Here is a 115,343-nt window from a genome sequence, read left to right as displayed (position 1 = left end):
TTGTCTTCATCTACTGAATAAAACACCCACATTTGGTTTCTTGCCCTACTTGCAGCAACATTAAATCTCCTTAAATCCGATTCACGTGTCAAGGATGAAATTTTACTTCCATTTGAGACCACAAGTGACAAAAACATTATATCCCTTTCATCACCCTGGAATGAAAAAGCATCGCCACATAAAATTTTTCTTTTAAGCATCTCTCGCTCACCAAGTCTATGTCTAAGCATACTTTCAATAAGCTCTGACTGCTGATCTCCAAGGAGAGATATAACTCCCATACTCATACCGTTATATCTAGAATCAGAACAGCAACCTATTATAGCATCTACAAGCGCTTTTGCCTCATTTTCATTAGTTTGTCTCATATTATCCTTAAAACCATCTTTAACCTTTACTGCTTTTACAGGCTCACTAAAAGCTTCATTTGGCTTAGGATATCTTAGTGGTACAATTTCGTTTGAATAACTCATACTATTACTAAACCCAATTATTTCTGGAACACATCTAAAATGCTCCTTTAAAAGCAGCCTGTCTGGAAATACTCTGAGAGCGGTATTGTAAAGGCTTGTCTGTAAGTCAAACCACTGTGAATGAGGTATCTCCTTAAGATATCTATTTATAAGCTCATCCACACTTTCCTCTTCAATTCCAACAGCTTGAGGACTTATCTGCTTATCATCTCCAACTATTACAGCTCTCTTTCCCCTAAACAATGCACTTATGCCAAAAATATCACTTTGATTACTTTCATCAAATATTACTACATCAAAAAGATTAGAACTCAATTTTATATTTTCTATAACCTTATTAATTGGCATTATCCATACAGGTATACAATCCTTGCATTTTTCCATTTCAACCTGTGCCATTTTTCTGTACTTAAGTACAAATTTTCCTGTTCCTCTTCCTATTTTCTTTACAGCTTGAAGCCATGCATAAAGACACCTCTTTTGCACATTAGTAGTATTTAAAACTTCATTTAACCATGCTCTTTTGGATACAATTTTTCCAATGAGAACCCTTTCCTTAGTCTTCTCATTTTCTATTATTTCCTCAAGATTTTCCGTTTTTAATTTATGAGATTTGTCTAAAATATCATTCATCTGCTTCCATTTCCAAGCTGCATTTAAGTTTTTATATTTACTTCTATCATCAGAATTTAAAAGCTTACTTGTAAATATAGGCGCAGCCTTTTCAAGTCTATTTTTAAAAGTATTTATCTCTTTAACCGTATCAACCATACTTTTAAGTTTTTGTACCTCAGAATATGCCTTTTTTATCTTCTTTATGTCCTTACTTTCAATAGCATCTGCAATACATTCTATCCCATAGGTACTTCTAGATAACTTAACTAATCCACTTAAAAAAGTTTTTGCCTTTTCATATTCTGCAATATTTTTAATACTCAAAACACCCTTTTTTATTTTTGTATAAGTTTCTTTTTTGTACCAGTCCATTTTATTTAAAAAAGTTATATTTTCCATATTAAGTACTACTTTATTTTTAAAATTAGCATTCCAATTTACTATATCGCCAATATCTTTTATTTGCTTTTCCAATTTTATAAAAGTATCCGCATCAAATTTTTTAATTTCTTCTCCCTTAAACTTCTTCACACTATTATTCCATAATTCCATAAGCTTATTTTGTATATCAAGCTTGTCCAGATAAAGCTTTAATATTTCAATTTTATCTCCATATTGGAGGCTATCACCATCTACAGTACATTTTTCAAATATATAATGAAGATTTCTGTGCCTCATTTTAAATATTCTGCTTATCCTTCCCTTACGTTTAACCTCTGAATAAATATACTTGAAATCATTGAACAATTTTTTATAATCCATTTCATCAGAAATAGCTATCTTATGTGATACAATTCTAGTTTGTATATCTGAAAGATGGCGTATGTACTCACTGCTTCTGACAAATAAATTTTTTATTTCTGGTCTTTCTACATCACTAAAGTAGTAGCACCTCATAACATTCTTAAGCCAGCTTTTCTCTATCTCCTCCATCTTTCTTTCAGCTTTTCCTATAATTTGTATAAGTTTATCATAATCTATATTAGTTTCATTTTTATAATTTATTGCCCATCCTTTTAAATTATCCTTATCTTTACTATGAATTTTTGTAGTATATATCTCAAAGTTTCTGCATATATTATCATAATCAGGTATCTCATCCAGTACCTTCATTGAACAATTTACCTTTTTTAAATCTTCCTTACTTATATTATTTAGCAGATATATGAAATGTCCAAATTGACCATTATTAAATGGGCACACCGAATCTACGGGAATTTCATCATCTAACCAATTTAAACTATTCTCATTCCTGTTAACCCATTTTGCTATTTCCATAAGTGTCATGGATTTTCCGCCTATATTTAGTTTCTTATTTTCAATACACTCTAATTCTTTTATTTTAGTATAAGTTTTTTCTTGATATTTCCTACAAAACGCAAGCTCATTCTCTAATGGTTTTATTTCTTTATTTATATCATCTGGATTTAAAGATAAATTTTCAGTTATTCTTCTTACAGAATCATCTAAATCCCTAAGAGATTTCGTATCATCACCTAAAAGACTTATGCATAAGGGCCTCACTTCCTCAGGTATTTTATCTGATAACACTTTTAGGGCTCGTCCAGTTTGGCTTGTTACAAGCACTCTTTTACCATTAGCCAGAAGATGACATACAAGATTAACTATAGTATGACTTTTTCCCGTACCAGGAGGCCCCTGGACAACGACACCAAAATTTTCGGAAAGCTTTTTTACAACTTCCTTCTGCTCCTCATTATATGGAAGTGGAAATAACAAGTTATCATTTATTTTTTTCCATCCTTCTACCGCATCTTTATCCTCTTCTATAGCCTGTGTTTCAACAAGCGCCTTTATTGGAGAAGGTATAGGATAATCTCTATCTATACTATCTATTATATTTTGGAGTTCTTTATTCCATAGTCTATTATCCGTTTTCCTCACAATTATTACAGCTTCATTATAAAACACAGGATATTTGGAGGCCTTTATCCCGTTTATGGATACTACATTTTTTTGTATTTCTCCTTTTGGATTTATTTCAGAACTCAGATAATGTACAATTTTGTACAGAATATCCTTAACGTTTTTTATATCACGAACATCTATGCATCCATTTTCAAATTCTTCTTTAACTCTCATTATTTCATCCATGTTAGGAATTTTAATTCCCGAAAACATATCAAGTTCAAGCGTTGTTTTATTATCATAAGGTTTTAATATAAATCTCCCATTCTCTGCATCAAAACTCAACTCCATTTTTGTAGTGAATATGGGATGAAATATTTTTTTATTCTCTTTATACCACGATAATAGGTAGTTGCCACATACGATTTCAATGTTTTCATTGTTCTTTTGTATCCTCAAATAAAGCTGAAAGAAGGAATCATATAAATCTTTATTTTCCTTTTTAACCTCAAGCCATATCTCCTCTGAATTATCAAGATTAACAACAATATTTTTATTACTTTTAAGTTGATGTTTCCAATATAATTTATCATATTTATTGGCATCTCTTATAACATCTTCATTCATATTTTTTATACTTAATAAGTAAGAAAATAACTCCTTTACTTTAGTCTTAGTATCCATTCAAACTCCCCCATATTAATAAAGTTTCATTTTCTTTGTAACCTATAATATATGGTTATATTTTCCATTTAATAAGTATTATACCATATATTTACAATTATTCAAAGAGATTTTTTATGCTGGGTTGAATGATGCCTTGAAGATTGGATTCGATATGTATACTAATGCTTGCTTAGCTTGGTTTCTCAGAGAAATCTGTTCAACTAAAAATTAAGCATGCACCATAATGCCTTGAAGATTGGATTCGATATGTATACTAATACTTGCTTAGCTTGGTTTCTCAGAGAAATCTGTTCAACTAAAAATTAAGCATGCACCATAATGCCTTGAAGATTGGCATTTTGGTACATGCTTAATTTAAGTTTCACTAGATTTCTCTTTACACACACGAGTCTCTTTCGATTATATTGTGTTCTAATACGTAATGCGTACGTTCTAATTCTACTTTATTTATTATCTTTATAAGCATTCTCATTCCAACAGAGCCCATATCATAAGTAGGTTGTTCTACTGTTGTAAGCTTAGGATAAAAAATTGAAGCTGTATAAATGTTATCAAATCCCATAACATCTACATCCTTTGGAACTTCTATATTGTTCTCTCTGAGCCCGTTTATAACACCCATTGCAATTTCATCAGAAGCACAAAAAACAGCGTCTATTTTTTCTTTGGCGATTATGGCATTTATCCCATCGTAACCATCTACTGCTTTTAAGCCACCAAACTGTACTAAATCCTTATCATATGGTATGTTATTGTCCTTAAGAGCCTTCTCATAACCATGTATTCTTACAGCACTGGCATTTTTTATTTTAGGATTTACACCAACGAAGGCAATCTTCTTATCGCCTTTTTTTATTAAATAATTTACTGCATCATAAGCTGCTTTTACATTATCAATGGTTACACTTGGAAAAGCGTTTTCATCTTCACTTTCCCTTGTTTCAACGAGGACAGTAGGAATCTTAAGTTCATTTAAAAGATTAAGTATTTCTGGTGCTAATGAATTACTCATGTAAATAACTCCATCAACCATTTTCTCCTTTAAAACCCTTATGTAATCTTTTTCCTTTGATACATCAAGATCTGTATTGCATAAAATAACATTATAGTTATATATATTAGCAACATCTTCCGCACCCCTTACTATTTCAGGGTAAAACTGACTTGATATATCTGGTATAACGATTCCAATTGTTCTTGTTCTTTGCGTTTTAAGGCTTCTTGCAACTATATTAGGCCTGTAATCTAATTTTTTAATTGCTTCCATTACTTTTTTCTTTGTCTCTTCATTTACAACGTCTACATTATTTAAAACTCTAGAAACCGTTGCAATGGATACTCTTGCTTCTCTAGCAACATCTTTAATAGAGGCAGCCATAAAAATCACTCCTATAATCCTATTATTTAAACTATTTTAATATATATTTTACTCATACTAATAATTATACTATTTTTATGTTATATTTCCTACTAAAACAAAAACTTTCTATAAATTAAATAAAAATATCAATATTTTAGTTACTCAGATTTTATTAAACTGTAGCTTTAATGGCAAAACAAGGCCTCTTCCATCTCGTTAGATGACGAAAAACCCCAAGTCTTAAGTCAGCAAATGGATTAAAGCCTTTAAAGCCTTAATCCATGCTTAATATTTCTTAAAACTACCTTTAATTTACTTACTTTTTTCAACAAATATATTTAATTCTTCTCCATTTATGTTGTAAGTAGAAGCTTTTTCATTTTCTTCATATATTATATCTGTTGATAAAGTTTCCTTCTTTATAGTATTCTCAAATTTTTTAACTACATTCATAAGTTTTTCATTCTTTGAAACATAAAGTTTTATTTTATCTGCAACTTCAAAGTTACTTTCTTTTCTTATATTCTGAACTTTACTTAATATTTCTCTTAAGTATCCTTCTTCTTTAAGCTCAGGTGTTATAGTTGTTTCAAGAACTATTCCTATTTCTCCATGTCCTGCAAAAGCAAAGCCTTCTAATCCCTGCATTGTAACGAGAAGATTTGAGCTATTTAATTCTATTTCAGTTCCATCTACTGTTATCTTTACAGAATTTCCTCCCTTTACAGTCTGAGCAAGTTCCATCTGATCCATGGATGAAATTTCTTTTCTTATCTTAGGAATAAGTTTTCCATAGGTTTTTCCAAGCACTGGTAAGTTAGGTTTTATTTCAAAATCAACATACTTAGAAAGATCTGCTCCAAACTCAACCTTTTTAACATTCAATTCATCCTTTATTATGTCTCCATAATAGTTAGGAAGAGCTTCCGTACTTACAAGCATTTCGCAAAGCGGTTGTCTGTTCTTTATATTAGCACCATTTCTAGCACTTCTTCCAAGCTTAACTATATCTATAGCAAGCTCCATTTCATTTTCAAGACTTTTATCTATGACACTTTCATCATATTTAGGCCATTTGCAAAGATGTACACTCTCTTCAGCATCCTTATTTATGCTTAAAACAAGGCTCTGATAAATTTCCTCTGTCATAAATGGAATGAAAGGTGCAGCTACCTTAGACAAAGTAACAAGAACATTATATAAAGTAACATATGCTCCTATTTTATCGTCAGTCATGTCTTGAACCCAATATCTTGATCTATTTCTTCTTACATACCAATTTGAAAGATCATCGACAAAATCCTGTATTTCAAGAGCAGCCCCTGTTATTCCATAATTATCAAGGTGATTTTCAACATCTTTTATAAGTGTATTCAATTTAGAAACAATCCACTTATCCATGACATTCTTAGAAACAAAGTCCTTATAATCATTTGGATTAAATTTATCAATTTCTGCATATAGTACGTAAAAAGAATAAACATTCCACAAAGTACTTAGGAACTTTCTTTGAGTTTCAGCTACATCTTCCTGAGAAAATCTAGTTGGAAGCCATGGTGCACTAGCTGTGTAGAAATGCCATCTGCAAGCATCTGCTCCCTGATTATCTAAAACATCAAAAGGATCTACTACATTTCCCTTATGCTTTGACATTTTAAGTCCACGTTTATCAAGAACGTGACCCAATACTATACAGTTCTCAAATGAACTCTTTCCAAATATAGCTGTGGAAAGTGCAAGCAATGTATAGAACCAACCTCTAGTCTGGTCTACAGCTTCTGATATAAACTGCGCAGGATATATCTTATTAAATAACTCTTTGTTTTCAAACGGATAATGAAGTTGTGCAAAAGGCATTGAACCTGAATCAAACCAGCAGTCTATAACTTCTTTCTGCCTTGTCATTTCCTTTCCGCACTTTGGACATTTAAGCTTAACTTCATCTATATATGGTTTATGAAGTTCTATACCATCAGGAACATTAATTCCTTTTTCTTTAAGTTCTTCTACACTTCCAATACATTCTTTGTGACCACATTCGCATTCCCATATTGGAAGAGGAGTACCCCAATATCTATCTCTACTTATACCCCAATCTATAACATTTTCAACAAACTTACCGAATCTTCCTGTCCTTATATTATCAGGATACCAATGAATCTTATTGTTATTCTCAACAAGCTGATCTCTTAAAGCAGTCATTTTTACAAACCAGCTGTCACGTGGATAATATAATAATGGAGTATCACATCTCCAGCAATGAGGGTATGAGTGAGTAAACTGTTCAGATTTATATAAAGTTTTATTTTCTTCCATGTATTTAAGTATTTTATTACTTGCTTTCTTTACGAAGATTCCCTTCCATGGAGTAACAGCATCTACAAATTTACCCTGAGTATCAACTAAATTTATAAGTGGTAAATCGTATTTCTTTCCTAAGAGGTTATCATCTTCACCATAAGCCGGTGCTATATGTACTATTCCGGTACCATCTGTTAAAGTTACAAAATCACCGTGTACTATATAGAATGCCTTTTTATCTGTAACTTCAAATTTAAATAGCTGTTCATATTCCATTCCTAAAAGTTTTTCGCCTTTAAATTCATCAACAACTTCATATTCGCCATCAAGTACATTTAAAAGTGCTTTTGCAAGAATTAAATGCTCACCATTATTTATAACTTCTACATAATCATAAGCTTTATTTACTGCAAGAGCTACGTTACTTGGAAGTGTCCATGGTGTAGTTGTCCATGCCAGTATATATCTATTTTCTTCACCTTTTACCTTGAATTTAACGAAGGCACTTGATTCCGTTACATCTTTATATCCCTGAGCAACTTCGTGAGATGAAAGTGCAGTTCCACATCTAGGGCAATAAGGAACTACTTTGTGACCTTTATATAAAAGTCCTTTATCCCATAATTGTTTTAAAGCCCACCATACAGACTCAATATAATCATTATGGTAAGTTACATAAGGATGATCCATATCAACCCAATAGCCTAACTTTTCTGACATATCTTTCCATAAACTTACATAGGAAAAAACACTATCTTTACATTCTTTAACAAACTTTTCAATTCCATATTCCTCTATTTGAGGCTTTCCTGAAATTCCAAGTTTCTTTTCTATTTCAAGCTCAACAGGAAGTCCATGAGTATCCCATCCAGCTTTTCTTAAAACCTTATATCCTTTCATTACCTTATATCTAGGAATAAGATCTTTCATAACTCTAGTAAGTATATGACCTACATGCGGTCTTCCGTTTGCCGTTGGAGGTCCATCATAAAATGTGAAATATTCTCCATCTTGATTGGAATCAAAACTTTTTTCAACTATTTGTTTTTGTTTCCATAATTTCAGTACATCTCTTTCCATGTCAACAAATGATTTGCTAGCATCAACTTTCTTATACATTATGAAACTCCTTTCTATAACATGAATTTTTATTCAACATATCATAAGAAATGCAAAGGTCATAAATTCCTACAATTCAGCACATTTCTCATAAAATTGCTTAAAATAAAAAACTCCATCCTATAAAGTAGGACGAAGTTAAATTCGCTTATATACCACCTATGGCTTCATTTCAAGCACTTATTAATGCCCTATTCTTTAACGCAGAATTACGGGAAAACTTACTATAATTTCAGTCTCCAGCTCCAGGGCGATCTTCCTTAAATTAAGTTGCAGAGTTTTCACCTTATCCCTGCTCTCTTGATAACTTTTATCTAAGTACTTTTCCCTTTCTACACCATTTTACTAGTTTATTATAGCTTATTTTGTATTATATTGCAAGAGGCTATTGATGTCAAGTGGGGAGTTTTTCGCCATCTAACGAGTTGAAAAGGGTTGGTGGTAGGCTGAAGCCGAGGTGAGGGGTGCTGACTTTGCTTCGCCCGTTAATTTGAGATGTCAGCCTGAGGCCTGAATTGAGGCACTTAACTTTGCTTTGCCCTTCAAATAATTAAACAATAAAAACTTATGTTTTATTTATTCCAATATTGGATAGAATTATTAATAAAATACATTATTTATGTACAACTTCAATTCGTAATTTAAAAAAATGCAAAATAAGTTTGTGGTTTTTAGTTGCCAAAAGTTAATGATAGCTTTTCTCTGCTTCTCTACAGAAAGCTTTAAATTTTAATTTTTAGATTTTCGGGAGCGTCAGCGGAAGAAAATCATCTATAACCTTTGCCCCAGGCGAACCCCGTACCTATTAACGAGCAAAGCAATGTTAATACACCTCACCTCGGCTATGCCGACTATAACCTTTTTCGCCTCATTAGATGACGAAAAACCCCCAACTTATTTCGCAATATTTTTAAACTTTTAAAATTCAATTAGATAATTTAGAGGAGTGATAACTTTGAAGAAATTTGTTTTATGTTCTATTATTATAGCAACAATTTTATTTAGTGGGTGTAAAAGCAATACTTACATAAGTAAAGCTTCTAAACATACTGCTGTAAAGCCAACGGGAAATGAAGTGCTTTACAATAAATATAAAAAGGATTGTGTGGGAAATGGAAACTCAATTGGGAATACAGCCAACTATGGAACTGCATGTGAAGATAAAAATTATATATACTATTCTGTAACTTACGGTAATAATACAGGTATATATCGAATAAATTATGATGGTTCTAACAAAACCAAATTAACTTCTGATAAAGCATATTACCTTAATTCAGATGATAGTTTTATATATTACAGAAACGTATCTGATGATGGAAAGTTATACAAAATAAAGAAGAGTAATTTTAAGGAATCAAAGCTCAGCGATGATAAAGTATTTTACTTAAATCTTTCAGGGGATTATCTTTATTATCAAAATGAACTGGATAAGAATAAGCTTTATAAAATAAAAAAAGATGGCCTGGGAAAGCAAAAATTAAACGGCTCATATTCTTCCTATATTGCAGTTGTAGGAGATACCGTATACTATCAAAATGAAACTATGGGAAATTATCTATACAAAATAAACATTAATGGTAAAAATGAAACAAAATTAAACAGTGATACATCAATTTATATAAATAATTATGGAGATTATTTATACTATACCAATGATTCAAATAATGGCACTTTATATAAAATCAAAAAAGATGGAACTATGAGACAGCAAATAGACAGCAGTCCATCACACTATTTAAATTTAAGTGCAAATTATATATATTCAAGTAATAATAAGAAAAATTCTTTCTTTAAAATAAGTACCAGTAATTTTAGTAAAGTCACTATGAATCCTGATGAACTTTCAAATATATCAAATATAAATGTTGTAAATGATTTTGTATTCTTTGATGGTACTAAAAATGGAGAGACGTTTAATTATGTTATGAAAAGTAATGGAAGTAATGTTATGAAGCTAGAATAGACATTTCTATAAATAAAAGAGGCGTCATCTAATTAAACAAAAATGATTGGTTAGGTAAAACTGAAGTGAATGATATTAACTTTACTTCACTCGTTAATAAACTAAAGTTAAACTTTACGTTGACGTTAAAAATGTTATTTATCACCACTTAAATATACAAATTAATGGATCAATGTGAATATTTAAAATAAAAAAGTCAAACTTTTTATACAATTTTTTTAACCCCCCTCACATAGTTGAAAGGTTTTATATATCCAATGCTTTCATATATTCTAACTCTAGAATATCAACCTTCTATATACTTGAATGTTGGGATTCATACATCATTAAAATCAAAGTAGTGTGCTAATTAACTTCCTCCTCTTTTAAAGAAGCATAAAAACTCAATACAAGCATTGCCAGAAAAACCTCCTTTTCTACTAAAAGAATTGATTTCAAGTTTAGTGTTATCTATATATTCTTCAACTGCATAACTTATATATTGACATCCTAAGTCACTATGTAGTATTAATGGTTTTGTTGATTTTTGAAGTTTTATAGCATTTTTTATAATTTTGTCAGTATAATATAAAATAGAATTAAACATATATATTGTTAGTTATTATTTTATTATGTGTGGCACAAATTAATTGATACAAAATTCAAAATAATATATAATATATATTATTAATAATAATAAATATATTTTCAACTATTGGAGGATAGATTTTAATGGACTTATATAAAATATTTTCATTACTATTAGGTATGCCCAAAACTTTGTACATAAATTTTAAGTACTTTAAAATTAAAGATGCCATAAAATTACCAATTATAGTATCTCATAAAACTTATCTGAAAAATGTAAAAGGTTCAATTAAAATTAATTCAAAAATAAAGCCTTTTATGGTAAAAATAGGATTTGGTGATGTTGCTATATTTGATAGGCATAAGTCAAGAACAATTTTCAGTAACACTGGTAATATAATTTTTAACGGTACTGCATACATTGGACATGGATCAAAATTAAGTGTAGCTGGTTGTTTAATACTAGGAGATAATTTTTGCATTTCTGCCCAAACTTCTATTATATGTAATAAAAAAGTTTCATTTGGTGACAATTGCCTTTTATCATGGGAAAATCTTATTATGGATACAGATTTTCATAAGATTAAAAATTGCAAAAATGATATTATAAATAATGACAAAAATATTGAAATATCAAATAACGTATGGATAGGATGCAGATGTACAGTATTAAAAGGGACTTTTATAAATGAAAATACAGTTGTTGCGGCTAATAGCTGCATAGCAAATAAATTCCATAGCAAAAATGTAATAATTGGTAGCAATCCTGCAAAAATCATCAAAGAAAACATAACTTGGGAAATATAATTAAAATTAAGCTATAAAAGACTAATTTTAGTATTTTCAACTGTATAATAGCACCAATAAAAGTGTAAGAATAACGTTGATTGTAACTGTTTGATTACATTTTTAGATTTGTTGTATATAATTCGACTAGTTAAAATTAATGTTCTTATAATAGTAATTGCTTCAATCTATGTATTTATCATTATTAATTATTATTGGTCAAACTTTTCCTTATTTAAAAATAAAGTAAAGAAGAATAAACTACTTTGTAGTTTATTCTTCTTTATGTTTCTTTACTTTTTGTCCATCATCACCATAATAATAGTAATAACTACCATAATAGCCCTTTTTGCTTGCTACATCTACCCTGTTAAGCACAGTTCCTATTATGTTTGCATTTACATGCTCTAAAAGTTCTTTTGCCCTTTGTGCCGCTTCTATTTCTGCAACTCCTGAACTTACAACCATTATAACTCCATCAACCATTGTTGATAAAATTTGCGGATCTGTAACTGCTATTACGGGTGGCGCATCAAGTACTATGTATTTAAAAACTTCTCTAGACTCTTTTAAAAACGCCTTCATTCTCTTCGACGCTAACATTTCTGTAGGATTTGGCGGTATTTTCCCTGCTGTAAGTATACATAAAGTTTTATTATACCAGTGTCCTGCACTTTCAAATTTAGTCTGTCCTGCTAATACATTTGATAATCCAGTATAATTCGATATTTTAAATTTTTTATGCACACTCGGCTTTCTAAGATCACAGTCTATTAGTAAAACTGAATTTCCTGATTCAGCCAACGCTAATGCTAAATTACAGGAAGTAGTAGACTTCCCTTCTCCTGGACCTGAACTAGTTATCAAAATCATCTGCATTTCTTTATCGAAACTAGAAAATTGTATGTTACTTCTAAGTGTCCTATAAGCCTCTGATATAGGTGACTTAGGATTGTCCTTAACTACTAGCATTAATTCTCCCCCTCGTTATTCTTCTTCATATTCTGGTATTACCCCAAGCACCGGTAAATCCAAATATCTCTTTATATCATCTTGAGTTTTCATAGTTTTATCCATATATTCTTTAATAAATGCTATACCAATTGATACAACTAATCCTAGCACAAAAGCTATTACAATATTTAAAATTTTCTTAGGCTTTATAGGTGCAGTAGGTACTGATGACCTGTCAATTATTCTCGCATCCCCTGCTGTATAAACTGATTTTGAAACCTCAACAAAACTGTCTGAAAAATCATTTGTAAGTTCAGCCGCCTTTTCTGGTGACTTTGCATTAGCTGTTATATCTATTATTTGAGTACCTGTTTGAGGTGTAACACTAACTACTTTAGAAATCTCATCAGAACTAGTTCCATCTGCAAGTTTACTTACTGTTTTTGATGCTACAGCCTTAGATTGCGCAATTTGAGCATATGTTTTAGTAAGATTTTGAGACATCATAACATCATTGTATTGCTCATTTGTACTTGATTTAGAATCATTTTTACCTATTATTACAGTAGCATGCCCTTGATAAGTAGGTCTTATTATAAAAAAACTCAAAAGAGCCGAAAATAGCACAAAAAATATAGTTATTACCGCTATCATTCCCTTTTCTTTATTCAAAATTTCAAACAATCCGGCAATATCTATATCATTTTCTTGTTCCATCAATTTCCCTCCTAAATATCTCTAATTTTTATTATTAAACTTATTACAGCCTATTATATTATAAACTAAAAACATGTATTTATAAATAGGTTAAAACTTTTTTATTTAAAAAAAGAGAAAAATCCTTTTTTTCTTTTCAATTTCTGAGCAGTATTTTTAATATTTGCATTTTCTATAAGATAGTCAGCATTTTTTACAAAATTTTCAGCCATATCCTTATCAATTTTAGATATTTCTTTAAGCGCATCCTTATACCCAGGGCATCTTCTACCTGTTGTATGAGCATCAGAAGCAATAAAACTTACAATGTTATCTTCTATAAGCTTTACTGCGGTTTTTTGAACAGTCTTACCAAAAACACCTGTTACACTACCTGCATTCACCTGAAAGTATATACCTTCATCAATAAGATCATTTATCTTATATATATCTTCCTGTATATATCCATACCTTTCAGGATGAGCTATAATAGGCTTAATTCCAGATACTTGAAGTTCGTAAAGTATATCGGAAGCATTATCTGGTAACGTGCCCATATCAAACTCCACAAGCATATAGTTAGTGTTTTGTATACATCCAATTACACCATTTTTATGTGCTTCAAGAGTATGATTATCTATAAACACTTCCTGCCCTGGTATCACTTCTATATTTACAGATTTTTCTTTAAAAGTTCTATTTAATTCCTGTACCTTTTTAGCTATGTCATTAATGCTATTTTCAAATCTTCCTCTAAAATAATGCGAAGTGGCAATCATTTTAGTAAGACCTGATTCTTCTGCTATTTTCATCATTTTTAATGTAGTTCCAAGAGAATTTGAACCATCATCAATCCCTGGAATTATATGCGAATGAATATCTACCATAAAATTGCCCTCCTCCTTGTAAAATCATAATTATTTAGCTGGTATATTCACAAGTGATGCTTTAGGTGTAGGTTTTACATCCTCAAATATATATTTTCTCATTTGATCAGAAGTTGCACTTAAATCTGCTTTAAGATACCAAACCCCATCTACCGTAAGGCCACTACAGTAACCATCTATAGGAAATCTCTCCTGATCTACAGACTTTATATTCATAGAAAGAAAATTTGCACCATCTTTGGCAATATCAATACTTCCTAAATTTGTTTCAGTATACGGAAGAAGCTCATTCAATATACTAAGCATATCCCCTTTACCTTGATTTTTCACCTTATTGAAAACTGCTGTAAGTACAGTTCTCTGTCTCTCTGTTCTCTCAAAATCTCCACCTGCTGTATACCTTATTCTAGAATAAGCAACAGCTTGTCTGCCATCCAATAATTGATTTCCAGCTGAAGTAACATGATTTGGTGTGATTTTTTCAAGCTTAGATACTTCATCAATATACGCATTAAGATACTGTATTTCATCAGGCTGAACATTTATTTCAACACCATTAATTTTATCTATAATCTTCTCCATGGCATAAAAATCAACAGTAACATAATCTTTAACATTTAAATTAAAATTTTCATTTATAGTCTTTATAGCAAGCTGCGGACCACCATAAGCGTAAGCATGTGTTATTTTTGTCATACCATGACCATCTACATTTACATATGTATCCCTCATTATTGATGATAATTTAAGTTTCTTATGATATGGATCCATAGTTAAAATCATAATTGTGTCTGAACGTGAAATGTCTGTCTTTTTACGTCTGTCCAAACCAAATAAAGCTATGTTTACAGTATCTTTATACTTATCCAAATCATTCTGAGTTTTCTGTGATATTCCCAAATCAGATGGTTTTTTTGATATAGTTGTTTTTTTCATTTTACTGATTTTTGAATAAAAATATCCACCAGCAACTACACCTACAGCTACAATTAGAATAAGAAATGTGATAAAAAACTTTTTCCAAAATCCAAATTTCTTTTTTGTTGTCATTTTTGCCTCCTATTTGCTAATTATTGTAAACTTACTAGTTTAATATATATTCTATATAATTTATCCTTTCAGAATATAATTTCTGCATTACCATATCATCAACCTTAAAATTATTAACTAATTTACTGTATTTACTATATAAATTATTAAAATTAAAATCATCTATATACATAATTGAATCTTCAACATTAAGTTCTAAATTTTTAATTGCTCCGGCAAATTTAGAATAATAGTATCCATCTGTATCTGTTATTACCCCTATACATGGCTTTTTATTTCCTAGAGCAAGAACCAAAGGATGATATCTAAAAGAAAGAGAAAATTTACAATTTTTATATACTTCATCAATAAAATATATGTTATCTATATTATTTATTGAATCTACCATACTTTTATTTTCTATACTATTTATAATATAATTAATACTATTGTATCCTTCAATATCTTCTTTATGGAAATTAACTAATACAATATGTTTATTTTCTTGCTTAATAATATAATTACAAAACTTAGCAATATTATCTAATATAACTTTCTTTCCTTTCTTAGCTCTATCAATCCAAGCCATTACCTCTATAACAATATATTCATAATCTTTCTTATAACTTTCTATTTTCTTTTTACTCTTTTCAATAAACAATAAATCATCTGGACCCTGTAATATTTTATTACTATAATTCATATTTATTAGGTTATTGTATGAAAATAAATCACTATCTCTAACCATAATACTTTTAACAAATTTAACGCTATTAGCCACATAACTCTCAAATTGATCAATTGGACCAATAGTATTACCTAAAAAGAATATATCTTTATTTAAAAAATGTGCACAATTGATTTCACACATAAATTTAATATTATCTAATTTCCAACTATTTTGGATGTATCCGCCGCCCATAAATATAATCTTATCGCATTCTTGAAGTTCCTTTAAAAAGCTATCATTAATTGATGATAAATTCCCTTGAAAAGTACTATTCCACATATTGTCCCAATATTTTGCCTTATAAAAATTTTTCTTACCAGTTATAATACCTAATTTATTTATTACTTTTTCAATAAAGCTAAAATGTTTAGTTAAATCATCAACCACATCATATTTTATATCTATATCTTTTAAATTATTTTTTATATTGTTTTCTGTATTTTCTATGTTATAAGAAAATATTTTATATTCGTAATCACAATAAATATTATAAAAGTATCTAAGATTATTGATAAGCATAGCATAATCACCAAAATCATTACAACCAGTTGCACCAAAAATGCCAATAATTTTATTCTTTATCATACAGTACTCCTTATCAAATGAACTAATTAAATTTCATCAAAAATAAAATTTAAATTTTTAATACATGCTACTTTACTATATTCTTTGAAATACTTATTTAATATCCATGTACTTCTTATACCACTTTGTACTAATATACCTTTTATATTTAATTCTTCTGCTGCTTTAATATCATCTTCCGTATCACCAATTATAATATCGTTGGAATTAACCTTATATTTACTTTGTATAATTGATGATTTATTTCTATCACCATGCTCCAAAATTAATATATCATAAAAAATGTCTTTTATTTTTAAACTTTTAATTTCGTATAAAAAATTCTCTGTATTACTTCTTCTAGTAACAAGAATCAATTCAAATCGCTTGCTTAACTTTTCAAGGGAACTTCTGCTAAATTCAAATATTTTATTGTATCTCAGATAATCTAAACTTTCAATTTTACTTTTCTTTAATTTATTCCATTTTTTCTTATCTAATCTACTATCGTACATTTTATTAAGCCAATCTATTTCATTGATTCCCATTCGCTTTAAACTCCAAAATTCGTCAATTGTAAGGACATTTTTATATTTTTCATCTATATTGTCAATAAAAAACTTATACAATCTAATTTTATTACTTACTATAGTCCCATCAAAATCAATAAAACATTTTCTCTTATCCAATATACATAACCTCTTGATAGTATCTCGTAATAATACTACCCCACTTTACTTTTTTTAAATTTTCGTTAAGTAATTCTTCTGAAGATACTATGCTCTTTAAATTTATAAAGTTTTCTATATAATTATAACTTGCTAGTATACTTGATACACTAGCTCCCCCAAACCTAGGGTTTAACTCTATAAAGTAATATATATCATTCTTTTTAATGAATTGTATATTACACAAACCAGGAATTAAAAAATTCTTCAATATCCTTTTGCATATATTTATAAGTTTTTCATCATATACAATTTTTATTTTTGTAGCAACACCTGCTTTAACTTCAAGCCTTTGCCTTGGAATTATAATAATAGGCTTACCACTTAAATCAGATAATATATCCACAGTGTATTCTTCTCCATCAATATACTCCTGCAAAAATTCATCATCGTCTAGAATACATTTTTGATTATTTTGTAGTATTCTTATTCCCTTGCTACCAACACAAATTCTTTTTCTCGCTATCTTTTTATTTTTATAATCATCACTAACAATTTTAGGTATATCAATACCAATACCATTTAATGCTTTACACGACAAGTATTTATCTGAAAATAAATCAACGCTATCAATATTAGGTAAAATTACCTGTATTCCCTTAAATCTTTCTATATTTAATGCAATTTTTTTTATCTCAAAATCATGTACTGGTATCAAAATATCAATTTTTTCATTACTTAATATACTAACTAAATTATCTATATAATTTTGATTATTATAACTTAATGACTTATGATACTTATCACATAAAACACTTCCAGCTGTATATCCATAATCATTGATATCTAAGCCCAAAATATTTATTTTTTCATTAATTTTTCTCAGACATTTAATTATTCCAATCGCTGTTGCTGTTCCAACTGAAGTTATTGAAATATTCATTTTTTACCTTCATCCTTTTTTTATTATCCTTTATTGCAATTATCACTACAATGAATTATTATAAAAGCTTGTTTTTTAATAATTTAATATCATCTTTATATGTATAAATATATATACACACAAGCACTATACACAATAATAAACTTAATAATAATTTACCCCTAAAAGCATTTCTCCATACTACCAAGAATAGTAGCATTAATAAACTATTAATTTTAAATCTAAGAGATATATCTACTAACCTCATTTTTGTTAAAACTATAGAACAAATTAAAACAGAAATCACATACCCTGAAAGTGTGCCTATAGCAGCGCCTTCTATTCCTATTATTGGTATTAAAAAATAATTAACACCTATATTTACACAAGCTCCTATACTTAGAATAATGGCAGATGGTCCTGTTTTTTTCTTGACTAAAAATTGATTACCTATAGTTTGATAAAGCATTAATAATAATGGTGCTAAAAACATATATGGAACTATAATTGCTCCTTTTACATAATCACCTGTAAAAAATATCTTAAATATAGGTCCTGAAATAACAGTTATTGCCAAAGTGGCTGCATAAGAAATCATACCTAAATATTCAAATATTCTTGATGTCATTTCAACTTGATCATCACTTTTCATAGTAGCAAATGCAAAATACTGCCATCCATTTGCAAATGCAGTATATATAAATTGACTTACAGATGAAACTCTAGCTCCAACACCATATATTCCAACATATGAATTTCCCATCGTATTAGCTATCATCATCCTATCACATGAATTAAATATCCAATATACAAGAAAATTAGGGGTAAGTGGAAGACCTATTTTTAATAATTGCTTTAACAATTTTAAATTTATCTTTCTTATGCTAAACCACTTAAAATTCAACAAATAAAATATTATAAGCATTGATAAAGATGCTAAAAGTGCAGCAATTGGCAATGCCATTATGTACATACCCTTTAAAAGCAATGGAACAGATATAGAATATGATATTATTGGCGTTAATGTATTAGTAATCAAAAAAATCTTTCTTTTATTCTGCATTCTTGTTGGCGCAGATATAATAGAATTTGTACTTCCTATCAAGATAGATAGTGCACTTATCATTAATAAATTAGTATATTTATATGAACTAAAAAATATTTTTGAAAAATAAGATTTAAAAAGTATCATTACAACAAAAACAACAATTGAAGTTACTACTACAAAATAAAAAGCTGTTGAGCATACTTCCTTTTTAAATTCAATATCATCTTTATCAAAAAACATTCTAAACATAGCATCATACATACCAACTATTGCAATTGCAGAGCCAAATGAAATTATAATATTTGATATATCATTTAATCCATAATAAAATGTATTAGGCATAAGCCTTGTAATTATTGGCAACATTATTAGAGGTACTATTTTACTTATAACACTTCCTAAACCATACACCAAAAAATTTTCTATAAATAATTTTCCCCTATTCATAAGTTATTCCTTTACTTCCACTTGTTTATTTTATCTATAACATAATTTATTTCTTCATCACCCATACCATACCACATTGGTAAGCTTATAACCTCGCTTGATATCTTTTCAGCTATGGGTAAATCACCTTTTTTATATGGTAAGTCCTTATATGCATCCTGCTCATGCATAGGAACTGGATAATGTATAACTGTACCTATCCCATTTTCCTTTAAATATTTTTGAAAATCATCTCTATTTTCAGTTCTTAACGCAAAAATGTGCCAAACATGATTAGTATTTTGGGCTACAACTGGTTTAATTACTTTAGAATTATTTATTCCATCCATATATTTTTGAGCTGTTATCTGTCTATTTGAATTCCATTTTTCTAAATTTCTTAATTTTATTCTTAAAAAGGAAGCCTGAACTTCATCTAATCGTGAATTTACTCCTTTATATATATGGTGATATTTTCTGTCTGAACCATAGTTAGCAATAGCTCTGATTTTTTCAGCTAATTTTTCATCACTAGTGACTACTGCACCTGCATCACCTAATGCTCCTAAATTTTTACCTGGATAGAAACTAAAACCAGCCGCATCTCCAAGATTTCCAGTTCTTTTTCCTTTGTATAAAGTTCCATGTGACTGTGCAGAGTCTTCTATAACCTTTAAATTATATTTTTTAGCTATAGCCTTAATTTCATCCATTTCAGCTGCTTGCCCATACAAATGAACCGCAATAATAGCTTTTGTTTTATTTGTTATAGATTTTTCTATAAGTTTTGGATTAATATTATATGTATCTATATTAGGCTCTACAAAAACTGGAGTGGCACCAGTATACGAAACAGCCAAAGCAGTAGCAATATATGTATTTGATGGAACTATAACTTCATCTCCTTGACCTATATTATATCCTCTTAATATTAAGTATAAGGCATCTAAACCTGTGGCACATCCAACGCAACATTTAGCTCCACAAAATTTAGCAAATTCACCTTCAAATTCTTTAACTTCGTTACCTTGTATAAACCAATTTTTCTCATATACTTCTTTAAATTTATTTAAAATTTCTTCTTCAATTTCTTTATGCATTGGTTCAAAACTTACAAATGGAATTCTCACACTAAACACACTCCTTAAAAAATTTTTTTAGCCTCTTCTAAATAAAAATCATAATTTCGTATATAATCTTTTTCATCATAATATTCAGAAGCAAGTACAAGTAACACACTGCCTTCAGAAAAATCAAACATTTCTCTCCAAATAAGAGGACCTATGTAGAGACCCGTAGCTGGATCATTTAACTCAACAACTTCTTCACCATTAGGATTTTTTAGTCTTATCTTAACAGAACCATTTAAACATATTAGAACTTGATGCAATTTTCTATGGGAATGAAATCCTCTAGTTATATCAGCTTCTACACGAGTTATATAATAAACTCTTTTTATTTCAAATGGTATATCAATTTTAGATTCTATCGGTGTTAAATGACCATACTTGTCTGTTATATCTTTTAACTTTATAAGCGCGGTATTAAACATATTTTTCCTCCTATTGTATACTATTTTTTTCTAGTTGCAAACTACTTAACCAAGTATCGTAATCTGAGTCATTCCATGGCATACCTCTTTTAAATGTATAGCGCCATGGATAAACCAATTTTCCTGTAACTTTATTCCTAACATCCTTAATTGAACCTATCCTTTTAGCTGGATTACCTACAACAACTGTCTCCTTCAAAACATCTTTCGTTACAACAGATCCAGCACCAATAAGTGAATCTGTATATACATGAATTCCAGGCAAAATTATACTGCCAGCAGATACAATTGAAAATGATTCAACTGTCACACCCAGCATTTCATCGGATGGTGGTGTTGCATCATTAGTAAACAAACAATTAGCAAAAATCCAAACAAAATCTTTAATTATACTTTCTTCACATATGAATACATTACTGTGTATTCGTACATAATCTCCTATTTTACAATGATGTTGAATATCACACAAAGTGCCTATACTTGTATTATTACCTATATTAGTATTTTCTCTTATAGTAACTTTATGACCACTTTGAAAATTATCACCTATAACTGTATCTCCATATATAACATTTTCTGTTCTTATAAGAGAATTTTCACCTATAACTAGAGGATGTTTTTTATTCTTTCTATCCTTATAAAAATCATACAAATATTCTCCTAATATACTTCTTGCACCGATAAAACTCCCCCTTTTTATATGAACATTATCTCTTATAATACATCCATAATCTATGTACACATCATCTTCTATAACAACATTTTGACCAATTTCAACTCCATTTTTTATAGTTACATTTTCACCTAGTTTACACGATAAAGGCAACATAATAAGCTTTCCTCCTTATATCAACATTCATAAATATCTCTATCTATTAGTTTTAACTTTTTTAATATTTTATAAAAAACTATATCTGGATAAAGGATTCCTAAAAAGAAAATATTACATTCTTTCGTTAATTTCATGTATTCAAATTTTTTCAACCTATATATTGTTGTTCCAATTATTTTCTTATATGGCAATATCTCTTTACTTATTACAAGATTAAAATCATTTTGTAGTATCGAATTAGTTTTGTGCACAGTACTAATTCCACCAACCCTATATTTTATAATTGGCAAATCAATAAAGCCTATTTTTTCTCCCTTTCTTAATATCTGCATATACTTGGGATAGTCTTCTAAAAGTATATATGCTTCATCAAAAAGACCGTATTTATCAAAAAATTTTCTACTATATGCTGTTGATGAACCTGATATAAAATTTTGCTTACATAAAATCCTATACAATTTATCATTATCACCACGCAACATTTCAATTTGTTTTTTAGTAGGTAAAATTTTCACCTTTGCATTAATAGCTTTATTATACATTATCCTATATCCACTTAATATTAAAATATCATTATTTGTAAAAAATTCAACAATAGATTTTATAACATTTTCATTATAAAAACAATCATCTATTGCTAAAGGTATAATATACTTTCCATTACTGTTCTTTATAGCATTATTAAAATTTTTTACAGTACCTAAATTTTTTGTATTATGAATTATTTTGTAATTCACTATATTAACACTTTTTTTGTTATCAATATAATCTTTTATGTATTTATAGTTAAATTGTTTTGAACAATCATCACTTATTATTAGTTCCATACTATCGTAATTCTGCATAAATATAGAACTCAAGCATTCGTCCAAATATTTCAAATTATTATACGTTAGTACAATAATTGAAACAATTTCTTTATTCATAAAATTAACTCTCCTTATCATCTAATAAATATATCATTAAATATATTTATGGCTATTTCTTATACAAACCACATAAACAATATTAGAAGCACACAAAACAATAACAAAAATAATCATAAAGACATCTAAAGATCCCAAACACAATGAAAATAGATCTACATGAGCATATAATATATAATAAGCACATGTTGCATATAAAATTCCACCTATAACATTACTTGAAAATTTATAATATAATTTATTTCTTACATAAGACGTTAAAATTCCTATTGTAAATGAAAAAATAATAGAACCAACAAATCCAAAATAAATGTATCCCAAAAAATTATGTCTAGGATTTGGCCCTGATACATAAGTTACATTATAAAAAGCTTGAAATACTTGTAATCCTAAGTTATTTTTAATAAGATCACTGCCATAGCCTTGTATAAAATGCTTAAATAATATTAAATTCCCCAAAAAATTTGTAATAAAATTTCCAGTACTAATTTTGTATAATAAATTAGTATCAACATATGAGTAAATAAAAATATCACCTGATATTGCAATTCTATGAAATATATATTCAACGGTATCTCCTAATTTATTTCCTGTATATCTAAATCCAGTTATTAATATTGCAAATAAACATGCTATAATTAGTATTTTAGAACTAAAATTCAATATTTTTTTATAAATTAATTTATAATTATCTCTGAATTTGTAAGAAAATACAAGATAATACTGACACAAAAATATTATTATTACAAAATTACTCTTCCATCCTGAAAGTATCAAAGTTACAGATATAAAAATAAATACAAATGAATTATATAATTTATACGGGAGATTCAATTTTTTCATATCCATTAAATTATCAATAAAAATACATATTATAATTGGCAAGCAACCAGTTAATATTCTATTAAAAATACCCGCCTCATTTTGCAAATCCAGTAATGATTTTTTAATTTGATTATAAAAAATTGGAACTCCAAATTTTATATATATGTATAATTGTATTACTATATATATAAGAGAAACCATTACAAACATAATTTTCTTAATATTGAAGTAATACTGACTTTTAGAATTATCTATTTCTTTTTTTACTTTTTTTATATTAATTCTCGGAATACACATAATGCCAACTAAAAATGCTATTTCTGTCAATATATATTGTGTAATAAAATATTTGTTTATATATTTTAACATATATAAAAAAATATTTGTTGCTGTAGTACCAATTGAAAATAGAGTAAACAAAAGCATTGGATCAAATATACTATCTATTTGTTTCCTAAGCAATAACAAATACGTAAATGCTACAATAACAAAAATTAAAATGTACATTCCAAAATTTTGACTCATTATAGTATAAAAAAAATCTAAGGTCATATAATACCCTCACTTCTTTAAAAATATTTCACTTTATATTTTATTATTTAAATTCATATTATTCCTTATTCCGTGTACTATTGCATAAGCCTTTTCTTTATTTCCCGTAAAATAATATTGAATATACCTAATAATTCTTGTAAAGTAGAAAAAAGCTTTTGATAAAATAAATTTAAAGTATCCTACCCTTTTCCTATTTTTATTCATAAAAAGTACTCGATTTCTAGTACACCATCTTATGGAAAATGCAGATTCTTCGCCCCCGCCTGACAAACCCACTTTATGGTAAATAACTGCTTTGGGTTCATACCAAATCATGTATCCACATTCTTTAACCCTAACACAAAAATCTACATCTTCAAAATACATGAAGTATTCTTCTGATAATGGACCTACTTTTTCAATTACTTTTCTTTTAACTAAAATGCAGCATCCTGTCATAAAATCTATTTCCTTTTCGTCATCACATTGTCCATTATCAATTTCACGCATTCCAAAGTGAGTTCCGATAAATTTAAACCAATCTATTTTGCCGCCGCCAAACCATATCTTTGTAACTTCCGGATAGTACATTATTTTACAACCTACCATACCTATAGATGTATTTCTCGAAAACGGTACAAGCATATTGCTTAAAAAATCTCTTTCTACTAAAGTATCATTATTTAATAAAAGTACATAATCTGCACCCTTCTCAAGTGCATATCTCATACCTATATTATTTCCTCCTGCAAACCCCAAATTTTTCATAGACCTCAATAAAATACAATCCTTCAATTTATCATTTATTCTTGCAACTGATTCATCTGTTGAAGCATTATCTACTATAATAACTTTATAATTTTTGTAACTTATTTTCCTTAAACTTTTTACACATTCTATGGTATCTTTATAAGCATTATAGTTTACTATAATTATAAATACTAAAGACATCTTACCAACCTTCCCACTATCATATATAACATTAATTATTCTAAAATTCCATACAAATGTACATATGTACAAGCTCATACAAATACTAATTAAATTTTTTATATTTATAAATCAGTAGAATTTTTTACATTAATCAAAAACTTATTATAATCTTCGCCTATTGCATCCCACGAATAGTTTTGTTTCATTAACATTAAAGAATTTTTTACTAATATGCTATAATCGGCAGGATTACTTAGTATTTTTGAGCATTGATTTATAAAACCTTCTTCATCATTAGCCAATATAACGTGTATTTTATCTTTAAATTTCGTTCCCTCTATTCCTTTAGATGTTGTAACAACAATCTTACCATTACCAAGAGCCTCAAATAATTTTATTTTGACTCCTCCTCCACTTTTTAATGGTATAACAACCAAATCAGCCTTGTGAATATAGGGTTCTACACTTTCCACTTCACCTGTTACAATAATATCATCATTAGCTAATTTTTTAACTTCATCAGTTGGTTTTTTCCCAACAATATAAAACTTTAAGTTCTTAACTTTTTCCTTGATATGAGGAAATATATTTGTACAAAACCACTCAACTGCTTGTACATTGGGTTGATAATTCATTTTACCTGTAAACAATATAATTTTACATCCATCATTAATTGTAATTTTTTTTTCATTATTAAAATCAACATCATATCCCTGTGGTGTAATATTATACCTTTTAATATTATACATATTTTGAAACACTTCAGCATCCTTTTCTGATATGAACGTAAACCCATTTATTAAATTAGATTTATATATTTTATCCTCAAATCTTTTCATTTTAATATATTCTATATAGAATATTGCCTTATGTATATAATTTTTTGAATTTTTGTATATACTTTGAAACACTTTAAATTCAATATTATGTTGTGTAATAATTTTAGGTATATTATTATTTACAGGACAATTTAAAATCATCTCTGGAATATCAATAATTATCAAATCTACTTTCTTTTCACTTGCAATAATTTTCTCAATATCATAATACATATTTTTATTATATCTAGATACGACAGAATACGGTTTAAATAAATTTAAAATTGCATTCTTATATTTATTTTCTCTTCTATATATATTTACTTCTGAACAAACTTCTTTTATTTTTTCAAGCTCTACTTTTTCACTATTCTCTGCTAAAGTATACAAAAATATATTATTTGAATGTTTTTGTATTTGCTTCAATCTTTCCCATGTATATATTCTGCCACCTGAATTCGCAGGATATGGCAGTTCCATTGATATAAATATTATATTCATTTCATCACCTATTTGACCAATCCATATACTTTTAACACAATTGCACAATAATTTTACGCTTATTAACGAACTTCTATACCATTTTCCAATGATTATCATTTTTAAATTCGTTAAATTTATACTTAATAAAATCATTTATTCTTTTCTTGAATACTTCTTCCCTAAATTCCTCTGCATGAACTCTTATAATTTTCTTATCAAATTTAATTTTTTCAAATTTTTCAACGGATACTTTTAATGCATTTACATTTTGCTCTTCAAAGAACACCCCTGTAACTCCATCAACTACTGTCTCAAGTGCTCCGCCTTTTCCATATGCTATAACTGGTCTTCCACTTGCCTGCGCTTCAAGCGGCGTTATACCAAAGTCCTCTTCTCCTGGAAATATAAAAGCCCTACACTTAGAATAATAATCTTTAATAACTTCATCTGGCTGTCTTCCCAAAAACTTTATATTATCTTTGGCCATAGTTTTTAATCTTTCTAGATCTTTGCCACCACCAATTACAACTAGTGGAAGTCCTAATTCATTAAAAGCTTGCACCGCCAAATCTATTTTTTTATATGGAACCAACCTAGAAACTATTAAAAAATAGTCCTCATCAATATCACTTATATTGAACAAATTACATCTTACAGGAGGATGAATAACTACACTTTCCCGTCTATAATGTTTCCATATTCTTTTAGCTACATTTTCAGAGTTAGCTATAAAGTAATCTACTCTATCGGCTGAAACTTTATCCCACATTCTTATATAATTCATTACATACTTTAATAGTCTACCTTTTAATTTATTTAATCCCCATTCATTAGCATATTCATAATAATATTCCCATGCATACCTCATAGGAGTATGACAGTAACAAACATGCATCGTATTAGGATTTGTAATAACTCCTTTTGCACATGAAGAACTGCTGCTTAAAACAATATCATATTCGTTTAAATCAAAGTTCTCAAATGCCATAGGCATAAAAGGAAGTAACTTCTGGTGTCCCCTCTTAATATTTTTAGGGCTTTGAAGAAAAGACGTCCTTACATCAATATTTTGTAGTTCACCGTCCAACTTTTCTGGATTATATAATGTAGTATAAATAGGAGCATCCCTATATAACTCCTTAAAATTTATGACTACTCTTTCCGCTCCACCCATATTTGTAAGCCAATCATGTACTAAAGCAATTTTCATCAGATATACTCCTAATCTAAAATAATCATTTTATTACTTTTTTCTTAATTTCTTTAATTCTTTCAATATCATCTTTCCTACCAACAAAAATAATATCATCACTTTCAACAACAAATACATCTGAAAGTCCAACAACAACTATTGGTTTTTCTTTTCCAACTAATATATTATTTTTGCTGTCTATACTTTTTATTTCTCCAACACATACATTGTTATCTTCATCCTTGTCCCTGTATCTTTCAACAGCATGCCAGGTTCCTATGTCATCCCATCCAAAATCACATGGAATTACATATATATTATCTGCCTTTTCCATTATTCCATAATCAACAGATATATCATCTACATTAACATATTCTCTTTTTAGAGTATTATTAAACTCGCTGTCACTTGATATTGCTATTTCCCTTAAAATATTATATGTTTTATTTAAATATTTCTCAGTAAGTTTAAGTATTGTAGAACATTTCCATATAAACATACCACCATTCCAGAGAAAATTTCCTACTTTAAGGTAACTTTCCGCTTTTTCTCTGTTAGGTTTTTCTACAAACTTATCGACTTTTCTTATTTCAAAACCATTTACTTTTTCTTTTATTTCTCCTGATTTTATGTACCCATACCCTGTTTCAGGTCTGTTAGGCTGCATTCCAAACGTAACTATAGAATCATCATTCTCTTCAACAAAATTATTTGCTGACTTTATCGTATCTAAAAGTTTATTGTCATTTACTATTAAGTGATCAGATGGTAATACAACTATAGATGCATCCTTGTAATATTTGTTTATCATAAAAGCTGAAAGTCCTATACATGGTGCTGTGTTTTTTCCCACTGGCTCAACTATTATATTTCTTTCAGGGAGCTCTGGAAGTTGCTTCTTTAAAATATCTACATATCTCTCAGCAGTTACAACAAAAATTTTTTCTATACTTATTAACTTTTCAAGTCTTTCAACAGTCATTTGAATCATTGTTTTATCACCCAAAAGCTGCAAAAACTGCTTTGGTTTCTCATCTGTCGACAGAGGCCAAAATCTTTCTCCTTTACCTCCAGCCATTATAAGTGCACAAAGCATATGATTCCTCCTTATCTTGCTCCATCTTTTTTAATAACTACTACAAATGTTTTTAATATTATTTTTATATCAGACCATATTCCCCTATTATCTATATATTTCATGTCTAGCGCAACCCTTTCTTCATAAGAAGTATCACTTCTTCCACTAGTTTGCCACAATCCTGTAAGTCCTGGTTTTACGCTTAAGAATTTTTTGCCGTATTTGCCATACTTAGGTAGTTCCTTTTGAACAATAGGTCTAGAGCCAACTATTGTCATGTTGCCTATAAAAATATTTAAAAGCTGTGGTAACTCGTCTAAACTTGTCCTTCTAAGAAAATCTCCAACTTTAGTTATTCTTGGGTCATGCTCAAGTTTAAAATTTTCTTTATATTCTCTCTTTTGCTCTGGTGTTAATTTTTTAAGAACCCCTTCTGCATTTTCTATCATAGTTCTAAACTTATAAACTTTTATATGTTTACCTTTATATCCTAATCTTTCATGTCCAAAAATAATAGATCCTTTAGAATCTATTCTGATAGCAACCGCAATTAAAAGCATAAATGGACTCAATAATATAATACCACAAAAAGAGCCAATCAAATCTATGATTCTCTTTAATATGTAATAACCAATACTCTTCTCACCAATTTTATCCTGCACAAATACAACGTTATCGTCATTTAATTCCAAATTCTGCAATATATGCCCCCCCTTGCATTTTATAATACTTGTCCTTTTCTCCTATTAATTATACACTAATTCTTTTTTAAATTCATTATTATTTATCATAATTTCTGTATTTTAGTCATATTTAATTTATTCCATTATTACATTATACGGCAACCAAACCAATTATACAAAAAAAAAGAATATGTAAATCTTATTATATATTACAGCCTAATATTAATGTAAATATACATTTATGATATAATTATATAAAACTACTGCAAAACTTAATTTTTACATTTTCCAAAGTACTTATTTACATATACAAATAAAATTTTCAACTTAAAAGGCAGGTGTCATCCATGAAAAAACTATTATTAATTCTAGCATGTATTTTATGCTTTTCATTTATATTTTATAATTCTTCTCAAAACACAAATACATCTAACGCGCGAAGCTACCACTACACAAATGATTTAAGAAATTTATACAGAAAATTAAAAGGCGAAAGTAAAAAAAACTACAACACCCTTCCAGCAAATCAAAGGGATGAAAAAATAAACATCTTCATAAGAAAAAATGCCCATGCTTTTGAATACCTTTTACTTGCAATTATAGTTACAATTGTTCTTTTTAGCTTTGGTCTTAAAGGCAAAAATGCAGTGGTTTATATATGGTTTATATGCTTGTTTTATGCTGTACTTGATGAATTTCATCAGTTATATGTTCCTGGAAGGACATCCCAGGTATCTGATGTTATGATAGATTTTCTTGGTGCAAATATTGGTATGTGGATAAGCTATTTTGTATATTATGTAATACTACGCAGAAAGCATAATAAAAACTAAGAGTTTTAGTGGCATGTCTTTCGCCGCTAAAACTCTTTACTTCTAGTACTGTTTGGCCTTTTCTTCTCCTCTTAAAACTCTAAGTCCACCTTCGGCTAAAGCAAGAAGCTCATCTTCTCCTCCGTACTGTACTACAGGAGCTATGAATTTTACTCTGTCAGTTATTGCTTTGCATACATGATCATTGTAAGCAATTCCACCTGTTAAAATTATAGCATCTACATTACCACTTAAAACAGCAGCACATTTTCCTATTTCTTTTGATACCTGATAAGTAAAGGCTTCATATACAAGCTTGCAGTTCTTATCTCCTTCAAGAGCCTTGTCTACTACAGCTTTAAAGTCAAGTGTATTTAAATAGCTGACTACTCCGCCTTTACCGTTTATCTTTTTCATTACTTCATCTTCAGTATATTTTCCGCTGAAGCACATTCTTACGAGGTCTCCTATTGGAACACCGCCGCTTCTCTCTGGTGAGAATGGTCCCTCTCCATCAAGACCGTTGTTTACATCAACAACTACTCCCTTTTGGTGTACTCCTACGGTTGTACCTCCACCCATGTGAGCTACTATAAGATTTAAATCCTCATATTTCTTTCCTTTTTCCTTAGCATATCTTCTAGCAACTGCCTTCTGATTTAATGCGTGAAATATACTTTTTCTTGGTATATCAGCCATTCCTGATACTCTTGCAACATCTGATAATTCATCAACAACTATTGGATCTACTATGTAAGCTGGAATATTAACGCCTTTAGCTATTTCTTTTGCTATTATTCCTGCAAGATTTGCAGCATGTTGTCCCTGTACTCCTATTTTAAGGTCGTGAAGCATTGCATCATTAACCTCATAAGTACCACTTACTAGAGGTTTTAGCATTCCACCTCTTCCAACTATTGCATTTAAACTTGCAACTTCTATTTTAGCTTCCTTTAAAGCGTCTAATATTACATCTTTTCTGAATTCAAATTGATCAAATATTGTTTTATATTTTGCTATCTCTTCTGCTGAATGTCTTAAAGTCTTCTCAAATACTTCTTTTTCATCGTCATAAACACCTATTTTAGTTGAAGTAGAGCCTGGATTAATTATTAATAATCTATACATGTTACTTACCCCCACTATATTATTTATTACCTGCAACTAATGCTGCAAGTGCTATAGAATTCATCTTTGTTTCATGACTGTCAGCTCTTGAAGTTAAAACAACAGGAGCAGAAGTTCCAACAAGTATTCCACCATTTTTAGAGTCAGTTGTATATGTTAAAGTTTTGTACATTACATTTCCTGTTTCTATGTTTGGCATTAAGAAGATATCTGCTTTTCCAGCAACTTCTCCAGTTACGCCCTTATGTTTTGCAGCATCTTGTGATAAAGCTATATCTAATGCTAAAGGTCCATCAACTACGCATCCTTTAATTTGTCCTCTATCACTCATTTTTGAAAGCATTGCTGCATCAAGTGTTGCAGGCATCTTAGGATTTACAACCTCAACAGCACATATTGGTGCTACCTTTGGTTTTTCTATTCCAATTGCATGTGCTACTTTAACTGCATTATTTACTATATCAATCTTTTCTTTTAATTCAGGGTATGTGTTAAAAGCAACATCTGTTAAAAATAAAAGTCTATCAAATTTTTCAGTTTCAAATACTGCAACATGGGACATAGTTTTTCCTGTTCTTAGTCCAACTTCTTTGTTTAATACAGATCTTAGGAAAGTTGCTGTATTTACAAGTCCTTTCATTACCATGTCTGCTTTTCCTGTTGATACAAGCTCTACTGCCTTTAAAGCTGCTTTTTTAACATCAGGCTCGTTTACTATCTCAAATTGATTTACATCTAGTCCTATTTTAAGTCCTATTGATACGATTTCATCATGATCTCCAACAAGAATAGCATCTGCAATGCCATTTTTCTTTGCATCTCTTATTGCTTCAAGTACAGGTGCATCCTGTGCTACAGCAACAGCAACCTTTTTCATTTCTTTACTTTTTACTTTCATGATTATTTCATCAAAACTCTTAATCACAGTTCGTACACTCCCTTTTAATTTTTAATATACCCATGTTAAATGATTAACGTGCTCATTTATATTTTAACAAACTTTTCACATTAAGTTAAGCTTTTCTGAAAATTTTTATATATTTATTTTATATTTCTTCATTATACTTTCTGCTGATTTAATTCCATCAACTGCAGCAGATATTATACCGCCTGCAAAGCCAGCCCCTTCACCAGAAGGATACAAGCCTTGTAATGAAATACTTTCAAGGTTCTCACCTCTAACTATTTTTACTGGTGCAGAAGTTCTTGTTTCAATTCCTGTCATAACAGCATCATTATACATAAATCCTGTTATTTTTTTGTCAAAATCAATCATTCCCTCTTTTAAAGAGCTAATAACATACGAAGGAAGACACTTAGATAATGCTGCAAACTTATATCCTGGAGTATATGACGGCTTAACGCCTCCTATTTTAGTAGATACGGTATCCTTCATAAAATCACCTACAAGCTGAATCGGTGCATTATAATTTCCTCCTCCATTTAAATAGGCAAGATGCTCATAATATCTTTGAAATTCCATACCTATAAGAGGATTTTTATCACTTATATCTTTGTTATAAAGTCCTATTGCATTTTTAAAATCATCTTCCTTAACCGTTACAACAATAGCTGCATTTGAATTTTCCATATCTCTTCTGTAATTGCTCATACCATTGCATACAAGTCTTTCTTGTTCTGATGATGAAGCAACAACTGCTCCTCCAGGGCACATACAAAAACTATATACTCCTCTTTTATCTTTTGTAGTATGTGACAACCTATAATCCGCTGCTTTAAGTCTTGGATGATCTTTATATTTTCCATATTGACTTTCATTTATAAACTCCCTAGGATGCTCTATTCTAACACCTATAGCAAAAGGCTTTGGTTCTAAAAACACTCCTTTTTTATAGAGCATTTCATACGTATCTCTAGAGCTGTGACCTACTGCCAGTATTACACATTCGGCAGGTATTTCTTCGCCATTTACCACAACTGCACAAATAGCATTATTTTTTACAATTATATCCTCTAGTCTACTGTTAAAAATTATTTCTCCGCCTAAATTTATTATCTTTTTTCGTATATTCTTAACAACTTTTTTTAATATATCCGTACCTATATGTGGTTTTCCCGAATAAGTTATCTCCTCCGGTGCCCCACAGCTTACAAATTCATCAAGAACTAAACCGCACCTAGAATCCTTTATCCTCGTGGTAAGCTTACCATCAGAAAAGGTTCCAGCTCCACCTTCTCCAAATTGAACATTTGACTCTGTATTTAATTCACCAGTTTTCCAAAAGTTATCCACAGTCTTTGTTCTGTCATCCACATTTTCTCCTCTTTCGATAACAATTGGTGCATAACCATTCTGTGCAAGTGTTAAAGCAGCAAACATTCCACATGGTCCCATTCCAATAACTACAGGTCTAGATTTAAGTTTTTCGTGGCCAAATTGAAATTTTTCTTTCGGCTTATCTTTTTCAATAAATGCATCTCTTCCGTGAATCTTTGATATTATTCTATCCTCATTTTTACACTTTACCTCAACGGAATAGTTGAATTTTATAGTGTTTTTCCTTCTTGCATCTATAGATTCCCTTAGAATTTTAAATTTTTCAAAATCCTTCTCTGAAATTTTAAGCTTCTTTGCTGCCCTTTTCCTTATATTTTCTTCATCTTCATCTATATCTAAAATTATATTATTAATTCGTATCATATAATAATTTTCTCCTTATTTTGTTATAGTAACATTAATCTTATCTGTCGTCTGTGAAACCTTTGTAACGCCTGAAGGCAGTGTTAAATTTATTGGAAGGCTGTACGTTCCTTCACTTAAATTACTTAAATCCACAGAAGCTTTTATATCTCCATCCTTTATGCCGTTAATAACCGACTGATATCCAGATACAACTACCCCTACAGTATTGCTTGCCATTTGTGATTTTAAATTTGCTCCTAAATTTACCGTGCTTATATTAACACTAAAGCTCTTTTGTATAATATTATCTGTTACTATATTTACACTCACAGTATTATCGGAATTAGCAAGTTTGATACCATCTGGAACTACAAGTTTTACATTTAAAGTTTGTGCAGCAGAAATTTTTGACAAATCTATAGCTTCTGTATTGATTGAAGATATATTACTAAGGCCATCGTTTGTTCCTACCAATTCTATATTTGATATACTTGGAGTTATGGATTTTATCTTTACCCCATTGGCTGGCTGCCCTGTAGTTACTACATTTATGGCTGCACTTTTAACTTTCCTTCTTTTAGTCAAAGTTATATCTATATTCTTAGGTTCTATTTCAACGCCATTTACAATATTTCCTTTAGCATCAATAGCTGTAAGCTTAGCTTTACTTGTAAAAGTATCTTCATCTTCACTTTTAATAACCGCTGTTGCCTCTACGTGATCTACTGTAGAGACTGCCTCAGATGCTCCAGAAATATTAGCTTTAGATGGATTTGAAAATGCTTCATAAAGTTCTGTTAAATAAGTAGTTTTTCCTTGCTTTTTTACAGCTACAGCAACACTTTTCTTCTCTATTTTGTCTACTCTTACACTCACCCACATGTTATCTCCTTGAACAACATTTACATTATCAGGAGATTTTATTATTTGGACAGGTATGTTATTTTCACCTTGCTTTACCGCATAAGAGCTGATATCAGCTACTATCTTAAATTCACCCGCTTTGACTTTATATATATCCGCTGCATTACCCTTTATTGTAAGTGTAATTTCAAATTTTTGATTAGGTGCAAGGGTAAGATTACTTGACTTAAGGGAATCAGTATTATTTATTGTAACTGGAATATTTTTAATTTTATAAGTTTTAATAGGATTTTCATAGTTAGTAATGTACATCCACAAACCAAATGCAGCCAAAAAACACATAATCCTAACTACTATTTCTTTTTTTGTTTTTGTGTCCACCCTTTCACCTTCTCCCAAAATGTAATTTTCTTTCTGTACCTATTCATAATTATATTCATCAATATTTCTTTCAATTTTTCAGGGGTATAATTTCTTGTGAGTTTTCCATTTATAGCAAGTGATATATTTCCGGTTTCTTCTGATACTATTAGAACTAAGGCATCAGAATTCTCTGATATTCCTATTCCCGCTCTATGCCTCGTTCCAAGCTTTTTATTTAAGTCATTATTCGAAGTAAGTGGCAAGAAACACCCTGAAGCTACAATTCTGTCATTTCTTATTATTGTCGCTCCATCATGGAGAGGTGTATTTACTACAAATATATTTTCTAATAATGCCGATGATACTATAGCATCAATTCTGGTACCTGAGCTTATTATATCCTCAAGACCAGTGGCCTGCTCAATTATAATAAGTGCCCCTGTTTTGCTCTCTGATAAATTTTTCACACTGGTAATAATCTCTTTTAACAGCTTATCTATTGCATCTCTATCCTGCAAAATATGTCCTTCAGCAAATGCACTTCTTCCAAGATGTTCAAGAGCTCTTCTTATTTCCGGTTGAAATATTATTATTATAGAGAGAACACCTATAGTTATAGTTCTCTGTAAAATCCAATTAAGCATTGTAAGATTAAAAATTTCACTTAGAGGTATCAATAAAATTATTAAAAGTATTCCCTTTAACAGCTGCACAGCTCTGGTTTCTCTCATGATACTATAAATTTTATAAAATATGTATGTAACAACAAGTATATCAACTACAGACCACACAGTTAATCCCTTAAGAGAATTTTCTATAATGTCTATTACTTCCAAATTTTTCACCTCCACCATATTAGTTAACTATAATTATAATTATACACTATACAATGAAAATTTATATGGATTAAATTTATAATTTTTTATTAAAAGAATATATAATTGTTTTTTTACATAACTATATACATAAGAGGTGATATAACAGTGAAAAACTTTATCAATAAAAAAATAGCATTTATAAGTTTTACTACAATTTTAGCATGCACTCTTGTGTTTTTTATAGCCTATAACATAATTCTAATAAATTCTTATGAGAACTACAAAAACTACATAAATAAAATTGCAACTTCAATTAATAGTGCAAATAATATATCAGTAAAATTTGATGCAAAAGATACTAAAAAACAAGCATCTAACAGTATACATTATCTTCTTAATATCAAAAAAGATATAAATCACACCCATGTAATAAACAAATACAAATATATAATGTCATCTTTAAATGCTGGTATAACTGAAAATATTCTCGCCTACAAGCAGCTTATTTTATGTATAGATAATCCAGATGATCCTAACTTATCTTCTTCTATAAATTCACTTGATAACTATCAAAAACTCTGCGTAAAAAAATATTCAGAAACGAATTCATTTAAAAAAGATCTAATTACGACCAACAATTTTTCAGCTCTTTTATACAATTCAAAACATTATTTTGCTGAAAAACAAGCACTAAAAAAATACAATGCCGTTTCGTCTTCTGAATTGAGTGAATTTAATTCCAACATTTCTACTATGGCTAATGAATTTAATTCTATACGAACAAATTTTAAATTCTATGCAGAAGAAGCAAGAAATAAAAAGATCTCGTACAATTACGCACTTAAACAAATAGAAGATAACCAAAGTAATTTAAGTAATTTTGAACAAAATTTAGCGAACCTTTCTATTCCACAAAATAAGGTTGATGTTTTCTGTGCATTAAAAAAGTCAGTAAATGATTATAAACTATACATAAAAGACTTTATATCTGCTCTAACCTATGAAGAAAATTCATCTGACACTTACCTTTCTGCCTCAGATATATCTAAACTATACAATGATTCAGATTACAAATTTAAAAAAACAAATGAGGACTTTGATAAATTTAACAAGCTGTACAAATAGATTTTTTATGATTTATATGAATTTTTTTCATAATCTTGCGCATAATATCATTAGCCTGAATTAAAAAACACGGGGAAACCATTTTTTGGGGTGAATCACATGTTTATGTGTAGGTTTGTGCCTTTACCGAATCCGTCAGCTAACCTCGTAAAATAAAAGGAGGAATATTGATGAAAAAATTCATTTGGGCTATTATGCTTTTTGTTTCAATTGGATTTTGTTTTCCTAATTCTTGTAGTGCAAGTACTTTTTCTATACCAAAGGAGGGAATTCTTTATAAACCTTTATCAGCAGTCAATGATGAAAAGGTCGAGAAAAATTTATATGATGAAAAGGTCGATTCTGTTCAGGTTTTTAATCCTAATGGCAATTCCATTTATATCACCAATAATGATATTAATTTAATGGCACAGGTGGTATACGCTGAAAGTTGCTCAGAACCATACGAAGGTAAAGTGGCTGTAGCATCTGTTATTCTAAACAGACTTCAAAACCCAGAGTTTCCTAAATCCATAGGCGATGTAGTTAAACAAAAATATGCTTTTTCATGCATCAGAGATGGGAAAATAACAGTATCACCAAATAAAGAATGCTACAATGCAGTTATGGATGCTTTACATGGAAATGATCCAACTCCCAAAGCTGTATATTTTTATAACCCGAGAATATCAACATCCTCATGGATGAATAACATACAAAAAGAAAATGTAAAAATTATAGGCAATCACGTATTTTTTAGAACATATAAATAGAATAACAATATTGCAGAACATTAAATAAAATTTATACATCTAAAAGTCTAAATAGTAAAATTCTAAGATGTATTAAATTTTATTTAAATCGTTCTGCAATATTGTTATTTTATTTTTGAGGGTAAAGCAATGAAAAAATTCCTCCGTGCCTACGGAATTTTAGGTGTAAATCTAAATATTATAATAGCTACTTTTCTGAAAATATGTCCATAGCCTTCTTTAATATTTCTTTTTCTTCTTCTAACTGTGATACCTTTTTCAATAATTTGTTATACTCTTCTAATGTAATAGTTGTATTATCGTCTATAACTATGGTTTTCCCCTTTTTAACCCAACCGCTTATTGTTGATTTTGCCACAGAATATTGGCGACTTAATTCTGTAATTGTCTTTCCAGAATTATAGAGTTCTACTATTCTATTTTTAAATTCATCTGTATAGTGCTTTTTCCCTGTTAACATATAAACACACCCTTCTCTTATCTATATTTTAATGTGTTCTGTTTTTCATATCTACAATATTATAAATTAACTTTTCGCACCACCATCACACCTACTGACGAGTAGCACAATGTTATCATTTAACACCATATTATTTTAAAGCACCTATAAACCGTAAATAAAAATAACATTCTCAGCTAAAGTATCACATCATTTAAAAAGTGCCTATCGATGATAAAGAAAGATAATGTGATCTGACCAAACCTCGTATATGATAGCAGTGGAAGAAAATCTTCCTTGCTTTACTCCTAAATTAAAATAGCAGTGCTTTGGAACAATTTAAAAAAACTCTAATAAATCTTGGTGAAAAAATCGTAAAATACTTAGATATTTCAATTTGTCTGAGCTTTTTTTCAGCGAGTTATTGAAATTTCTTAGTATTTACGATTTTTCCACCTTAGATTTATAGAGTTTTTTTAATGTTCCAATGCACTGCTATTTTAATTTCTCCACGGCATTCAGTGCCGCTACCTGTCCTTCTCCAACTGCTTTCATATACTGATAAGGCTTTCCTGTGCAGTCTCCTGCCGCATAGCAGCCATCTATATTAGTTTCCATCTTTCTATTTACTTTTATATGACCATCTTCAACTTCTAGCCCTGGAACCAGTTGTTCTGGAGGAGCGCTGTCCTTTAATACAAATATTCCATCCGTCTCAATTTCATTTGACTTAAGCTTTAGCTTTTCTACTTTTTTATCTCCGACAATTTCTACAGGAGCATCTTTTACAAGTTCTACGCCAGGATTCAATTTATACTCATCTCTGTACATAGGAACATAATAAACCTTAGATGCAATTTCATCTAAATAATTAGCTTCACTTTCCGCTTCTTTATTATAGCCAACTACTGTCGCAACTTTATCTTTATACAAAGGAGCATCACAAGTGGCACAATAGCCCACACCTCTACCTAAAAACTTATCTTCACCATTTAATGGTTTAGTGTGTTCCATACCCATAGCAAGTATAACTTTTGATGCTTCATAAGTTTCGCCACTGGTCATTATAGAAAAATATTCTCCCATGGCATATATATTGTTTACCTTTAAATCTTGTATTTGTATACCTAACTTATCTATATGTTCTTTAAATTTACTTTTTAATTCATCGCCCTTTATTCCATAAAAACCGAGGTAATTATTTATAACAGGTGCTAGGCCTAATTTCTTACTCAAATTCTTGTTTCCAAAAACAATAATTTTCTTATTCCTAACCTTAGCATTTACTGCTGCCGATAACCCTGCTGGTCCACTACCTATTATGGCTATATCGTATCTCTCCATTTTAAAGTCCTATACCTATATGTGTTTTTCTATAGACGATACAATTGACTGTTTAGGTCTGAAGCCAACTAAAGTATCGACAGGATTTCCATTTTTAAAGATCATAACTGTAGGTATACTTGCTATACTAAATTTGCCTGCTACTGCTGGATTATCATCAACATTTACCTTTACAAATTTTGCTTTGCTATCAAGTTCATTAGATACTTCATCCATTACAGGTCCAAGCATCTTACATGGTCCGCACCATGGAGCCCAAAAGTCAACTACTACAGGCTTTTCTGAATTTTTTATCTCTTCATCAAAAATAGAATCATTAATTTCTTTTACCATAATTATTCCTCCTTATATACCCCTATAGGGTATAACGTAATTATATTTTACCACTCAATAATATAATGTCAATAATTTTTACCCATATATATTATAAACATAATATCCTTATAATATAACTTTACCTATTAATTATATCAGATATGTTGGAATTGTTATAAATTGATTCAGGATAACTATTTGAGAGCTTATTAGCATATCTTTTAGCAGCTTCTATATTTACATCCTTATTCAAAATAGCTAGATTATATAAAACAGTTTCCTCATAACTTCCTTTGGAAAACTTCTGATCATACATACTATAATAATTTATAGCATTCTGAGCATCATTAGTATTCTTATATGCTTCTGCTAAAAAATAAATTATATCAGAATAAAGATAACTTTTTTCTCCATACTTATATGCTTTTAAAAGACTTTGCTTTCCACCTTCATAATCTTTATTTTGAATAAGATTTGTACCATTCTTATAAAAATATTGAACTCCATCACTTGTAAGTACATCTAGAGCCTTTGATATTAAAACCTTGTCATTTACTCCAAGACTACTTTTATCTTTCCACTTTTCCTCATATTCATAAATTTTATTAAAATCCTTATTATCAACTGCTTTCTGAAGTTCTGAGCCATTAAAAATCTCCTGCTTTACAACCTTTTTCTTTTTAATAGGAGTTTTTACTTTACTCTTTGGTGTCTCCTTTTTAATTATTTTTTTAGACGGTGTTTTTTTAATTGAAACTTTTCTATTTTTAATATAATTCTTTGCCTCAAATGCTCCAAATATCATAACAATCACTATAATAATAGCAGTAAGAGTTTTAAAAATTTTACCTGTATCAATTCTATTTTTCATAATTCCAAGATGTACAAGTTCCTTTTTGTTTTTTAATGCCATTTCATTATTTATATCAATTTTAAGTACATCTTCAATTTTTGAGATGGCTTTTTGATACTTTCCTTGCTTCATATAGCACAACGCCATATTATTATTAACATTTATACAATTATAAGAACTCTTGGAACATTCATCTAAAAACTCGAGTGCCTCTTCTATTTCAACCCTTTTTATACACTTAAGCGCTTTAATATAATAATTCAATCTTTTTTTATCATCCGAAATATCCTCTAAATATTTTTTTGCTGCTCCATCATTATTATTATACGCATTAAGTTTCCAAATAGCATTTGCTTCATCTAAATTACCCTTAAAGTAAAGGAGCATTCCCTTAAGATCAAGTGCAGCATTATTTCTTATATCAATTGATATACTTTTCTCACATAAACTTATAGCCTTATCTATATATCCTTTTTGAAAACATAAAAGTGCCTTTTTATAATTTTTTTTAGATTTATTCACCAATATCACCTTTTTTATTTTATGTACTCTTTCTAATATATCATATTATTGTTTATCGTAGTAGCAGGAAATATATTTACTCTATTCTTAATATAAAAGTTTGGGGTTTTAATAGAAAAATATCCCATTGAAAGACAATAAAAAAACTATTTATAGATAAAAAAACAGGATGAATAATATTTCTACTATCCATCCTTATAAATTAATGCAAAAAACTTTATATATTAAAATGATTTTTTAGGCTTTCATAATCAATTCTTTTGCAGTTAAGATTGAAGACGCACTCATTGAGAATTCGTCAAGACCATACTCTACTAATGTTGGTATTGCCTTTTCATCTCCAGCCATCTCACCGCACATTCCACACCATTTTCCTTCTTTGTGTGCAGATTGAATTGTCAATTTTATTAACTTAAGTACAGCAGGATGCATTGGGTTATAAAGGTATGATACCTTCTCATTCATTCTATCTGCTGCTAAAGTATATTGTATAAGGTCATTAGTTCCTATACTAAAGAAATCAACGTATTTTGCAAGTTCTTCTGAGTTTACAGCAGCTGCTGGGATTTCAACCATTATTCCTGTTTCAAGTTTATCATTAAATTTCTTTCCTTCGGCTTTTAATTCACCCATACATTCTTTAAGAACTTCTTTAGCTTCTAAGAATTCTTCAAGTGATGATATCATAGGGAACATTATTTTTAAATTTCCATATACAGAAGCTCTTAAAAGTGCTCTTAATTGAACTTTAAATATATCTTTTCTTCCAAGGCAAAGTCTTATTGCTCTAAAACCAAGGAATGGATTCATTTCTTCTGGAAGAGGTAAGTATGAAAGTTTTTTATCTCCACCTATATCTAGTGTTCTTATTACAACTGTTTTACCATTCATTTTTTCTACTACAGTTTTATATGCTTCAAACTGCTCATCTTCTGTAGGCATTGCATCTCTATCCATGTATAAAAATTCTGTTCTGAAAAGACCTACTCCATCTCCGCCATTTTTAAGTACAGCTTCAACATCTTTAGCCTTTCCTATGTTTCCACAAACCTCTACTCTTTTTCCTGCTCTAGTTCTTGTTTCTACATTTATGAGCTCTCTTAATTTTTCCTGCTGCTTCTCATATTCAACCTTTTTAGCTTCGTATTCTTTTATTGTCTTTTCATCAGGATTTATTATAGCAACGCCTTCTGCTCCGTCTACTATTATAGTATCTCCATTTTTAACGTTTTCTACTATGTCATGAAGTCCAACAACTGCTGGTATTTCAAGTGTTCTTGCCATTATAGCGCTGTGAGATGTTCTTCCACCTATGTTAGTTAAAAATGCAATTACTCTATTTTTATCAAGTTGAGCTGTATCTGAAGGTGTTAAATCATGTGCAACTACAACTGTATTTTTATCTATATCAGCAAGACCTGTCATATCATTTCCTAAAAGGTTTTGTATAATTCTATTTCCAACATCTTTTACATCAGCTATTCTTTCTTTCATGTACTCGTCTTCAATACCTGCAAAAACTTTTACATAATTATCTATTACATTTTCAAGTGCTTTTTCAGCATTTATCTTTTCATCTGATATTATATTTTCTGCTGAACCAACAAATTCAGGATCATCAAGAAACATCATGTGGCTTTCAAATACTGCTGCTTTATCAGCGCCTAAATCCTTTTCAGCTTTGGCTTTAATTTTTGTAAGCTGAGCTCTTGATTTTTCTATCGCTGCATTAAGTCTATTTTTTTCACCATCTATATCACTTATCTTTTTTTCAACTATTTCCACTTTATTATTTGCTTTAATAAAAACGTGTCCTATTGCATATCCTTTTGAGGCAGATATTCCTTTTTTTATCATCGTAATCCTCCTAACAATATATTATTACACTAATTTATATAGCAATTATCATGCCAACTGTTATAAGATTCCACTTGACAATTTTTTTACGTTAAAAAAACTTAACACTAAATACTAAGGCAATGCCTATATTAAACATATTCAAGTGCATGTATTTTTATGTACATGTAAATTTTTTATATAAAATCTTAACTTAAATTGCATAAATTATCCATATGTGCTTGATACTTTTTATCAATTATTTTTACAATCATTAGTGTTATAATTATTTTCACCACTTTTTATATAGATATTCCCCTAATTTAGGTGTAAAATATAGTTGATAAAAATTATCATGCTTTTTAGGTTGTCTTGATACTTTTTATCAATAGTTATTATAGGAGAAATGTATTATGTTTAAAAATTGCATCACAGTAAATATAAAAAATGGAGTCCATACCAGGATAGCTGCAATGATTGTACATAAATCATCTAAATTAAAAGAACAGTACGGGATAAATCTTTATGTAAGAAAGATGAGTTCTAAAGATCCTATCGCCATAAGTATGCTGGCTTTACTTTCACTTAAAATAAAAGAAAATGAACTAATTGAAATATCATGTTTTGAAGACAGCAGCAGCGGAGAAAGAGCCGTTATAGAACTAAGTAACTATATAACTAAAAATTTAGATGACAATATAAAATCTTTTTCAAATATAGACGCAATAATTGAAGAAAATACTATAGTAAATGAAAATGTACTTGAAAATATACCTATGGGCATAATTGTCGTAGACATAAATTGTAATATAACTTCTATAAACGATTATGGATTAAACATTCTGGATAAAAAAATAAGTACCGTAATCGGAGTTCCAATATTGGATATAGTTCCAACTTCAGACATGCCTGAAGTTATGAAGACCAAAGAAAAAAAGCTTGGGAAAACACAGCACATAAATAAGCATATAGTTATATCAAATTGTTGTCCAATACTTTCAAAAAATAAAGTAATTGGAGCCCTCTGTGTATTTCAAGATATTTCAGAGCTAATAGGCCTTAAGGAACTTAATGAGCGTTTCAAAAAAATACTAGAAACTTCACATGATCTCATATGCTTCGTGGCCGAGAACAGAAAAATTTCCTATATAAATCCAAGCTATGAAAGCTATTTTAACATTAAATCAAGTGATGTACTTGGAAAAGATCTTATAGATGTTTCACCAGATGGATACAGAATGAAGGTCTTTAAATCAAAGGTACCTATAGAAAATATACTATATCATAAAAACAATATAGATATAATATGTACTGTAGTACCAATCTTTATAGGAAAAACTTTTAAAGGTGTAATTTCAATTTCAAAGGAAACAAATGAAATTATAAATATAGCACAAAGACTTGAAAAATCAGAAGAAGAACTTAATTACTATAAGACGGAACTAAAAAGACATAGTAAACTCAATAGTTCCTTTGACAGTATAATAGGAAGTAGTAGTTCTCTTAAAGATGTTTTAATTACTGCTGATAAAGCTTCAAATTCCACTTCTACCGTTTTAGTACGAGGTGAAAGTGGTACTGGTAAAGAACTTATTGCAAAGGCAATACATAATAATAGTCCAAGAAAGGATAAGCCATTCGTAAGGGTAAATTGTGCAGCAATACCTGAAAATTTAATTGAAAGTGAACTTTTTGGATATGAAAAAGGTGCTTTTACAGGCGCTATTAAAACTAAACCAGGAAAATTTGCAATAGCAGATACAGGAACAATATTTCTTGATGAAATTGGAGATATTCCAAAATCAATGCAGCCTAAGCTTTTAAGAGTTCTTCAAGAAAAAGAATTTGAAAGTGTGGGAGGCCTTGTAACACAGAAAGTTGATGTTAGAATTATTGCTGCAACAAATAGAAATCTTGAGGAAATGCTTAAAACAGGTGAATTTAGAGAAGACTTGTATTATAGGCTTAACGTAATTTCTATACTGCTTCCTCCTCTCAGAAAAAGAAAGGAAGACATAAATTTACTTGTTGAACACTTTATAAAAACAATAAGTGCACGACTTCATAAACCAATAATAAAAATTGAAGAAAACTGTCTAGCGTGCTTTATTAATTATAATTGGCCAGGCAATATAAGAGAACTTGAAAATATTATTGAAAGAGCTATAAATATGTGTGACAGCGGCATAATAACTTTAAAAGATTTACCTTTTTATATAACAAATATCGATTCCAAAAATGATGTCATAAAAATTGACGATGAAAGTCCAATTTTGAAATTAGAGGATTATGAGAAAAGAATTCTAACTATAGCGATGAAAAAATATAAAAGCTATAACAAAGTTGGAAAAGTCTTAGGCATAACTCATAGAACTGTATCCTTGAAATGTAAAAAATATAATATAGAAGCTTAAAAGTGAGGTATAGAGTTTCTACAGATACTTAATTAGAAACTCTATACCTCACTTTTTTATTTATTCACTTTAATTAACGATCTAATAAATCTTCACAATAAACAATATTATTATCCTTGTTTATAATTTTCACATTCATATAAGAACTTAGTAAACCATCTTTTTTTATAGCATCTATCTCTTTTATTACTCCTTCAGCATCACTGTCAATAACAACAAATATTACTGGTCCTTCTTCCATGACCTTTATAATTTTAAGAGCTATATTTTTTATAAATCTTTGTGAAATTACGTGATACATTCTGTCTATTATCTTATCTATCAAATAACGATTTCCATTGATGCCTGTATAATTAACTGAGGCAACAAGTAAAACCATCTTATATTTATCTATCAGGAATTTTTCCAAAGCAGCTTTAGATTTATTTTGCTGTAACAAATTTTTATCATCCATGTAATTATGAGAATATACTTTCTCTTCTATGCTCCTTTCAAAGTTTCCTTTAATTATTATACCACAATAATTAAATAAAGTTCCCGATATTTTATTTATTTGTAAATTTGTCTAAATAATTTTTTCTACCCATCTCATAAAGATTATTTCCATTAGAGTCAACTACAACTATGGCTGGGAACTTCTCAACCTTAAGTTTTCTTATAGCTTCGGAACCTAAATCTTCATATGCTATTACTTTACATTCAACTATAGATTTTGAAATAAGTGCAGCTGCACCCCCTACGGCTGCAAAATATACTGCCTTATTTTCAACAATTGATTTTATTACCTCTTCTGATCTTGCTCCTTTGCCTATCATGCACTTTAGCCCCATATCAAGAAGTTTAGGAGTAAAAGAATCCATTCTACCACTGGTTGTTGGTCCTGCTGACCCTATTACCTTTCCGGGTTTTGCTGGTGTAGGTCCTGCATAATATATTATTTGATCTTTTACCTCAATAGGTAGTTTCTTTCCTTGATCTACAAGATCTATTAGTCTTTTATGTGCAGCATCCCTTGCAGTATATATATATCCACTTATAAATACTCTATCCCCTGCTCTTAACTTTAACAATTCTTCTTCACATACAGGAGATGTTATTATTTTTTCCATTTTATCACTCCTATATTTCTTCACTTTTATGACGTGTAACATGACAACTTATATTTACAGCAACAGGAAGACCTGCTATATGCGTTGGATAAGTTTCTATATTTATACCTAATGCTGTAGTCTTACCACCAAAACCTTGAGGTCCTATTCCAAGCATATTTATCTTATCTAAAAGTTCTTCTTCAAGTTCCTTATAAAATTTGTCATTATTATGTACATTAATAGATCTAGTAAGTGCCTTCTTTGCTAAAAAAGCAGCTTTTTCAAAAGTGCCTCCAATTCCAACTCCAACTACCATTGGTGGACATGGATTTGGACCAGCTTCTTCAACTGTATCTAATATGAATTTTTTTACACCTTCAAGTCCCTCTGCTGGCTTAAGCATCTTAATTTTGCTCATGTTTTCAGAACCAAATCCCTTAGGAGCTACAGTTATTTTTATTTTATCACCTTTTATTATATTATAATGTATTATTGCTGGAGTATTATCTTTTGTATTTCCTCTTCTTATAGGATCTTTAACTACTGATTTTCTTAAGTAGCCTTGAATATATCCTTGTCTTACTCCTTCATTTACAGCGTCTTCAATTAAATCTCCAGTAACATGAACATCTTGTCCAATTTCTATAAAAACACATGCCATTCCAGTATCCTGACATATTGGAACCTTTTCCTCACATGCTATATCGACATTTTCTTTAATATTACTGAGTATATCCCTGGCTATATCCCATTCTTCTTCATCATAAGCCTTATATAGTTTCTTTTTTACATCTTCAGGCAAATAGTAGTTTGTTTCAATACATAATCTTTTTACAGTTTCTGTTATAAGTTTTGACTCTATTTCTCGCAATTACAGCACCTCCTTAATTTAATTATACCCATATATAAAACAAAATAAAGACAAAATTAAGCCTTTATTTTGATACTATTCGTAAATTTTGTAAAACCTACTTAAAAAACTCATCTAAAGATTTTTTAATAGACTTAGATAATTTAATCTGATAGCCGTCATCTTTAAGCTTAGCTGCCTCTTCAGGATTGGATAGAAATCCACATTCTACAATAACTGACGGTACATCGCCACTGTCTCTAAGCACTCTATAATCATTAATAGATACCTTTTCTTTTCGCTTGTTTTTTTTATCAAGATCTTCGCGTAAATTATTCTGTAATATAGCTGCTAAAGTTTTACTTTCATCATTATTTGCATACCATACCTGTGCTCCATGATATTGAGACTGAGGAAACATATTTAAATGTATACTCAGAAAAACATCACATTTCGAAGATTTTTTCATTTTACATCTGTTATTTAAATCTTCGTCTTTTTTCTTTCTTACGGTTTTACTTTTTTCAGTATAAAGTCCTTTATCTTCACTTCTTGTCAAAACAACTGTATACTTTTTTTCTAACTCATGTTTTAATCTTAAACTTATTTTAAGATTTATGTCCTTTTCTAGAGTACCATCTCTTAATGATGCTCCTCCATCAATGCCCCCATGTCCAGGATCTATAAGTATTACTTTCTTTCCCTTTTCTGCTTTTACATTTTGAGGATATACTGAAAATACACAAATCACAGCTATAAATACACTGAAAATTTTTACAAGCAGACGCTTTCCATTTCCTTTTAACATCTTGCTATCTACACTCCCTAACACCTTATAATTTATATTATATTTTGAGCAGAAATCTCAAAAATATTCATATTAAAATTAAAATGTTAAGGAGAACTACATTATGTACATATCTTAATATATATTTAACAATAAACATATAGATATTAATTTTTATGTGTTAAAATAAATTTACCTTATAAGAAGTGTGAGTATTGCTGCAATAGCTGCACATACAGGCATAGTTAAAAGCCATGCCATTAATATATCCTTTGCAAGGATCCATCTTACAGATGAGATTCTTTTGGAAGCAGCAACTCCCATTATTGATGTTGAAATTATCTGAGTTGTACTAACTGGTGCATGGAACATAGTAGCTGAAAATATTACTGCTGCAGCACCTGTTTCTGCTGCAAATCCATTAACTGGAGCAAGCTTGGCCATATTCATACCCATAGTCTTAATTATTTTATAACCACCAAATGATGTTCCAAGAGCCATAGCAAGAGCACACATTGCTTTTACCCAGGTAGGAACACTAAAAGTTGTAAGCATCCCTGAACTTAAAAGAGCCATTGTTATTACTCCCATGGATTTTTGTGCATCATTTCCACCATGATTTAACGCCATTAGCATTGCTGAACCAATCTGTGCCTTTGAAAAAAACTTTGTGACAAAAGCTGGTTTTGAACGACGAAATATCCATTCAATTGCTATCATAAATAAATATCCAGCAATAAAACCTATTATTGGTGATAGTATTAACCATAAAACTATCTTGTCCAAAAAACTAATCCAGTTTACAACGCCAAAGCTAGCTTTATAAACAACCGCTGAACCTATGAGTCCACCTATAAGGGCATGAGAAGAACTACTTGGAATACCTATGTACCAAGTTATGAGGTTCCATATAATAGCTGCAATAAGTGCAAATAAAATAACGCTAGGGGATATTTTAAAGGGGTCTACTATACCATCTCCCACAGTCTTCGCAACTTTATCACTTATAAATGCTCCTAAAAAATTCATGCAAGCTGACATAATAACTGCTGATTTCATACTTAGAACTCTTGTAGAAACTGACGTTGCTATGGCATTAGCGCTATCGTGGAATCCATTAATAAAATCAAATACTACAGCTAACACTACAATAACTATTGTCATTATTAAAGCTGAACTAAGCATTCTTCATAGCAACTCCTTCTATAAGATTAGCTAATAATTCGCATGAATCTATAGTTCTTTCCATGTATTGATATATTTCTCTCCATTTTATTACATGGAGAAAATCTTTAGGATCTGTATATTCTGTAAATAAAATCCTTACAGCTCTCCTAAAATTCAAATCGCCATCCTCTTCTATTTTGTTTATATTCACTACACTTTCCTGAAGCTTCTTACTTTTATTCATATCCTTAAATTCTGTCATTAAAGTTATAATTTCTTTGCAGGCTTTAACTACTAAGTCTGCAAGAAGTTTAGCTTCTTCAGTAGTATTGTGAACATCAAACATTACAAATCTACTACTTGCAGATTCCATATAATCAATAATGTTATCCATAAGAGTAGCAACGCTGTAAATATCTTCTCGGTCAAAAGGCGTTATAAATGTTTTATTTAGTTCATTTATAATATTATGCTGCTGATGATCACCCTTGTGCTCCATGTCTTTTATAACCTTGAGCTTGTTTTCACTATCTTCAGGATTATTCACATAGTCCCTAAATAATAAAGAAGTTTCATAAATGGTTTTCGAGTTTTCAATAAAAAGGTTGAAAAACTTATCATCTTTTGGGGATAAACTAAACATAATACTCCTCCTACATTATTTGTATTTTTTATAATAATTTAAACATTATAATCTTTAACTAATTTACTTTACCCTGTATAATAAACCACAACACACCCCATGAAATATTATAGCATAATGAATTGCAATATAGAAGACAAAAATAAAGCCAGGTAACAGTATTTTGAAACATTAAATAAAATCCATAAGTCTAAGCCACAAATTATAAAAGTACTAAAAAATTTTAATAACTCACTATCGTTCAAACAAATTAAAATTTCTAAGTACTTTTATAATTTGGAGCAAGACTTATTGAATTTTATTTAAATCGTTTCCAAAACACTGTTATTTGGCTTTTGGAGTAAAACAATGATAGCCTTTCTCCTTTTCATTACGGAAAGCTTTTAAATTTTGTATGCGCTGAAATTAACATGATTGCGATTGTTAAATTGTGACTATAGACCATCACTATATTATATTTCCACAGTTATATAAAAACCTCCCAGGATAATATCCTGAGAGGTTTTGAATTGCTTTGAAGAGCAGTAATCTCTATCTCTTTGAGAATTGTGGTGCTCTTCTTGCTTTTTTAAGACCGTATTTCTTTCTTTCCTTCATTCTTGGATCTCTTGTTAAGAAACCTGCCTTTTTAAGCTCACTTTTTAATGTTTCATCAGCTTTTAATAAAGCTCTTGATATACCGTGTCTTATAGCTCCTGCTTGACCTGTAAATCCACCACCGTGTACATTAACTAAAACATCAAATTTTCCTTTAGTTCCTGTAAGATTTAAAGGTTGATTAACTATAAATCTTAAAGTTTCAAGTCCGAAATATTCCTCTGAACTTCTTTTATTTATTGTAACTTTACCATCTCCTGGTACAAGTCTAACTCTCGCTACTGCTTCTTTTCTTCTTCCTGTTCCTATATACTGTACTTTTGCCATTTTAAATCCTCCTTCCGGCGTTCGATTAATATCTTAATTCTAAAGTTTCAGGTTTTTGAGCTTCATGATCATGCTCTTCACCTTTATATACTTTTAATTTCTTAAGCATCTGTCTTCCAAGCACTCCGTGAGGAAGCATTCTTCTAACTGCTTCATAAAATACAAAATCAGATTTTTTAGCAATTGCATCTTTATATGTCATTTCTTTTAATCCACCTGGATACAATGTATGATGTCTAAACATCTTCTGATCTGCTTTCTTTCCTGTTAAAACTATTTTATCTGTATTTAAAACTATTACGTAATCTCCAGTATCAACATTTGGAGTGTATATTGGTTTGTTTTTTCCTCTTAATATTGATGCTATTTGACTTGCAGCTCTTCCTAATGGCTTCTCTGCAACATCAACAACATACCATTTTCTTTCAACTTCATTTGCTTTCGCTAAGTACGATTTCATGGTTTTTCCTCCTTGAACAAATCTGTTTCTTTTATACGAGTTTCTTCTATGTCTAAGATCCGGGGCTAGTGGATCTTTTAATCATATTAACAAACATTTAAATTATACTATAATTTCACTACATATGTCAACAATAACAATAGATAAATCTTGAATTTTAATATATAACTTTCTCCAAACACAAACCTCTTGCTGGAACAACTCTCCCAGCCTTAGTTCTGTCCTTAGATTCTAGGATATCTTTTATGTTTGAAGGCTCTATTTTGCCTTCTCCCACCTTTAAAAGAGTTCCTACTATTATTCTTACCATATTATATAAAAAACCATTACCGGCAACGTAAAAAATTATTTTATTATTGTCCTCTACTATTTTAATTTCATTAATAGTTCTAATATTGGTTTTTGCATTGCTACCCTTGCTTTTAAATGATGAAAAATCGTGTGTTCCTAAAATGTACTGTGCCCCTTCTCTCATTAACTCACAATTTATTTTGTAACCATATTGATATACATAATTTCTATTAATAACTGCACGGTGCATCGTATTTAAAATTGTATAGCTGTAAATTTTGCCCTTACTATTAAAACGTGAATGAAATTCCAAAGGTACCTCTTCAGAATTTAAAGCTACTATATCTTCAGGTAATTTTTGATTAAGTACAAGAAAAAATCTATTAGAAGGTATAACAGTATTCGTAAAAAAATTGCATACATATTCTCTTGCATGCACCCCTGAATCAGTTCTGCTGCATCCAATTAAATCAATTTTTTCTCCTGTTATTTTTTCTATCTTTTCTTCAAGTATCTGCTGAATTGCTATAGCATTTTTTTGTTTCTGCCATCCACTATAATTAGTACCATCATATTCTAATATTAACTTAACATTTTTCATATATAACACCTTGATAATCAGTAAATTTCCTATACATAATTGCTAAAGACTGAAACCGCAACAAGAATTACATTACAAATAACAGCCACTGAGTCTTTCGAGGTGAATTTTAGCTGCTTCATTCTTGTCCTTCCTTCTCCACCCCTATAGCATCTAGATTCCATTGCCATTGCAAGCTCATCTGCTCTCCTAAACGAACTTATAAATAAAGGTACAAGTATTGGTATAAGATTCTTAGCCTTCTTTATTATATTTCCAGAATCAAGCTCAGCACCCCTTGCCATTTGTGCTTTCATTATCTTATCCGTCTCATCAATTAATGTTGGTATAAATCTAAGTGCTATGGTCATCATCATTGCAAATTCATGAGCTGGAAGTCCTATTTTAGAAAATGGTTTTAATAATTTCTCAATCCCATCTGTAAGCTCAATTGGTGAGGTAGTATATGTTACCATTGAAGTACCTATTATGAGAAATATTAATCTTATTGACATAAATGCTGCTAAAATTAAGCCTTCTTTATATATATGTATAAATTTCCAGTGAAATAATGGCGCAGCATTCCCAGTAGTCATAAAAATATTCAATGCTCCAGTAAATATTATAAGTATTACTATTGGCTTTAAACTTCTATAAATGTATTTCATTTGAATTTTAGATACAAATATTATAAGAAAAGTAAATACAGTTATAAAAATATATCCTTTGAATTGATTTATTATAAACAAATCAATTATATAAACCAAAGACATTAAAATTTTAGTTCTAGGATCCAGTTTATGAATAAATGATTTTCCAGGTATATACTGTCCTATTGTTATATCCTTAATCATTTTTTAGCACTCTCCAATACTCTGAGAATTTCTTTTTTTGCCTCTTCAACTGTAAATACATTTGTGGATATGTCAAAACCTTTTTCTCTCAATTTTCTCACAAGATAGGTAACTTTAGGAACAGCTAGCCCAACCTTTTCAAGAGTATCTACTTCATTGAAGACTTTTTCTAATGAACCACTTAATATACATTTAGAATCATACAGAACAAAGATTTTGTCTGCTACCTTAGCAACATCCTCCATACTGTGTGAAACAAGAATTATTGTCATATTATATTCCTGTTGAAGTTTCTTTATTTGAAATAAAATATCATCTCTACCTTTAGGATCAAGTCCTGCTGTAGGTTCATCTAATATTAAAACCTTAGGTTCCATAGCAATTACACCAGCAATGGCAACTCTTCTTTTTTGACCACCACTTAATTCAAAAGGTGACTTATCTTTGAAAATATCATAATCAAGTCCAACCATCTTCATTGCCTTTTTTACCCTTATCATAACTTCTTCACTGTTTAAGCCCATATTTGTTGGACCAAAAGCTATATCTTTTTCTATGGTTTCTTCAAAAAGCTGATATTCTGGATACTGAAATACAAGTCCAACCTTTTTCCTTATATCATTCAATTTAACACTTTTATCTGTTATATCAACATTATCTATAAATATCTTTCCTGAAGTTGGCTTTAAGAGTCCATTAATCTGCTGTATAAGCGTTGATTTTCCTGAACCTGTATGTCCTATAAATACAGCAAATTCACCATCATCTATTGTAAGATTTATATTATCAAGTGCCTTTTTTTCAAAGGGTGTTCCAGGCATATAAATATATGTTAAATTTTCTATCTTAATCGGCATAATTCATTCACCATCTCATCTATTGTAAGTATATCATCTTTAACATTGATACCACTTTTTTTGAGTTCATATGCAAGTTCTGTCATCTGCGGAACATCAAGTCCTATTTCCTTCATTGTCTTAACATCCTTAAACACTTCTCTTGGAATACCTGTTTTAATTATTTTTCCCTTATCCATAACCACTATTCTATCCGCATTTATTGCTTCTTCCATATAGTGTGTTATAAGTATTATCGTTATATGGGAATTCTTATTCAAATCAATTATAGTATTAATTACTTCAGCTCTTCCTTTTGGATCAAGCATAGCTGTAGATTCATCGAAAACAATACATTCAGGATGCATAGCCAAAACTCCAGCAATTGCAACTCGCTGTTTTTGTCCCCCAGACAATAAATGCGGTTCATGTCTCCTATATTCATACATTCCAACATTTTTAAGTGAATCATCAACTCTTTTTCTTATTTCTGATGGTTCAATTCCTAAGTTTTCTGGTCCAAAAGCTACATCTTCTTCAACAATTGTTGCAACTATTTGATTATCTGGATTCTGAAAAACCATTCCAGTTTTAGTTCTTATATCCCATACATTTTTTTCATCTGAAGTATCAATTCCCTCAACTAATACCTTACCTGAACTTGGTACTAAAAGTGCATTTAGATGTTTTGCAAGAGTTGACTTACCTGATCCGTTCCTACCAAGAACAACTAGAAACTCTCCCTTATTAACATCAATTGTAACATCATTTACTGCAATGGTATTCTTGGTTTCATCTTCACCTTCATACTGATATACTACATTTTTACACTCAACCATTTTATTGTACATACGAACACCTCTATTATACAATGCAGTTTTTATATTATTATGGCTATATTTTAATAAGTGCTCACTTTGTCACACTTATTTAAAATATAGCTTTCTTTTAAAACACATCCATTATTAAAATAGGGACTAAGATAACTTAATCCCTTAAAAAATTAGTAATTATACTAATTCTAATATAACAACTTCTGCTCCGTCGCCTCTTCTAGGTCCCATTTTATACATTCTAGTATATCCGCCGTTTCTCTCGTTGTATTTTGGAGCGACTTCATCAAACAATTTCTTAACTACTGTTTCTTCTGTTACAAAGCTAAGAACCTGTCTTCTAGAATGTAAATCACCTCTTTTTGCAAGAGTAATCATTTTTTCTGCTAAACTTCTAGTTTCTTTTGCTCTTGTTACAGTAGTCTCTATTTTACCATGCTTTAGAAAACTAGTAACTAAATTTCTAAGCATTGCTTTTCTTTGATCAGTAGGACGACCTAATTTACGATAACCTGATGCCATGCCTATACCTCCTTACTTTAACTATTCATCATTTAACTTTAATGATAATCCTAAAGCCTTAAGCTTCTGTTCAACTTCCTCTAAAGATTTTCTTCCAAGGTTTCTGACTTTCATCATATCTTCCATGGATCTTTGAGTTAATTCCTGAACTGTATTTATTCCTGCTCTCTTCAAGCAGTTATAACTTCTAACAGAAAGATCAAGTTCTTCAATAGTCATTTCAAGTACTTTTTCTTTCTTGTCTTCTTCTTTTTCTACCATTATCTCTACATCATCTGCATGATCTGTAAGAGTCATAAATAATTTAAAATGTTCTATAAGTATTTTTGCTGCTAGACTAATTGCTTCTTCTGGTCTTATAGTACCATTTCCCCATACTTCTATGGTAAGCTTATCATAGTCAGTTATTTGAGCAACTCTTGTGTTTTCAATAGTGAAATTCACCCTTTTGATTGGAGAATATATTGAATCAACTGCTATTGTGCCTATCGGCATGTCATCCCTTTTATTTCTATTCTGAGTGACATAGCCTCTGCCTCTACTAACTTCAATTTCCATATATAACTTTCCATCTGCATCGAGAGTTGCTATATGTAAATCTTTGTTGATGACTTCTACAGACCCATCAGTTCTTATATCAGCACCTGTAACCTCTCCAGGTCCCTGTGCATCTATATAAATTATCCTAGGATCGTCACCTTCCATTTTGAGACATAAAGCTTTGATGTTAAGTATTAACTCCGTAACATCTTCTTTTACTCCTTTAACAGTCGAAAATTCATGAAGTACTCCTTCAATCTTTACTGAGTTGGCAGCAACTCCAGGTAATGATGAAAGAAGTATTCTTCTTAATGAATTACCAAGGGTGGTTCCATATCCTCTTTCAAGTGGTTCCACAACAAATCTTCCATAAGAACCATCTTCTGTAGACTCAACACATTCTATTTTAGGTTTTTCTATTTCTAACATATATGACCCTCCTTAAAAATAAAATGGCAACCTATATTGAGGGTATTGAATACTGTCAAATTATTTACTATATAACTCAACGATCAATGTCTCTTTAATTGGAGTGTCTATATCCTCTCTATTTGGTTCTGCAACTATTTTTGCTTCAAAATTATCATAGTTTGCTTCAATCCATGATGGTAAAGTCTTTGGATTTTCTGCAAAAGTCTTAAATTTCTCAGTTCCTCTGCTTTTTTCACAAACAGAAAATACATCATTAGCTTTTAATGTATAAGAAGGTATATCAACTTTCTTTCCATTAACAAGAAAATGTCCATGAGTAACTAATTGTCTTGCTTCTTTTCTTGAACTACCATAGCCTAGCTTATAAGCTACATTATCAAGTCTTAGTTCTAAAAGTTTAAGTAGGTTCTCACCTGATATTCCCTTAATTCTTTCAGCTCTCTTATAATATATTCTGAATTGTTTTTCAAGAACTCCATATATTCTCTTTGCTTTTTGTTTTTCTCTTAATTGTAATCCGTAGTTTGAAATCTTCTTTCTGCTCTGTCCATGTGCTCCTGGTGCATATCCTCTTCTTGTGAATGCACATTTATCTGTATAGCATCTATCACCCTTAAGGAATAATTTCAAGCCTTCTCTTCTGCATAATCTGCATACAGCTCCAGTATATCTAGCCATTAAATATTTACACCTCCTATAAATTATATTATATCAGACTCTTCTTCTCTTTGGTGGTCTGCAGCCATTATGTGGTATTGGAGTAACATCTTTTATTAATGTAACTTCTAAGCCTGCAGCCTGTAAGGATCTTATTGCGGCTTCTCTGCCTGATCCTGGTCCCTTTACAAATACATCAACACTTTTAAGTCCATGTTCCATAGCTGTCTTTGCTGCTGTTTCTGCTGCCATCTGTGCGGCATAAGGAGTACTTTTTCTTGATCCTTTAAAACCTAATCCACCTGCACTTGACCATGATAAAGCATTTCCTTTAACATCAGTTATAGTAACTATAGAATTATTAAAAGTTGACTTAATATGTGCACAACCGTGCTCGATATTCTTTTTTTCTTTTCTTCTTCTAGTTTTCTTAGCTTTTTGTACTGCCATATCTTTTCTCTTCCCTCCTTATTTATAATACTTTTTTCTTCTTAGAAGCGATTGCTTTCTTTGGACCTTTTCTTGTTCTTGCATTTGTCTTAGTCTTTTGACCTCTTACTGGAAGTCCTCTTCTATGTCTTATTCCTCTATAGCAACCTATTTCAACTAATCTCTTTATATTTAATGCTACTTCTCTTCTCAAGTCACCTTCGATTTTAAGGTTCTTGTTAATGTAATCTCTTATTGCATTAACTTCTTCTTCAGTTAAATCTTTAACTCTAGTATCAAGATTAACATTTGTAGCTTCTAGTATCTTTCTTGACTTTGATATTCCTATTCCAAATATATAAGTTAGACCTATCTCTACTCTTTTTTCCTTTGGTAGATCAACACCGGCTATTCTTGCCATTGACATTTACACCTCCTGATTTTGTATATATTATTACATATCTATATTATAAAGTTTTAGGCAACAAAAATTTATTCAATCCTGTTGGCAGCCGTCCTAAAACACATATTAACAATTTTTATCAACCTTGTTTTTGTTTGTGTTTAGGATTTTCACATATAACCATTACTTTACCTTTTCTTTTTATGACTTTACATTTTTCGCACATCGGCTTAACTGATGGTCTTACTTTCATGGTTAACCCTCCTTATTATTTTGCCCTCCAAGTGATTCTTCCACGAGTCAAATCATATGGTGAAAGCTCAACTGTTACTTTATCTCCGGGCAATATTCTTATAAAATTCATTCTCAGTTTACCTGAAATATGAGCCAATATTTTTTGACCACTTTCAAGTTCAACTTCAAACATAGCATTGGGTAAAGATTCTAAAACCGTACCCTGCATCTCAATTACATCTTCTTTTGACATAAGGTAATCAAACCTCCTTACTGGTACATACTGACTTAAGAAATTTTCTGATGGCTGAATTACATACAGCATCATTGGATTTAAGTTTATCCATTATATCTTTACAAACAATTTCTGTAATGAAAAGATGTTTTAATTTTTTCTTCTTTGGTTTTTCAATCTTTCTTAAATCACCATCAGAAATATACACATATTTGTCATCAATTACTCCAACAATTATAAAACAACCATCCTTATCTCTTCCGGCTTTTGAATAAACTACCTTACCAAGATAATTTTCATTCATATATTCACCTCGTTATTAACACAAAGTCAGTATCTCAGGTCCGTTATCCAATATAGCAACTGTATTTTCATAGTGAGCAGCTAAACTACCATCCATTGTTACTACAGTCCAATTATTACTCTGTGTTTTTACCCTATAAGTTCCAATATCAACCATTGGTTCAATTGCTAATACCATTCCATGAACAAGTTTTGGACCTCTACCTGCTCTACCGTAATTAGGAACTTCTGGATCTTCATGCATTTCTTTGCCTATTCCATGACCTACATAGTCTCTAACAACTCCATAACCAAAACCTTCAACATATTCTTGAACGGTATGAGATATGTCTGTAAGTCTGTTTCCCACTACAGCTTTTTCTGCTCCCTTAAAAAAGCTCTCTTTGGTTACTTTAATAAGTTTTGCAGCATCTTCTGAAATCTTTCCAACTGGAAAAGTTCTAGCAGCATCACCTTGGTATCCATTTAATATAGCACCACAATCTACACTTAAAATATCACCTTCATGCAGTACCTTGTTACTGGATGGTATACCATGAATAACTTCTTCATTTACAGATGTACATATTGATGCTGGGAAACCGCCATATCCTTTAAATGAAGGGACTGCATTATGCTTTCTTATAAAACTTTCAGCTAATTTATCAAGCTCCGCAGTTGTTACACCAGGCTTTACAGCTTCTTCAAGCATATTAAGTGTTTCACCAACCAGTTTACCTGCATGCCTCATATACTCAATTTCAGTATCATTTTTAATAATAATCATTTACATATCTCCTAAGACATTTTTTATATCTTTGAAAACTTTATCTATGTCCTGAGTACCATCTACTGATTTGAGAACTGCTTTATTTTTATAATATACTATAAGTGGCTGAGTCTGTCTATCATAAACATCCAATCTTTCTTTAACTGTGTCTTCTGAATCGTCCTTTCGTTGAACTACTGGACTTCCACAAAGATCACACTTTCCTTCTATCTTAGGAGGATTATATTTAACATGATAACTTGCTCCGCATTTAGTGCAAACTCTTCTTCCTGTCATCCTGCTAAATATTTTTTCTGTTGGAACATCTATTAATAGTGCACAATCAACTTTCTCCTTTTCGCTGTCAAGAAACTTATCAAGTGCTTCTGCTTGCTTAACCGTTCTTGGAAAACCATCCAATAAGAATCCGCCTTTGCAGTCATTCTTAGATATTCTATCTTTTACTATATCTATAGTTAATTCATCTGGAACAAGAAGGCCTTTATCCATATATCCTTTTGCCTTCATTCCAAGTTCTGTTTTCTCACTTATATTAGCTCTAAATATATCACCTGTTGATATGTGCGGTATTGAAAATTCACTACTTATTAATTTCGCTTGAGTTCCTTTTCCCGCACCTGGAGGACCTAATAAAATTATTTTCATCTAAATCATCCCTATCCACACATTTATTCACTAAGAAATCCATGATAATGTCTCATTGTTAATTGAGATTGCATAATCCTAAGATTCTCTAATGCAACTCCCACTACAATAAGAAGTCCTGTACTTCCAAAATGGATTCCCTGAAATGAGCTATTAGCCTCAATTATCATAGGAATTATTACTATGACAGAAGCAAATACTCCACCTAAAATTGCCATTTTATCAAGCACTCTTTCTATAAACCTAGTTGTAGGATCACCCGGTCTTATTCCTGGAATAAATCCTGCAGATTTATGAATGTTTTCAGACATTTCTTCAGGTTTAAATGTTATTTGAGTGTAGAACCATGTAAAGAATACTATTAGTACAAAGTACAATAACATATATGGTATTGTATTTTCTTTAAATGGACTATACTGACTTCCAGTTAAAAACTTAGTTACTTTAGCATTAGGCCAAAATTGAGAAATCGTAGTAGGAAACAACATAACAGACATAGCAAATATTATAGCTATAATAATTGAAGCATTCATATTTATAGGAATATGTGATGACTGTTTTCTACTAACTTTTCCTGCAACCGCCTTACCAGCATATTGTATAGGTATTCTTCTCTCAGCTAATGTCTCTATAACAACTGCAACAAAGAATACAACAGCAATTGCACCAACTACAACTGCCTCAACTACATTTATACTGTCAGATGACTTTAACTTCATAATACTATACATAGTTGATGGGAATCTAGATATAATATTCACAAATATTATAAGTGAAGCACCATTTCCTATTCCTTTATCAGTTATCTGATCACCTAACCACATTAAAAACGTTGAAGCTGTTGTTAATGTCAATACCATTAGAAATACACTAAGTACACTGTTACTCTTTAATGCACCGGCAGTTCTAATTGCAGCATAAATTGTAAGTGTTTGAAGTGCTGCTAAAGGGACTGATAGATACCTTGTAATTTTCTGTATCTTTTTTCTTCCCTCTTCCCCTTCTTTTGAAAGCTGTTCAAGAGAAGGAATAGCTACTGTCAACAGTTGAACAATGATAGATGAGTTAATGTAAGGTATAATACCCATCGCAAATATACTAAACTGACTAAATGCTCCACCTGTCATCATATTATAGAGTCCGAAAAGAGAACCTGATTGATTCGTTAAATTCAATAACTTGGAGGTATCGACACCAGAGACGGGAATAAAATTACCCATCCTGTATATCAGAACCATCGCAAGCGTAAATAAAATTCTTTTTCTTAATTCTGGGACTTTCCAAGCATTACGTAAGGTTGATAACACTTTATATCACCTCAGCTTTTCCCCCAGCTGCCTCTATTTTTTTAGCCGCTGATTCGGAATATTTGTTAACTTTAACTATTAATTTCTTTTTGAGTTCTCCATTACCTAAAATCTTAACTCCGTCATTAACTTTTTTAATTATTCCTTTATTTATCAGCGCATCTATTGTTACTTCTGTATTATCTTCAAATACATTTAATCTATCAACGTTTATAGCTGTGATTGTTTTTGCAAATATATTAGTAAATCCTCTTTTAGGTAATCTTCTATATAATGGCATCTGACCGCCTTCAAATCCTGGTCTTACTCCGCCACCACTTCTTGCATTTTGACCGTTTTCTCCTTTTCCTGCATTTCTTCCCCAGCCAGAACCAGTACCTCTTCCGATTCTTTTAGGAGATTTTTTTGATCCTTCTGCAGGCTTCAATTCATGAAGTTTCATAACTGCACCTCCTCGTTTTATCTTTATTTAACATCTAAAAGATAATCAACTTTTTTTATCATACCTCTAATTTGAGGAGTATCTTCATGCTCTACTGTGTGGCCTATCTTTCTAAGTCCAAGAGCATTAACTGTAGCTATATGATCTTTTTTTCTTCCAATTAAACTCTTTTTTAATGTTATTGAAACTTTAGCCATTTCTTACTCCTCCTATCCTAAAATTTCCTCAACTGTTTTTCCTCTTAAAGCTGCTACTTGTTCAGCAGTCCTTAATCTTGACAAACCGTTGATTGTTGCATTAACCATATTTCTTGGATTGTTTGAACCTAAAGATTTAGCTCTTACATCTTTTAATCCAGCTAATTCAAGAACAGGTCTTACTGGACCACCGGCTATAACTCCGGCTCCTTCTGATGCAGGCATTATTAAAACTCTTCCTGTTCCAAATTCTCCGTATATTTCATGAGGAACTGTTGTTCCAACAATAGCAACTTCAACTAAGTTCTTTTTAGCATCTTCTATGCCTTTTCTTATAGCTTCAGGTATTTCTGCTGATTTTCCTGTACCAACTCCAACGTGGCCATTTTCATCTCCAACAACTACTAATGCAGTGAATCTGAAATTTCTACCACCTTTAACAACCTTAGCTACTCTGTTTATAAATACAACCTTTTCTTTAAGATCTAATGTGCTAGGATCTATTCTCATTTATTTCCCTCCTTTATTAGATATTAGAACTCTAATCCTGCTTCTCTTGCTCCATCAGCAAGTTCTTTGATTCTTCCGTGATATATGTATCCACCTCTATCAAAAACAACCTGCTTTATTCCCTTGTCTAGAGCTTTCTTAGCAATGGTTCCGCCTACAAGTTTAGCAGCTTCTTTATTACTTCCAGCTTTAGCTGAAAAATCTTTATCTTTTGTAGAAGCTGAAACCAATGTAGTACCATTTACATCGTCAATTACTTGTGCATATATATTCTTTTCACTTCTATATACAGCAAGTCTTGGTCTTTCAGGAGTACCAGAAATTTTATTACGTACTCTTAAGTGACGTCTTGTTCTTGACTGAATTTTGTTTAACACTATCCTTTCACTCCCTTCTTACTACTTACCAGTTTTGCCTTCCTTACGTCTTATGAATTCGTCTTTATACTTAATTCCTTTACCCTTATATGGTTCAGGTTTTCTAAATGTTCTTATGTCAGCTGCTACAGAACCAACTAACTCTTTACTAATTCCTTCAACAACAACTGTGTTTGCATCTGGAGTCTTAAAAGTTATTCCTTCAACGTTTTTAACTTCTACTGGATGTGAATATCCAAGACTTAATACTAAATTTTTACCCTTTAGTTGAGCTTTATAACCAACTCCAACTAATTCTAAAGTCTTTGAAAATCCTTCTGTGACACCCTGGACCATGTTATTTATTAAAGCTCTTGTTAATCCATGAAGTGCTCTATGATTTTTATCATCACTAGGTCTTGTAACTACAACCTGGTTATCTTCAACTGCAATCTTTATATCCTTATGCATTGCTTTTTCTAATTGGCCTTTTTTACCTTTTACAGTAACAACGTTGTCTGGTGTTACTGTAACAGTTACACCACTAGGTATTGCAACTGGCTGTTTACCGATTCTTGACATTTAATACACCTCCTGTTTCTTTACTACTACCAAACGTAGCAAAGTACTTCGCCGCCTAATCCTAATTTCCTAGCTTCTTTATCAGTAACTATTCCCTTTGATGTTGAAATAATTGCGATTCCGAGTCCGTTTAATACTTTAGGAATTTCTTCCTTTCTGCAATAAACTCTTAAACCTGGTTTTGATATTCTTCTTAAACCAGTAATTATTCTTTCTTTGCCTTTTCCATATTTCATTGATAGTCTTAACATTGGTACAACTCCGTCATTGTACTCTTCTATATCTTTCAAGTAACCTTCCTGAAGCAATATGTTTGCCATTGCCTTTTTAATTTTTGAAGAAGGTAACTCAACCACTCCATGTTTAACAATATTAGCATTTCTTATACGAGTTAATAAATCTGCTATTGGATCTGTCATAACCATAATTTGTGCCTCCTTTCGATCAATAATTCAACTACCAGCTTGCTTTTCTACATCCAGGTATTTCACCCTTATATGCAAGTTCTCTAAAACAAATACGGCAAATTCCATATTTTTTTAGCACACTATGTGGTCTTCCACATATTTTACATCTTGTATAAGCTCTTGTTGAATATTTAGGTTCTTTTTTCCACTTTTCTATTAAAGCTTTACGTGCCATATTTTTCCCTCCTTATTATTGAGCAAATGGCATACCAAGAGATTTTAATAATTCTCTTGCTTCTTCATCTGTCTTGGCAGTTGTAACAAAAATTACATCCATACCTCTAACTTTATCTATTTTATCATATTCTATTTCTGGAAATATTAATTGCTCTTTAATGCCTAGTGCATAATTTCCTCTTCCGTCGAAAGACTTACTTGACACTCCTCTGAAGTCTCTAACTCTTGGTAATGCTATATTCATTAATTTATCTGCGAACTCAAACATCTTGTTCTTTCTTAATGTAACCTTGCATCCTATAGGCATATTTTCTCTTATTTTAAAGTTAGCTACTGATTTTTTTGCTCTTGTTAAAACAGGCTTTTGACCTGAGATTAACTGCATATCAGCAACAGCTGACTCTAAAACCTTTTGATTTTCCTTAGCTTCTCCAACGCCCATGTTTATAACTATTTTCTCAATCTTTGGAACTTCCATAATATTTGTATATTGAAATTTTTCCATTAATGCTGGAATAACTTCTTTTTCATACTTTTCTTTAAGTCTTGGAACCATTAAATGTACCTCCTTTCAGAATTTAAAATGTTTCTCCGCACTTTTTGCATACTCTAACTTTTGTTCCGTCATCAAGTACCTTTTTACTGATTCTTGTAGCAGTCTTGCATTTTGTGCAGTATAACATTACTTTAGAACTATTTATTGGAGCTTCTCTATTTATTAGACCGCCCTGCATATTTTGCTTATTTGGTTTCTGATGTTTTACAACTACATTAACATCTTTAACTAGAACAGTTCCCTTTTTAGGATTAACTGCTAATACTTCTCCAATCTTGCCTCTATCTTTACCAGATACGACAACAACTGAATCCTGTTTTCTAACATGAACTTTATTAGCCATAAAAGCCACCTCCCTACTATAGAACTTCAGGTGCTAATGATAATATTTTATTAAATTCTTTATCTCTTAACTCCCTGGCAACAGGTCCAAAAATACGAGTACCTCTTGGCTGTTTATCATCTTTTATTAATACTGCTGCATTTTCATCAAATTTTATATATGAACCGTCAGCTCTTCTTAAGCCTTTGACAGACCTAACTACAACTGCTTTAACTACTTCACCCTTTTTGACAACTCCACCTGGTGTTGCACTTTTAACGCTAGCAACTATTGTATCACCAATGTTTCCCCATTTTCTCTTGGAACCACCTAATACTCTAACACACATTATTTCTTTAGCTCCAGAATTATCTGCAACTTTCAACATAGTTTGTGCTTGTATCATCTAAATATCCTCCTTTCTGGATAAATTATTTAGCTTTTTCAACTATATCTACAAGTCTCCATCTCTTATCTTTAGATAATGGTCTTGTTTCCATTATTAATACTCTATCATTAACTTTAGCTTCATTATTTTCATCATGAGCTTTAAATTTAGTTGTTCTATTTACAGTTTTTCCGTACAAAGGATGACGAACTTTTGTTTCAACTGCAACAACTATTGTTTTATCCATTTTGTCGGATACAACTCTTCCAATTCTTGTCTTCCTGTCTCCTCTTTCCAAAATAGAAGCCTCCTTCCAAATATTAATTTTCACACGCTTTTAATTCTTCTTCTCTAAGGATGGTTTTAATTTGGGCTATTGATTTTTTAACTTCCTTTATTCTCATTGGATTTTCAAGCTGACCTGTAGCCAATTGAAATCTTAATGTGAATAATTCTGACTTTAAATCAACTAATTGTGCTGTTAATTCTTCAGATGCTTTTTCTCTTAATTCTTTAGCCTTCATTTGCTTCACCACCCATTTCTTCAAAGTCCTTCCTAGTTACGAACTTAGTCTTTATAGGAAGTTTATGTGATGCAAGTCTAAATGCTTCTCTTGCTTGAGCTTCAGTAACATCTGACATTTCAAACAATATTCTACCAGGTTTAACTACTGCTACCCAATACTCTGGTGCACCTTTACCTGATCCCATACGAGTTTCAGCTGGTTTCTGAGATACTGGTTTATCAGGGAAAATCTTTATCCAAAGTTTTCCTCCTCTTTTAACATATCTATTTATAGCTATTCTGGCAGCTTCTATTTGGTTACTTGTTATCCAAGCACATTCAGTAGCCTGAAGTCCATACTCACCATAAGCAATAAAGTTACCTCTTGTAGCCTTGCCTCTCATTCTGCCACGCTGAACTTTACGATGTTTAACTCTTTTAGGCATTAACATAACGTATTCCTCCTCCCTTATGCGTTAGCTTCTTCCTTCTTACCTTCAATTTTTTTAGTTGGAAGAATTTCACCTCTATAAACCCATACTTTTACACCTATTTTACCATAAGTAGTATTGGCTTCTGTAAATCCATAATCTATATCAGCTCTTAAAGTCTGAAGTGGAATTGTACCTTCATGATACTGTTCAGTTCTTGCTATTTCTGCTCCAGCAAGTCTTCCAGCACAAGAAGTTTTTACACCCTTAACTCCTGATCTCATAGCTCTTTGTATTGTTTGTTTCATTGCTCTTCTGAAAGATATTCTTCTCTCAAGCTGTTGAGCTATATTTTCAGCCATAAGTTGTGCATTTGCTTCACTATTTTTAACTTCTACTATATTAATAATAATATTTTCTTTTTCAACTAAAGAAGTCAAACTCTTCTTTAAAGCTTCAATTCCTTGACCGCCTTTGCCTATAACCATACCAGGCTTAGCAGTATATATATTAATTTTTACTCTCTTTGCTGCTCTTTCAATTTCTATTCTAGAAACTCCAGAATTTGAAAGCTTATTTTTAATGAATTTTCTTATATTATTATCCTGTACTAGGTAATATGAGAAATTCTTACTATTTGCATACCATTTTGCGTCCCAGTCTTTGATGACGCCAACTCTTAAACCATGCGGATTAACTTTCTGACCCAATATATTTCCCTCCTTCTTAATCTCTTTCTTTTACAATCACTGTTATGTGACTTGATCTTTTCTTTATACTGAATGCTCTACCCTGTGCATGAGGTTGAAATCTTTTCAAGGTAGGTCCTTGACCTGCGTAAGCTTCAGAAACATATAATTTATTTCCATCTAAATTAAAATTATTTTCAGCATTTGCTACTGCAGATTTTAATATTTTGTTTATAACAACTGCAGCATCTTTAGGTGTATATTTTAGTATTGCGAATGCTTCATTTACATTCTTTCCTCTTATTAAATCAAGAACGATCTTAACTTTCAGTGGGGACATTCTAACGTATTTAGCTATAGCTTTAGCCTCCATAAAAAACTACCTCCTTTCCACTACTTTTCTTACTTAACTGCTGTCGTCTTTTCTGTAGTTCCGTGACCTCTGAACGTTCTAGTAAGAACAAATTCTCCTAATTTGTGTCCTACCATATCTTCACTTATATAAACAGGAACATGCTTTCTTCCATCATGAACAGCTATAGTATGACCTATCATTTCAGGGAAAATAGTTGAACTTCTCGACCAAGTTTTTATAACTTTCTTTTCGCCGTTTTTATTCATTTCCACTATCTTTTTTAATAAAGATTCTTTTACAAAAGGTCCCTTCTTTATTGATCTACTCACTTTGTTGGCCTCCCTTCATAAACCTATATAGATAATAGTAGGAAGAGAACATATTATTCTCTTCAAAACTACTTATCATTTCTTCTCTTAACAATAAGTTTGTCAGAATACTTTTTATGTTTTCTAGTCTTGTAACCCAATGCTGGTTTACCCCATGGTGTTACTGGTCCTGGACGACCAACTGGTGCTTTACCTTCTCCACCACCGTGTGGATGGTCATTAGGGTTCATGACAGAACCTCTTACTGTTGGTCTTATTCCCATGTGTCTCTTTCTTCCAGCTTTACCGATGTTAACAATTTCGTGTGTTAGATTTGATACAACTCCAATTGTAGCTCTGCATTCAATTCTAACATATCTCATCTCACCGCTTGGAAGTCTTAATTGTGCATGGTTTCCTTCCTTAGCCATAAGCTGTGCTGATGAACCAGCTGATCTTACTAATTGTGCACCTTTTCCTGCTGCTAATTCTATATTATGAATTATTGTACCAACAGGTATGTTTTTTATTGGAAGCGCATTACCAACTTTTATGTCCGCATCTGGACCTGATACAACAGTATCTCCAACTGATAATTTAGTAGGAGCAATTATGTACCTCTTTTCACCATCAGCATATACTAATAATGCTATATACGCTGTTCTGTTTGGATCATACTCTATTGTAGCAACCTTAGCTGGCACTCCATCTTTATTTCTTTTAAAATCTATAACTCTATACTTATTTCTGTTTCCGCCGCCTCTATGACGAACTGTTATTTTACCATTGTTATTTCTTCCTGCTCTATTGTTTAAAGAAACTAATAATGACTTTTCTGGTACATCAGTAGTTATTTCTTCAAATGTAGAAACTGTCATCTGTCTTCTTGCAGGAGAAGTAGGCTTAAAGCCTTTAACTGCCATTTTTATTCCTCCTTTTTTTCAGCTTTTCTGGTATTACACCAATAACTGCTTTTTTATTGCATTCCTTCAAAAAATTCTATTGCTTTACTGTCTTCAGTTAATTTAATCATTGCTTTTTTGAAGTCTGCTCTCTTACCGACATGCACTCCAACTCTCTTTGTTTTTCCAAGTATATTAGTAGTGTTTACTTTTTCAACTTTTACTCCAAAGACTTCTTCAATTGCTTTTTTTATTTGTGATTTATTTGCATGTGGGTCTACTATAAAGGTGTATTTTTTGTCTGCCATTTCAGCCATACTTTTTTCAGTTATAACTGGTTTTCTTATTATATCATGGCTATTTGTATACATTATGCATACACCTCCTCAATCTTTGATACAGCATCCTTAGTTACTATGAACTTCTCATATTTTAATATGTCATACACATTTAAATTATTAGCAGGTATTACTGCTGCACCCTGTATATTTCTAACTGATTTATATACATTTTTATCAGATTCAGCTACAACTATAAGTGCTTTCTTTGTCTCAAAAGCATTAAGCATGTTAACTATTTCCTTAGTTTTAGGTGTTTCCATGTTTAATTCGTCAAGCACGATCATTTCTTTTTCATTAACTTTGCTTGTAAGAACTGATAGCATTGCTGTTCTTCTCATTGATTTTGGAACTGAAATTCTATAATTTCTAGGCTTTGGTGCAAATACAACTCCACCATGAATCCATTGTGGTGCTCTTATTGAACCCTGTCTTGCTCTACCAGTTCCTTTTTGTCTCCAAGGCTTTATTCCACCTCCAGAAACTTCTGTTCTAGTTTTAGCGCTTTGTGTTCCTTGTCTCTTATTTGCAAGCTGTGCAACTACAACCTGGTGAACTGAACTTTCGCTAATTTTAGCTCCAAAAATTTTATCAGACAACTCAATGTCTTCAACTTTTTTACCTTCTTTATTGAATACTTCTACTGTAGGCATTCTGCATCCTCCTTTCCTAAAAACTAAGCCTTAACTGAATTCTTTATCATTACAAATGATTTATTTGGTCCAGGAACTCCGCCTTTTATTAATATAAGATTCTTCTCTGGAATGACCTTTGCAACTTCAACATTTAATACTGTTGTATTAACATGGCCCATATGTCCTGGAAGTTTCTTAGTTTTAAAAGTTCTTGATGGATCTGATGATCCTCCCATTGAACCAACTGCTCTATGGAATTTTGATCCGTGAGCCATAGGTCCTCTATGTGCTCCCCATCTTCTTATTGTACCTTGGAAGCCCTTACCTTTTGAAACTCCTGATACATCAACTTTTTCGCCAGCTGCAAATACATCAGCCTTTATTTCAGCACCTAATTCATAGCTGCTTACATCTTCTAATCTAAATTCTTTTATGAATTTTTTAGCTGAAACATTTGCTTTTGCGAAATGTCCTTTTACAGGTTTATTAGCAAGTTTTTCCTTTAAGTCTCCAAATCCAACCTGTATAGCATCGTATCCTTCTTTTTCTGAAGTTTTCTTCTGAATTACTACACATGGACCTGCTTCTACAACTGTTACAGGAACAACTTTTCCTTCTTCATTAAATATCTGTGTCATACCAAGTTTTTTACCTAGTATTGCCTTTTTCATGTTCTGCACCTCCCAAACGTATTAGCGGATTGCGCTGCAATCATAACCGTTTTAAATTAAATATTAAAGTTTTATTTCAATATCAACACCAGCTGGTAAGTCTAATCTCATTAATGCATCAACAGTTTTTGGTGATGGACTTATTATATCGATAAGTCTTTTATGAGTTCTTATTTCAAACTGCTCTCTAGAGTCTTTATACTTATGTGGTGATCTAAGTATTGTAACCACATCTTTCTCTGTTGGTAGAGGTACTGGACCTGCTACTTTAGCACCTGTTGTTTTTGCAGTTTCAACGATTTTTTCAGCTGATTGATCTAATATTGTATGATCAAATGCTTTTAATCTTATTCTTATTTTTTGCTTTGCCAATTCATTTCCCTCCTTTTCATCGCACGCCTAAACTTAATACGCACAACAACGGGTATTCTATAAACTGTCCCTGGTGTTTCATGTAAGAACACGCACGAGAATAATTACGGAATAACCGTCGCCCGGTTCAAGACCGTGACATACTCAGCAAGAATTCCCCGTAAGCACGGCTACCTCTTGCTTCATCGCTATTTTCACATAACAACTCTTATATTATACACCCCGAATTGTGTTTTTGCAAGATTTTTATTGTACTAATTATAAATAAAAAATAGGAAGAGCGTCCTCTCCCTATTTTTTATCATTTTTGTTATATAAGAACAAATTATTCTATAATGCTAGTAACAACTCCTGAACCAACTGTTCTTCCGCCTTCTCTTATTGCGAATCTTAAGTTCTCGTTCATTGCTACTTTTGTTATTAATTCTACTGTCATATCTATATGGTCTCCTGGCATTACCATTTCTACTCCTTCTGGTAACTGGATTGTTCCTGTTACATCTGTTGTTCTGAAGTAGAACTGTGGTCTATATCCATTAAAGAATGGTGTATGTCTTCCGCCTTCTTCTTTCTTTAATACATATACCTGACCTACAAATTTATGATGTGGTGTTATTGATCCTGGTTTTGCTAGTACCTGACCTCTTTCGATGTCTTCTCTCTGTACTCCTCTTAATAATGCTCCGATGTTATCTCCTGCTAATGCACTATCAAGTGTCTTTCTGAACATTTCAACTCCGGTTACTACTACCTTTGTTATTTCATCTTTCATTCCGACGATTTCTACTTCGTCTCCTACTTTTAATGTTCCAGTTTCAACTCTTCCTGTTGCTACTGTTCCTCTTCCTGTTATTGTGAATACATCTTCTATTGGCATTAAGAATGGTTTATCTGTTGGTCTATCTGGTGTTGGAATGTATTCATCTACTGCTTTCATTAAATCTCTTACTGGTTTTGTTGCTTCTTCATCATCTGGATTCTGTAATGCCTTTAATGCACTTCCTACGACGATTGGTGTATCATCCCCTGGGAATCCATATTCATTTAATAATTCTCTTACTTCCATCTCTACTAGGTCGATTAATTCTGGATCATCTACCTGATCTGCTTTATTTAAGAATACTACTATATATTGTACTCCAACTCTTGATGCTAGTAATATATGTTCTCTTGTCTGTGGCATTGGGCCATCTGCTGCACTTACTACTAGTATTGCTCCATCCATCTGTGCTGCTCCTGTGATCATGTTCTTTACATAATCAGCATGTCCTGGACAGTCTACATGCGCATAATGTCTATTATCTGTCTCATACTCAACATGTGATGTGTTGATTGTTATTCCTCTTTCTTTTTCTTCTGGTGCCTTATCTATTTCATCATATTTGAAGGCTTTTGCTTTTCCTTCTTTTGATAAAATTGTTGTTATTGCTGCTGTCAATGTTGTCTTACCATGATCTACGTGTCCTATTGTTCCTATGTTTACATGTGGTTTCGTTCTTTCAAATTTTTCCTTTGCCATTTTTATTTCCTCCTAACAATATATAATTTTATTGTCTTTCACCAATTATTTTTTCTTGAATATTTTTAGGTACTTCTTCATTATGATCAAACTGCATAGTAAATACTCCTCTACCTTGAGTTTTTGATCTAAGTGAAGTTGCATATCCAAACATTTCTGAAAGCGGAACAAACGCTCTTATTACTTCTGCTCCAGATCTTTGCTCCATTCCTTCAATTCTTCCTCTTCTTGAGTTAACGTCTCCCATAACATCTCCCATGTACTCTTCAGGGACAGTTATTTCAACCTGCATTACAGGTTCCAATATAACAGGATCTGCTTTTTGCATAGCATTCTTAAATGCCATAGAACCTGCTATTTTAAATGCCATTTCAGAAGAATCGACATCATGGTAAGAACCATCAACTAACTTAACCTTAAAATTAATTGTAGGGAATCCTGCCAAAATACCACTTAAAGCTGCTTCTTGAATACCATTGTCAATAGGTTGTATGTATTCTTTTGGCACAGCTCCACCAACTATAGCATTTTCAAATTCATACTCGCCCTCTGTTGGAGACATTTCTATAACAGCGTGACCATACTGTCCACGACCACCAGACTGTCTTATGAACTTACCCTCTGCTTTAACAGCTTTTCTAATGGTTTCTTTGTAAGCAACTTGAGGCTTACCAACATTACATTCAACATTAAATTCTCTTTGAAGCCTATCAACAATTATTTCAAGATGTAATTCTCCCATACCAGATATAATTGTCTGACCTGTTTCCTGATCAGTAAAAGTCTTGAATGTAGGATCTTCTTCTGCAAGCTTTGAAAGTGCAATGCCCATTTTTTCTTGACCAGCTTTAGTCTTTGGCTCAATAGCAACTTCTATAACTGGATCAGGGAATTCCATTTGTTCAAGAACTATTGGATTATCCTCATCGCAAAGTGTATCTCCTGTAGTTGTTGATTTTAAACCAACTATTGCACCTAATTCTCCAGTTTCAAGCTCATCAACTTCTTGTCTGTGATTAGAATGCATTTTTACAAGTCTTCCAACTCTTTCTTTTTTGCCTTTTGTTGAGTTTAAAACATAACTTCCAGACTTCATAATACCTGAATAAATTCTAGTGAATGCAAGTCTTCCAACAAATGGATCTGTTGCAATTTTAAAAGCTAATGCAGATAAAGGTTCTTTATCGTCAGCTTTTCTTTCTGACTCGTTTCCATCTAAATCCGTTCCTTTAACTGGAGGTATATCTAAAGGTGATGGTAAATATTCAACAACAGCATCAAGCATCTGCTGAACACCCTTATTCTTGTATGAAGATCCGCATGTTACTGGAACTATTTCGTTTGCAATAACACCTTTTCTAATTGCGGCATTGATTTCATCTACAGAAATCTCTTCTCCCTCTAAATATTTATTCATTAAATTTTCATCTAATTCAACAACAGCTTCTATCATTTCAGTTCTATATTTTTCAGCCAGTTCCTTCATATCATCAGGAATTGCCTGTTCTTCTATGATAGTACCTAAATCATCTTCGTAGATTACTGCTTCATTTTTTATTAAATCAATTAAACCAACGAAATTATCTTCTTTACCTATAGGTATTTGTATAGGTACTGCATTTGCCTGAAGTCTATCTCTCATCATTTGAACTGATCTATAGAAATCAGCTCCTAATATATCCATCTTATTCATATAAGCCATTCTTGGAACATTGTATTTTTCTGCCTGTCTCCAAACTGTTTCAGACTGTGGTTCAACTCCACCTTTTGCATCAAATACAGCAACTGCTCCATCAAGAACTCTTAATGATCTTTCAACCTCTACAGTAAAATCTACGTGTCCTGGCGTATCAATAATGTTAATTTCATGACCTTTCCAATAGCAAGTTGTTGCTGCTGAAGTAATTGTTATACCTCTTTCTTGCTCTTGAACCATCCAGTCCATTGTAGCTTCGCCCTCATGAACTTCACCTATTTTATGAGTTTTTCCTGTATAAAATAATATACGTTCTGTAGTTGTAGTTTTACCGGCATCAATATGTGCCATTATTCCTATGTTACGAAATTTTTCCAAAGGATATTTTCTAGCCACTACTTTTTCCTCCTCTCATTAAACAAACTAAATCTGATAAAACTGCTCTGGTTAGAACCAAAACAGTTTTATAAAGTATATTAAATTTATTAAATATCTTTAATATTAACAATAATCACACATGAAAGTCTTAAAAGACATCAATGCAATATTGCTACTAATATCTATAATGTGCAAATGCTTTATTAGCCTCTGCCATTTTATGAGTATCTTCTCTCTTCTTAACTGCAGCACCTGTGTTATTTGAAGCATCTAATAATTCTCCAGCTAATTTCAAGTAAGTATATTTTTCTCCTCTTTTAGCTATTGCTGCAAGTATCCATCTTATTCCAAGAGTCTGTCTTCTTTCAGGTCTTACCTCTATTGGTACCTGATAAGTAGCTCCTCCGATTCTTCTTGCTTTTACCTCAAGTAAAGGCATTACATTATTCATTGCAGCTTCAAATACTTCCATAGGTTCCTTACCAGTTTTTTCTTTTAAATACTCAAAAGCGTTATAGCATATTTTCTGTGCTACTCCCTTTTTTCCATCTACCATTATGTTGTTTATTAACTTTGTAACAACCTTACTATTGTATAATGGATCTGGTAATACATCTCTTTTAGCTATATGTCCTTTTCTTGGCACTTTTCTTCCCTCCTTAACAATTTGAAATTTAAGTTCATAGGTACTCGGTATTAAATACCGTAAAGTGCTTGCTTCTGCAAATTCTATAGCCATTCTAATAAAGCATATAAACTCAATTCAACCTGAATAAATATTACTTATAATATATCTATATAAATGCCGAAGACACAGCACTACTAAATACAATACTATTTTTCCTTTGGTTTCTTAGCACCGTATTTAGACCTAGCTTGTTTTCTGTCAGCAACACCTGCTGCATCTAATGTTCCTCTTACAATATGATACCTAACACCTGGTAAATCCTTAACTCTTCCTCCTCTTATGAGGACAACACTATGTTCCTGAAGATTATGACCTACTCCTGGTATGTAAGCAGTTACTTCATATCCATTTGTTAATCTAACTCTGGCAATTTTTCTTAAAGCTGAGTTAGGCTTTTTAGGAGTTGCTGTCTTTACGACTGTACATACTCCTCTCTTTTGAGGACATTCTTTTAAAGCTGGTGCAGTTGACTTTGATGCTACTGTCTTTCTGCCTTTTCTTACTAATTGACTTATTGTTGGCATGTTTTCACCTCCTGTTTGAAATCTAGCTAATTCTATTAAAAATTTAAGTTAATAGCGCATTTAATAAAGAACTTTATGTATCTTCTAAATACTACTTCAAAACAACAGCAGTAGAAGCTTCAACATCAATATTACATAGCTTTCCAAGTTCTTTCATTGTATCTACATATATTATTTGTAGAGAATATTCATTTGCCAATTTTTCAACAGTTTGAAACAACTCATATTCAGCATCTTTTGCTATATAAACAATTTTAGCTTTACTTTCATTTATAGCTTTGAGCGATTGTTTCATGCCTACTACTTTATTCTTCGGCAACCTGTTTACCATAAACTGATCCTCCTTAATATATAACCATATAGAATTTCAAATGAATTTTTAAACCTTACATGATCTTTAACTTCAATAAACCTCAGATACATGCACAATCTATTTTTTTCAAATAAATTCCATATGCAGAGACAAGTGTAAAAACTTATCTCTGCATTATAATATTAACCAATTATACATTCTGAAAACTACACGCAATTTCTATTTTATCATCTATAAATTATTATGTCAATAAAATGCTATTTAGCCTTCTACTTTGTTTTCTTCTACATTATTTTCTTCATCATTTTCGCTTTCAGTAACTACTGGATCTATAGTTATTCTCTTATATCTGCTCATACCAGTACCTGCTGGAATCAATTTTCCTATGATTACATTTTCTTTTAATCCAACAAGAGGATCTGATTTTCCTTTTATTGCTGCATCAGTTAATACTCTTGTTGTTTCCTGGAATGATGCTGCTGATAAGAATGAATCTGTAGCAAGTGCTGCTTTAGTTATACCAAGCAAAGCTACTCTTGCTTGTGCTGGTTTTCCACCATTTTCTTCTGCTTTTCTATTCTCATCTCTAAAATCAAATATATCAATCATAGTACCAGGAAGTAATTCTGTATCTCCAGAATCTTCTACTTTTACTTTTCTTGTCATCTGTCTTATTACTACTTCAAGATGCTTATCATTTATATCAACACCCTGGAGTCTATATACTTTTTGAACTTCAGAAAGCAAATAATTTTTAACTGCATTTACACCCTTTATTCTAAGTATATCGTGTGGATTTACAGAACCCTCTGTAATTTCATCTCCAGAACTTATAGTATCACCATTTTTAACTTTTAAACTTGAACCAAATGGTATATCATAACTTACCTCTTCACCGCTCTCAGTAGTTATATATACAATTCTCTTTTTCTTTGTTTCTTCTACTCTTACAGTACCAGAAACCTCACTTACCATTGCAAGTCCCTTAGGCTTTCTAGCTTCAAATAATTCCTCAACTCTTGGAAGACCTTGTGTTATATCAGAACCAGCAACTCCACCAGTATGGAAAGTTCTCATTGTAAGCTGTGTACCCGGCTCACCAATTGACTGAGCTGCAACTATACCAACAGCTTCTCCTATACTAATTTTTTCAGCAGTTGCCATATCCATTCCATAGCATTTAGCACAAACTCCATATTTACAATCGCAAGTAAATACAGATCTTATTTTAACCTTTTTAACACCGCACTTTTCTACTTCCTGTGCTTTAACTTCATTAATATAATCATTTCTCTTCACAATAACTTCTTTTGTTTTAGGATTGATTATATCTTCTGAAGCATATCTTCCTATTAATCTTTCAGATAAACTTTCGATTACTTCATTTCCTTCTTTAATTTCTGAAACTTCAAACCCTTCAGTGGTTTCACAATCCTCAGTTCTTACTATAACATCTTGACTTACATCAACAAGTCTTCTTGTAAGATATCCTGAATCAGCTGTCTTAAGGGCAGTATCGGCATTACCTTTTCTAGCTCCATGTGTAGAAATAAAGTACTCAAGTACATCAAGTCCCTCTCTGAATGAAGCCTTTATAGGAAGCTCTATTATCTTACCAGAAGGGTTCGCCATAAGTCCTCTCATTCCTGCAAGCTGTTTTATCTGGCTCTTAGAACCTCTGGCTCCTGAATCAGCCATCATAAAGATTGGATTGAATTTATCAAGGTTATCCATAAGTGCATCAGCAACACTCTCGGTTGTCTTGGTCCACGTTGATATGACTCTCTCATATCTTTCATCATCGGATATAAATCCTCTTCTATACATTTTTTCAATCTTATCAACAGCTGCTTCTGCTTCTGTCATAAGTTTTTTCTTATTTGGAGGTACTGTCATATCAGAAGTTGAAACTGTTATAGCACTAATTGTCGAATAATGATATCCTTTTGCTTTAATTTTATCAAGCATAATACAAGTTTTAGTTGGCCCATGCTTTCTATAACACTTATCAATTATGCCACCTAAATTTTTCTTACCAACAAGAAAATCAATTTCAAGAAGTAATTCATTTCCTGGAATACTTCTATCTATAAACCCTAAATCCTGAGGTATGGACTCATTAAAAATAAGTTTTCCAACAGTAGTCTCTATTATTCCTTCAACTTTTTTACCATTAATCTCTTTTTCAACTCTAACTTTAACTTTAGCATGAACATCGACTTCACCAAGGCTGTATGCCATTAATGCTTCATCAACATTAGTGAATGCTTTTCCTTCACCTTTAACTCCATCTTTATCAATTGTAAGATAATATGATCCTAAAACCATATCCTGAGTAGGCACACAAACTGGCTTACCATCTGAAGGTTTTAATATATTATGAGCTGCAAGCATAAGAAATCTTGATTCCGCTTGAGCTTCAACTGATAAAGGTACATGAACAGCCATCTGATCTCCATCAAAGTCAGCATTATAAGCTGTACAAGCAAGTGGATGAAGCTTTATTGCTCTTCCTTCAACTAATACAGGTTGAAATGCTTGAATTCCAAGTCTATGCAATGTAGGAGCACGGTTTAACATTACTGGATGATCAGATATAACTTCTTCAAGTACATCCCATACTTGATCTTGAACCCTTTCAACCATTCTTTTTGCACTTTTTATATTGTGTGCTGCTCCTGTCTCAACAAGCTTTTTCATTACAAAAGGCTTAAATAATTCAAGTGCCATCTCTTTTGGAAGACCACACTGATACATTTTTAAATCTGGTCCAACAACTATAACGGAACGCCCTGAATAATCAACACGTTTTCCAAGTAAGTTCTGTCTAAATCTTCCCTGCTTACCTTTAAGCATATCAGATAAAGATTTCAACGGTCTATTTCCAGGTCCTGTAACTGCTCTACCTCTTCTACCATTATCTATGAGAGCATCAACAGCTTCTTGAAGCATTCTCTTTTCATTTCTTACTATTATATCTGGCGCACCAAGATCTAATAATTTCTTTAATCTATTGTTTCTATTTATAACTCTTCTATATAAATCATTTAAATCTGAAGTAGCAAATCTTCCACCATCTAATTGAACCATAGGTCTTAAATCTGGAGGTATAACTGGTATTACATCCATTATCATCCACTCAGGTTCATTTTTAGACTTTCTGAAAGATTCAACAACTTCAAGTCTTCTTATAATCCTTACTTTTTTTTGACCGGTACTTGTTTTTAAGTTTGATTTAAGTTCTTCTGATAATTGATCTAGATCTATTTCTTGAAGTAATTTTTTTATTGACTCTGCACCCATACCAGCATCAAAACATTCTTCACCGTATTTGTCTACTGCTTCTCTGTACTCTCTTTCATTTAATAGTTGTTTCTTTAATAAAGGAGTCTCTTTTGGATCCAAAACTACATAGGATGCAAAATATAAAACTTTCTCTAATGCTCTTGGAGACATATCAAGCATAAGACCCATACGTGATGGTATTCCTTTAAAATACCAGATATGAGATACTGGAGCAGCCAGTTCTATGTGCCCCATTCTCTCACGTCTAACTTTTGATTTAGTTACTTCTACTCCACATCTATCACAAACTATACCCTTATATCTAACTCTCTTATATTTTCCGCAGTGACATTCCCAGTCTTTTATTGGTCCAAATATTCTTTCACAAAATAGGCCATCCTTTTCCGGCTTTAATGTTCTGTAGTTTATAGTTTCAGGCTTTTTTACTTCCCCTCTAGACCACTCTCTTATTTTTTCAGGTGAAGCTAATCCTATCTGCAATGCATCAAAATTATTTAATTCCAAGGGTACATCCTCCCTTCATAATTAATGTTCATTATTAAAATCTTCAAGTCCTAATCCATTTTTAAGATCATCTATATCTAAATCTTCATAATTTATATCTACATCTTCAGTTTCATTTTGAGATTCTTCATTATCGCTTACTACATTATCTTGAGTATCTTGAGCTTTCGCTGGCTCAACTTTACTAGAATCTTCGTTTTCTTCTATATTAACACCCAAATCCTCGCTATCCTCATCAGTTGATTCCTTAATTTCTATTTCTTCATTTTCATCAGACAAGACTTTAACATCAAGACACAATGCCTGTAATTCCTTTATGAGAACCTTAAATGATTCTGGTATTCCTGGTTCAGGTATATTTTCACCCTTAACTATAGCCTCATATGTCTTAACTCTTCCAACAACATCATCAGATTTTACTGTTAATATTTCTTGAAGTGTATGTGCTGCACCGTAAGCTTCAAGTGCCCAAACTTCCATTTCTCCAAATCTCTGACCACCAAATTGTGCTTTACCACCTAATGGCTGCTGAGTTACAAGAGAATATGGTCCAGTTGATCTAGCATGAATTTTATCGTCAACCAAATGTGCAAGTTTAAGTATATACATGTAGCCTACAGTAACTCTACTATCAAAGGCTTCTCCTGTTCTACCATCATATAAAACAGTTTTACCATCTTCATCATATCCAGCCTTTTTGAGGCACTCAACTATTTCCGGCTCTAATGCTCCATCAAATACTGGAGTAGCAATATGCCATCCTAAGTTGGCTGCTGCCCATCCAAGATGTACCTCTAAAACCTGACCTATATTCATACGTGAAGGAACTCCTAGAGGATTAAGACATATTTGAAGTGGTCTTCCATCAGGTAAAAATGGCATATCTTCTTCTGGTAATATTCTGGAAATAACACCCTTATTACCATGTCTTCCTGACATTTTATCTCCAACAGATATCTTTCTCTTTTGAGCAATATAACATCTTACAAGTTCATTTACTCCTGGAGGTAATTCATCTCCATTTTCCCTTGTAAATATTTTTACATCAACTATTATTCCAGATTCTCCATGTGGAACTCTAAGAGATGTATCTCTTACTTCTCTTGCTTTCTCACCAAATATAGCTCTTAAAAGTCTCTCTTCTGCTGTAAGCTCTGTTTCACCTTTAGGTGTTACTTTTCCAACAAGTATATCTCCTGATCTTACTTCAGCACCTATTCTTATTATTCCTCTTTCATCGATATCTTTAAGGACATCTTCTCCAACATTAGGAATATCTCTTGTTATTTCTTCAGGTCCAAGTTTAGTATCTCTAGCTTCTGCTTCATACTCTTCTATATGAATAGATGTAAATACATCATCACGAACAAGCTGCTCAGATATAAGCATAGCATCCTCGTAATTATATCCTTCCCATGTTATGAAGCCCATTCTTATATTTCTGCCAAGTGCAATTTCACCTAAATCAGTTGATTGTCCGTCCGCTAAAACAGATCCCTCTGCAACTTTTTCACCTTTATCAACAGTCGGTCTCTGGTTTATACATGTACCTTGGTTTGATCTTTTAAATTTTAACAATCTATAAGTATCAATGCCACCATCCGAATCACGTTTTACTCTTACTTCGTTTGCACTAACATAATCTACAACTCCGGCATTTCTAGCCTTTGGTAAAACTCCAGAATCCACGGCTGCTTTATGCTCAATACCTGTACCAACTACAGGAGCTTCTGGTTTTAAAAGAGGAACTGCCTGACGCTGCATGTTTGATCCCATAAGTGCACGGCTAGCATCATCATTCTCAAGGAATGGTATCATTGCAGTTGCAACAGAAACCAACTGCCTTGCCGAAACATCCATTAAATCAACTTCATTAGCAGGAACAACTAAAACTGCATCTGGAACTCTTACTGTTATTTTTTTATCTATAAAGTATCCATTTTCATCTATAGGCTCATTTGCCCTAGCTATTAAACAGTGGTCTTCTTCATCAGCTGTAAAATATCTAATCTCATCAGTAACTCGCTTTTCTTCTTTATTAACTATCCTATATGGAGTTTCTACAAAACCATATTCGTTTACCCTTGCATAAGTTGCAAGCGAGTTTATAAGTCCTATATTAGGTCCTTCTGGGGTCTCTATAGGGCACATTCTTCCATAATGTGAATGATGAACATCTCTTACTTCAAAACCTGCTCTTTCTCTAGAAAGTCCACCAGGTCCTAAGGCTGATAATCTTCTTTTATGTGTAAGTTCTGATAGAGGGTTAATTTGATCCATAAATTGTGAAAGCTGAGAACTTCCAAAGAATTCTTTTATAGATGCTGCTACTGGTCTTATGTTAATAAGTGCCTGTGGAGTGATGACCTCTTGATCCTGTATAGTCATTCTTTCCTTAACTACTCTTTCCATCCTTGAAAGACCTATTCTAAATTGATTTTGAAGCAATTCCCCAACAGATCTAACTCTTCTGTTTCCAAGATGGTCTATATCATCAACATCACCAATTCCATATGCTAAACCTAATTCATAACTTACTGTAGCAAACATATCATCTTTTATAATATGTTTTGGAACTAATTTATGAATATTTTTCTTGAGTTGTTCTTTTATAGATTCTTCATCTGTATAATTATCTAAAATTTCCTTAAGTAAAGGATAATATACTAATTCTTTAATATTTAAGCTGCTTATGTCAAACTTTATGTAATTTTTTATATCAACAAAATTATTACCTATAACTCTTACGATATTATCATCAATTGAAATATCAACTGAATTTATACCCAAGTTTTGAATTTCTAATGCCTTTTCTCTGCTTATTCTTTGACCTTTTTCTACAATTATTTCACCTGTTTCAGAATTTACAATATCCTGAGCGGCTGTTCTATTAGAAATTCTCATACTAATAGCTAGTTTCTTATTAAATTTGTATCTTCCAACCCTAGATAAGTCATATCTTTTAGCATCAAAAAATAACGAATTAATAAGTGAAAAAGCACTATCGACCGTTGGTGGTTCACCTGGTCTAAGTCTTTTATAAATTTCAAGAAGCGCCTCTTCCCTAGTCTTCGTATTGTCTTTTTCTATTGTAGATTTTAATCTTTCTTCTTCGCCAAAATAGTTAACTATTTCAGCATCAGAACCAAGTCCCATTGCCCTTACAAGTATAGTAATTGGCAATTTTCTTGTCTTATCTATCCTAACATGAATAACGCTATTAGAATCTGTTTCATACTCTAACCACGCCCCCCTATTAGGAATTACTGTAGAAGAAAATAATTTTTTACCATTTTTGTCTACCGTATAATCATAATAAACACCTGGAGATCTAACAAGCTGACTTACAATTACTCTTTCTGCACCGTTAATTATAAATGTTCCTTGCTCTGTCATTAAAGGGAAATCACCCATAAATACTTCTTGTTCTTTTACTTCACCAGTTTCCTTATTAAGCAATCTTACTTTAACCTTAAGTGGTGCTGCATAAGTGGTGTCTCTTTCTTTACATTCCTCAACGGAATATTTGATATTATCCATATCGAGTTTGTAACCAATAAATTCCAGTATAAGATTCCCTGTATAATCTTGAATTGGATTAATGTCATCAAATATCTCTTGAAGCCCACTGTTTAAAAACCATTTGTATGAATCTAACTGCACCTCAATAAGATTTGGCATTACTCCAATCTCATTGAGTTTAGAAAAACTCATCCTAGTTCTTTTACCAACTTGGACAGGATGTATCATTAGCCTTCACCCCTTGTATAAACTAAAATAACCAAAAATGCACTACAATAAAGTACACTTTTGGATTGCGTACATTAAACAACTATTTTGTTATTATAACCATTTAATTAATAAAAATACATCTAATATTATTATATAATTAAATATTCCATTGCATTTCGTTATTTTACCATATGCAAATGGATTTGTCAACATAGTTTTTAATTTTTTACTATCTTATATTTTTATATTATATAGAGACCTTAAAAAAGCACCCCTAAAGGAGTGCTTTTAACAAAACATTACAAAATACTACTTTAATTCTACTTTTGCGCCTGCTTCTTCAAGTTTAGCTTTCATTCCTTCAGCTTCCTCTTTAGCTACAGCTTCTTTTACAGTCTTAGGAGCTCCATCAACTAATGCTTTAGCATCTTTTAATCCAAGACCAGTTATTTCTCTAACAGCTTTTATAACCTGTAATTTTTTAGCACCTACTTCTGCAAGTACAACATCAAATTCAGATTTTTCTTCAGCTGCAGCACCTGCTGCACCTGCTGCGCCTGCTGCTACTGGAGCTGCAGCGCTAACTCCAAATTCTTCCTCACATGCTTTTACTAAATCATTTAATTCTAAAACAGACATACCTTTTATAGCTTCGATAATATCTTCCTTTGTCATTTTTATAGCACCTCCGAAATTTTTACAATTTAATATTTTTTTATGCTTGTTCTTCTGAATCCTTTTTATCTTTAATTGCACTTAAAAGACAAGTGAATTTTGATAAAGGAGCTTTGAAACTTCCAAGTAATTTTGCAATAAGAACTTCTTTTGATGGAACAGAAGCAAGTTCTTTAATTTTATTAGCATCAAATACTTCGCCTTGAACGTATCCTGAAACTAATTCTAATGCTTTATGGTCTTTAGCAAAATCATTTATTATTCTTGCTGGAGCTGTTGGATCATCGTAACCCATTGCTACAGCCATTGGTCCTTCAAAGTATTGAGTCATTCCTTCATATCCTAATTCGTTTAAAGCACGTTTTACTAATGAATTCTTATATACTCTATACTCTACTCCGGCTTCTCTCAAAGATTTTCTAAGTTCTGTATCTTCTTCAACGGTTAAACCCTGGTATTTAACTACTACTATAGCCTGAGTTTTTCCCATTTTTTCTTTGATTTCTGCTACTTTTTCTTCTTTTAATTGTCTATTTGCATTTGCCAATTTAATATACACCTCCTCAGTAAAAACTAACTTTCACAATAAACTAAAGGTCCCTCCGTAGACCACGAAGAGACCATATATTCGTATATATTGGAATCCTCGGTAGGTTGGATATCCTTTACGCTTTCGCACCTACTTTCTACGGAGTATTTACATATTCAATTCAATATATTATAAAAAATCAAAATTAATCTAATACTTTAACAGGATTTACCTTTACTCCAGGTCCCATTGTACTTGATATAACTACTGATTTCATATATTGTCCTTTAGCTGAAGCTGGCTTAGCTTTTACAATAGCATCCATTAATGCATGAAAATTTTGAAATAACTTTTCAGCACCAAATGAGCTTTTTCCAACTGGAACATGAATAATTGCAGTTTTATCAACTCTATATTCAACTTTACCAGCTTTGATTTCTGATAATGCTTTTGTAACATCAAAAGTAACAGTTCCAGATTTAGGATTTGGCATTAAACCTTTTGGTCCAAGTACTCTTCCTAATCTTCCAACTACACTCATCATATCAGGAGTAGCTACAACAACATCAAAATCAAACCAATTTTCATTTTGTATCTTTGTTGCTAATTCTTCTGCTCCTACATAATCAGCTCCTGCTGCTTCTGCTTCTTTAGCTTTGTCACCTTTAGCAAAAACTAAAACTCTTACTTCTTTACCAGTTCCATTAGGCAAAATAACAACGCCTCTTACTTGCTGGTCTGCATGTCTTGGATCTACTCCAAGTCTTACAGCAAGTTCTACTGTCTCATCAAATTTAGCTTTAGAAGTCTTTACGACTAAATCCATTGCTTCTTCTGGAGTATAGAGAGTGTTCTTATCTACTAATTTTGCACTTTCAATATACTTTTTACCCATTTAAAATCCTCCTTTGTGGTAATAACGACTGTGTCTCCCACTGTTTTAAAACTAATCTTCTACTTCTACACCCATACTTCTAGCTGTTCCAGCTATCATGCTCATTGCAGCTTCTATTGATGCTGCATTTAAATCTGGCATCTTTGTTTGAGCGATTTCTTTAACTTGTTCCTTAGTTAGTTTACCAACTTTTGTCTTGTTAGGAACACCTGAACCACTTTCAATACCAGCTGCTTTCTTTATTAATACTGCTGCAGGAGGAGTCTTAAGTATAAAACTAAAAGATCTATCCTGATAAACTGTAATTACAACTGGGATAGTAAATCCAGCTTGTTTAGCAGTTTTAGCATTGTATTCTTTACAGAATGCCATGATATTTACACCATGCTGTCCTAATGCTGGACCAACTGGTGGTGCTGGAGTTGCTTTTCCTGCAGGTAATTGTAGTTTTATTAAGCCTACTACTTTCTTTGCCATGAACTTACACCTCCTAAGATAAGGTATTGACCTTACTAATCTAGTTTTTCTATTTGATTAAAATCAAGCTCAACAGGAGTTTCCCTGCCAAACATATTAACTAAACCTTTTAATTTGCCTTTTTCTGAGTTAACTTCTTGAATAAGTGCCACTTGGTTTAAAAGTGGTCCTGAAATAACTTTAACATTTTCGCCAACAGCTACATCAATATCAACAGGTTTCTCGCTTATGCCCATAGATCTAACTTCTTCGTCTGTTAATGGAACAGGTTTTGATCCTGGTCCTACGAATCCAGTACATCCACGTGTATTTCTAACAACATACCAAGACTCATCTGTCATTATCATTTTTAAAAGAACATAGCTTGGGAATATCTTTTTTAAAGTTACCTTCTTTTTACCATCTTTTTCTTCAACTTCCTCTTGAAGAGGTACTTGAATATCAAAAATCAAATTTTGCAAATTTCTATTTTCAATAGTTTTTTCGATGTTTGCTTTTACCTTATTCTCATAACCAGAATACGTATGTACAACATACCATTTAGCTTTTTCACTCATATTTTTATGGAACAGGAAATCCTGAACCCATAACCTCCTTTACATCTTACTAAAGATCACCTTAAAGAGGTTATTAAAACCATAATCCATTATTGCTACCACTATAATATACAGTGCACAAAAAGCAAGCACTACTATTGTAGTTTTCTTTGTATCTTCTTTAGAAGGCCAAGTAATTCTATGAGTTTCAGCCCCCAAGTCTTTAAAAAATCCAATAAAACCTTTTAACGGTGATTTTTCCACATTTCTATTTTTTACATTAACAGCCATTTTTATTCACATCCCATTTATGAAATTACGGCTTGATATGCTATTTTGTCTCTTTATGAAGTGTATGTTTGTGGCAAAATGGACAATATTTTTTCATTTCTAATCTATCTGGATCATTTTTCTTATTTTTCATTGTGTTGTAATTTCTCTGCTTACATTCTGTGCAAGCTAAAGCTAATTTTACTCTCACAATCTACACCTCCCAATTTAAGAAAATTTATTCTGTCTTGCTAAAATACGCACTACCTCAATATATTATCACAATTCTTGCTGCGTGTCAAATACATATCAAGGACTTACTATTTTCGACTTTAAATTTTTAAGTTTAACTTAATATATACGCGATCATGTGTATATTAAATTTGTAAATTAATTTTAATTTCATAAACGGACTAGGTTTGTTACCCAGTCCGTTTACACATGTAGGAAAACAATTTTATATAATGTTATGCTTCAATATAATATCATTATATCTTAAGCAAATTATTCTATAATGCTAGTAACAACTCCTGAACCAACTGTTCTTCCGCCTTCTCTTATTGCGAATCTTAAGTTCTCGTTCATTGCTACTTTTGTTATTAATTCTACTGTCATATCTATATGGTCTCCTGGCATTACCATTTCTACTCCTTCTGGTAACTGGATTGTTCCTGTTACATCTGTTGTTCTGAAGTAGAACTGTGGTCTATATCCATTAAAGAATGGTGTATGTCTTCCGCCTTCTTCTTTCTTTAATACATATACCTGACCTACAAATTTATGATGTGGTGTTATTGATCCTGGTTTTGCTAGTACCTGACCTCTTTCGATGTCTTCTCTCTGTACTCCTCTTAATAATGCTCCGATGTTATCTCCTGCTAATGCACTATCAAGTGTCTTTCTGAACATTTCAACTCCGGTTACTACTACCTTTGTTATTTCATCTTTCATTCCGACGATTTCTACTTCGTCTCCTACTTTTAATGTTCCAGTTTCAACTCTTCCTGTTGCTACTGTTCCTCTTCCTGTTATTGTGAATACATCTTCTATTGGCATTAAGAATGGTTTATCTGTTGGTCTATCTGGTGTTGGAATGTATTCATCTACTGCTTTCATTAAATCTCTTACTGGTTTTGTTGCTTCTTCATCATCTGGATTCTGTAATGCCTTTAATGCACTTCCTACGACGATTGGTGTATCATCCCCTGGGAATCCATATTCATTTAATAATTCTCTTACTTCCATCTCTACTAGGTCGATTAATTCTGGATCATCTACCTGATCTGCTTTATTTAAGAATACTACTATATATTGTACTCCAACTCTTGATGCTAGTAATATATGTTCTCTTGTCTGTGGCATTGGGCCATCTGCTGCACTTACTACTAGTATTGCTCCATCCATCTGTGCTGCTCCTGTGATCATGTTCTTTACATAATCAGCATGTCCTGGACAGTCTACATGCGCATAATGTCTATTATCTGTCTCATACTCAACATGTGATGTGTTGATTGTTATTCCTCTTTCTTTTTCTTCTGGTGCCTTATCTATTTCATCATATTTGAAGGCTTTTGCTTTTCCTTCTTTTGATAAAATTGTTGTTATTGCTGCTGTCAATGTTGTCTTACCATGATCTACGTGTCCTATTGTTCCTATGTTTACATGTGGTTTCGTTCTTTCAAATTTTTCCTTTGCCATTAATGGTTCCTCCTTAATACTGATTGTAAACAATTAATATTTTATTGCATTACACAACAATTAGTAATGTATTTAAAGTATTTGCTATAGAACACCATATATTCATAAATTTTAATTATGCATACATTATGGACAAAACATGATAAGACTTAGCTTCTTCATGTAAACTGTTCCTGGTGTGTTCTATATAATAAAGTTTTCTGGAGCCCACGACCAGATTTGAACTGGCGACCTCCACCTTACCAAGGTGACGCTCTACCTACTGAGCCACATGGGCAACTAATGGAGCGGGAAACGGGACTCGAACCCGCGGCACCCAGCTTGGGAAGCTAGTACTCTACCACTGAGCTATTCCCGCATATTATAATGCTAAATCCTATTAGTTGTATACCAATTACTTATTTTACTATCAAGAATTTTCTTTGTCAATATATTTTATTTTTTTCCAAGCATTTTTCTAATTTTCTTTTAACTCTTTGAAGTGCATTGTCAATTGATTTAGAACACCTGTCCAATTCTTTAGCAATCTCTTGATAAGATTTACCTTCCAAATATGACTCTAAAACCTCTATTTCTAAACCCGAAAGCACTTTAAGCATACTTTTCTTTATCTTTTTAACCTCTTCCTTGCTTATAATAAGTTCCTCTGGATCAGATACCTCAGCACCCGATACTACATCGAATAATGTCCTATCTGAATCTTCATCATAGAGAGGCTTGTTCAAAGAAATATATGTATTAAGTGGTATATGCTTTTGTCTAGTTGCAGTCTTTATTGCTGTAATAATCTGTCTAGTTATGCAAAGTTCTGCAAAGGCTTTAAAAGAGGATAATTTATTGGGTTTAAAATCTCTTATTGCTTTATATAAGCCTATCATACCTTCTTGGCATATATCTTCTTTATCTGCACCTATCAAAAAATATGATTTTGCTTTGGCTTTTACAAAATTATAGTACTTATTAATCAAATATTCTTGAGATTTTTCGTCACCAAGTTTTGCCATCATTACTATTTCTTCATCTAATTTATCTTCTAAATTCACTTCTTGATTATAAGCAACCTCGTTATTCACTAATATCCCCCCCATGGTAACACCCATACGACAATTATACAATAGTAATATTTTTCAAGTCAATACGTGTTTAAAGATTTTTCCTTATTTTATCTAATTTTTCCAATATATTTTTATCAATTCTATCTTCCACACGGTTATATTTCTTTTCCATACTAATTTTTTCAGCTTTTCTACTTATTTTTTCCTGAATTCGTTTTACATCTTTGTAAAATTCAAGAGAAGACATTCTTGTAGAACCTCTTTGAAAAATAACCTGCTGTTCTAAATTATCGGATGTAACCACGCAAACTTCAGATTTTCTCCCAATTTTATTTACATATCTTTCGATAAAACTATCCGCAGTCTCTGATTCTTTTGTATACACGATACTAAATTTGTCATGTAACTTTATTGTTTCACCAGTATTTCCAGGAATATGATGTGCATCAAAAACAAGTATAATCTTGCAATTCATAAACTCACCATATTCCACCAATATTTCAATTAATCTTTCTCTTGAACTTTCAAGGCTAATATCATCTTTTATACTATTAAGTTCTCCCCAACTATTTATAACGTTATATCCATCTACAAAAATAGTCTTCAATACTCTATCCTCGTTTTGTCATTCTCTGCTTCAATACCTCATACATAACAATGCCTGCTGCTACAGATGCATTAAGTGAATTCACTTTACCTATCATAGGTATTTTAACAAGTATATCACACTTTTCCTTAGTGAGCTTTGATATTCCCTTTCCCTCACTACCTATTACAAGTGCGCAGGCTCCAGTCATGTCTTGGTTAAAGCAGTAATCCTTTCCATCAATTTCAGCACCATATATCCATATTCCATCTTTTTTAAGTTTATCTATAACAGAATTTATGTTGCTTACTTTTGCAATTTTAACATATTTAACTGCACCAGCGGATGTTTTATATACAGTTGGGGTTACTCCTACATTTCTTCTCTTAGGTATTATAATTCCATGAACACCAGACACTTCTGCTGTCCTTATTATAGAACCTAAATTATGTGGATCTTCTATTTGATCTAAAATAAGTATAAAAGGATCTTCATTTTTATCTCTAGCACTTGAAATAATATCATCCACATCACAATAACTATATGGGGTTGATATAGCTATTACACCCTGATGTGCATCTCCATTTGACATACTATCAAGTTTTTTTCTATCAACATATTTTACTGGTATTTTCTTTTCTCGTGCTTTTGCAAGTACTACATTTATAGAGCCTTCATTTTTACCTTTTGCTACAAGTATTTGCTCTATAGTTGAATCTGATTTTAAAGCCTCTATTACAGCATTTCTACCTTCTATTAAATCTTCTCTATTATCCATATTTCCTCCATATATTTTTAAGCAAATTTTTCCTTCATAGCTAGCTGCTTTCCACAGGTAAACTTTCCTTCTTTGCACTTTCCATAAACACAAGGCGGAAGTGCTTTTACATATAATACTTCAGACATTTCCCTAAGTATATTTAGTTTCTTAGTTGATAATTCCCTTATTTCCCACTGTGCATTTAAACATATTCTATCTGATAACATCTGACTATCTATCCTGGCATTAGTTGATATTATTAATTTTATTTGATCACAATTAAGTAAAAAATTTAGAGCCTTATCTTCTCCATATTTCTTTAGTATGTAACTTCTAAACTCTTTAAATTCATGCACTAAACTTACAAAACTTTCATAGAACTTAGAATTTTTAATAGTCTGTGGAACTACTGCTTTTCTGCCTTTATCCTTTATCATGCCGCATAATTCTTCACGGTGATTTTGGGACAATCTATGTCTAATCTGCTGATGATATGTAACCATGCTGCACATCATACCAAAAGTCGTCCTTGCCTGCTCAGCAATACTTTCGTGCCCGTATCCAAGAACTCTTTTTGTCACACCCTTTGCTTTTTCATCAGCTTCCTCTGCCCAATTTTCCATAACTTCCGAAGGTGTTTTTGCATGAGTGCTCGTTATGGCTCCCAGTCCTACCTTAAGGTTTAAATCCTTAAATGAATTAAGTAAAATCATATTATCACATTCATTTATTTTATTAAAGTACTCTTCATAAAAATCTTTAATAAAATTGATATTATACTGTTTTTTCATCTTATCCATAAAGCATGATAGTCTTTCTGGTAATTTGCTCAAAAGGAGCGCTTTAACTTCTCCAAAAATTTCAGAATATCTATCATCATTAATTAAATAAAATAAATCAATAAGTTTCTCACCATTCATAGTCACACTTATATTAGTTTTGCAAGCTAAAGGAAGTATATATCTAGCATCTTCAATAGGTATACCATACAAATAATTTTCCGCCTTAGGTCTTCCCTTAAATTCCCCTTCCTTAAGACGTGACATGTTCTCATAAAGTTCAAAAGCTTGCCTAAACAATCCCTTTGCCTTTAATTCATCATTCTCTTCAAGCTCAGGAATAATAAAATTATCCTCCTTAAGAGTTACATATCTTTGACTCTGCTGAACATATGAAGCCTTAAGCTCACATATTAGAGTGCTTTGAAGTCTATTAATACCCTCTAAAACAAAAGATACATTTGAATATTTTAAAATTTCTCTAAGATCGCTTTCATTTATATTTTTAGCTTGTTCTTTACTTAATATTTCTCCAACTTTATCTAGTCCCACTTGTTCAAAATTAGTTATATTCATTTTTTCACCTTCCAATTTTATCTTGCTGTTCTTTTATATCTACTATCTTTTCAAGTATAAAATTAACTCTTTCCATTTTATCTGTTATATAAAGGTATCCTATTAGAGCTTCAAAGCCAGTCGCCGTCCTATATTCACATATATCAGCATTCTTTGGTGAAGTCCCTGATTTTGCATTTCTTCCCCTTTTATATATATATTTCTCATCTTCATTCAAATCATCATAAATTTTTTTCATAAATTCGCTTTGTGCATGAGCCTTTACAAATTCAATTGCTTTTATATGAAGTTTATTTACTGTCATAGTATCATATTTATCTGTTAAGTATATTCTTACAAAATTCTCATAAACAGCATCTCCTACAAATGCCAAAACCAGTGGGTTAAGCTGTCTAGCTCTATTTTCAGTGAACTTTTTATCTAAACTATTAAAATCCATTAAAGCATCTCCCTAAATTATTCTAAAGAAGATTATAACATATAAGACTACAAATTTGGGGGTTGTAGAATTAAAATTAATAATTCTCAGTTTATAAATATTGCGAAGTAAGTCGGGGGGAGTTAGCGGAAAAATACACCGCTAAAAAGTTTGTGGTCAGCTGACACTGAGGTGTGTGGCGCTTGACATCGCTTCGCCCTTCAGCAGGTACAGGGTTTCACCTTCGGCAAAAGGTTATGGATGCCTTTCCTCCTTGCCTTTACCCCAATGAAAATAATAGTGTTTTGTGAACAATTTAAATAAAGCTCAATAAGACTTTGCCCCAAATAGTGAAAAGACTTAGAAATTTTAATTTGTCTGAGCATTATCATAACAGGGGTTTGGGCTTTGCCCATTATCCTTCTTAACCTAATATAAGCACTCTTAATTATGTAATACCTAATTGAATTTTTTGATTAACAAATCCAAAATTCAATCGTAAACATTAAGATAGCCTGTATTTTATAAAGAAGGATAATGGGTCTAAAGACCCAAACCCCTGTTATGATAAGTCTTATCAGTTTTATTTAATGTTCCCAAAATAATATTATTTTCATAGCACTTCGTTAACTTTAGAAATAAAACTTTCTACCTTACTTAACATTTTCTCTTTTGGTATGTCCTCTTCTATTATTTTCATTACAGCACTTCCTATAATTACACCATCGCAGTATGGTTTCATCTTCTCTGCCATTTCAGACCCTGATATACCAAACCCTATGCATTTTGGTGTACTTGATGCTTTAGCTACAACATCTGTATAAGCTTTTATATCAGTTGATATAGCATTTCTAACTCCGGTAACACCATTAGTTGAAACACAGTATATGAAGCCCTTAGTACCCTTAACTATTTTACTTATCCTATCCTCAGATGTAGGTGCTACAAGGGGTATTATATAAAATTCATACTTGTCTGCTATTTCAGTTACTTTGGATCTTTCCTCCAGTGGTAAATCCGGAATTATCATGCCATCTATACCAGACTCTTTAGAATCCTTTATGAACCTCTCTACTCCGTAATTAAATACACATCCAAAGTACCCCATATATACTAAAGGTATTTTTACTTCTCCTCGCAGTTCCTTTGCCATTTTCATTATATTTCTTATCTTAAGTCCATTCTTAAGAGCTTTAGCAGAGGCTATCTGTATAACTGGTCCATCGGCTACTGGATCTGAATATGGAATTCCAAGCTCAACTAAATCTGCCCCACTTTTCTCCATTGCAATTATAATTTCTTTTGTAGTTTCTGTATCAGGATACCCACTCGTAACAAATGGTATCAAAGCTTTTTTATTTTTATCTTTTAACTCTTTAAACTTCAAATCAATCCTATTTGCCATTTTCTCTCTCCTCCAATATTTTCATTACAGTATTTACATCCTTATCTCCTCTTCCAGAAAGGTTTATAACAAGAACCTCATCCTTAGATAACGTAGGAGCTAATTTCATCGCATAAGCTACTGCATGTGAACTTTCAAGTGCAGGAATTATTCCTTCTTTTTCAGATAAATACAAGAAAGCATCTACAGCTTCTTTATCTGTCACAGATTCATACCTTGCTCTATTAATATCGTGTAGATATGAATGCTGCGGACCAACTCCTGGATAATCTAGGCCTGCTGATACAGAATATGCTGGAGTTATCTGTCCATCTTCATCCTGAAGTACATAAGTCATCATTCCATGTATTATACCAACGCTTCCCTTTGTAATAGTCGCTGCATGCATTGGAGTGTCAATACCTAATCCAGCTGCTTCTACACCTATGAGCTTAACCCCTTCGTCCTTTATAAAAGGATAAAATATTCCCATAGAATTGCTTCCACCACCTACACATGCAACTATATAATCGGGAAGTTTACCAATTGCCTCCATGGACTGCTTTTTCACTTCATCCCCTATTACTCTTTGAAAATCTTTAACTATTGTTGGATATGGATGTGGTCCCATTACTGAGCCTATTACATAATAAGTGTCATCTATGTTTGTAACCCAATCTCTCATAGCTGCATTTATGGCATCTTTGAGCGTGTTTGTCCCCGATGTAACTGAAGTAACCTTTGCACCTAAAATTTTCATTCTAAATACGTTAAGTGCCTGTCTTTTTACATCTTCAGCTCCCATAAATACTTCACATTTAAGTCCAAATAAAGCTGCTGCTGTAGCTGTTGCAACTCCATGTTGTCCTGCTCCTGTTTCAGCTATAACTCTCTTTTTACCCATTCTCTTTGCCAAAAGTACTTGACCTAAAGCATTATTTAACTTGTGAGAACCAGTATGGTTCAAATCTTCTCTTTTTAAATATACTTTTGCTCCTCCAAGATCTTTTGTCATATTTTCAGCAAAATATAAAGGTGTCTCTCTTCCAACATATTTTTCAAGATAGTATTTATATTCCTTCATAAACGCTTCATCATTTATAGCTTTATTAAATTCAACTTCAAGATCATTTACTGCATTCATTAGTGTTTCAGGAACATACTGTCCTCCATATATTCCAAACCTTCCATTCATTTAAAATTCCTCACTCTCATTATAAAATTTTTTATTTTTTCTTCGTCCTTAAAGCCATCAGTTTCTACCCCACTGGAAACATCCACACCAAAAGGACTAAGCACTTTTATACATTTTTCTACATTATCTATATTTAAGCCCCCAGCCGCAATAATCGGCTTCGAAATTTTATTTTTCATTGTTTTTAAAAAATTCCAATTAAATGTTTTTCCGGTTCCTCCTCTATTTGAACCATCAAAACTATCTACTAAAAATCCAGCTGCACTATAATTCTTGAATTTACTTATATCTTCTTCTGAGCCTATATTTACAGCCTTCCATATAGTAAATCCATCTAATTTCTTTATATAATCTTCATCCTCATCACCATGAAGTTGAATAATATCAAGACTTGCACATACTGCAATTTTCTTCACTATTTCCACGCCTTCATTTACAAAAACACCAACTTTTTTGATTTTGGGATCAATTTTTTTTCCAAGTTCCATAGCAGTATTTGCATCAACCTGACGTTTACTTTTGGCAAAAACAAAGCCCATATAATCAGGTTTATATTTATTTATAAATTCAACATCCTCTTCCCTTCTTATTCCGCATATCTTAATCTTGACCATATTACTCACTCTTTGCTTTTTCTAAAAATTCATGTACGAATTCCAAGTTATCTATATTCCTCATAAAAGTTTCACCAATTAAAACAGCATCTACTCCAATTGATCTCAGATACAAAATATCCTCCGTAGTCTTTATCGCACTTTCTGATACAATTGTTCTATCCTTAGGAACATACTTCATAAGCCTTTCTGTAGTTTTTAGATTTGTTGAAAAGTCTCTTAAATCCCTATTATTAATGCCGATAACAGCACACCCGGCTTCGGCAGCATTACATGCCTCTTCTTCATTATGGACTTCAGTTATTGAATCAATCCCAAGCTCTAAAGTCTTATCATAAAAATACTTTAACTTATCCTTTAAAACTGCAGCTATAAGTAAAACTGCATCAGCTCCTATGAGTTTAGCTTCATAAAGCTGATATTCATCTACTACAAAATCCTTTCTTAATATAGGTTTCGACGTTATACTTTTTACTTTTTCAATATACTCGTTTTTTCCCAGGAAATATTTTTTTTCAGTGAGAATAGATATTGCATCTATATCTATTTTTTCATAAATTTCTCCTATCTTTTCAGGATCAAAATCCTCCCTTATTATTCCCTTAGATGGAGATGCCTTTTTTATTTCAGATATTATTGATATTTTTTCTTTTTTAAGTGCATCCTTAAAATTTCTTTTCTCATATTTGCAAACATCTAATTTAGCTTTTATATCATCTAAACTAAGTACTTTTTTATCTTCTACTAGCTGAAGCTTTTTAGCTGCAACAATTTCATCAAGTATCAAATTACACACTCCCTTTACTTAAGTTCTTCATATTTCTTAAAGGCTTTACCGCTATCTATAAGTCCCCCTGCTAACTTTACGCCGTCTTTTAAACTGTCGCAGGCTTTTCCAACATAAAGAACCGCAGCAGCATTTAAAACAACAATATCTCTTTTAGGTCCTTTTTCGCCTTTTAAGATTGACAATATAATTTTTGCATTTTCTGCTGGAGTTCCACCATTTACATCCTCAATCTTAGAGCGTTCCATGCCAAAATCCTCAGGTCTAATTACATAATCTTCTATCTTTCCATCTTTAATTTCACTAATAAAAGTGTTCCCTGTAGTTGTAATCTCGTCCAAGCCATCAGAACCAGTCAATACCATGGCACGTTCTCTTCCAAAATTCAAAAGTACTTCAGCTATTGGATGTGTTAATTTTTGATCAAATATACCAAGAACCTGTCCTCTTATATTGCATGGATTAGTAAGTGGTCCCAAGATATTAAATATGGTCTTAAAACCAAGTGCCTTTCTCACAGGTGCTACATTTTTCATTGCCTTGTGATAAACCTGTGCAAATATAAAAGCCATTCCCTTTTCCTTAATCCCTTTTTCAACCTCCTCAGGTTTAAGATTTATATTTATTCCAAGCTCACTTAACACATCTGCACTGCCACTTTTACTTGAACCAGCTCTATTCCCGTGTTTAGCTATTTTCACACCTCCAGCTGCTGCAATTATGCTTGAACAAGTTGACACATTAAAGGTTTTACCGCCGTCACCTCCTGTACCGCAGGTATCTATAGCATATAAGTCTTTAACATCTACCTTAAGTGCATGTTCCTTCATGGATTTAGCGCAGCCAAGTATTTCTTCTACAACCTCACCTTTCATTCTTAAGGCTGTTAAAAATGCTGCCATTTCAATTTGACTTGCTTCACCATCCATTATTTCATTCATTGAGGCATAAGCTTCCCCTGCCGTTAAGTTCTTAAATTGAGTAACCTTCTTAATTGATTCCTTTAACATTACAAACTCCCCCTAAAAAGTTTTTAATTATTTTTCTTCCATCTTCCGTAAAATAAGATTCCGGATGAAATTGAATTCCAAATATTCTGTATCTTTTATGTTTTACTGCCATAATTATTCCATCATCAGTTTCTGCTGAGACACAAAGCTCCTCAGGTAAACTTTCTCTCTCTGCAATAAGTGAATGATACCTCATAACTTTAAGTGGATTTTTTACACCCTGAAAAATGTCCTTACCATCGTGCTTTATTACAGAAGTTTTACCGTGCATTATTTTAGGAGCACCAATTATTTTGCCGCCAAAAGCTTCAGCTATAGATTGATGTCCCATGCAAATTCCTAAGATTGGTATTGAACTACCTAGCTTTTTTACTACCTCTACAGAAATTCCAGCATCCTTAGGTGTTCCTGGTCCAGGAGAAATTATTATTCCTTCAGGCTTCATCTCTCTTATATCATTAATAGATACAGCATCATTCCTAATAACTTTTACATTACTATATATTTCCCCTACATATTGATATAAATTGTAGGTAAAAGAATCATAATTATCTATTATAAGAATCATTTAAATCACTTCCTTTAAAATCTCAGACTTATTCATGCTCTCTTCGTACTCATTTTCTGGAACAGAATCATAAACAACTCCTCCTCCAGCCTGTGCGTGAGCCTTACCATCTTTTATTACAAGGGTTCTTATAGCAATACATGTGTCCATGTTCCCATCATAAGAAAAATATCCAACTGCACCTGCATAACATCCTCTTTTCGTATTTTCAAGTTCATCTATAATCTCCATTGCCCTTATTTTAGGAGCTCCTGATACAGTTCCAGCTGGTAAACATGATTTTAAAGCTTCAAAACAATCATATTCTCTCTTTAACTTTCCTGATACCTTCGACACTATGTGCATAACATGTGAATAAAATTCAACTTCCATAAACTTATCCACATTAACTGTTCCAAATTCACTTATCTTTCCTATATCATTTCTAGCAAGATCGAGAAGCATTGAATGTTCTGCTATCTCTTTTTCATCATTTATAAGTTCATTTTTAAGCCTAATATCCTCTTCCTTATCTTTTCCTCTTGGTCTTGTCCCTGCTATTGGATTTGTTGCTACTACATTTCCAAATACACTTACTAGACTTTCAGGTGAAGAGCCTGTTATTTGAAAATCGCCAAAATCTATATAAAAAAGATATGGTGAAGGATTTTTAGTTCTAAGTCTCCTATACACATTAAAGGGAGTATCCTTAATGTCCATAGTAAATCTTTGTGAAGGAACCATCTGAAATATGTCACCCTTTACTATATATTTTTGTGCTTTTTCAACCATTTCGCAAAATTCAGACTTCGTAAAATTTGAAGTTATCTTGGATGGTACATGCCTTTCTGGAAGCTTGTGCATAACCCTATTACTTCTCGCAATATCACTTAAACTTTCAAGCTCTGTTTTAACTTCTTCATAAGATATTTCATCTTCAGGAAATACATTATAAATATAAACAATGTTATTTCTCATGTGGTCATAGCAGATTACAGTTTTGTAAAACATAACTACAGCATCTGGCACTTTTAAATCATCTCTGTTTTCATCTGATATCTTTTCATACTGCTTTATTATGTCATAACCTACATATCCCATGCCGCCACCTGAAAAAGGATACTCACTTTCTTCTATTTTGCCTTTCAGAGTAAACTTTTTTGCAACTGATAAAAATTTCTCCTTTACTTCTTCACTAGAACCATCCTTTTCAATTGTTGTATAACCTTTAAATCCTTTTACAACGGCATATGGATTTCGTCCAATAAAAGAATATTTTCCTTTAACATCTTTCAATACGTTGCTTTCAAGCAAAAATTTCTTTTCACCGCATATATTATAAAATATAGATATTGGCGTAATTTCATCGCCGTTTTCTTCATACGTTACTTGAAAAGGTTTTTTAAGTTTTCTTTTGTCATTGAACTCCTGCTCTGAAATATTATACATAACACACACTCCTTAACACGTATTCATAATATTTTTACTATTTAAATTATATTGTTTTTTCTAAAAATTCAGTTTTTATAAAAAATGGCACAAAAAAACCACTTCGTTCCTTTGTATGGGACGAAGTGGTCCGTGGTGCCACCCATTTTAATCTAATTAAGTAATAACAGATTATCTTTATAAGTACGGAAATGTATAATTTCGATACCCTGTCCTTTTAACGGTAGACTCTCCGAATGCCGCTACTTGATAACTTTTCACAGCATCGCCTCATAGATCCATTCACTATAAGCTCCAGTATCGGCTCACACTAACCCGACTCGCTTTAACTAATTTCTCACAGCTACTACTTCTATTCACAGGCTTATATCAACTAAATTGTATATTTATTATATAATACTGTATATTTAATGTCAATACAAAATTTTCTGTCAATTCATAAAAACTACAGTTCTAATTAATCTTATCTCATTATTCCCTGTGTTTATTATAGTTAATTCATTATTTCCTTCATCCATTTTATAACCTATGCAAAATAAATCTTTTTCATCTAATTTAAATTTGTTTTCTTCAAGAATTATTTCTACGTTTCCTCCTAAAATATAAAAATATTCCATAACTTTCGAAAAATCATTTTTATGACTGCTTAATTCAATATTTACTTTATCACAACTATCAATACAAAATGAATGTATATCTCCTGAACATTTTGCCGATGTCATTAAATTAAAATCTGAAGCTCTCCCATAACTTTTAGTTATCCAATCACCCATAAAGCTGTCTTTCTGAAAAGGCTTCAAAGTTACCTTATATTTTCCTTCATGTTCTAAAATAGTCTCTCCGCTAGTTAACATTAGTTGTCTTGAGAATCCAGTAAGATTTGTAAAGGTTGATTCATTAGCTTCCACCTCTGCTGCACTTATCCTCCACATGAAATTTCTATTGGCATATTCTGATTGTCTAGGATATATATATAATTCAATAGTTTTTCCCCCAGACCATTTAGATACTTTATAATTATCCTTCTTTATTACTTCAACATCATATTTCATATAATCACTTCTTTTAATTTTTTAATCCATTCATGCTCTTCATACTTTCTTCTCTTATTAAATCCATAGCACGATTTTTATACTTAGCAAATTTCTCAGAAGTTTTAACATGATAGCTTCTAGGTCTCGGAAGATCTATATCTATTATTTCTTTTATAGAACCAGGTCTTGATTTCATAACAACAACTCTGTCTGACATAAAAATAGCTTCATCTATGTCATGTGTAACAAGTACAATTGTCTTTTGTGACTGCTGCCATATATTTAATAAAAGTTCCTGCATTAAACTTCTTGTTTGCATATCAAGCGCACCAAATGGTTCATCCAAAAGTATAATTTCAGGGTCATTAGCTAATGCTCTAGCAATTGCTACTCTCTGCTTCATACCACCAGAAAGCATCTTAGGATATAAGTCTTCAAATCCTTTAAGTCCTACTATTTCAACATATTTTTTTGCTTTTTCACTGCGTTCATGTTTAGGTACTCTTTTTTCCCTTAATCCAAATTCCACATTCTCTTGAACTGTAAGCCATGGAAATAGAGTATATGCTTGAAAAACCATTCCCCTATCAGGACCTGGTCCTGTTATCCTTTTCCCATCTAATATTACAGAACCTGTAGTTGGCTTTTCTAATCCACCTATAATTCTAAGAAGGGTAGATTTACCACATCCAGAAGCCCCAAGAATTGAAACAAACTCTTTTGGTTTTACATGTAAATTTATATTATCTAGTGCTTGTACTGTGCCTGCACCACTATTAAATGCTTTTGATATATTTGAAATTACTAAATCTTGTTTATTTTCATTCATATTTCTCACTCCTATTATCCCTTTTTAAGAATTAAGTTACATATTCTCATTAATCCCACGGGAAAAGTATTCGGTGCAGTAATTTAAAGCAATAATCAAAAATCAGTCCTATTAATCCTATAGTTAAAATTCCAACAAATATTTTAGATGTAGAAAGCATTCTTTGCGATTGTATTATCATGTAACCTATTCCAGAAGAAGCTCCAACTAATTCTGCAACAATTACATATGTCCATGCCCATCCAAGTATCATCCTAAGTGAACTCATTATTGAAGGAAAGCAAGAAGGTAATATTACCCTCCAAAGTACTGCTGCTTTTGAAGTTCCAAGTGTATATGAAACATCTATTAAATCATTTGAAACACTTTTAGTATTGACTGCAACCATAAGGATTAATTGAGGAAAACTTCCCATAAAAATTACTGCTATCTTCTCTACTTCGCTTAATCCTATCCACAAAATAAATAGAGGAATAAATGCAGAAGCTGGAAGATATCTTACAAATGACATCAATGGCTCTATAAATGCTTCAAAAGGCTTATATGTTCCAAGAAGTATTCCAAGTGGAACTGCAATAATTGCTGCAATAATAAATCCAACTAACACCCTAAATATTGTAATTCCAATATCATTAATAAAATGCAGCTGAGTAAATAAAGCAACTGCTGATTTAAGAGTTTCAGTAGGTGTTGGTAAAAACATAGCATCTACTATTCCTCCATACGTAAAAATCGACCATACCGCTAAAACCACCAAAAATCCTAATACACCTAAAACCGTATATGTAGTATGTTTTATATTTGCTCTTGGAATAAATGCGTTCTTTATTCTAGTACCAACAGTAACTACTTCTAAAGTCTTATCTTTATTTTCCATAATTTATCCTCCAAAATATACTAATTTTCCTTTTTTAATTACACTGTCTACTATGTTAACCGATGTATTATATGCAAGATATTTATATGTAGGATACTTAAGTATTAAAATATCCGCTAATTTTCCCTTTTCAATGCTTCCTATAGTCTTTGCTCTATCCAAAGCTGCTGCTCCATTTAAAGTAAAGGCTGTAAGTGCTTCTTCTGGAGACATGTTCATATGAATACATGCTAATGAAAATATAAGTGGTACCGAATTTGTAAAACAGCTTCCAGGATTAAAATCACTTGCTAATGCCACAGCACATCCTGTATCTATCATCTTCCTTGCATTTGCATATGGTTTATTAAGGCAAAATGCAGTTCCCGGAAGAAGGGTTGCAACTACTTTATTGTGAGCCAAAGCTCTTATCCCCTCTTCTGAAGCATTTAAAAGATGGTCCGCAGAAATAGCTTTTATTTTTCCCGCTAGTTCTGCTCCACCAAGACTTACAATTTCATCTGCATGAATTTTAGATTTTAAACCCATTTCCTGTGCTTTTAATAACAATTTCTCTGACAGCTCAATAGATATTACATCATCTTCACAAAACACATCACAAAATTCCGCAAGCTTTTTATCCTTAATTTCAGGAAGCACTTTTTCTATCATAAAATCTATATACGTACTATTCTTTTCTTTAAATTCTTTAGGCACTGCATGAGCTCCCAAAAACGTTGGAACAACATCTACATTATGATTTTCATTTAACTTCTTCATAACTTTAAGTTGTTTTATTTCAGTTTCAAAGTCTAAACCATACCCGCTTTTACCTTCAACTGTCGTTACACCATAATGCAGCGTAGAATTCAATCTTTCAATTCCCAATTCATATAATTCATCAAAAGAACTTGCTCTAGTTTGGGCTACAGTATTTTCTATTCCTCCTCCAGCACGCATTATATCCATATAGGCTTTTCCTTCAAGCCTCATAAAAAATTCCTCTGGTCTATATCCTCCAAAAACAAAATGTGTATGAGAATCTACAAATCCCGGGATGATACACTTATTATGAGCATCAATAATTTTAAATTCACTTACATTATACTTGTGGAGAATATTATAAGTTGTATCTACATCTACAATTGTTCCATTTTCTATAACAACTGCTCCATTTTTAATTATCTTTAAATCTTTCATCTCACTAGCAAATTTAGCACCATTCCCAATTGGAGTTGCAATCTCACTTGAATTTAAAATAATCACTTTTCCCATAATGCACACCACTCTCTATTTAAGGAATTCGTCCATAAGTTTTTCATCAACTAAATAAGGTAAAGTTAAATGATTCTCTCCATTATATTTCAAATTAAATTCTGCTGCTGTTTCTATAGAATGTTCATTTCTAGCCCAACTTCTTCTCGCAACGCCTCCAATAACATCCCAAAGAATTGCACATTTTATTATTTCGTCTATTCTTTTACTTCCATCAAGAACAAGTCCAAATCCTCCATTTATAGATTTTCCTATTCCAACTCCACCACCATTATGAAGTGCTACAAGGCTCATTCCTCTCGCTGCATTTCCTACATAGCATTGCACTGCCATATCAGCCATTACATTACTTCCATCTTTTATATTTGCTGTTTCCCTAAACGGTGAATCAGTTCCACTTACATCGTGGTGATCTCTTCCTATCATAACTGGTCCTATTTCGCCATTTCTAACCATTTCATTAAATTTTAAAGCTATATTTTTTCTACCTTCAGCATCTTGATAAAGTATTCTAGCCTTAGTTCCTACAACTAATTTATTTTTCTCAGCATCCTTTATCCAGTTATAGTTATCTCTATCTTGATATCTTCTATTTGGATCTATGCAGAACATTGCAGCCTTATCAGTTTTTATTAAATCTTCATCTTTTCCACTTAAACATACCCATCTAAATGGTCCATATCCATAGTCAAATAACTGCGGCCCCATAATATCTTCTACATAAGACGGAAGCACAAATCCATCTTTATCATCTACTCCATTTTTAGATATTTCGCTTACCCCTGCATCATATACTGCTTTTAAGAAAGAATTACCATAGTCAAAAAAATAAGTACCGTTAGCTGTGCAAGATTTTATTAATTGGTAATGATGTCTCAAGCTCTTATCTACAAGCTCTTTAAATTTTTCCCTATCTTTGCTTAAAAGTTCTGTTCTTTCCTCAAATGTAATACCATGTGGACAATATCCTCCATCATAAACAGCATGACACGAAGTTTGATCTGACATTAAATCAACTTTTATATGATTTTTAACTACATATTCAAGCAAATCAACTATATTTCCATAATATGCAATTGATATAGTTGTTTTATTTTCTAAGTGTTCCTTTACTACTTTAAATATTTCATCTAAATTAGAAGATGACATACTTACCCAGCCTTGATCTAATCTTGTTTTTATTCTTGATTCATCTACCTCTGCAATTATTCCAACTCCATTTGCTATCTCAACAGCTTTGGGCTGAGCACCACTCATTCCCCCAAGTCCTGAGGTTATAAATAAATGTCCTCTCAAATCTCCATCATTAGGAATCCCAAGTTTCATTCTTCCTGCATTTAAAAGTGTATTGTAAGTTCCATGTACTATACCCTGTGGTCCTATATACATCCACCCTCCAGCTGTCATTTGGCCATAATTTGCAACTCCCATTTGCTCTGCAACTTCCCAGTCATCAAGATTATCAAACATTCCAACCATAAGTGCATTGGTTATCATAACCCTAGGTGCATTTTCTCTCGTTCTAAATAATCCTAGTGGATGTCCTGATTCAATTACTAAAGTTTGATCTTTCTCCATAACCTGAAGATATTTTTTTATAAGTCTATACTGCATCCAATTCTGACATACACTTCCTGTTTCGCCGTACGTAACAAGTTCATATGGGTACAAACCAACTTCAAAATCAAGATTATTGTCTATCATAACTTGAAATGCCTTACCTTCTGTGCATTTACCTTTGTATTCATCTATAGGCTTTCCATATATCCTCCCAGAAGGTCTAAACCTGTATCCATATATCCTGCCTCTAGTTTTCAATTCATTTAAAAATTCAGGTATCAACTTTTCATGATATTTAGGATTAATATATCTAAGTGCATTTTTAAGTGCAATTTCAGTTTGACTTTTGTTTAACGTATATCCTCTATCCGGTGCCCTTCTTATGTCTTTCACAAACTCAGGCATTTCAGGAAGTTCATCATCTAATGCTATAGTCATACATTCTGATACTTTCTTATTGAAATCCATTTTTCATTTACCTCCACTATATTTCTTTATAACCATGTACAGGATTTCTATTTTTATAACCTGCTCTTTAATATAGAAATCCCATACATAGAATGATTTAATTTTATTGATTTACAAAACTTCCGTCTATTAACTTCTTAGCATCAGGCTTTTGATCCATTAACTTACACTTTAACCAAAATGAAGAAGCCTTTTCAGTAACATCCCATATAAGACCATGTTTTGAACTTGTCCCAAAGTACTTAACATTATCTGCTTTGCCATAGAACTTAACATCTGGCAATTGTTGTTTAAAATCATCAGTAGTTTGTCCCATGCTTTTTGCCATTATAGCATTTGCATCATCTGGATTTTTCTCTGCATAATCTAAAGCATCATACCATGCCTTAACTATAGCTTTATTTAATTTGGGATTGTTCTTAACAAAATCCTGACGCATTGCAAGTGAATCAACTATTAAACCTGGAGTTTCTTTACTTGAAATGAGTACATGTCCAAAGCTTGTTTGCTCAGCTTTTGTAAGCCATGGCTGCCAAGTTACTGCAGCATCTACCTTTCCACCTACAAATGCAGCTCCCGCATCACCAGCACTCATATTAACTGCCTGAACATCACTTAATTTCATACCTTGCTTATCAAGTAAATATTGGAACCAAAAATAGCTAGCTCCACCTGCTGTATCAATAGCAACTCTTTTTCCCTTAAGATCTTTAAGACTTTTAATTTCCTTCTTTGCAACTATTCCATCTCCACCATAGGAAGTATCAAGTGCAACTATCTGCGTTACTGGTACATTTGCTGCAGCTGTCATTACATGTGTATCTACAGTAGAAGTAAAGCCTTGAATTTTATTTGCTGCAAGTGCTGTTCTTCTATCTGTTGCACTTTGAATCATCTCAAGCTTTACATTAACTCCTTCCTTCTTAAAAAATCCCTTTTGCTCTGCGACAAATAGTGGTGCAAAGCCTATCCATGAAGAAACACCTATTTTTACTTGTCCTTTAAAAGTGTTTGCTGCTGTGGAACTTGTTTTTGATTTTGAACCTGCACATCCTGTAAATAGGATTGAACTTGCCATAGTTATGCTTAGAATCAGAGTGACTAACTTTTTCATTATTTTTCCCCCTTTAAATTTGTAGAAATTATATTTTAGAAAGTTTATACAAAATCACTAGTTGGTTCACCTTTTAATATTTTCACAACGTTGGTTGAAGCTCTTCTTTTAAGCTCATCAAAAGATTCTATTGATAAATAAGATGTATGTGGTGTTACAAATATATTTTTGCATTTAAATATTTCCTCATCACCTTTAGGCGGTTCATTTGAAATAACATCTAAAACAGCTCCTGATATTTCACCTTTTTGGGCAGCTTCTATCATATCCTTCTCATTTATTACCCTTCCCCTTGAAGTATTTATTATATAAGCTGTATTTTTCATGATTTTAAACTCTTTCATAGATATTAATGATATTATTTTTTCAGTAAATTTAGTATTCACAGTAACATAATCTGCACTTTTTAATCCGGATTCCCATTCTACTTTCTTGGCTTTGTAGCTTCTAATAACTTCATCATCAACATAAGGGTCATATACAATAACATTCATTTCCACAGCCCTTGCCTTCTTAGCTATTGTTCTTCCAATTCTCCCAAACCCTATTATCAAAATGGTAGACGATCTTATTCTTTTATTAAGCCTTCCAGCTGCTTGTGCTCCCCAAGGACCCTTATTAGCGTTTTTAATATAAAAATCCAAGTTCTTATTCAGAAAATATACGGCTGATATTACATAGTCTGATACATCCTCCACACAATATCCTGGAACAAAAGTAACCTTTATACTCTTTTCCTTCGCTGCTTTAATGTCCACCCTATCATATCCACCGCCATATACGGCTATAATTTTACAATTGTTTAACTTTTTTATTGTTTTCTCTGGAATATCTACATACACCTGACACAATATAGCATCTGCATCCTTGCCAAACTCTTCTAAATCTTTTTCATAATCATTACCTGAATGTTTTATTATACAATCTGGAAAATTTTCTTTGAGTATCTTTTCTTCAATAATATAATCAGACCACTCTTCATCTATAATCCATATAAGCGGTTTCAAAATTTCATCACAACCTTTATTCTTAATTAGTTATAAAGCATAAAACTATTTCAAACTCATTTCCTCATTAGTAGCATCTACTTCCACCACGTCGCCGTTCTTTACTGTTTTGTAAAAATCCTCTTCAACTTTATCCACAACAGGCATCTCCATTATTATTGAGCTTGCAACCAGTACTGTATCTGGATATTTGATTATAAGAGCTTTAGGGCCCTTACCTTTCATTTTTAGTTGATACATACCATCAGCTTGAACTACCGAACTTCCTTTACCACTTGGAAATACTAATATTTTTCCTGCTATGCTTTTTCCTTCAAGACAATGATTTTTTTCTATTACCACCCCTGTTTCAGGATCAACAAGGTAAAAGCAAAAATCATCTTTAGAAATTAAAACTTCTCCTTTTTCAAAACCTTCTGAAACTTTATGACATTTAAAATTTTTCATTAAATCTCACCCCTTATTGCAGCCTCTATACATTCTTCTAATCTTCTTATTACAAATTCCATATTCCTGCGTTTTGTATAATAAGCACATTTAGGAGAATCCGTAACTCCCTTTTTGCCATATAAGAAATGCCAACAAGGTTGATCCATGCAAGTATCATCTACAATATCTCCGCCAGCATCTTTCAAAATTTCAAGATAACCCATTCTATTAGCAAGTTCTTTGGTAAGAGAAGATGTCATTATCCAAAGAGGCGCTTTAAGTTTTTTACCTTTTACCAAACTTACAACCTCTGAAACTTGAGTTAGATTGAAATGAGGACATCCAAACAATGCGAAATCAATTTTCCCCCCTTCATCAGTAAGTTCTTCCTGCATTTTTCTAAGATCTTCATTAGTTATAGTTACAACAGTCTCTGGTTTTTCACCATGAAATGCATCATCAATTGTCTTTGCTTCAGGTGTTACCCCTACAATATGATATAGCGGAACATTACCTCCTGTATTAAGCTGCGCACCTAAATTCATAAGTGCTGCTTGAGATGGATTTTGAGGCATTCCAACAAATACTGGTGTTTTAAAGTTTATTTTTTTAGGTGTACAATATCCTAACATTTGATAGTCAAAATCATCTTTTATATCAGCTTTTACTTCAACAAGTACCTGTCCTTTTCTATTTTCATCAAGAAGATATCCATAATAAGGAGTTCTTCCCGTTATGGCAGCACATAAAGCACTTTGTGCTGACTCTCTATTTGTTCTTGCTCCATAAACAGAATTTATAAAAGGAGTTGCACTTGATTCAGAAAAAGAAGTTATTTCTCCAAACCTTGGAACATTTTTTTCTAGATATGGAGTACAATCATATGTAAGTGTCGCCCCAATTTTTTTATAAGCTTCTCTTGTTCTTTTTATTATTTCCTCATCTTCCTTTTTTATATCTGTTATGCACTGAAAATATTCAAGATTAAAGCCTGGATTCACAGTAGGTGAAATTCTACATGTTGCCCCCTCATTAACAAGCTTTTCCACAAACCACAAATCAGCTTCCTGATTACTTAAAGCTACATGAGTACGAGAAACAGGAACCATTTTAGGTGCATTGAAAACTTCTCCAATGGCTACCTGAATTTTCATTGCTATGGCAGTTCCTTTACCATATTTACCGCTTAGCATATCCTTTTCTTCTTGTGTTAAATTCATTCTTATCCTCCTTCTTATACATTCTCTAATTTTTCCATTAATTTTTGAACGTTATTTACAATTTTATCTTCTGATATAGTAAGAATGTGTCCGTCTTTAACTTTAATTTCACCATTTGATATTACATATTTGATTGCACATGGCTGCATTGAGTACACTATGTTAGGAAGTATTTGCTCACCAGATTTAAATATAGGCTGCATAGACATATCATTCATATCAATTGCCACAAAATCTGCCCCATATCCTTTTTCAATTTTACCTACATTCATCTGAAGTATTTCTCCGCCATATTCTGTTCCCATAGAGAAAACATCATTGTAATTTACACATAATGAATCAAGTTTTGTAACCTTTTGAAGCAGTGAACACATTCTCATTTCTTCAAAAACACTTATTCGATTATTACTGCATGCTCCATCTGTACCAAACCCTATCTTTACTCCAGCCTTAATCAATGCAGGTATATTGGTTACACCATCTGCCAAAAACATGTTGCTTGATGGGCAATAAGCTAAATTTGCCTTATTCTCTCCCATTATTTTTATTTCATTATCATTTAACCAAACGCAGTGAATTGCCAACATAGAATCATCAACTACGCCTATTTTATTAAGGAGTTCCATAGGTCTTAAATTAAATTCTTTCTTAACTTGATCTACCTCAAAAGGTTCTTCAGCAACATGTATATGAAACTTTGTTTCTAGTTCCTTTGCCAATTTATATCCTGCTTTAATCATATCTATTGATGCAGCATGAAGACTGTGGGGAGCTGGTACTATTTTTACTGTATCGCTGGTATTATATTTAACTGCTAATTTTTCTACATTGCTATAAGCTTCATCCACAGTTTCAAGATATCCCTTTGGAGCTCCATCCCAATCATACATAGTTCTTGCAAGTACAAGTCTTATGCCAACATCCTTAGCTGCCTTTATAACTGCTTCATCACTTTCAATTCCATCATTATGAACATAGAAAAAATCACTTACAGTAGTAACCCCATATTTAAGCATTTCTCCAAATGCAAATAATGCTCCTGTGTATATATCATCCGCTGATAATTCTGGAGAAAACTTATAAAGTGACTTATCTCTCCATTCTAAAAATGGCTTGTCCGCAGCAATACCTCTAAGAAGACTTTGAAATGAATGATTATGGATATTAACAGTTCCGGGAACCATTATAGTACCAGTTAAATCTACTATTTCTGCATCATTATATTTTTTTATTAATTCATCGACAGAATCTACAGCTAATATTTTGCCATTTTCAACCACAACCGCTTTATTTTCTATAAAACTTTTATTATAATGTAATAATGAGGGTTTATATACTTTTTTCATTTTTGTCCAGCTCCTTATCCAATATTAAAACAGCTTGAAGTAATGTGTTACCTGCTTTTTCAATATCATCAATATCAGTCTCTTCAGATGGACAATGACTTTTACCTTCTATACTTGGAACAAATAACATCGCTGTTTTTACAACCTTAGCTATATGTGCTGCATCATGTCCTGCCATACTTGGTAGCTCTATAAATGGTTCACTAATCATATTTGCTGCTTTTTTAAGAGAAGCCCTTACTGTTTCATCCATAGTAACCTCTGGCTGATTTAATATTGTTTTTCTAATAAAACTTACTCCCCTTTCAGTGCTTATTTCACACATCTTATTAGCAATTTTATCAATGACTTTTTTCACTATATCATAGTCTGTAGACCTTATATCCAATATTAAAGAAACCTCGCCGGGAATTATATTGGCTGAATTCGGGGAAACATTCATATTGCCTACAGTTCCTACGAGATTATCTCTACCCATTTTCTTTATTATTCTCTCAAGCTCTAAACAAACTTCGGAAGCTGCAAGTAACGCATCATGCCTATATCTCATAAGTGTTGTACCTGCGTGATTTGCTTCACCTACAATGCTAATTTTTTCTCTATAAATTCCAGTTATTTTTGTTACTACACCTAAGGATAATTTCTTATCATACAAATTTCTGCCCTGTTCTACATGACATTCTATAAATGCTCCTATATCATTAGGTTTAAGTAGAGCTTCATTTATTTTATTTAAATTTCCTCCCAATTTTAATACTGCATCTTCAAGCTTTATACTTTTTGTTTCATTCATAACATTTTTTAATTTTTCTTCTGTTAATTTTCCTGAAAGTACCTTACTACCTAAAGTAGATATATTAAATGAATTAGGTTCTTCTGCCGAAAAAGAAACTATACAAAATGGATGCTTTAATCTAATATTGTTTTCTTTTAAAGTTTGCATTACTTCCGTTGCAAGCATTACTCCTAAAGCTCCATCATACATACCGCCATTAGCTACCGCATCATGATGTGAACCTATAACTATTGGCGAAAGCTCAGCTTGTCCATTAAACTTTGCCCAAATATTCGCTATAGGATCTATCTTTACTTTTAGACCCAAATCTTCTTTCCATAACTTTTCAATCCATTTTCTAGCTTCAATATCTGCTTTATCTCCAAAAGATCTATCTATTCCTCCATTTTCATTTCTACCAAAAGCAGATAATCTATTTAAATTATCATATATTCTTCTCTTATTGATATTTATATGCTGATTATTTTCCATAGTAAAACCTCATTTCCTACCGTGCATTAATTAAAAATTTCATCTACCATTCCTGTAATATATATTATTTTTTTCTTCCATTTTTTCTAATCTATCAAGTCGTTTATCAAGTCCATCAATGTTATTTGCTGCATCTCTTAAAAGCAAATTGAGAAATAATAATGGAGTACTATATATGTCAAAAATTGATGAAGTTGTTATTGGCACAGTTATCACAGGATCAGATAATTTTGTAATTGGTGATATAATACTATCTGTAACAGCTGAAATAGAGAATCCCAATTCTTTTAAACTTTCAAGCTTATTTATTAATACATTAGGATACCTTGGAAACATTATTGTAAGTATTTCAGTAACTTTAGGATCCCTAAGTTCTAAAGTATTCCATAAAGGACTATCTGGTGTAACTGCAATAACATTATTTCTTATCTTATTCAAAATATAACATGCATATGGAAGTATTGTTGCTGACATTCTAGCAGATACTAAAACAAGTTCCCTAGCCGATATTATTTTATTTATAAGTTTCTGGTATGCTGGCTGATTTAAAATTGCTTCCAATTCGTCTATATTCTTATGCTCCATATTAAGTATATTTCCAATACTCTTATTATGAGAAGTATATTGCAATCTTTGTGGTGCCGTTATCTCTTCTCTCATAAATTGCTGCAAATTATGTAAAAATTCATTATACCCTCTGTATCCAAGAGCACTACAAAATCTTGAAACACTCCCTTGACTTACATCAGCTGCTTCTGCAACCTCTGCTGCTGTCATGAAAATAATATGTTTGTAATTTTTCTCAATATAATAAGCAAGTTTTTCATAAACAGATGAGTTCTGAGATATCTCAAACATTTGCTTTTTTAATTGACTAAATTCCCTTATATTTGATTTAAAATTTGTTGAACTAACTTTACTCATCCCCTAACATAATTCGTATCAATGAATAATAATATCATTCATCAACTTTATATTATGAATATCTTTATTAAGAATATACATCTTTGTTTAACAAAAGTCAACATTTTTTATTAAATTATCACATATTATACTATTTTATTATTAATTTAATAAAATAGTATTGTTATTTTAGCCAACTAAAGTATATAAAAGCGCATTTTTTTGTACATCGTGAACAAATCCTCAGGTAAATAAATAGAAACATTACTCACTTTTTTAAATATATCGAAAAGCCTGAAACCACCTATTTGCAAGTAGTTTCAGGCTTTTTATCTTATTCAATTGTGAAAAATAAAGTAATATTGAATTTTTAATATTACTGCACAATAAAATTTTGTGATTTATGTAATCCCTAATCCTTATCTAAATCAAAATTACATTCCATTAATGAAACTAGTTTTGTATTATGTACTTTCTTATATATAAGATAAAAACATAAAAATAAAGGAATACTTCCATAGTTAGTTATAAAATCGAAAAGACTGAAGGTCTTAGCCTGAAATACCCATATATTAGCACCAAATAAAACTACAGTACAAAGTATCATTGCAAATATAGGACCAAATGGATACCATAATGCTTTATATTTTAAATCTTGAATTTTTTTGCCTTGAGCAACATAAGCTTTCCTAAACCTGTAATGACAAATTGCTATTCCAAGCCATGTTATAAAGGTTGTTATGCCTGATAAATTGTACAGAATATAATATATCTTACCATCACCAATAAGGGATGCAAAAAAAGCTGTTGATGCAATAACTGATGTAAAAATAAGTGCATTTATAGGAACACCGTTTTTGCTTACACGTCCAAGCATCTTAGGTGCTTTTCCTTCCCTAGCCATAGCATATAACATACGAGATCCTGCATAAAGTCCTGAATTACCACAGGAAAGAACAGAAGTTAATATAACTGCATTCATTATTGATGCTGCAACAGCAATACCAGATCTCTTAAATACAATAGTAAAAGGGCTATATGCTATTTCCGACACACCATTTTTGAGCAAATTAGGATCATTAAACGGAATAATAAAACCAATAACTACAATTGCACCAATATAAAAAATTAGTATCCTCCAAAAAACTGAATTTATAGCTTTAGGCACATCCTTTTCAGGATTTTCGGATTCACCAGCAGCTAGTCCAACTACTTCTGTACCTGCAAAAGAAAAGCCAGCTGTTAAAAAACTCATAAGTATTGCTGCTCCTCCACCAACAAATGGTGCAGAATTACCTTTCCCATCCTTAAGCACCCAATTACTAAAACCTGTTCCATGTCCACCCATGATTCCAAATATCATAAGTACACCAACAACAAGAAACACAATAATCGTTACAACTTTTATACTTGCAAACCAGTATTCCCCTTCACCATATGCTTTTGCAGACATCATATTTAAAACAAATAAAATAGCCAAAAATCCTACACTCCAAAATGTCGTCCTTGTATTAGGAAGCCAGAACTTAACTACAAGTCCCCCTGCAACTAGCTCTGCTGCAACAGTAATTGCCCAATTAAACCAATAATTCCAGCCCAGTGCAAAGCCTAATGCTGGATCAACAAATTTTGATGCATAAGTCTCAAATGAACCTGAGTTTGGTATCATTGTTGCCATTTCACCTAGCGATGTCATTAAAAAATACACAAGGATTCCCATAACAGCATATGCTGCAATTGCACCACCTGGACCTGCGGTACTAATTGCATTACCACTTGTAAAAAATAACCCTGTTCCAATTGAACCTCCTATAGCGATCATATTCATATGACGTGTTTTTAAACTTCTTTGTAATTTTTCATTTTGTTTTTTTTCTAGATTTATAGACATTAAAATCTCTCCTCTTTAGGTTAAACACATTATTTAAGAAATCAAATCTCTGGTTGTCTTGCTGTAGCTATATAATTTTCATTAAATAAATCTTCTTTATTCAGCAACCACAAATCTTTGTATGTATTATCGTGCTAAAGTGATAAAGTACTAAAACATTATACCATACAAGAAGCAAATTTCACAAACAATTTTGTCCATTTAGTACAAATATAAAAAGATGAAAAATTTGATTTTTCACCTTTTTATATTATATATTTATTCACATTTTTGGTACCTATATTTATTAAATTTATCAAGTATCTCTGGATTATCATTTATAAATGAAATATATTTTTCAAAGCACCTAATAGTTTCATTACTTAAAGTATGCTCAACTTTTTCAACCTCTTCTAAAATTTCTCCTTCTCCCACACCTAATAATTTTAAAAAAGCTGAAATAGTATTATGACGTTTTAATAAAGATTTTCCTAGTTTTTTTCCTTCATCTTTAAGAG

Annotated in this window: 123 protein-coding genes, 2 tRNA genes, 1 riboswitch and 3 other annotated features (2 of these 129 only partly in view); of the genes, 6 read left to right on the top strand and 119 right to left on the bottom strand. The window is 31.6% G+C overall.

The features are described from left to right. From BEE63_RS13215 to ileS, 3 genes are all read right to left on the bottom strand, one after another. A protein-coding gene (locus tag BEE63_RS13215; RefSeq protein ID WP_066021831.1) for an AAA domain-containing protein crosses the window boundary here: on the bottom strand, window positions 1-3,641 show its 5' portion. The gene continues 421 nt to the left of window position 1, outside the view; the window shows 3,641 of its 4,062 coding nt (coding positions 1-3,641); the start codon lies at window positions 3,639-3,641; its stop codon lies beyond the left edge, outside the window. Between the two features lie 379 nt (window positions 3,642-4,020). Continuing rightward, on the bottom strand, window positions 4,021-5,022 hold the full coding sequence (locus BEE63_RS13210) for a LacI family DNA-binding transcriptional regulator (RefSeq protein ID WP_066021830.1): 1,002 nt from the start codon (window positions 5,020-5,022) through the stop codon (window positions 4,021-4,023). A gap of 294 nt (window positions 5,023-5,316) precedes the next feature. Beyond that, entirely contained in the window at window positions 5,317-8,424 is a 3,108-nt protein-coding gene (gene ileS / locus BEE63_RS13205) for an isoleucine--tRNA ligase (RefSeq protein ID WP_066021829.1), read from the bottom strand. Window positions 8,425-8,549: 125 nt separating this feature from the next. Then, window positions 8,550-8,768 (bottom strand) — a binding site (T-box leader). A 611-nt stretch (window positions 8,769-9,379) separates the two neighbouring features. Between ileS and BEE63_RS13200 the strand changes: the two genes are divergently transcribed. Further along, a complete protein-coding gene (locus BEE63_RS13200; RefSeq protein WP_066021828.1) occupies window positions 9,380-10,390 on the top strand; it encodes a DUF5050 domain-containing protein in 1,011 nt (336 codons plus the stop codon). 349 nt (window positions 10,391-10,739) lie between these two features. Here the strand turns inward: BEE63_RS13200 and BEE63_RS21705 are convergent, their stop codons facing one another. Then, on the bottom strand, window positions 10,740-10,976 hold the full coding sequence (locus BEE63_RS21705) for a hypothetical protein (RefSeq protein ID WP_066021827.1): 237 nt from the start codon (window positions 10,974-10,976) through the stop codon (window positions 10,740-10,742). Window positions 10,977-11,101: 125 nt separating this feature from the next. Here BEE63_RS21705 and BEE63_RS13190 point away from each other — a divergent pair, with 125 nt between their 5' ends. Next, window positions 11,102-11,764 (top strand): acyltransferase, encoded by a 663-nt coding sequence (locus tag BEE63_RS13190; RefSeq protein ID WP_066021826.1) that lies wholly within the window; start codon window positions 11,102-11,104, stop codon window positions 11,762-11,764. Between the two features lie 252 nt (window positions 11,765-12,016). On the opposite strand, the gene BEE63_RS13185 is transcribed toward BEE63_RS13190, so the two are convergent. The 18 genes from BEE63_RS13185 to BEE63_RS13100 form a co-directional block, all read right to left on the bottom strand. Then, window positions 12,017-12,715, bottom strand: coding sequence for a CpsD/CapB family tyrosine-protein kinase (locus tag BEE63_RS13185; RefSeq protein WP_066021825.1), 699 nt, complete (start codon window positions 12,713-12,715; stop codon window positions 12,017-12,019). 15 nt (window positions 12,716-12,730) lie between these two features. Beyond that, the gene (locus tag BEE63_RS13180; protein ID WP_066021824.1) at window positions 12,731-13,414 is read right to left on the bottom strand and encodes a YveK family protein; all 684 of its coding nucleotides are present in this window, start codon (window positions 13,412-13,414) and stop codon (window positions 12,731-12,733) included. Between the two features lie 101 nt (window positions 13,415-13,515). Further along, window positions 13,516-14,280 carry a tyrosine-protein phosphatase gene (locus BEE63_RS13175; protein ID WP_066021823.1) on the bottom strand — a complete coding sequence of 255 codons (765 nt, stop codon included), beginning with the start codon at window positions 14,278-14,280 and terminating at the stop codon, window positions 13,516-13,518. A 30-nt stretch (window positions 14,281-14,310) separates the two neighbouring features. Beyond that, window positions 14,311-15,330 carry an LCP family protein gene (locus BEE63_RS13170; protein WP_066021822.1) on the bottom strand — a complete coding sequence of 340 codons (1,020 nt, stop codon included), beginning with the start codon at window positions 15,328-15,330 and terminating at the stop codon, window positions 14,311-14,313. 34 nt (window positions 15,331-15,364) lie between these two features. Then, entirely contained in the window at window positions 15,365-16,624 is a 1,260-nt protein-coding gene (locus BEE63_RS13165) for a polysaccharide pyruvyl transferase family protein (protein ID WP_066021821.1), read from the bottom strand. Window positions 16,625-16,650: 26 nt separating this feature from the next. Continuing rightward, window positions 16,651-17,292, bottom strand: a complete 642-nt coding sequence (locus tag BEE63_RS13160) for an HAD hydrolase-like protein (protein ID WP_066021820.1) — start codon at window positions 17,290-17,292, stop codon at window positions 16,651-16,653. Beyond that, window positions 17,285-18,214 carry an ATP-grasp domain-containing protein gene (locus tag BEE63_RS13155; RefSeq protein ID WP_066021819.1) on the bottom strand — a complete coding sequence of 310 codons (930 nt, stop codon included), beginning with the start codon at window positions 18,212-18,214 and terminating at the stop codon, window positions 17,285-17,287. Before BEE63_RS13155 ends, BEE63_RS13160 begins: the two co-directional genes overlap by 8 nt. A 58-nt stretch (window positions 18,215-18,272) precedes the next feature. Beyond that, a complete protein-coding gene (locus BEE63_RS13150) occupies window positions 18,273-19,688 on the bottom strand; it encodes a lipopolysaccharide biosynthesis protein (RefSeq protein ID WP_066021818.1) in 1,416 nt (471 codons plus the stop codon). Window positions 19,689-19,699: 11 nt separating this feature from the next. After that, the gene (locus BEE63_RS13145; protein WP_066021817.1) at window positions 19,700-20,797 is read right to left on the bottom strand and encodes a DegT/DnrJ/EryC1/StrS family aminotransferase; all 1,098 of its coding nucleotides are present in this window, start codon (window positions 20,795-20,797) and stop codon (window positions 19,700-19,702) included. Between the two features lie 14 nt (window positions 20,798-20,811). Then, window positions 20,812-21,219 (bottom strand): sugar 3,4-ketoisomerase, encoded by a 408-nt coding sequence (locus tag BEE63_RS13140; protein WP_066021816.1) that lies wholly within the window; start codon window positions 21,217-21,219, stop codon window positions 20,812-20,814. Between the two features lie 10 nt (window positions 21,220-21,229). After that, complete coding sequence (locus BEE63_RS13135; RefSeq protein ID WP_066021815.1) at window positions 21,230-22,048, bottom strand: acyltransferase; 819 nt, start codon at window positions 22,046-22,048, stop codon at window positions 21,230-21,232. A gap of 20 nt (window positions 22,049-22,068) precedes the next feature. Then, window positions 22,069-22,977, bottom strand: coding sequence for a glycosyltransferase family 2 protein (locus BEE63_RS13130; RefSeq protein ID WP_066021814.1), 909 nt, complete (start codon window positions 22,975-22,977; stop codon window positions 22,069-22,071). Between the two features lie 36 nt (window positions 22,978-23,013). Continuing rightward, window positions 23,014-24,354 (bottom strand): O-antigen polymerase, encoded by a 1,341-nt coding sequence (locus BEE63_RS13125; protein WP_066021813.1) that lies wholly within the window; start codon window positions 24,352-24,354, stop codon window positions 23,014-23,016. Between the two features lie 33 nt (window positions 24,355-24,387). Next, window positions 24,388-25,365 (bottom strand): glycosyltransferase family 2 protein, encoded by a 978-nt coding sequence (locus tag BEE63_RS13120; protein WP_081312542.1) that lies wholly within the window; start codon window positions 25,363-25,365, stop codon window positions 24,388-24,390. Window positions 25,366-25,391: 26 nt separating this feature from the next. Further along, window positions 25,392-26,687 carry a glycosyltransferase gene (locus BEE63_RS13115; RefSeq protein ID WP_175400847.1) on the bottom strand — a complete coding sequence of 432 codons (1,296 nt, stop codon included), beginning with the start codon at window positions 26,685-26,687 and terminating at the stop codon, window positions 25,392-25,394. Further along, complete coding sequence (locus BEE63_RS13110) at window positions 26,662-27,780, bottom strand: glycosyltransferase family 4 protein (RefSeq protein WP_066021810.1); 1,119 nt, start codon at window positions 27,778-27,780, stop codon at window positions 26,662-26,664. The genes BEE63_RS13115 and BEE63_RS13110 overlap by 26 nt, the downstream gene beginning before the upstream one ends. 25 nt (window positions 27,781-27,805) lie before the next feature. After that, a complete protein-coding gene (locus tag BEE63_RS13105) occupies window positions 27,806-28,858 on the bottom strand; it encodes a mannose-1-phosphate guanylyltransferase (protein ID WP_066021809.1) in 1,053 nt (350 codons plus the stop codon). Between the two features lie 11 nt (window positions 28,859-28,869). Further along, window positions 28,870-29,541: a sugar transferase gene (locus BEE63_RS13100; protein WP_066021808.1), complete on the bottom strand. Its 672-nt coding sequence runs from the start codon at window positions 29,539-29,541 to the stop codon at window positions 28,870-28,872. A gap of 329 nt (window positions 29,542-29,870) precedes the next feature. Between BEE63_RS13100 and BEE63_RS13095 the strand changes: the two genes are divergently transcribed. After that, window positions 29,871-30,356: a VanZ family protein gene (locus tag BEE63_RS13095; RefSeq protein WP_066021807.1), complete on the top strand. Its 486-nt coding sequence runs from the start codon at window positions 29,871-29,873 to the stop codon at window positions 30,354-30,356. Window positions 30,357-30,398: 42 nt separating this feature from the next. On the opposite strand, the gene buk is transcribed toward BEE63_RS13095, so the two are convergent. The 5 genes from buk to cdaA form a co-directional block, all read right to left on the bottom strand. Beyond that, window positions 30,399-31,463 carry a butyrate kinase gene (gene buk / locus BEE63_RS13090; protein ID WP_066021806.1) on the bottom strand — a complete coding sequence of 355 codons (1,065 nt, stop codon included), beginning with the start codon at window positions 31,461-31,463 and terminating at the stop codon, window positions 30,399-30,401. 19 nt (window positions 31,464-31,482) lie between these two features. Next, window positions 31,483-32,388 carry a phosphate butyryltransferase gene (gene ptb / locus BEE63_RS13085; RefSeq protein ID WP_066021805.1) on the bottom strand — a complete coding sequence of 302 codons (906 nt, stop codon included), beginning with the start codon at window positions 32,386-32,388 and terminating at the stop codon, window positions 31,483-31,485. Between the two features lie 108 nt (window positions 32,389-32,496). Beyond that, entirely contained in the window at window positions 32,497-34,125 is a 1,629-nt protein-coding gene (locus tag BEE63_RS13080) for an NAD(P)/FAD-dependent oxidoreductase (RefSeq protein WP_066021804.1), read from the bottom strand. Window positions 34,126-34,140: 15 nt separating this feature from the next. After that, entirely contained in the window at window positions 34,141-35,352 is a 1,212-nt protein-coding gene (locus BEE63_RS13075) for a CdaR family protein (RefSeq protein WP_066021803.1), read from the bottom strand. Next, window positions 35,325-36,170, bottom strand: a complete 846-nt coding sequence (gene cdaA / locus BEE63_RS13070; RefSeq protein ID WP_066021802.1) for a diadenylate cyclase CdaA — start codon at window positions 36,168-36,170, stop codon at window positions 35,325-35,327. The genes BEE63_RS13075 and cdaA overlap by 28 nt, the downstream gene beginning before the upstream one ends. Before the next feature lie 147 nt (window positions 36,171-36,317). On the opposite strand from cdaA, the gene BEE63_RS13065 reads away from it, so the two are divergent. Together BEE63_RS13065 and BEE63_RS13060 are read left to right on the top strand one after the other, a co-directional pair. Continuing rightward, entirely contained in the window at window positions 36,318-37,277 is a 960-nt protein-coding gene (locus BEE63_RS13065) for a hypothetical protein (protein WP_066021801.1), read from the top strand. A gap of 45 nt (window positions 37,278-37,322) precedes the next feature. After that, window positions 37,323-37,444: riboswitch (cyclic di-AMP (ydaO/yuaA leader) on the top strand. 3 nt (window positions 37,445-37,447) lie between these two features. Next, the gene (locus tag BEE63_RS13060; RefSeq protein WP_066021800.1) at window positions 37,448-38,029 is read left to right on the top strand and encodes a cell wall hydrolase; all 582 of its coding nucleotides are present in this window, start codon (window positions 37,448-37,450) and stop codon (window positions 38,027-38,029) included. A 187-nt stretch (window positions 38,030-38,216) separates the two neighbouring features. Here BEE63_RS13060 and BEE63_RS13055 read toward each other — a convergent pair whose 3' ends face one another. From BEE63_RS13055 to ptsP, 5 genes are all read right to left on the bottom strand, one after another. After that, entirely contained in the window at window positions 38,217-38,489 is a 273-nt protein-coding gene (locus tag BEE63_RS13055) for a transposase (RefSeq protein ID WP_066021799.1), read from the bottom strand. Window positions 38,490-38,963: 474 nt separating this feature from the next. Further along, window positions 38,964-39,812 carry an NAD(P)/FAD-dependent oxidoreductase gene (locus BEE63_RS13050; protein ID WP_066021798.1) on the bottom strand — a complete coding sequence of 283 codons (849 nt, stop codon included), beginning with the start codon at window positions 39,810-39,812 and terminating at the stop codon, window positions 38,964-38,966. Between the two features lie 15 nt (window positions 39,813-39,827). Next, window positions 39,828-40,145, bottom strand: a complete 318-nt coding sequence (gene trxA, locus BEE63_RS13045; RefSeq protein ID WP_066021797.1) for a thioredoxin — start codon at window positions 40,143-40,145, stop codon at window positions 39,828-39,830. A gap of 121 nt (window positions 40,146-40,266) precedes the next feature. After that, window positions 40,267-41,502 carry a tetratricopeptide repeat protein gene (locus BEE63_RS13040; RefSeq protein ID WP_066021796.1) on the bottom strand — a complete coding sequence of 412 codons (1,236 nt, stop codon included), beginning with the start codon at window positions 41,500-41,502 and terminating at the stop codon, window positions 40,267-40,269. Between the two features lie 237 nt (window positions 41,503-41,739). Continuing rightward, complete coding sequence (ptsP, locus tag BEE63_RS13035; protein ID WP_081312541.1) at window positions 41,740-43,359, bottom strand: phosphoenolpyruvate--protein phosphotransferase; 1,620 nt, start codon at window positions 43,357-43,359, stop codon at window positions 41,740-41,742. A gap of 392 nt (window positions 43,360-43,751) precedes the next feature. Here ptsP and BEE63_RS13030 point away from each other — a divergent pair, with 392 nt between their 5' ends. After that, the gene (locus tag BEE63_RS13030; protein WP_066021795.1) at window positions 43,752-45,752 is read left to right on the top strand and encodes a sigma 54-interacting transcriptional regulator; all 2,001 of its coding nucleotides are present in this window, start codon (window positions 43,752-43,754) and stop codon (window positions 45,750-45,752) included. A gap of 73 nt (window positions 45,753-45,825) precedes the next feature. Here BEE63_RS13030 and BEE63_RS13025 read toward each other — a convergent pair whose 3' ends face one another. The 87 genes from BEE63_RS13025 to mntR all read right to left on the bottom strand — a co-directional run. Then, complete coding sequence (locus BEE63_RS13025) at window positions 45,826-46,206, bottom strand: citrate lyase holo-[acyl-carrier protein] synthase (RefSeq protein WP_066021794.1); 381 nt, start codon at window positions 46,204-46,206, stop codon at window positions 45,826-45,828. 91 nt (window positions 46,207-46,297) lie between these two features. Next, window positions 46,298-46,861, bottom strand: coding sequence for a Fe-S-containing hydro-lyase (locus BEE63_RS13020; RefSeq protein WP_066021793.1), 564 nt, complete (start codon window positions 46,859-46,861; stop codon window positions 46,298-46,300). Between the two features lie 10 nt (window positions 46,862-46,871). Then, window positions 46,872-47,714 carry a fumarate hydratase gene (locus tag BEE63_RS13015; RefSeq protein ID WP_066021792.1) on the bottom strand — a complete coding sequence of 281 codons (843 nt, stop codon included), beginning with the start codon at window positions 47,712-47,714 and terminating at the stop codon, window positions 46,872-46,874. A gap of 97 nt (window positions 47,715-47,811) precedes the next feature. Then, window positions 47,812-48,501 (bottom strand): N-acetylmuramoyl-L-alanine amidase CwlD, encoded by a 690-nt coding sequence (gene cwlD / locus BEE63_RS13010; RefSeq protein ID WP_066021791.1) that lies wholly within the window; start codon window positions 48,499-48,501, stop codon window positions 47,812-47,814. A gap of 171 nt (window positions 48,502-48,672) precedes the next feature. Then, on the bottom strand, window positions 48,673-49,665 hold the full coding sequence (locus tag BEE63_RS13005; RefSeq protein WP_066021790.1) for an inorganic phosphate transporter: 993 nt from the start codon (window positions 49,663-49,665) through the stop codon (window positions 48,673-48,675). After that, window positions 49,658-50,290, bottom strand: a complete 633-nt coding sequence (locus BEE63_RS13000; RefSeq protein ID WP_066021789.1) for a DUF47 domain-containing protein — start codon at window positions 50,288-50,290, stop codon at window positions 49,658-49,660. Before BEE63_RS13000 ends, BEE63_RS13005 begins: the two co-directional genes overlap by 8 nt. Before the next feature lie 531 nt (window positions 50,291-50,821). Next, window positions 50,822-51,214 carry a 30S ribosomal protein S9 gene (gene rpsI, locus BEE63_RS12995; protein ID WP_066021788.1) on the bottom strand — a complete coding sequence of 131 codons (393 nt, stop codon included), beginning with the start codon at window positions 51,212-51,214 and terminating at the stop codon, window positions 50,822-50,824. A 25-nt stretch (window positions 51,215-51,239) separates the two neighbouring features. Continuing rightward, a complete protein-coding gene (rplM, locus tag BEE63_RS12990) occupies window positions 51,240-51,674 on the bottom strand; it encodes a 50S ribosomal protein L13 (protein WP_066021787.1) in 435 nt (144 codons plus the stop codon). A gap of 157 nt (window positions 51,675-51,831) precedes the next feature. Next, a complete protein-coding gene (gene truA / locus BEE63_RS12985) occupies window positions 51,832-52,566 on the bottom strand; it encodes a tRNA pseudouridine(38-40) synthase TruA (protein WP_066021786.1) in 735 nt (244 codons plus the stop codon). Window positions 52,567-52,595: 29 nt separating this feature from the next. Beyond that, window positions 52,596-53,399 (bottom strand): energy-coupling factor transporter transmembrane component T family protein, encoded by an 804-nt coding sequence (locus BEE63_RS12980; RefSeq protein ID WP_066021785.1) that lies wholly within the window; start codon window positions 53,397-53,399, stop codon window positions 52,596-52,598. Next, on the bottom strand, window positions 53,396-54,256 hold the full coding sequence (locus BEE63_RS12975; protein ID WP_066021784.1) for an energy-coupling factor transporter ATPase: 861 nt from the start codon (window positions 54,254-54,256) through the stop codon (window positions 53,396-53,398). Before BEE63_RS12975 ends, BEE63_RS12980 begins: the two co-directional genes overlap by 4 nt. Further along, window positions 54,241-55,086, bottom strand: coding sequence for an energy-coupling factor transporter ATPase (locus tag BEE63_RS12970; RefSeq protein WP_066021783.1), 846 nt, complete (start codon window positions 55,084-55,086; stop codon window positions 54,241-54,243). Before BEE63_RS12970 ends, BEE63_RS12975 begins: the two co-directional genes overlap by 16 nt. Before the next feature lie 159 nt (window positions 55,087-55,245). Then, window positions 55,246-55,590, bottom strand: coding sequence for a 50S ribosomal protein L17 (gene rplQ, locus BEE63_RS12965; RefSeq protein WP_066021782.1), 345 nt, complete (start codon window positions 55,588-55,590; stop codon window positions 55,246-55,248). Between the two features lie 21 nt (window positions 55,591-55,611). Next, window positions 55,612-56,559, bottom strand: a complete 948-nt coding sequence (locus tag BEE63_RS12960; RefSeq protein WP_066021781.1) for a DNA-directed RNA polymerase subunit alpha — start codon at window positions 56,557-56,559, stop codon at window positions 55,612-55,614. 60 nt (window positions 56,560-56,619) lie between these two features. After that, window positions 56,620-57,240 carry a 30S ribosomal protein S4 gene (gene rpsD, locus BEE63_RS12955; protein WP_066021780.1) on the bottom strand — a complete coding sequence of 207 codons (621 nt, stop codon included), beginning with the start codon at window positions 57,238-57,240 and terminating at the stop codon, window positions 56,620-56,622. A 33-nt stretch (window positions 57,241-57,273) separates the two neighbouring features. After that, complete coding sequence (rpsK, locus tag BEE63_RS12950; protein WP_066021779.1) at window positions 57,274-57,669, bottom strand: 30S ribosomal protein S11; 396 nt, start codon at window positions 57,667-57,669, stop codon at window positions 57,274-57,276. Window positions 57,670-57,691: 22 nt separating this feature from the next. Continuing rightward, on the bottom strand, window positions 57,692-58,069 hold the full coding sequence (rpsM, locus tag BEE63_RS12945) for a 30S ribosomal protein S13 (protein ID WP_066023230.1): 378 nt from the start codon (window positions 58,067-58,069) through the stop codon (window positions 57,692-57,694). Between the two features lie 121 nt (window positions 58,070-58,190). Beyond that, window positions 58,191-58,304, bottom strand: a complete 114-nt coding sequence (gene rpmJ, locus BEE63_RS12940) for a 50S ribosomal protein L36 (RefSeq protein WP_017753001.1) — start codon at window positions 58,302-58,304, stop codon at window positions 58,191-58,193. 15 nt (window positions 58,305-58,319) lie between these two features. After that, window positions 58,320-58,538, bottom strand: a complete 219-nt coding sequence (gene infA / locus BEE63_RS12935) for a translation initiation factor IF-1 (protein WP_010966389.1) — start codon at window positions 58,536-58,538, stop codon at window positions 58,320-58,322. 7 nt (window positions 58,539-58,545) lie between these two features. After that, window positions 58,546-58,824, bottom strand: coding sequence for a KOW domain-containing protein (locus tag BEE63_RS12930; protein WP_066021778.1), 279 nt, complete (start codon window positions 58,822-58,824; stop codon window positions 58,546-58,548). 15 nt (window positions 58,825-58,839) lie between these two features. Continuing rightward, on the bottom strand, window positions 58,840-59,589 hold the full coding sequence (gene map, locus BEE63_RS12925; RefSeq protein WP_066021777.1) for a type I methionyl aminopeptidase: 750 nt from the start codon (window positions 59,587-59,589) through the stop codon (window positions 58,840-58,842). Beyond that, window positions 59,590-60,237, bottom strand: a complete 648-nt coding sequence (locus tag BEE63_RS12920; protein WP_066021776.1) for an adenylate kinase — start codon at window positions 60,235-60,237, stop codon at window positions 59,590-59,592. Window positions 60,238-60,260: 23 nt separating this feature from the next. Further along, window positions 60,261-61,544: a preprotein translocase subunit SecY gene (secY, locus tag BEE63_RS12915; RefSeq protein WP_066021775.1), complete on the bottom strand. Its 1,284-nt coding sequence runs from the start codon at window positions 61,542-61,544 to the stop codon at window positions 60,261-60,263. 1 nt (window position 61,545) lies between these two features. Next, the gene (gene rplO, locus BEE63_RS12910; RefSeq protein WP_066021774.1) at window positions 61,546-61,986 is read right to left on the bottom strand and encodes a 50S ribosomal protein L15; all 441 of its coding nucleotides are present in this window, start codon (window positions 61,984-61,986) and stop codon (window positions 61,546-61,548) included. Window positions 61,987-62,009: 23 nt separating this feature from the next. Beyond that, complete coding sequence (rpmD, locus tag BEE63_RS12905; RefSeq protein WP_066021773.1) at window positions 62,010-62,183, bottom strand: 50S ribosomal protein L30; 174 nt, start codon at window positions 62,181-62,183, stop codon at window positions 62,010-62,012. Between the two features lie 12 nt (window positions 62,184-62,195). Beyond that, window positions 62,196-62,693 (bottom strand): 30S ribosomal protein S5, encoded by a 498-nt coding sequence (rpsE, locus tag BEE63_RS12900; RefSeq protein WP_066021772.1) that lies wholly within the window; start codon window positions 62,691-62,693, stop codon window positions 62,196-62,198. A 23-nt stretch (window positions 62,694-62,716) separates the two neighbouring features. Next, window positions 62,717-63,070 carry a 50S ribosomal protein L18 gene (gene rplR, locus BEE63_RS12895; RefSeq protein ID WP_066021771.1) on the bottom strand — a complete coding sequence of 118 codons (354 nt, stop codon included), beginning with the start codon at window positions 63,068-63,070 and terminating at the stop codon, window positions 62,717-62,719. 21 nt (window positions 63,071-63,091) lie between these two features. Then, entirely contained in the window at window positions 63,092-63,631 is a 540-nt protein-coding gene (gene rplF / locus BEE63_RS12890; protein ID WP_066021770.1) for a 50S ribosomal protein L6, read from the bottom strand. 26 nt (window positions 63,632-63,657) lie between these two features. Continuing rightward, window positions 63,658-64,056: a 30S ribosomal protein S8 gene (gene rpsH, locus BEE63_RS12885; RefSeq protein WP_066021769.1), complete on the bottom strand. Its 399-nt coding sequence runs from the start codon at window positions 64,054-64,056 to the stop codon at window positions 63,658-63,660. Window positions 64,057-64,087: 31 nt separating this feature from the next. Then, window positions 64,088-64,273, bottom strand: coding sequence for a type Z 30S ribosomal protein S14 (locus tag BEE63_RS12880; protein ID WP_010966399.1), 186 nt, complete (start codon window positions 64,271-64,273; stop codon window positions 64,088-64,090). Window positions 64,274-64,288: 15 nt separating this feature from the next. Continuing rightward, window positions 64,289-64,831 carry a 50S ribosomal protein L5 gene (gene rplE, locus BEE63_RS12875; protein WP_066021768.1) on the bottom strand — a complete coding sequence of 181 codons (543 nt, stop codon included), beginning with the start codon at window positions 64,829-64,831 and terminating at the stop codon, window positions 64,289-64,291. 22 nt (window positions 64,832-64,853) lie between these two features. After that, window positions 64,854-65,174 (bottom strand): 50S ribosomal protein L24, encoded by a 321-nt coding sequence (gene rplX / locus BEE63_RS12870; RefSeq protein ID WP_066021767.1) that lies wholly within the window; start codon window positions 65,172-65,174, stop codon window positions 64,854-64,856. Window positions 65,175-65,190: 16 nt separating this feature from the next. Beyond that, entirely contained in the window at window positions 65,191-65,559 is a 369-nt protein-coding gene (gene rplN / locus BEE63_RS12865) for a 50S ribosomal protein L14 (protein WP_066021766.1), read from the bottom strand. A gap of 25 nt (window positions 65,560-65,584) precedes the next feature. After that, window positions 65,585-65,839 carry a 30S ribosomal protein S17 gene (gene rpsQ, locus BEE63_RS12860; RefSeq protein ID WP_066021765.1) on the bottom strand — a complete coding sequence of 85 codons (255 nt, stop codon included), beginning with the start codon at window positions 65,837-65,839 and terminating at the stop codon, window positions 65,585-65,587. A 22-nt stretch (window positions 65,840-65,861) separates the two neighbouring features. Next, on the bottom strand, window positions 65,862-66,065 hold the full coding sequence (rpmC, locus tag BEE63_RS12855; RefSeq protein ID WP_066021764.1) for a 50S ribosomal protein L29: 204 nt from the start codon (window positions 66,063-66,065) through the stop codon (window positions 65,862-65,864). Beyond that, the gene (gene rplP / locus BEE63_RS12850; RefSeq protein ID WP_066021763.1) at window positions 66,055-66,498 is read right to left on the bottom strand and encodes a 50S ribosomal protein L16; all 444 of its coding nucleotides are present in this window, start codon (window positions 66,496-66,498) and stop codon (window positions 66,055-66,057) included. The genes rpmC and rplP overlap by 11 nt, the downstream gene beginning before the upstream one ends. Window positions 66,499-66,515: 17 nt before the next feature. Continuing rightward, complete coding sequence (gene rpsC / locus BEE63_RS12845; protein ID WP_066021762.1) at window positions 66,516-67,187, bottom strand: 30S ribosomal protein S3; 672 nt, start codon at window positions 67,185-67,187, stop codon at window positions 66,516-66,518. A 16-nt stretch (window positions 67,188-67,203) separates the two neighbouring features. Further along, window positions 67,204-67,539 (bottom strand): 50S ribosomal protein L22, encoded by a 336-nt coding sequence (gene rplV, locus BEE63_RS12840; RefSeq protein ID WP_066021761.1) that lies wholly within the window; start codon window positions 67,537-67,539, stop codon window positions 67,204-67,206. A 29-nt stretch (window positions 67,540-67,568) separates the two neighbouring features. Beyond that, on the bottom strand, window positions 67,569-67,850 hold the full coding sequence (gene rpsS, locus BEE63_RS12835; protein ID WP_066021760.1) for a 30S ribosomal protein S19: 282 nt from the start codon (window positions 67,848-67,850) through the stop codon (window positions 67,569-67,571). A 68-nt stretch (window positions 67,851-67,918) separates the two neighbouring features. Beyond that, window positions 67,919-68,752 (bottom strand): 50S ribosomal protein L2, encoded by an 834-nt coding sequence (gene rplB, locus BEE63_RS12830; protein ID WP_066021759.1) that lies wholly within the window; start codon window positions 68,750-68,752, stop codon window positions 67,919-67,921. Window positions 68,753-68,805: 53 nt separating this feature from the next. Further along, the gene (rplW, locus tag BEE63_RS12825; protein ID WP_066021758.1) at window positions 68,806-69,102 is read right to left on the bottom strand and encodes a 50S ribosomal protein L23; all 297 of its coding nucleotides are present in this window, start codon (window positions 69,100-69,102) and stop codon (window positions 68,806-68,808) included. Continuing rightward, complete coding sequence (gene rplD, locus BEE63_RS12820; RefSeq protein ID WP_066021757.1) at window positions 69,102-69,722, bottom strand: 50S ribosomal protein L4; 621 nt, start codon at window positions 69,720-69,722, stop codon at window positions 69,102-69,104. The genes rplW and rplD overlap by 1 nt, the downstream gene beginning before the upstream one ends. Before the next feature lie 23 nt (window positions 69,723-69,745). Then, complete coding sequence (rplC, locus tag BEE63_RS12815) at window positions 69,746-70,375, bottom strand: 50S ribosomal protein L3 (protein ID WP_066021756.1); 630 nt, start codon at window positions 70,373-70,375, stop codon at window positions 69,746-69,748. A gap of 63 nt (window positions 70,376-70,438) precedes the next feature. Then, window positions 70,439-70,747, bottom strand: coding sequence for a 30S ribosomal protein S10 (gene rpsJ / locus BEE63_RS12810; RefSeq protein WP_010966413.1), 309 nt, complete (start codon window positions 70,745-70,747; stop codon window positions 70,439-70,441). Window positions 70,748-71,072: 325 nt separating this feature from the next. After that, on the bottom strand, window positions 71,073-72,266 hold the full coding sequence (gene tuf, locus BEE63_RS12805; protein WP_066021742.1) for an elongation factor Tu: 1,194 nt from the start codon (window positions 72,264-72,266) through the stop codon (window positions 71,073-71,075). A gap of 28 nt (window positions 72,267-72,294) precedes the next feature. Beyond that, complete coding sequence (gene fusA / locus BEE63_RS12800) at window positions 72,295-74,358, bottom strand: elongation factor G (protein WP_066021755.1); 2,064 nt, start codon at window positions 74,356-74,358, stop codon at window positions 72,295-72,297. 157 nt (window positions 74,359-74,515) lie between these two features. Continuing rightward, complete coding sequence (rpsG, locus tag BEE63_RS12795) at window positions 74,516-74,986, bottom strand: 30S ribosomal protein S7 (protein WP_066021754.1); 471 nt, start codon at window positions 74,984-74,986, stop codon at window positions 74,516-74,518. Window positions 74,987-75,174: 188 nt separating this feature from the next. Beyond that, window positions 75,175-75,552, bottom strand: coding sequence for a 30S ribosomal protein S12 (gene rpsL / locus BEE63_RS12790; RefSeq protein ID WP_066021753.1), 378 nt, complete (start codon window positions 75,550-75,552; stop codon window positions 75,175-75,177). 91 nt (window positions 75,553-75,643) lie between these two features. Next, entirely contained in the window at window positions 75,644-75,883 is a 240-nt protein-coding gene (locus tag BEE63_RS12785; RefSeq protein ID WP_066021752.1) for a ribosomal L7Ae/L30e/S12e/Gadd45 family protein, read from the bottom strand. Between the two features lie 243 nt (window positions 75,884-76,126). Then, window positions 76,127-79,675 (bottom strand): DNA-directed RNA polymerase subunit beta', encoded by a 3,549-nt coding sequence (rpoC, locus tag BEE63_RS12780; protein ID WP_066021751.1) that lies wholly within the window; start codon window positions 79,673-79,675, stop codon window positions 76,127-76,129. A 21-nt stretch (window positions 79,676-79,696) separates the two neighbouring features. After that, window positions 79,697-83,425 (bottom strand): DNA-directed RNA polymerase subunit beta, encoded by a 3,729-nt coding sequence (gene rpoB, locus BEE63_RS12775; RefSeq protein WP_066021750.1) that lies wholly within the window; start codon window positions 83,423-83,425, stop codon window positions 79,697-79,699. A gap of 291 nt (window positions 83,426-83,716) precedes the next feature. Continuing rightward, window positions 83,717-84,082: a 50S ribosomal protein L7/L12 gene (gene rplL, locus BEE63_RS12770; protein WP_066021749.1), complete on the bottom strand. Its 366-nt coding sequence runs from the start codon at window positions 84,080-84,082 to the stop codon at window positions 83,717-83,719. Window positions 84,083-84,122: 40 nt separating this feature from the next. Next, a complete protein-coding gene (rplJ, locus tag BEE63_RS12765; RefSeq protein ID WP_066021748.1) occupies window positions 84,123-84,629 on the bottom strand; it encodes a 50S ribosomal protein L10 in 507 nt (168 codons plus the stop codon). Window positions 84,630-84,663: 34 nt separating this feature from the next. Continuing rightward, window positions 84,664-84,792 (bottom strand) — a sequence feature (ribosomal protein L10 leader region). A gap of 24 nt (window positions 84,793-84,816) precedes the next feature. Then, a complete protein-coding gene (gene rplA, locus BEE63_RS12760) occupies window positions 84,817-85,506 on the bottom strand; it encodes a 50S ribosomal protein L1 (protein ID WP_066021747.1) in 690 nt (229 codons plus the stop codon). A gap of 51 nt (window positions 85,507-85,557) precedes the next feature. After that, window positions 85,558-85,983: a 50S ribosomal protein L11 gene (gene rplK, locus BEE63_RS12755; protein ID WP_066021746.1), complete on the bottom strand. Its 426-nt coding sequence runs from the start codon at window positions 85,981-85,983 to the stop codon at window positions 85,558-85,560. Window positions 85,984-86,018: 35 nt separating this feature from the next. Further along, window positions 86,019-86,540, bottom strand: coding sequence for a transcription termination/antitermination protein NusG (gene nusG / locus BEE63_RS12750; RefSeq protein WP_066021745.1), 522 nt, complete (start codon window positions 86,538-86,540; stop codon window positions 86,019-86,021). A 39-nt stretch (window positions 86,541-86,579) separates the two neighbouring features. After that, window positions 86,580-86,810 carry a preprotein translocase subunit SecE gene (gene secE / locus BEE63_RS12745; protein WP_066021744.1) on the bottom strand — a complete coding sequence of 77 codons (231 nt, stop codon included), beginning with the start codon at window positions 86,808-86,810 and terminating at the stop codon, window positions 86,580-86,582. 40 nt (window positions 86,811-86,850) lie between these two features. Further along, window positions 86,851-87,000 carry a 50S ribosomal protein L33 gene (gene rpmG, locus BEE63_RS12740; protein WP_066021743.1) on the bottom strand — a complete coding sequence of 50 codons (150 nt, stop codon included), beginning with the start codon at window positions 86,998-87,000 and terminating at the stop codon, window positions 86,851-86,853. Window positions 87,001-87,293: 293 nt separating this feature from the next. After that, complete coding sequence (gene tuf / locus BEE63_RS12735) at window positions 87,294-88,487, bottom strand: elongation factor Tu (RefSeq protein ID WP_066021742.1); 1,194 nt, start codon at window positions 88,485-88,487, stop codon at window positions 87,294-87,296. Between the two features lie 201 nt (window positions 88,488-88,688). After that, window positions 88,689-88,764, bottom strand: a tRNA-Thr gene (locus BEE63_RS12730). A 6-nt stretch (window positions 88,765-88,770) separates the two neighbouring features. Beyond that, window positions 88,771-88,845, bottom strand: a tRNA-Gly gene (locus BEE63_RS12725). A gap of 67 nt (window positions 88,846-88,912) precedes the next feature. Beyond that, complete coding sequence (gene sigH, locus BEE63_RS12720; protein WP_066021741.1) at window positions 88,913-89,575, bottom strand: RNA polymerase sporulation sigma factor SigH; 663 nt, start codon at window positions 89,573-89,575, stop codon at window positions 88,913-88,915. Window positions 89,576-89,630: 55 nt separating this feature from the next. Continuing rightward, complete coding sequence (locus tag BEE63_RS12715) at window positions 89,631-90,149, bottom strand: NYN domain-containing protein (RefSeq protein ID WP_066021740.1); 519 nt, start codon at window positions 90,147-90,149, stop codon at window positions 89,631-89,633. Window positions 90,150-90,153: 4 nt separating this feature from the next. Continuing rightward, window positions 90,154-90,906 carry a 23S rRNA (guanosine(2251)-2'-O)-methyltransferase RlmB gene (gene rlmB, locus BEE63_RS12710; RefSeq protein WP_066021739.1) on the bottom strand — a complete coding sequence of 251 codons (753 nt, stop codon included), beginning with the start codon at window positions 90,904-90,906 and terminating at the stop codon, window positions 90,154-90,156. A gap of 17 nt (window positions 90,907-90,923) precedes the next feature. After that, window positions 90,924-92,243 carry an FAD-dependent thymidylate synthase gene (locus BEE63_RS12705; protein ID WP_066021738.1) on the bottom strand — a complete coding sequence of 440 codons (1,320 nt, stop codon included), beginning with the start codon at window positions 92,241-92,243 and terminating at the stop codon, window positions 90,924-90,926. 4 nt (window positions 92,244-92,247) lie between these two features. Further along, entirely contained in the window at window positions 92,248-92,682 is a 435-nt protein-coding gene (locus BEE63_RS12700; protein WP_066021737.1) for a Mini-ribonuclease 3, read from the bottom strand. Window positions 92,683-93,274: 592 nt separating this feature from the next. Further along, on the bottom strand, window positions 93,275-94,066 hold the full coding sequence (trpA, locus tag BEE63_RS12695; protein WP_066021736.1) for a tryptophan synthase subunit alpha: 792 nt from the start codon (window positions 94,064-94,066) through the stop codon (window positions 93,275-93,277). Further along, complete coding sequence (trpB, locus tag BEE63_RS12690; RefSeq protein WP_066021735.1) at window positions 94,056-95,240, bottom strand: tryptophan synthase subunit beta; 1,185 nt, start codon at window positions 95,238-95,240, stop codon at window positions 94,056-94,058. Before trpB ends, trpA begins: the two co-directional genes overlap by 11 nt. Beyond that, entirely contained in the window at window positions 95,237-95,854 is a 618-nt protein-coding gene (locus tag BEE63_RS12685; RefSeq protein ID WP_066021734.1) for a phosphoribosylanthranilate isomerase, read from the bottom strand. Before BEE63_RS12685 ends, trpB begins: the two co-directional genes overlap by 4 nt. A 1-nt stretch (window position 95,855) precedes the next feature. Further along, window positions 95,856-96,641 carry an indole-3-glycerol phosphate synthase TrpC gene (gene trpC, locus BEE63_RS12680; protein WP_066021733.1) on the bottom strand — a complete coding sequence of 262 codons (786 nt, stop codon included), beginning with the start codon at window positions 96,639-96,641 and terminating at the stop codon, window positions 95,856-95,858. A 14-nt stretch (window positions 96,642-96,655) separates the two neighbouring features. After that, window positions 96,656-97,651 (bottom strand): anthranilate phosphoribosyltransferase, encoded by a 996-nt coding sequence (gene trpD / locus BEE63_RS12675; protein ID WP_066021732.1) that lies wholly within the window; start codon window positions 97,649-97,651, stop codon window positions 96,656-96,658. Beyond that, window positions 97,632-98,219, bottom strand: a complete 588-nt coding sequence (locus BEE63_RS12670; RefSeq protein WP_066021731.1) for an anthranilate synthase component II — start codon at window positions 98,217-98,219, stop codon at window positions 97,632-97,634. The genes trpD and BEE63_RS12670 overlap by 20 nt, the downstream gene beginning before the upstream one ends. Further along, window positions 98,220-99,647, bottom strand: a complete 1,428-nt coding sequence (gene trpE / locus BEE63_RS12665) for an anthranilate synthase component I (protein WP_066021730.1) — start codon at window positions 99,645-99,647, stop codon at window positions 98,220-98,222. 113 nt (window positions 99,648-99,760) lie between these two features. Beyond that, window positions 99,761-100,016: a binding site (T-box leader), on the bottom strand. A 62-nt stretch (window positions 100,017-100,078) separates the two neighbouring features. Next, window positions 100,079-100,699: a HutD family protein gene (locus BEE63_RS12660; RefSeq protein WP_066021729.1), complete on the bottom strand. Its 621-nt coding sequence runs from the start codon at window positions 100,697-100,699 to the stop codon at window positions 100,079-100,081. Window positions 100,700-100,712: 13 nt separating this feature from the next. Next, window positions 100,713-101,510: an ABC transporter ATP-binding protein gene (locus BEE63_RS12655; protein WP_066021728.1), complete on the bottom strand. Its 798-nt coding sequence runs from the start codon at window positions 101,508-101,510 to the stop codon at window positions 100,713-100,715. Window positions 101,511-101,559: 49 nt separating this feature from the next. Continuing rightward, entirely contained in the window at window positions 101,560-102,387 is an 828-nt protein-coding gene (locus BEE63_RS12650; RefSeq protein ID WP_066021727.1) for an ABC transporter permease, read from the bottom strand. 3 nt (window positions 102,388-102,390) lie between these two features. After that, window positions 102,391-103,641 (bottom strand): imidazolonepropionase, encoded by a 1,251-nt coding sequence (hutI, locus tag BEE63_RS12645; protein ID WP_066021726.1) that lies wholly within the window; start codon window positions 103,639-103,641, stop codon window positions 102,391-102,393. A gap of 15 nt (window positions 103,642-103,656) precedes the next feature. Further along, window positions 103,657-105,669, bottom strand: a complete 2,013-nt coding sequence (locus BEE63_RS12640; RefSeq protein WP_066021725.1) for a urocanate hydratase — start codon at window positions 105,667-105,669, stop codon at window positions 103,657-103,659. Window positions 105,670-105,772: 103 nt separating this feature from the next. After that, entirely contained in the window at window positions 105,773-106,783 is a 1,011-nt protein-coding gene (locus BEE63_RS12635; protein WP_066021724.1) for an ABC transporter substrate-binding protein, read from the bottom strand. A gap of 44 nt (window positions 106,784-106,827) precedes the next feature. Further along, entirely contained in the window at window positions 106,828-107,790 is a 963-nt protein-coding gene (locus tag BEE63_RS12630) for a C-terminal binding protein (RefSeq protein WP_066021723.1), read from the bottom strand. 45 nt (window positions 107,791-107,835) lie between these two features. After that, window positions 107,836-108,237 carry an aconitase X swivel domain-containing protein gene (locus BEE63_RS12625; RefSeq protein ID WP_066021722.1) on the bottom strand — a complete coding sequence of 134 codons (402 nt, stop codon included), beginning with the start codon at window positions 108,235-108,237 and terminating at the stop codon, window positions 107,836-107,838. Then, complete coding sequence (locus BEE63_RS12620) at window positions 108,237-109,439, bottom strand: aconitase X catalytic domain-containing protein (protein WP_066021721.1); 1,203 nt, start codon at window positions 109,437-109,439, stop codon at window positions 108,237-108,239. The genes BEE63_RS12625 and BEE63_RS12620 overlap by 1 nt, the downstream gene beginning before the upstream one ends. 14 nt (window positions 109,440-109,453) lie before the next feature. Beyond that, the gene (locus tag BEE63_RS12615; RefSeq protein WP_066021720.1) at window positions 109,454-110,785 is read right to left on the bottom strand and encodes an amidohydrolase family protein; all 1,332 of its coding nucleotides are present in this window, start codon (window positions 110,783-110,785) and stop codon (window positions 109,454-109,456) included. Then, window positions 110,769-112,052: a M20 family metallo-hydrolase gene (locus BEE63_RS12610; protein WP_066021719.1), complete on the bottom strand. Its 1,284-nt coding sequence runs from the start codon at window positions 112,050-112,052 to the stop codon at window positions 110,769-110,771. Before BEE63_RS12610 ends, BEE63_RS12615 begins: the two co-directional genes overlap by 17 nt. Before the next feature lie 39 nt (window positions 112,053-112,091). Next, window positions 112,092-112,976 carry a MurR/RpiR family transcriptional regulator gene (locus tag BEE63_RS12605; protein WP_066021718.1) on the bottom strand — a complete coding sequence of 295 codons (885 nt, stop codon included), beginning with the start codon at window positions 112,974-112,976 and terminating at the stop codon, window positions 112,092-112,094. A gap of 391 nt (window positions 112,977-113,367) precedes the next feature. Beyond that, window positions 113,368-114,846 (bottom strand): amino acid permease, encoded by a 1,479-nt coding sequence (locus BEE63_RS12600; RefSeq protein WP_066021717.1) that lies wholly within the window; start codon window positions 114,844-114,846, stop codon window positions 113,368-113,370. Window positions 114,847-115,104: 258 nt separating this feature from the next. Further along, window positions 115,105-115,343 carry the 3' portion of a transcriptional regulator MntR gene (gene mntR, locus BEE63_RS12595; RefSeq protein WP_066021716.1) on the bottom strand. It continues 235 nt past the right edge of the window, so 239 of the gene's 474 nt are visible here — the last part of the coding sequence; its start codon lies off the right edge, out of view; its stop codon occupies window positions 115,105-115,107.

Source organism: Clostridium pasteurianum (genome assembly GCF_001705235.1).
Taxonomy (GTDB): Bacteria; Bacillota; Clostridia; order Clostridiales; family Clostridiaceae; genus Clostridium_S; species Clostridium_S pasteurianum_A.
Note: the sequence above shows the minus strand (reverse complement) of the source record. Positions and strands in the feature narration are given on the sequence as shown.

Bases quoted from the DNA above. Each gene is read 5' to 3' on its own strand.
- BEE63_RS13210 (WP_066021830.1), bottom strand. From the start codon at position 5,022: ATGGCTGCCTCTATTAAAGATGTTGCTAGAGAAGCAAGAGTATCCATT.
- ileS (WP_066021829.1), bottom strand. From the start codon at position 8,424: ATGTATAAGAAAGTTGATGCTAGCAAATCATTTGTTGACATGGAAAGA.
- BEE63_RS21705 (WP_066021827.1), bottom strand. From the start codon at position 10,976: ATGTTTAATTCTATTTTATATTATACTGACAAAATTATAAAAAATGCT.
- BEE63_RS13190 (WP_066021826.1), top strand. From the start codon at position 11,102: ATGGACTTATATAAAATATTTTCATTACTATTAGGTATGCCCAAAACT.
- BEE63_RS13185 (WP_066021825.1), bottom strand. From the start codon at position 12,715: ATGCTAGTAGTTAAGGACAATCCTAAGTCACCTATATCAGAGGCTTAT.
- BEE63_RS13180 (WP_066021824.1), bottom strand. From the start codon at position 13,414: ATGGAACAAGAAAATGATATAGATATTGCCGGATTGTTTGAAATTTTG.
- BEE63_RS13175 (WP_066021823.1), bottom strand. From the start codon at position 14,280: ATGGTAGATATTCATTCGCATATAATTCCAGGGATTGATGATGGTTCA.
- BEE63_RS13170 (WP_066021822.1), bottom strand. From the start codon at position 15,330: ATGACAACAAAAAAGAAATTTGGATTTTGGAAAAAGTTTTTTATCACA.
- BEE63_RS13165 (WP_066021821.1), bottom strand. From the start codon at position 16,624: ATGATAAAGAATAAAATTATTGGCATTTTTGGTGCAACTGGTTGTAAT.
- BEE63_RS13155 (WP_066021819.1), bottom strand. From the start codon at position 18,214: ATGAATATTTCAATAACTTCAGTTGGAACAGCAACAGCGATTGGAATA.
- BEE63_RS13150 (WP_066021818.1), bottom strand. From the start codon at position 19,688: ATGAATAGGGGAAAATTATTTATAGAAAATTTTTTGGTGTATGGTTTA.
- BEE63_RS13140 (WP_066021816.1), bottom strand. From the start codon at position 21,219: ATGTTTAATACCGCGCTTATAAAGTTAAAAGATATAACAGACAAGTAT.
- BEE63_RS13135 (WP_066021815.1), bottom strand. From the start codon at position 22,048: ATGTTGCCTTTATCGTGTAAACTAGGTGAAAATGTAACTATAAAAAAT.
- BEE63_RS13130 (WP_066021814.1), bottom strand. From the start codon at position 22,977: ATGAATAAAGAAATTGTTTCAATTATTGTACTAACGTATAATAATTTG.
- BEE63_RS13125 (WP_066021813.1), bottom strand. From the start codon at position 24,354: ATGACCTTAGATTTTTTTTATACTATAATGAGTCAAAATTTTGGAATG.
- BEE63_RS13120 (WP_081312542.1), bottom strand. From the start codon at position 25,365: ATGAGCTTGTACATATGTACATTTGTATGGAATTTTAGAATAATTAAT.
- BEE63_RS13115 (WP_175400847.1), bottom strand. From the start codon at position 26,687: ATGATAATCATTGGAAAATGGTATAGAAGTTCGTTAATAAGCGTAAAA.
- BEE63_RS13110 (WP_066021810.1), bottom strand. From the start codon at position 27,780: ATGAAAATTGCTTTAGTACATGATTGGCTTACAAATATGGGTGGAGCG.
- BEE63_RS13105 (WP_066021809.1), bottom strand. From the start codon at position 28,858: ATGCTTTGTGCACTTATAATGGCTGGAGGTAAAGGAGAAAGATTTTGG.
- BEE63_RS13095 (WP_066021807.1), top strand. From the start codon at position 29,871: ATGAAAAAACTATTATTAATTCTAGCATGTATTTTATGCTTTTCATTT.
- buk (WP_066021806.1), bottom strand. From the start codon at position 31,463: ATGTATAGATTATTAATAATTAATCCAGGCTCTACTTCAACTAAAATA.
- BEE63_RS13080 (WP_066021804.1), bottom strand. From the start codon at position 34,125: ATGATACGAATTAATAATATAATTTTAGATATAGATGAAGATGAAGAA.
- BEE63_RS13060 (WP_066021800.1), top strand. From the start codon at position 37,448: ATGAAAAAATTCATTTGGGCTATTATGCTTTTTGTTTCAATTGGATTT.
- BEE63_RS13055 (WP_066021799.1), bottom strand. From the start codon at position 38,489: ATGTTAACAGGGAAAAAGCACTATACAGATGAATTTAAAAATAGAATA.
- BEE63_RS13050 (WP_066021798.1), bottom strand. From the start codon at position 39,812: ATGGAGAGATACGATATAGCCATAATAGGTAGTGGACCAGCAGGGTTA.
- trxA (WP_066021797.1), bottom strand. From the start codon at position 40,145: ATGGTAAAAGAAATTAATGATTCTATTTTTGATGAAGAGATAAAAAAT.
- ptsP (WP_081312541.1), bottom strand. From the start codon at position 43,359: ATGATAAAAAAAGGAATATCTGCCTCAAAAGGATATGCAATAGGACAC.
- BEE63_RS13030 (WP_066021795.1), top strand. From the start codon at position 43,752: ATGTTTAAAAATTGCATCACAGTAAATATAAAAAATGGAGTCCATACC.
- BEE63_RS13025 (WP_066021794.1), bottom strand. From the start codon at position 46,206: ATGGATGATAAAAATTTGTTACAGCAAAATAAATCTAAAGCTGCTTTG.
- BEE63_RS13020 (WP_066021793.1), bottom strand. From the start codon at position 46,861: ATGGAAAAAATAATAACATCTCCTGTATGTGAAGAAGAATTGTTAAAG.
- cwlD (WP_066021791.1), bottom strand. From the start codon at position 48,501: ATGTTAAAAGGAAATGGAAAGCGTCTGCTTGTAAAAATTTTCAGTGTA.
- BEE63_RS13005 (WP_066021790.1), bottom strand. From the start codon at position 49,665: ATGCTTAGTTCAGCTTTAATAATGACAATAGTTATTGTAGTGTTAGCT.
- BEE63_RS13000 (WP_066021789.1), bottom strand. From the start codon at position 50,290: ATGTTTAGTTTATCCCCAAAAGATGATAAGTTTTTCAACCTTTTTATT.
- rpsI (WP_066021788.1), bottom strand. From the start codon at position 51,214: ATGGCAAAAGTACAGTATATAGGAACAGGAAGAAGAAAAGAAGCAGTA.
- rplM (WP_066021787.1), bottom strand. From the start codon at position 51,674: ATGAAATCGTACTTAGCGAAAGCAAATGAAGTTGAAAGAAAATGGTAT.
- truA (WP_066021786.1), bottom strand. From the start codon at position 52,566: ATGAAAAATGTTAAGTTAATATTAGAATATGATGGTACTAATTATAGT.
- BEE63_RS12980 (WP_066021785.1), bottom strand. From the start codon at position 53,399: ATGATTAAGGATATAACAATAGGACAGTATATACCTGGAAAATCATTT.
- BEE63_RS12975 (WP_066021784.1), bottom strand. From the start codon at position 54,256: ATGCCGATTAAGATAGAAAATTTAACATATATTTATATGCCTGGAACA.
- BEE63_RS12970 (WP_066021783.1), bottom strand. From the start codon at position 55,086: ATGTACAATAAAATGGTTGAGTGTAAAAATGTAGTATATCAGTATGAA.
- rplQ (WP_066021782.1), bottom strand. From the start codon at position 55,590: ATGGCATCAGGTTATCGTAAATTAGGTCGTCCTACTGATCAAAGAAAA.
- BEE63_RS12960 (WP_066021781.1), bottom strand. From the start codon at position 56,559: ATGTTAGAAATAGAAAAACCTAAAATAGAATGTGTTGAGTCTACAGAA.
- rpsD (WP_066021780.1), bottom strand. From the start codon at position 57,240: ATGGCTAGATATACTGGAGCTGTATGCAGATTATGCAGAAGAGAAGGC.
- rpsK (WP_066021779.1), bottom strand. From the start codon at position 57,669: ATGGCAGTACAAAAAGCTAAGAAAACTAGAAGAAGAAAAGAAAAAAAG.
- rpsM (WP_066023230.1), bottom strand. From the start codon at position 58,069: ATGGCAAGAATAGCCGGTGTTGATCTACCAAAGGAAAAAAGAGTAGAG.
- rpmJ (WP_017753001.1), bottom strand. From the start codon at position 58,304: ATGAAAGTAAGACCATCAGTTAAGCCGATGTGCGAAAAATGTAAAGTC.
- infA (WP_010966389.1), bottom strand. From the start codon at position 58,538: ATGTCAAAAGAAGATGTAATTGAGATGCAGGGTACGGTTTTAGAATCT.
- BEE63_RS12930 (WP_066021778.1), bottom strand. From the start codon at position 58,824: ATGAATGAAAATTATCTTGGTAAGGTAGTTTATTCAAAAGCCGGAAGA.
- map (WP_066021777.1), bottom strand. From the start codon at position 59,589: ATGATTATTATTAAAAATGATACTGAAATTGAGTATATGAGGCATGCA.
- BEE63_RS12920 (WP_066021776.1), bottom strand. From the start codon at position 60,237: ATGAAAATAATTTTATTAGGTCCTCCAGGTGCGGGAAAAGGAACTCAA.
- rplO (WP_066021774.1), bottom strand. From the start codon at position 61,986: ATGAAACTTCATGAATTGAAGCCTGCAGAAGGATCAAAAAAATCTCCT.
- rpmD (WP_066021773.1), bottom strand. From the start codon at position 62,183: ATGGCTAAAGTTTCAATAACATTAAAAAAGAGTTTAATTGGAAGAAAA.
- rpsE (WP_066021772.1), bottom strand. From the start codon at position 62,693: ATGAGAATAGATCCTAGCACATTAGATCTTAAAGAAAAGGTTGTATTT.
- rplF (WP_066021770.1), bottom strand. From the start codon at position 63,631: ATGTCAAGAATCGGTAAACAGCCAGTTGCAATACCTAGTGGTGTAACT.
- rpsH (WP_066021769.1), bottom strand. From the start codon at position 64,056: ATGGTTATGACAGATCCAATAGCAGATTTATTAACTCGTATAAGAAAT.
- BEE63_RS12880 (WP_010966399.1), bottom strand. From the start codon at position 64,273: ATGGCACGTAAAGCTTTAATAGAAAAGTGGAAAAAAGAACCTAAATAT.
- rplE (WP_066021768.1), bottom strand. From the start codon at position 64,831: ATGGTTCCAAGACTTAAAGAAAAGTATGAAAAAGAAGTTATTCCAGCA.
- rplX (WP_066021767.1), bottom strand. From the start codon at position 65,174: ATGGCTAATAAAGTTCATGTTAGAAAACAGGATTCAGTTGTTGTCGTA.
- rplN (WP_066021766.1), bottom strand. From the start codon at position 65,559: ATGATACAAGCACAAACTATGTTGAAAGTTGCAGATAATTCTGGAGCT.
- rpmC (WP_066021764.1), bottom strand. From the start codon at position 66,065: ATGAAGGCTAAAGAATTAAGAGAAAAAGCATCTGAAGAATTAACAGCA.
- rplP (WP_066021763.1), bottom strand. From the start codon at position 66,498: ATGTTAATGCCTAAAAGAGTTAAACATCGTAAAGTTCAGCGTGGCAGA.
- rplV (WP_066021761.1), bottom strand. From the start codon at position 67,539: ATGGAGGCTAAAGCTATAGCTAAATACGTTAGAATGTCCCCACTGAAA.
- rplB (WP_066021759.1), bottom strand. From the start codon at position 68,752: ATGGCAGTTAAAGGCTTTAAGCCTACTTCTCCTGCAAGAAGACAGATG.
- rplW (WP_066021758.1), bottom strand. From the start codon at position 69,102: ATGTATACAAATAGCCATGATATAATAAGAAAACCAGTTATAACTGAA.
- rplD (WP_066021757.1), bottom strand. From the start codon at position 69,722: ATGCCTACAGTAGAAGTATTCAATAAAGAAGGTAAAAAAGTTGAAGAC.
- rplC (WP_066021756.1), bottom strand. From the start codon at position 70,375: ATGAAAAAGGCAATACTAGGTAAAAAACTTGGTATGACACAGATATTT.
- tuf (WP_066021742.1), bottom strand. From the start codon at position 72,266: ATGGCAAAGGAAAAATTTGAAAGAACGAAACCACATGTAAACATAGGA.
- rpsL (WP_066021753.1), bottom strand. From the start codon at position 75,552: ATGCCAACAATAAGTCAATTAGTAAGAAAAGGCAGAAAGACAGTAGCA.
- BEE63_RS12785 (WP_066021752.1), bottom strand. From the start codon at position 75,883: ATGGTAAACAGGTTGCCGAAGAATAAAGTAGTAGGCATGAAACAATCG.
- rpoB (WP_066021750.1), bottom strand. From the start codon at position 83,425: ATGATACATCCTGTCCAAGTTGGTAAAAGAACTAGGATGAGTTTTTCT.
- rplL (WP_066021749.1), bottom strand. From the start codon at position 84,082: ATGACAAAGGAAGATATTATCGAAGCTATAAAAGGTATGTCTGTTTTA.
- rplA (WP_066021747.1), bottom strand. From the start codon at position 85,506: ATGGGTAAAAAGTATATTGAAAGTGCAAAATTAGTAGATAAGAACACT.
- rplK (WP_066021746.1), bottom strand. From the start codon at position 85,983: ATGGCAAAGAAAGTAGTAGGCTTAATAAAACTACAATTACCTGCAGGA.
- nusG (WP_066021745.1), bottom strand. From the start codon at position 86,540: ATGAGTGAAAAAGCTAAATGGTATGTTGTACATACGTATTCTGGTTAT.
- secE (WP_066021744.1), bottom strand. From the start codon at position 86,810: ATGGCTGTTAATGTAAAAAATAGAAATGTGGAAAAATCACCGTTAAAA.
- tuf (WP_066021742.1), bottom strand. From the start codon at position 88,487: ATGGCAAAGGAAAAATTTGAAAGAACGAAACCACATGTAAACATAGGA.
- sigH (WP_066021741.1), bottom strand. From the start codon at position 89,575: ATGGGGGGGATATTAGTGAATAACGAGGTTGCTTATAATCAAGAAGTG.
- rlmB (WP_066021739.1), bottom strand. From the start codon at position 90,906: ATGGATAATAGAGAAGATTTAATAGAAGGTAGAAATGCTGTAATAGAG.
- BEE63_RS12705 (WP_066021738.1), bottom strand. From the start codon at position 92,243: ATGAATATAACTAATTTTGAACAAGTGGGACTAGATAAAGTTGGAGAA.
- BEE63_RS12700 (WP_066021737.1), bottom strand. From the start codon at position 92,682: ATGGATTTTAATAGTTTAGATAAAAAGTTCACTGAAAATAGAGCTAGA.
- trpA (WP_066021736.1), bottom strand. From the start codon at position 94,066: ATGGCAAATAGGATTGATTTGAAGTTTAAAGAGTTAAAAGATAAAAAT.
- trpB (WP_066021735.1), bottom strand. From the start codon at position 95,240: ATGAATGGAAGGTTTGGAATATATGGAGGACAGTATGTTCCTGAAACA.
- BEE63_RS12685 (WP_066021734.1), bottom strand. From the start codon at position 95,854: ATGGTCAAGATTAAGATATGCGGAATAAGAAGGGAAGAGGATGTTGAA.
- trpD (WP_066021732.1), bottom strand. From the start codon at position 97,651: ATGTTAAAGGAATCAATTAAGAAGGTTACTCAATTTAAGAACTTAACG.
- BEE63_RS12670 (WP_066021731.1), bottom strand. From the start codon at position 98,219: ATGATTCTTATAATAGATAATTATGATTCTTTTACCTACAATTTATAT.
- trpE (WP_066021730.1), bottom strand. From the start codon at position 99,647: ATGTATAATATTTCAGAGCAGGAGTTCAATGACAAAAGAAAACTTAAA.
- BEE63_RS12660 (WP_066021729.1), bottom strand. From the start codon at position 100,699: ATGAAATATGATGTTGAAGTAATAAAGAAGGATAATTATAAAGTATCT.
- BEE63_RS12655 (WP_066021728.1), bottom strand. From the start codon at position 101,510: ATGAATGAAAATAAACAAGATTTAGTAATTTCAAATATATCAAAAGCA.
- BEE63_RS12650 (WP_066021727.1), bottom strand. From the start codon at position 102,387: ATGGAAAATAAAGATAAGACTTTAGAAGTAGTTACTGTTGGTACTAGA.
- hutI (WP_066021726.1), bottom strand. From the start codon at position 103,641: ATGGGAAAAGTGATTATTTTAAATTCAAGTGAGATTGCAACTCCAATT.
- BEE63_RS12640 (WP_066021725.1), bottom strand. From the start codon at position 105,669: ATGGATTTCAATAAGAAAGTATCAGAATGTATGACTATAGCATTAGAT.
- BEE63_RS12635 (WP_066021724.1), bottom strand. From the start codon at position 106,783: ATGAAAAAGTTAGTCACTCTGATTCTAAGCATAACTATGGCAAGTTCA.
- BEE63_RS12625 (WP_066021722.1), bottom strand. From the start codon at position 108,237: ATGAAAAATTTTAAATGTCATAAAGTTTCAGAAGGTTTTGAAAAAGGA.
- BEE63_RS12620 (WP_066021721.1), bottom strand. From the start codon at position 109,439: ATGAATTTAACACAAGAAGAAAAGGATATGCTAAGCGGTAAATATGGT.
- BEE63_RS12615 (WP_066021720.1), bottom strand. From the start codon at position 110,785: ATGAAAAAAGTATATAAACCCTCATTATTACATTATAATAAAAGTTTT.
- BEE63_RS12610 (WP_066021719.1), bottom strand. From the start codon at position 112,052: ATGGAAAATAATCAGCATATAAATATCAATAAGAGAAGAATATATGAT.
- BEE63_RS12605 (WP_066021718.1), bottom strand. From the start codon at position 112,976: ATGAGTAAAGTTAGTTCAACAAATTTTAAATCAAATATAAGGGAATTT.
- BEE63_RS12600 (WP_066021717.1), bottom strand. From the start codon at position 114,846: ATGTCTATAAATCTAGAAAAAAAACAAAATGAAAAATTACAAAGAAGT.